This is a genomic window from Streptomyces sp. NPDC050549, assembly GCF_040655035.1.
GTDB lineage: Bacteria > Actinomycetota > Actinomycetes > Streptomycetales > Streptomycetaceae > Streptomyces.
The window spans coordinates 111,329-225,926 of sequence record NZ_JBFAJD010000004.1 but is presented as its reverse complement, the minus strand read 5'-3'; the positions used below and the strand labels follow the sequence as shown (position 1 = coordinate 225,926).

General features: G+C 69.5%; 101 protein-coding genes, 4 tRNA genes, 3 pseudogenes and 1 riboswitch (1 of these 109 only partly in view). Of the genes and pseudogenes, 73 read left to right on the top strand and 35 right to left on the bottom strand.

Annotation, left to right across the window (positions count from 1 at the left end):
- Positions 1-525, top strand: the 3' portion of a protein-coding gene (locus tag AB0I51_RS08975) for a geranylgeranyl reductase family protein (protein ID WP_019074293.1). 759 nt of this gene lie to the left of the window's left edge; only the last 525 of its 1,284 coding nucleotides appear in the window; its start codon lies off the left edge, out of view; it ends in the stop codon at positions 523-525.
- Positions 526-537: 12 nt separating this feature from the next.
- Here the strand turns inward: AB0I51_RS08975 and def are convergent, their stop codons facing one another.
- Both def and AB0I51_RS08965 read right to left on the bottom strand, forming a co-directional pair.
- Positions 538-1,164 (bottom strand): peptide deformylase, encoded by a 627-nt coding sequence (gene def, locus AB0I51_RS08970; RefSeq protein WP_362972849.1) that lies wholly within the window; start codon positions 1,162-1,164, stop codon positions 538-540.
- A gap of 196 nt (positions 1,165-1,360) precedes the next feature.
- Positions 1,361-2,164: a C40 family peptidase gene (locus AB0I51_RS08965; protein ID WP_362972847.1), complete on the bottom strand. Its 804-nt coding sequence runs from the start codon at positions 2,162-2,164 to the stop codon at positions 1,361-1,363.
- A 745-nt stretch (positions 2,165-2,909) separates the two neighbouring features.
- Here AB0I51_RS08965 and AB0I51_RS08960 point away from each other — a divergent pair.
- From AB0I51_RS08960 to nuoN, 14 genes are read left to right on the top strand one after another with little or no spacing between them, the layout of a single operon-like run.
- On the top strand, positions 2,910-3,269 hold the full coding sequence (locus AB0I51_RS08960; protein ID WP_007383963.1) for an NADH-quinone oxidoreductase subunit A: 360 nt from the start codon (positions 2,910-2,912) through the stop codon (positions 3,267-3,269).
- A gap of 14 nt (positions 3,270-3,283) precedes the next feature.
- Positions 3,284-3,838, top strand: a complete 555-nt coding sequence (locus AB0I51_RS08955; protein WP_007383964.1) for an NADH-quinone oxidoreductase subunit B — start codon at positions 3,284-3,286, stop codon at positions 3,836-3,838.
- Positions 3,835-4,578 (top strand): NADH-quinone oxidoreductase subunit C, encoded by a 744-nt coding sequence (locus tag AB0I51_RS08950; RefSeq protein ID WP_362972844.1) that lies wholly within the window; start codon positions 3,835-3,837, stop codon positions 4,576-4,578. Before AB0I51_RS08955 ends, AB0I51_RS08950 begins: the two co-directional genes overlap by 4 nt.
- Entirely contained in the window at positions 4,575-5,897 is a 1,323-nt protein-coding gene (locus tag AB0I51_RS08945; protein WP_362972842.1) for an NADH-quinone oxidoreductase subunit D, read from the top strand. The genes AB0I51_RS08950 and AB0I51_RS08945 overlap by 4 nt, the downstream gene beginning before the upstream one ends.
- A complete protein-coding gene (gene nuoE / locus AB0I51_RS08940; protein ID WP_362972840.1) occupies positions 5,894-6,742 on the top strand; it encodes an NADH-quinone oxidoreductase subunit NuoE in 849 nt (282 codons plus the stop codon). Before AB0I51_RS08945 ends, nuoE begins: the two co-directional genes overlap by 4 nt.
- On the top strand, positions 6,739-8,088 hold the full coding sequence (gene nuoF / locus AB0I51_RS08935) for an NADH-quinone oxidoreductase subunit NuoF (RefSeq protein ID WP_362972838.1): 1,350 nt from the start codon (positions 6,739-6,741) through the stop codon (positions 8,086-8,088). Before nuoE ends, nuoF begins: the two co-directional genes overlap by 4 nt.
- Entirely contained in the window at positions 8,085-10,589 is a 2,505-nt protein-coding gene (locus AB0I51_RS08930; RefSeq protein WP_362972836.1) for an NADH-quinone oxidoreductase subunit G, read from the top strand. The genes nuoF and AB0I51_RS08930 overlap by 4 nt, the downstream gene beginning before the upstream one ends.
- On the top strand, positions 10,586-11,953 hold the full coding sequence (nuoH, locus tag AB0I51_RS08925; protein ID WP_362972834.1) for an NADH-quinone oxidoreductase subunit NuoH: 1,368 nt from the start codon (positions 10,586-10,588) through the stop codon (positions 11,951-11,953). Before AB0I51_RS08930 ends, nuoH begins: the two co-directional genes overlap by 4 nt.
- Positions 11,946-12,548, top strand: a complete 603-nt coding sequence (gene nuoI / locus AB0I51_RS08920; protein ID WP_362972832.1) for an NADH-quinone oxidoreductase subunit NuoI — start codon at positions 11,946-11,948, stop codon at positions 12,546-12,548. Before nuoH ends, nuoI begins: the two co-directional genes overlap by 8 nt.
- A complete protein-coding gene (locus AB0I51_RS08915) occupies positions 12,545-13,390 on the top strand; it encodes an NADH-quinone oxidoreductase subunit J (RefSeq protein ID WP_362972830.1) in 846 nt (281 codons plus the stop codon). The genes nuoI and AB0I51_RS08915 overlap by 4 nt, the downstream gene beginning before the upstream one ends.
- Positions 13,387-13,686, top strand: coding sequence for an NADH-quinone oxidoreductase subunit NuoK (nuoK, locus tag AB0I51_RS08910; RefSeq protein ID WP_016437642.1), 300 nt, complete (start codon positions 13,387-13,389; stop codon positions 13,684-13,686). Before AB0I51_RS08915 ends, nuoK (AB0I51_RS08910) begins: the two co-directional genes overlap by 4 nt.
- Positions 13,687-13,700: 14 nt before the next feature.
- Positions 13,701-15,596 (top strand): NADH-quinone oxidoreductase subunit L, encoded by a 1,896-nt coding sequence (nuoL, locus tag AB0I51_RS08905; protein ID WP_362972827.1) that lies wholly within the window; start codon positions 13,701-13,703, stop codon positions 15,594-15,596.
- A 5-nt stretch (positions 15,597-15,601) separates the two neighbouring features.
- A complete protein-coding gene (locus AB0I51_RS08900; protein WP_362972825.1) occupies positions 15,602-17,173 on the top strand; it encodes an NADH-quinone oxidoreductase subunit M in 1,572 nt (523 codons plus the stop codon).
- Complete coding sequence (gene nuoN, locus AB0I51_RS08895; protein WP_359608973.1) at positions 17,170-18,825, top strand: NADH-quinone oxidoreductase subunit NuoN; 1,656 nt, start codon at positions 17,170-17,172, stop codon at positions 18,823-18,825. Before AB0I51_RS08900 ends, nuoN begins: the two co-directional genes overlap by 4 nt.
- 58 nt (positions 18,826-18,883) lie before the next feature.
- Here the strand turns inward: nuoN and AB0I51_RS08890 are convergent, their stop codons facing one another.
- Complete coding sequence (locus tag AB0I51_RS08890; protein ID WP_362972823.1) at positions 18,884-19,417, bottom strand: hypothetical protein; 534 nt, start codon at positions 19,415-19,417, stop codon at positions 18,884-18,886.
- A gap of 255 nt (positions 19,418-19,672) precedes the next feature.
- Between AB0I51_RS08890 and recQ the strand changes: the two genes are divergently transcribed.
- Positions 19,673-21,715 (top strand): DNA helicase RecQ, encoded by a 2,043-nt coding sequence (recQ, locus tag AB0I51_RS08885; RefSeq protein ID WP_362972821.1) that lies wholly within the window; start codon positions 19,673-19,675, stop codon positions 21,713-21,715.
- On the opposite strand, the pseudogene AB0I51_RS08880 reads toward recQ, so the two are convergent.
- The 3 genes and pseudogenes from AB0I51_RS08880 to fahA all read right to left on the bottom strand — a co-directional run.
- Positions 21,712-22,098, bottom strand: a pseudogene (locus AB0I51_RS08880) (HEAT repeat domain-containing protein); the annotation flags it as partial. The gene recQ and the pseudogene AB0I51_RS08880 overlap by 4 nt on opposite strands.
- Positions 22,099-22,174: 76 nt before the next feature.
- Positions 22,175-23,113 carry a M56 family metallopeptidase gene (locus AB0I51_RS08875; protein ID WP_362972819.1) on the bottom strand — a complete coding sequence of 313 codons (939 nt, stop codon included), beginning with the start codon at positions 23,111-23,113 and terminating at the stop codon, positions 22,175-22,177.
- A 176-nt stretch (positions 23,114-23,289) separates the two neighbouring features.
- A complete protein-coding gene (gene fahA / locus AB0I51_RS08870; RefSeq protein WP_362972817.1) occupies positions 23,290-24,504 on the bottom strand; it encodes a fumarylacetoacetase in 1,215 nt (404 codons plus the stop codon).
- Between the two features lie 197 nt (positions 24,505-24,701).
- Between fahA and AB0I51_RS08865 the strand changes: the two genes are divergently transcribed.
- Positions 24,702-25,979: an ATP-grasp domain-containing protein gene (locus tag AB0I51_RS08865; protein WP_362972815.1), complete on the top strand. Its 1,278-nt coding sequence runs from the start codon at positions 24,702-24,704 to the stop codon at positions 25,977-25,979.
- Between the two features lie 81 nt (positions 25,980-26,060).
- Positions 26,061-27,263 (top strand): NAD(P)-binding domain-containing protein, encoded by a 1,203-nt coding sequence (locus AB0I51_RS08860; RefSeq protein ID WP_362972813.1) that lies wholly within the window; start codon positions 26,061-26,063, stop codon positions 27,261-27,263.
- Positions 27,264-27,274: 11 nt separating this feature from the next.
- On the opposite strand, the gene AB0I51_RS08855 is transcribed toward AB0I51_RS08860, so the two are convergent.
- The 3 genes from AB0I51_RS08855 to AB0I51_RS08845 form a co-directional block, all read right to left on the bottom strand.
- On the bottom strand, positions 27,275-27,913 hold the full coding sequence (locus AB0I51_RS08855) for a hypothetical protein (protein WP_362972811.1): 639 nt from the start codon (positions 27,911-27,913) through the stop codon (positions 27,275-27,277).
- 163 nt (positions 27,914-28,076) lie between these two features.
- Complete coding sequence (locus AB0I51_RS08850) at positions 28,077-29,219, bottom strand: arabinogalactan endo-1,4-beta-galactosidase (RefSeq protein WP_362972809.1); 1,143 nt, start codon at positions 29,217-29,219, stop codon at positions 28,077-28,079.
- A 75-nt stretch (positions 29,220-29,294) separates the two neighbouring features.
- Positions 29,295-31,295, bottom strand: a complete 2,001-nt coding sequence (locus AB0I51_RS08845; protein ID WP_362972807.1) for a beta-galactosidase — start codon at positions 31,293-31,295, stop codon at positions 29,295-29,297.
- A 177-nt stretch (positions 31,296-31,472) separates the two neighbouring features.
- Here AB0I51_RS08845 and AB0I51_RS08840 point away from each other — a divergent pair, with 177 nt between their 5' ends.
- From AB0I51_RS08840 to AB0I51_RS08820, 5 genes are all read left to right on the top strand, one after another.
- Positions 31,473-32,807 (top strand): substrate-binding domain-containing protein, encoded by a 1,335-nt coding sequence (locus AB0I51_RS08840; protein ID WP_362972805.1) that lies wholly within the window; start codon positions 31,473-31,475, stop codon positions 32,805-32,807.
- Positions 32,804-33,790 carry a sugar ABC transporter permease gene (locus AB0I51_RS08835; protein WP_362972803.1) on the top strand — a complete coding sequence of 329 codons (987 nt, stop codon included), beginning with the start codon at positions 32,804-32,806 and terminating at the stop codon, positions 33,788-33,790. The genes AB0I51_RS08840 and AB0I51_RS08835 overlap by 4 nt, the downstream gene beginning before the upstream one ends.
- Positions 33,787-34,653 carry a carbohydrate ABC transporter permease gene (locus tag AB0I51_RS08830; protein ID WP_362972801.1) on the top strand — a complete coding sequence of 289 codons (867 nt, stop codon included), beginning with the start codon at positions 33,787-33,789 and terminating at the stop codon, positions 34,651-34,653. The genes AB0I51_RS08835 and AB0I51_RS08830 overlap by 4 nt, the downstream gene beginning before the upstream one ends.
- Before the next feature lie 50 nt (positions 34,654-34,703).
- The gene (locus AB0I51_RS08825; protein ID WP_362972799.1) at positions 34,704-35,732 is read left to right on the top strand and encodes a LacI family DNA-binding transcriptional regulator; all 1,029 of its coding nucleotides are present in this window, start codon (positions 34,704-34,706) and stop codon (positions 35,730-35,732) included.
- A 106-nt stretch (positions 35,733-35,838) separates the two neighbouring features.
- Positions 35,839-36,654 (top strand): HAD family hydrolase, encoded by an 816-nt coding sequence (locus tag AB0I51_RS08820; RefSeq protein ID WP_362972797.1) that lies wholly within the window; start codon positions 35,839-35,841, stop codon positions 36,652-36,654.
- 76 nt (positions 36,655-36,730) lie between these two features.
- Here AB0I51_RS08820 and AB0I51_RS08815 read toward each other — a convergent pair whose 3' ends face one another.
- From AB0I51_RS08815 to AB0I51_RS08805, 3 genes and pseudogenes are all read right to left on the bottom strand, one after another.
- The gene (locus tag AB0I51_RS08815) at positions 36,731-37,198 is read right to left on the bottom strand and encodes a transglycosylase SLT domain-containing protein (protein WP_362972795.1); all 468 of its coding nucleotides are present in this window, start codon (positions 37,196-37,198) and stop codon (positions 36,731-36,733) included.
- A gap of 5 nt (positions 37,199-37,203) precedes the next feature.
- Positions 37,204-37,405, bottom strand: a riboswitch (cyclic di-AMP (ydaO/yuaA leader).
- A 231-nt stretch (positions 37,406-37,636) separates the two neighbouring features.
- Positions 37,637-39,631 (bottom strand): CocE/NonD family hydrolase, encoded by a 1,995-nt coding sequence (locus AB0I51_RS08810; RefSeq protein WP_362972793.1) that lies wholly within the window; start codon positions 39,629-39,631, stop codon positions 37,637-37,639.
- 16 nt (positions 39,632-39,647) lie between these two features.
- Positions 39,648-41,139: pseudogene (locus tag AB0I51_RS08805) on the bottom strand (peptide MFS transporter).
- Positions 41,140-41,347: 208 nt separating this feature from the next.
- Here AB0I51_RS08805 and AB0I51_RS08800 point away from each other — a divergent pair.
- Complete coding sequence (locus tag AB0I51_RS08800; RefSeq protein WP_359608956.1) at positions 41,348-42,358, top strand: polyprenyl synthetase family protein; 1,011 nt, start codon at positions 41,348-41,350, stop codon at positions 42,356-42,358.
- 6 nt (positions 42,359-42,364) lie between these two features.
- Here the strand turns inward: AB0I51_RS08800 and AB0I51_RS08795 are convergent, their stop codons facing one another.
- Entirely contained in the window at positions 42,365-42,892 is a 528-nt protein-coding gene (locus tag AB0I51_RS08795) for a hypothetical protein (RefSeq protein ID WP_362972791.1), read from the bottom strand.
- Between the two features lie 314 nt (positions 42,893-43,206).
- Here AB0I51_RS08795 and AB0I51_RS08790 point away from each other — a divergent pair, with 314 nt between their 5' ends.
- From AB0I51_RS08790 to AB0I51_RS08780, 3 genes are read left to right on the top strand one after another with little or no spacing between them, the layout of a single operon-like run.
- Positions 43,207-44,442 carry a sigma-E factor regulatory protein RseB domain-containing protein gene (locus AB0I51_RS08790; RefSeq protein WP_362972789.1) on the top strand — a complete coding sequence of 412 codons (1,236 nt, stop codon included), beginning with the start codon at positions 43,207-43,209 and terminating at the stop codon, positions 44,440-44,442.
- 37 nt (positions 44,443-44,479) lie between these two features.
- Positions 44,480-45,457: an ABC transporter ATP-binding protein gene (locus tag AB0I51_RS08785; RefSeq protein WP_362972787.1), complete on the top strand. Its 978-nt coding sequence runs from the start codon at positions 44,480-44,482 to the stop codon at positions 45,455-45,457.
- On the top strand, positions 45,444-46,313 hold the full coding sequence (locus AB0I51_RS08780; RefSeq protein ID WP_362972785.1) for an ABC transporter permease: 870 nt from the start codon (positions 45,444-45,446) through the stop codon (positions 46,311-46,313). The genes AB0I51_RS08785 and AB0I51_RS08780 overlap by 14 nt, the downstream gene beginning before the upstream one ends.
- A 7-nt stretch (positions 46,314-46,320) precedes the next feature.
- Here AB0I51_RS08780 and AB0I51_RS08775 read toward each other — a convergent pair whose 3' ends face one another.
- Entirely contained in the window at positions 46,321-46,908 is a 588-nt protein-coding gene (locus AB0I51_RS08775; RefSeq protein WP_362972783.1) for an NAD(P)H-dependent oxidoreductase, read from the bottom strand.
- Positions 46,909-47,016: 108 nt separating this feature from the next.
- Positions 47,017-47,547, bottom strand: coding sequence for a hypothetical protein (locus AB0I51_RS08770; RefSeq protein WP_362972781.1), 531 nt, complete (start codon positions 47,545-47,547; stop codon positions 47,017-47,019).
- 206 nt (positions 47,548-47,753) lie between these two features.
- Here AB0I51_RS08770 and AB0I51_RS08765 point away from each other — a divergent pair, with 206 nt between their 5' ends.
- The gene (locus AB0I51_RS08765; protein WP_362972779.1) at positions 47,754-49,196 is read left to right on the top strand and encodes a tetratricopeptide repeat protein; all 1,443 of its coding nucleotides are present in this window, start codon (positions 47,754-47,756) and stop codon (positions 49,194-49,196) included.
- Positions 49,197-49,250: 54 nt separating this feature from the next.
- Here the strand turns inward: AB0I51_RS08765 and AB0I51_RS08760 are convergent, their stop codons facing one another.
- The 3 genes from AB0I51_RS08760 to AB0I51_RS08750 all read right to left on the bottom strand — a co-directional run bounded on the left by AB0I51_RS08760 (position 49,251) and on the right by AB0I51_RS08750 (position 51,771).
- Positions 49,251-49,733, bottom strand: coding sequence for a VOC family protein (locus tag AB0I51_RS08760; protein ID WP_362972777.1), 483 nt, complete (start codon positions 49,731-49,733; stop codon positions 49,251-49,253).
- 45 nt (positions 49,734-49,778) lie between these two features.
- Positions 49,779-50,780 carry an EamA family transporter RarD gene (gene rarD / locus AB0I51_RS08755; protein ID WP_362972775.1) on the bottom strand — a complete coding sequence of 334 codons (1,002 nt, stop codon included), beginning with the start codon at positions 50,778-50,780 and terminating at the stop codon, positions 49,779-49,781.
- A gap of 136 nt (positions 50,781-50,916) precedes the next feature.
- A complete protein-coding gene (locus AB0I51_RS08750; RefSeq protein WP_362972773.1) occupies positions 50,917-51,771 on the bottom strand; it encodes an SDR family oxidoreductase in 855 nt (284 codons plus the stop codon).
- 89 nt (positions 51,772-51,860) lie between these two features.
- Here AB0I51_RS08750 and AB0I51_RS08745 point away from each other — a divergent pair, with 89 nt between their 5' ends.
- The 3 genes from AB0I51_RS08745 (at position 51,861) to AB0I51_RS08735 (ending at position 53,878) form a co-directional block, all read left to right on the top strand.
- Positions 51,861-52,262 carry a helix-turn-helix domain-containing protein gene (locus tag AB0I51_RS08745; RefSeq protein ID WP_362972771.1) on the top strand — a complete coding sequence of 134 codons (402 nt, stop codon included), beginning with the start codon at positions 51,861-51,863 and terminating at the stop codon, positions 52,260-52,262.
- A gap of 705 nt (positions 52,263-52,967) precedes the next feature.
- The gene (locus tag AB0I51_RS08740) at positions 52,968-53,228 is read left to right on the top strand and encodes a hypothetical protein (RefSeq protein WP_362972769.1); all 261 of its coding nucleotides are present in this window, start codon (positions 52,968-52,970) and stop codon (positions 53,226-53,228) included.
- A 170-nt stretch (positions 53,229-53,398) separates the two neighbouring features.
- Positions 53,399-53,878: a DUF6082 family protein gene (locus AB0I51_RS08735; protein ID WP_362973129.1), complete on the top strand. Its 480-nt coding sequence runs from the start codon at positions 53,399-53,401 to the stop codon at positions 53,876-53,878.
- Between the two features lie 60 nt (positions 53,879-53,938).
- On the opposite strand, the gene AB0I51_RS08730 is transcribed toward AB0I51_RS08735, so the two are convergent.
- The 3 genes from AB0I51_RS08730 to AB0I51_RS08720 all read right to left on the bottom strand — a co-directional run bounded on the left by AB0I51_RS08730 (position 53,939) and on the right by AB0I51_RS08720 (position 57,857).
- Positions 53,939-55,018, bottom strand: a complete 1,080-nt coding sequence (locus AB0I51_RS08730; RefSeq protein WP_362972767.1) for a 2-oxoacid:ferredoxin oxidoreductase subunit beta — start codon at positions 55,016-55,018, stop codon at positions 53,939-53,941.
- Positions 55,011-56,948, bottom strand: coding sequence for a 2-oxoacid:acceptor oxidoreductase subunit alpha (locus tag AB0I51_RS08725; protein ID WP_362972765.1), 1,938 nt, complete (start codon positions 56,946-56,948; stop codon positions 55,011-55,013). Before AB0I51_RS08725 ends, AB0I51_RS08730 begins: the two co-directional genes overlap by 8 nt.
- Positions 56,949-57,197: 249 nt before the next feature.
- Positions 57,198-57,857, bottom strand: coding sequence for a response regulator transcription factor (locus tag AB0I51_RS08720; protein ID WP_026179104.1), 660 nt, complete (start codon positions 57,855-57,857; stop codon positions 57,198-57,200).
- A 268-nt stretch (positions 57,858-58,125) separates the two neighbouring features.
- Between AB0I51_RS08720 and AB0I51_RS08715 the strand changes: the two genes are divergently transcribed.
- Complete coding sequence (locus AB0I51_RS08715; RefSeq protein ID WP_362972763.1) at positions 58,126-58,416, top strand: alcohol dehydrogenase catalytic domain-containing protein; 291 nt, start codon at positions 58,126-58,128, stop codon at positions 58,414-58,416.
- Positions 58,385-59,164 (top strand): annotated as a pseudogene (locus AB0I51_RS08710) (zinc-binding dehydrogenase); the annotation flags it as partial. The gene AB0I51_RS08715 and the pseudogene AB0I51_RS08710, both read left to right, overlap by 32 nt.
- Positions 59,165-59,470: 306 nt before the next feature.
- On the opposite strand, the gene AB0I51_RS08705 reads toward AB0I51_RS08710, so the two are convergent.
- Entirely contained in the window at positions 59,471-60,826 is a 1,356-nt protein-coding gene (locus tag AB0I51_RS08705) for a sensor domain-containing protein (protein ID WP_362972761.1), read from the bottom strand.
- A 155-nt stretch (positions 60,827-60,981) separates the two neighbouring features.
- Positions 60,982-62,199, bottom strand: a complete 1,218-nt coding sequence (locus AB0I51_RS08700) for a sensor domain-containing protein (protein ID WP_362972759.1) — start codon at positions 62,197-62,199, stop codon at positions 60,982-60,984.
- Positions 62,200-62,509: 310 nt separating this feature from the next.
- On the opposite strand from AB0I51_RS08700, the gene AB0I51_RS08695 reads away from it, so the two are divergent.
- From AB0I51_RS08695 to AB0I51_RS08625, 15 genes are all read left to right on the top strand, one after another.
- A complete protein-coding gene (locus AB0I51_RS08695) occupies positions 62,510-62,905 on the top strand; it encodes an NADH-quinone oxidoreductase subunit A (protein WP_362973127.1) in 396 nt (131 codons plus the stop codon).
- Positions 62,896-63,555, top strand: coding sequence for an NADH-quinone oxidoreductase subunit B family protein (locus AB0I51_RS08690; protein WP_362972757.1), 660 nt, complete (start codon positions 62,896-62,898; stop codon positions 63,553-63,555). The genes AB0I51_RS08695 and AB0I51_RS08690 overlap by 10 nt, the downstream gene beginning before the upstream one ends.
- Positions 63,552-65,057: an NADH-quinone oxidoreductase subunit C gene (locus AB0I51_RS08685; protein WP_362972755.1), complete on the top strand. Its 1,506-nt coding sequence runs from the start codon at positions 63,552-63,554 to the stop codon at positions 65,055-65,057. Before AB0I51_RS08690 ends, AB0I51_RS08685 begins: the two co-directional genes overlap by 4 nt.
- Positions 65,054-66,025, top strand: coding sequence for a complex I subunit 1 family protein (locus AB0I51_RS08680; protein ID WP_362972753.1), 972 nt, complete (start codon positions 65,054-65,056; stop codon positions 66,023-66,025). Before AB0I51_RS08685 ends, AB0I51_RS08680 begins: the two co-directional genes overlap by 4 nt.
- Positions 66,022-66,714: an NADH-quinone oxidoreductase subunit I gene (locus AB0I51_RS08675; RefSeq protein ID WP_362972751.1), complete on the top strand. Its 693-nt coding sequence runs from the start codon at positions 66,022-66,024 to the stop codon at positions 66,712-66,714. The genes AB0I51_RS08680 and AB0I51_RS08675 overlap by 4 nt, the downstream gene beginning before the upstream one ends.
- The gene (locus AB0I51_RS08670) at positions 66,711-67,430 is read left to right on the top strand and encodes an NADH-quinone oxidoreductase subunit J (RefSeq protein WP_362972749.1); all 720 of its coding nucleotides are present in this window, start codon (positions 66,711-66,713) and stop codon (positions 67,428-67,430) included. The genes AB0I51_RS08675 and AB0I51_RS08670 overlap by 4 nt, the downstream gene beginning before the upstream one ends.
- Positions 67,430-67,834: an NADH-quinone oxidoreductase subunit NuoK gene (nuoK, locus tag AB0I51_RS08665; RefSeq protein ID WP_362972747.1), complete on the top strand. Its 405-nt coding sequence runs from the start codon at positions 67,430-67,432 to the stop codon at positions 67,832-67,834. The genes AB0I51_RS08670 and nuoK (AB0I51_RS08665) overlap by 1 nt, the downstream gene beginning before the upstream one ends.
- Positions 67,831-69,825 (top strand): NADH-quinone oxidoreductase subunit L, encoded by a 1,995-nt coding sequence (locus tag AB0I51_RS08660; RefSeq protein WP_362972745.1) that lies wholly within the window; start codon positions 67,831-67,833, stop codon positions 69,823-69,825. The genes nuoK (AB0I51_RS08665) and AB0I51_RS08660 overlap by 4 nt, the downstream gene beginning before the upstream one ends.
- 6 nt (positions 69,826-69,831) lie before the next feature.
- Positions 69,832-71,406 carry an NADH-quinone oxidoreductase subunit M gene (locus AB0I51_RS08655; protein WP_362972743.1) on the top strand — a complete coding sequence of 525 codons (1,575 nt, stop codon included), beginning with the start codon at positions 69,832-69,834 and terminating at the stop codon, positions 71,404-71,406.
- Positions 71,403-72,926 carry an NADH-quinone oxidoreductase subunit N gene (locus AB0I51_RS08650; protein WP_362972741.1) on the top strand — a complete coding sequence of 508 codons (1,524 nt, stop codon included), beginning with the start codon at positions 71,403-71,405 and terminating at the stop codon, positions 72,924-72,926. The genes AB0I51_RS08655 and AB0I51_RS08650 overlap by 4 nt, the downstream gene beginning before the upstream one ends.
- A 189-nt stretch (positions 72,927-73,115) precedes the next feature.
- Entirely contained in the window at positions 73,116-73,979 is an 864-nt protein-coding gene (gene htpX / locus AB0I51_RS08645; RefSeq protein WP_019061147.1) for a zinc metalloprotease HtpX, read from the top strand.
- Positions 73,976-74,368: a YccF domain-containing protein gene (locus AB0I51_RS08640; RefSeq protein WP_362972739.1), complete on the top strand. Its 393-nt coding sequence runs from the start codon at positions 73,976-73,978 to the stop codon at positions 74,366-74,368. The genes htpX and AB0I51_RS08640 overlap by 4 nt, the downstream gene beginning before the upstream one ends.
- An 11-nt stretch (positions 74,369-74,379) precedes the next feature.
- Positions 74,380-75,549: a barstar family protein gene (locus AB0I51_RS08635; protein ID WP_362972737.1), complete on the top strand. Its 1,170-nt coding sequence runs from the start codon at positions 74,380-74,382 to the stop codon at positions 75,547-75,549.
- Positions 75,550-75,646: 97 nt separating this feature from the next.
- On the top strand, positions 75,647-76,213 hold the full coding sequence (locus AB0I51_RS08630; RefSeq protein WP_362972735.1) for an SMI1/KNR4 family protein: 567 nt from the start codon (positions 75,647-75,649) through the stop codon (positions 76,211-76,213).
- Positions 76,214-76,414: 201 nt separating this feature from the next.
- Positions 76,415-76,681: a GlsB/YeaQ/YmgE family stress response membrane protein gene (locus tag AB0I51_RS08625; protein WP_019072336.1), complete on the top strand. Its 267-nt coding sequence runs from the start codon at positions 76,415-76,417 to the stop codon at positions 76,679-76,681.
- A gap of 117 nt (positions 76,682-76,798) precedes the next feature.
- On the opposite strand, the gene AB0I51_RS08620 is transcribed toward AB0I51_RS08625, so the two are convergent.
- A complete protein-coding gene (locus AB0I51_RS08620; RefSeq protein ID WP_019072335.1) occupies positions 76,799-77,287 on the bottom strand; it encodes a YajQ family cyclic di-GMP-binding protein in 489 nt (162 codons plus the stop codon).
- A gap of 234 nt (positions 77,288-77,521) precedes the next feature.
- On the opposite strand from AB0I51_RS08620, the gene AB0I51_RS08615 reads away from it, so the two are divergent.
- From AB0I51_RS08615 to AB0I51_RS08605, 3 genes are all read left to right on the top strand, one after another.
- Positions 77,522-77,603, top strand: a tRNA-Tyr gene (locus tag AB0I51_RS08615).
- Positions 77,604-77,812: 209 nt separating this feature from the next.
- Positions 77,813-78,625: a polysaccharide lyase family 7 protein gene (locus tag AB0I51_RS08610; protein WP_359608924.1), complete on the top strand. Its 813-nt coding sequence runs from the start codon at positions 77,813-77,815 to the stop codon at positions 78,623-78,625.
- 47 nt (positions 78,626-78,672) lie between these two features.
- Positions 78,673-78,885 (top strand): hypothetical protein, encoded by a 213-nt coding sequence (locus AB0I51_RS08605; RefSeq protein ID WP_355905007.1) that lies wholly within the window; start codon positions 78,673-78,675, stop codon positions 78,883-78,885.
- 29 nt (positions 78,886-78,914) lie between these two features.
- On the opposite strand, the gene AB0I51_RS08600 is transcribed toward AB0I51_RS08605, so the two are convergent.
- The gene (locus tag AB0I51_RS08600) at positions 78,915-79,571 is read right to left on the bottom strand and encodes an NAD(P)H-binding protein (RefSeq protein ID WP_362972732.1); all 657 of its coding nucleotides are present in this window, start codon (positions 79,569-79,571) and stop codon (positions 78,915-78,917) included.
- Positions 79,572-79,781: 210 nt separating this feature from the next.
- Positions 79,782-81,059, bottom strand: coding sequence for an amidohydrolase family protein (locus AB0I51_RS08595; protein ID WP_362972730.1), 1,278 nt, complete (start codon positions 81,057-81,059; stop codon positions 79,782-79,784).
- A gap of 267 nt (positions 81,060-81,326) precedes the next feature.
- On the opposite strand from AB0I51_RS08595, the gene AB0I51_RS08590 reads away from it, so the two are divergent.
- The 8 genes from AB0I51_RS08590 (at position 81,327) to AB0I51_RS08555 (ending at position 86,315) form a co-directional block, all read left to right on the top strand.
- Positions 81,327-81,399 (top strand) — tRNA-Thr (locus tag AB0I51_RS08590).
- A gap of 46 nt (positions 81,400-81,445) precedes the next feature.
- Positions 81,446-81,518: transfer RNA gene (locus AB0I51_RS08585), tRNA-Met, on the top strand.
- A gap of 88 nt (positions 81,519-81,606) precedes the next feature.
- Entirely contained in the window at positions 81,607-81,771 is a 165-nt protein-coding gene (gene rpmG / locus AB0I51_RS08580; protein ID WP_003948671.1) for a 50S ribosomal protein L33, read from the top strand.
- Between the two features lie 90 nt (positions 81,772-81,861).
- Entirely contained in the window at positions 81,862-82,314 is a 453-nt protein-coding gene (locus tag AB0I51_RS08575) for a MaoC family dehydratase N-terminal domain-containing protein (RefSeq protein WP_362972728.1), read from the top strand.
- Between the two features lies 1 nt (position 82,315).
- A complete protein-coding gene (locus tag AB0I51_RS08570) occupies positions 82,316-82,744 on the top strand; it encodes a MaoC family dehydratase (RefSeq protein WP_362972726.1) in 429 nt (142 codons plus the stop codon).
- A 202-nt stretch (positions 82,745-82,946) separates the two neighbouring features.
- Complete coding sequence (locus AB0I51_RS08565) at positions 82,947-83,519, top strand: helix-turn-helix domain-containing protein (RefSeq protein WP_362972724.1); 573 nt, start codon at positions 82,947-82,949, stop codon at positions 83,517-83,519.
- A 94-nt stretch (positions 83,520-83,613) separates the two neighbouring features.
- A complete protein-coding gene (locus AB0I51_RS08560) occupies positions 83,614-85,095 on the top strand; it encodes a DHA2 family efflux MFS transporter permease subunit (RefSeq protein WP_362972722.1) in 1,482 nt (493 codons plus the stop codon).
- Positions 85,096-85,229: 134 nt separating this feature from the next.
- On the top strand, positions 85,230-86,315 hold the full coding sequence (locus tag AB0I51_RS08555; protein WP_362972720.1) for a UDP-N-acetylmuramate dehydrogenase: 1,086 nt from the start codon (positions 85,230-85,232) through the stop codon (positions 86,313-86,315).
- 19 nt (positions 86,316-86,334) lie between these two features.
- Here the strand turns inward: AB0I51_RS08555 and AB0I51_RS08550 are convergent, their stop codons facing one another.
- The gene (locus AB0I51_RS08550; RefSeq protein WP_362972718.1) at positions 86,335-86,967 is read right to left on the bottom strand and encodes an NAD(P)H-binding protein; all 633 of its coding nucleotides are present in this window, start codon (positions 86,965-86,967) and stop codon (positions 86,335-86,337) included.
- A gap of 104 nt (positions 86,968-87,071) precedes the next feature.
- Between AB0I51_RS08550 and AB0I51_RS08545 the strand changes: the two genes are divergently transcribed.
- Together AB0I51_RS08545 and AB0I51_RS08540 are read left to right on the top strand one after the other, a co-directional pair.
- Entirely contained in the window at positions 87,072-87,692 is a 621-nt protein-coding gene (locus AB0I51_RS08545) for a TetR/AcrR family transcriptional regulator (RefSeq protein ID WP_362972716.1), read from the top strand.
- A gap of 24 nt (positions 87,693-87,716) precedes the next feature.
- Positions 87,717-88,382: a hypothetical protein gene (locus AB0I51_RS08540; protein ID WP_362972714.1), complete on the top strand. Its 666-nt coding sequence runs from the start codon at positions 87,717-87,719 to the stop codon at positions 88,380-88,382.
- Here the strand turns inward: AB0I51_RS08540 and AB0I51_RS08535 are convergent.
- Both AB0I51_RS08535 and AB0I51_RS08530 read right to left on the bottom strand, forming a co-directional pair.
- Complete coding sequence (locus AB0I51_RS08535; RefSeq protein WP_362972712.1) at positions 88,363-89,403, bottom strand: adenosine deaminase; 1,041 nt, start codon at positions 89,401-89,403, stop codon at positions 88,363-88,365. The two genes, AB0I51_RS08540 and AB0I51_RS08535, sit on opposite strands and share 20 nt — an antisense overlap.
- Positions 89,404-89,545: 142 nt before the next feature.
- A complete protein-coding gene (locus tag AB0I51_RS08530; RefSeq protein ID WP_362972710.1) occupies positions 89,546-90,772 on the bottom strand; it encodes a pyridoxal phosphate-dependent aminotransferase in 1,227 nt (408 codons plus the stop codon).
- Positions 90,773-91,031: 259 nt separating this feature from the next.
- Here AB0I51_RS08530 and AB0I51_RS08525 point away from each other — a divergent pair.
- From AB0I51_RS08525 to AB0I51_RS08475, 11 genes are all read left to right on the top strand, one after another.
- Positions 91,032-91,104, top strand: a tRNA-Trp gene (locus AB0I51_RS08525).
- A gap of 113 nt (positions 91,105-91,217) precedes the next feature.
- Positions 91,218-91,505 (top strand): preprotein translocase subunit SecE, encoded by a 288-nt coding sequence (gene secE, locus AB0I51_RS08520; RefSeq protein WP_019055477.1) that lies wholly within the window; start codon positions 91,218-91,220, stop codon positions 91,503-91,505.
- Positions 91,506-91,583: 78 nt separating this feature from the next.
- On the top strand, positions 91,584-92,441 hold the full coding sequence (gene nusG, locus AB0I51_RS08515; protein ID WP_362972708.1) for a transcription termination/antitermination protein NusG: 858 nt from the start codon (positions 91,584-91,586) through the stop codon (positions 92,439-92,441).
- 169 nt (positions 92,442-92,610) lie between these two features.
- Positions 92,611-93,045: a 50S ribosomal protein L11 gene (rplK, locus tag AB0I51_RS08510; RefSeq protein WP_006383482.1), complete on the top strand. Its 435-nt coding sequence runs from the start codon at positions 92,611-92,613 to the stop codon at positions 93,043-93,045.
- Positions 93,046-93,123: 78 nt separating this feature from the next.
- Entirely contained in the window at positions 93,124-93,849 is a 726-nt protein-coding gene (gene rplA, locus AB0I51_RS08505; RefSeq protein WP_362972706.1) for a 50S ribosomal protein L1, read from the top strand.
- Positions 93,850-94,008: 159 nt separating this feature from the next.
- Complete coding sequence (locus tag AB0I51_RS08500; RefSeq protein ID WP_362972704.1) at positions 94,009-94,950, top strand: hypothetical protein; 942 nt, start codon at positions 94,009-94,011, stop codon at positions 94,948-94,950.
- 167 nt (positions 94,951-95,117) lie between these two features.
- The gene (locus AB0I51_RS08495) at positions 95,118-95,975 is read left to right on the top strand and encodes a DUF1396 domain-containing protein (protein ID WP_362972702.1); all 858 of its coding nucleotides are present in this window, start codon (positions 95,118-95,120) and stop codon (positions 95,973-95,975) included.
- A 265-nt stretch (positions 95,976-96,240) separates the two neighbouring features.
- The gene (rplJ, locus tag AB0I51_RS08490) at positions 96,241-96,771 is read left to right on the top strand and encodes a 50S ribosomal protein L10 (protein WP_019055481.1); all 531 of its coding nucleotides are present in this window, start codon (positions 96,241-96,243) and stop codon (positions 96,769-96,771) included.
- Positions 96,772-96,894: 123 nt separating this feature from the next.
- Positions 96,895-97,278 carry a 50S ribosomal protein L7/L12 gene (gene rplL, locus AB0I51_RS08485; RefSeq protein WP_093627330.1) on the top strand — a complete coding sequence of 128 codons (384 nt, stop codon included), beginning with the start codon at positions 96,895-96,897 and terminating at the stop codon, positions 97,276-97,278.
- A gap of 570 nt (positions 97,279-97,848) precedes the next feature.
- Positions 97,849-101,334 (top strand): DNA-directed RNA polymerase subunit beta, encoded by a 3,486-nt coding sequence (gene rpoB, locus AB0I51_RS08480; protein ID WP_026179099.1) that lies wholly within the window; start codon positions 97,849-97,851, stop codon positions 101,332-101,334.
- Positions 101,335-101,428: 94 nt separating this feature from the next.
- Complete coding sequence (locus AB0I51_RS08475; RefSeq protein WP_262063989.1) at positions 101,429-105,328, top strand: DNA-directed RNA polymerase subunit beta'; 3,900 nt, start codon at positions 101,429-101,431, stop codon at positions 105,326-105,328.
- A gap of 80 nt (positions 105,329-105,408) precedes the next feature.
- On the opposite strand, the gene AB0I51_RS08470 is transcribed toward AB0I51_RS08475, so the two are convergent.
- From AB0I51_RS08470 to AB0I51_RS08445, 6 genes are all read right to left on the bottom strand, one after another.
- Positions 105,409-106,716 (bottom strand): M48 family metalloprotease, encoded by a 1,308-nt coding sequence (locus AB0I51_RS08470; protein ID WP_362972699.1) that lies wholly within the window; start codon positions 106,714-106,716, stop codon positions 105,409-105,411.
- A gap of 45 nt (positions 106,717-106,761) precedes the next feature.
- Complete coding sequence (locus AB0I51_RS08465; RefSeq protein ID WP_362972697.1) at positions 106,762-107,328, bottom strand: Pycsar system effector family protein; 567 nt, start codon at positions 107,326-107,328, stop codon at positions 106,762-106,764.
- A complete protein-coding gene (locus AB0I51_RS08460; protein ID WP_362972695.1) occupies positions 107,325-109,442 on the bottom strand; it encodes a hypothetical protein in 2,118 nt (705 codons plus the stop codon). Before AB0I51_RS08460 ends, AB0I51_RS08465 begins: the two co-directional genes overlap by 4 nt.
- Before the next feature lie 54 nt (positions 109,443-109,496).
- Positions 109,497-111,785, bottom strand: a complete 2,289-nt coding sequence (locus AB0I51_RS08455) for a hypothetical protein (RefSeq protein WP_362972693.1) — start codon at positions 111,783-111,785, stop codon at positions 109,497-109,499.
- Positions 111,782-112,699, bottom strand: coding sequence for a hypothetical protein (locus AB0I51_RS08450; RefSeq protein ID WP_362972691.1), 918 nt, complete (start codon positions 112,697-112,699; stop codon positions 111,782-111,784). The genes AB0I51_RS08455 and AB0I51_RS08450 overlap by 4 nt, the downstream gene beginning before the upstream one ends.
- Before the next feature lie 139 nt (positions 112,700-112,838).
- Complete coding sequence (locus tag AB0I51_RS08445) at positions 112,839-113,594, bottom strand: Crp/Fnr family transcriptional regulator (protein WP_362972689.1); 756 nt, start codon at positions 113,592-113,594, stop codon at positions 112,839-112,841.
- Positions 113,595-113,824: 230 nt separating this feature from the next.
- Between AB0I51_RS08445 and AB0I51_RS08440 the strand changes: the two genes are divergently transcribed.
- Positions 113,825-114,370, top strand: a complete 546-nt coding sequence (locus AB0I51_RS08440; protein WP_362972687.1) for a DUF1707 and DUF4190 domain-containing protein — start codon at positions 113,825-113,827, stop codon at positions 114,368-114,370.
- Positions 114,371-114,598 lie beyond the last annotated feature (228 nt).

Below are 114,598 nucleotides of genomic sequence, written 5' to 3'. Positions count from 1 at the left end.
TTGGACTGGCGCGAGGTGCTGAAGGCCTGGTGCGCGTCCATGCCGGAGGACTGGGGCTACACCCCCGAAAACATGACCGGCCCGATCCGCGGCGCCGCCCTCCCCATGGCCTTCAACCGCCAACCCCACTACACGAAGGGCTTGTTGCTGGTCGGCGACGCCGGCGGCCTGGTGAACCCCTTCAACGGCGAGGGCATCGCCTACGCCATGGAGTCCGGCCAGATCGCCGCCGACGTCATCGTCCAGGCCCACGCCCGCCCCACGCCCGCGAGCCGCGAACTGGCCCTGCGCCGCTACCCGCAGGTCCTCAAGGACACCTACGGCGGCTACTACACGCTGGGCCGCGCCTTCGTGAAGCTCATCGGCAACCCGAAGGTCATGAAGATCGCGGCCCAGCGCGGCCTGACGCACCCCCTGCTGATGAAGTTCACCCTGAAGATGCTGGCCAACCTCACCGATCCCACGGGCGGCGACGCGATGGACCGCATCATCAACGGGCTGAGCAAGGTGGCGCCGAAGGCGTGAGCGCAGGCGCGATCAGTCGCTGAGCGCGGCCGTCCTGGCGGCCCGGCGGGCGAACACCTCGTCCCGTCGGTCCGCCACCTGCCGCAGCGCCTCCTTGCGGTCCCGCTTGGAGAGCCGGTCCAGATAGACCTGACCGTTGACGTGGTCGGTCTCATGGGCGAGGCAGCGCGCGAAGTACCCTGTGCCCTCGATCACAAGCGCATTGCCGTCCTTGTCGAGCCCGCGCACCACGGCCCGGTCCGGACGCGGTACGTCCATCACCGCCCCCGGCACCGACAGGCACCCCTCGCCCTCGTCGAGCAGCCGGCGCCCGGCGGGGTCGAGCGGGTCGAGCACCGGGTTGACGATGTGTCCGACATGTCGGACACCGTCGTCGTCCGGGCAGTCGTACACGAACAGGCGCAGATCCACGCCCACTTGATTGGCCGCGAGGCCGGCCCCGTCGGCGACGTACATGGTGAGGAACATGTCGTCGATGAGCGCGGCGAGATCGGGCCCGAACTCGGTGACGTCCCGGCTCGGCCGGTGCAGGACCTCTTCGCCGACCTCGGTGACGCGCCGCACGGAACCGCGCCCGGCCTCGGGTGCGGGGCGGGGGTAGGTGTCGACGGGACTTCCCTGGACGAAGACACGTGGCATGACTTGCTCTCCTCAGGTTTGGCGTCCGGCTGTCTGGTCAGCCGAACTGAAGAACCTTGAGAGAAGAGCCTTTCAGGCGAGCCGCGAACTCCGGTAGAGGGAACGCCGGGTGTGCCCGGAGAGCCCGGTGGGGGTATGCCGAGGGGACCGCTGCCCCCGAGGCAACGGTCCCATGCTCACGGCGTCGTGCGCGGGCTCAGAGCACCCGCACCGCGCCGGTCGGCGGGTCGTAGGACAGCGGCCGCTCCACGATGCCGGTGGAGGGGTTCTGCGCGCCGACGAACATGCCGTCGCCCACATACACCGCGACGTGGTACGCGCTGCCCGCGCTGCCCCAGTACAGGATGTCGCCGACCTGAAGGTTGCTCAGGGACACCTGAGTACCGGCGGTCGACTGGTCCTGGGAGACACGCGGCAGGCTGATGCCGACCTGCTTGAAGGCGGCACCGACGAGCCCGGAGCAGTCGTAGGCGCTGGGGCCGGTGGCGCCCAGGACGTAGGACTTGCCGATCTGCGCCTTCACGAAGGCCACGACGGCCGCGGCCGAACCCGTGGCCGTGGACGAGCCCGTGGAGGTGCTGGTGCCCGTGGAAGCGGCCAGGGTGGTCCGCTCGGTGCTCCGCGACGTGGCGCGCTCCGCAGCGGCCTTACGGGCGTCCTCCTGGGCCTTCTTCTTCGCCTCCGCCTTCTTCTTGGCGTCCGCCAGGTCCGCCTTCGCCTGCTTCGCGGCGTTTGCGGCGGCCGCGTCGCGCTCGGCGCGCAACTGGTAGTTCGCCGCGGCCTGCTGGGTGGCTTCGGCGGACTGTGCGACCTGGGTGGACAGATCGGCCGTCAGGGTGGGCAGTTGCAGGGTCTGCGTCGTCTCGGCCGCGTTGGCCGAGGCCGCGCCCGCCGCCGCCATGCTGAGAACGCCACCGGCAACTCCGGCCCGCACGGCGATGTTCGTCGTCGCGCTGCGGCGGGGTTTCCGGTGGCTGCGTATGTGAGCGGTGTGGGACATGAGACCAACCGGTATCAGGGGCTCCTCCATACCTTCAAGAAACGTGTGCTGCGCCACAATTGTTCAACGGGCACCACGAACTTCGGGTGTGTCGTTCCTTATTGACGCCGTAACGGACATTGCGGACCCTCGTGATCAGGCCGGTGATCACGGCCTTTCGTCGTTACGCCCGAATTGCCCGCCGCCTACCACTGGTTGGGACCGGTGGCCAAGCCCGGTTCTCATCCGCCTCTCATGAGTGTGGTGCAGGTCACGGAACGGTTACCGGAATGCTCGCGTCCTGTGTGGGTACCGCGAGGCGCCGACTTCGTGAACGTGTGCACGCGTCCACATCGTGCCGCCCGACTCCTTCCGACGTGTGAACGGGCTCCCACTACCAAGCCGCCGCGTCCAACTCCAATTTGCATGCAAGAGAAGTCTCTTGATATTGAGACGCCGCTCGCGGCCTGCGGTGACGAGCGCAAATGTCACGTCTGGTGATCGCATGGGCGCTTCATGTGTGAAGATCGCCGCTCACTCGACGTGATGATCCTTCGCCGGGTGGTGGAGATCACAAAGCTTGTGTAATACCCCGTGTCGCAGATCACAGAGCGACGGGCATAGGATGCGGAGCGGTTGGGCTTGTGACCTGCTTCACATGTTCGCGATCTTCGCCGGGACGGGCGGGAGTTGCCGAGTGTGTGAGGTGGGTGTGAGTCCGACACCATCGCCAGCAGTCAGTGCCGACTGAGAGGAGCGAGGAGCGGTGAACGCGTATGCGCCCATCCTCGTACTGGGAGCCCTCGGGGCAGGCTTTGCGATCTTCTCCGTGGTCATGGCCACGCTGATCGGTCCGAAGCGGTACAACCGGGCCAAGCTCGAAGCGTACGAGTGCGGCATCGAGCCGACCCCCACGCCGGCCGGCGGCGGGCGCTTCCCCATCAAGTACTACCTGACGGCGATGCTCTTCATCGTCTTCGACATCGAGATCGTCTTCCTCTACCCCTGGGCCGTCACCTTCGACGCCCTGGGTGTTTTCGGGCTCGTGGAGATGCTGCTCTTCGTGCTCACCGTCTTCGTCGCGTACGCGTACGTATGGCGGCGCGGCGGCCTGGAATGGGACTGAGGGGCCTTTAACTCATGGGACTCGAAGAAAAGCTGCCGAGCGGCTTCCTGCTCACCACCGTCGAGCAGGCCGCGGGCTGGGTGCGCAAGGCGTCCGTCTTCCCGGCCACGTTCGGACTTGCCTGCTGCGCCATCGAGATGATGACGACCGGCGCCGGACGGTACGACCTGGCGCGCTTCGGCATGGAGGTCTTCCGCGGATCACCCCGCCAGGCGGACCTGATGATCGTCGCGGGCCGGGTCAGCCAGAAGATGGCGCCCGTGCTGCGGCAGGTCTACGACCAGATGCCGAACCCCAAGTGGGTGATCTCCATGGGGGTCTGCGCCTCGTCGGGCGGCATGTTCAACAACTACGCGATCGTGCAGGGCGTCGACCACATCGTCCCGGTCGACATCTATCTCCCGGGCTGCCCGCCACGGCCCGAGATGCTGATGGACGCGATCCTCAAGCTCCACCAGAAGATCCAGTCCTCCAAGCTCGGCGTGAACGCCGAGGAAGCGGCCCGCGAGGCGGAGGAGGCGGCGCTCAAGGCACTGCCCACCATCGAGATGAAGGGCCTGCTGCGGTGAGCGACGCGAACGGCACCAACGGAGTCAGCCCCGAGAAGGACCTCGGAGCCTCCAACCTTCCCGGCCAGCGCGGCGACGGCGGTGAGGAGATCCGCGTCCAGCGCGGCATGTTCGGCGCCAACAACGGCGGCGACACCTCCGGCTACGGCGGTCTGGTCCGCTCGGTCCGCCTCCCGGGAGCCACCAGCCGGCCCTACGGCGGCTGGTTCGACGAGGTCGCCGACGAACTGGAGGGCGCCCTGGAGGAACAGGGCCTGCTGCCCGGCAACGCGATCGAGAAGACGATCGTCGACCGCGGTGAACTCACCTTCCACATCGAACGCGAGCACCTGGTCCGCGTCGCCCAGACCCTGCGCGACGACCCGGCCCTGCGCTTCGAACTCTGCACGGGGGTGAGCGCGGTCCACTATCTCCACGACAAGGGCCGCGAACTGCACGCCGTCTACCACCTGCGCTCGATCACCCACAACCGGCTGATCCGCCTCGAAGTCAGCGCCCCGGACAGCGATCCGCACATTCCGTCCCTGGTCGCGGTCTATCCGACCAACGACTGGCACGAGCGCGAGACCTACGACTTCTTCGGCATCGTCTTCGACGGTCACCCGGCCCTGACGCGGATCATGATGCCGGACGACTGGCCGGGCCACCCGCAGCGCAAGGACTACCCCCTCGGCGGCATCGCCGTCGAGTACAAGGGCGCCCAGATCCCGGCTCCGGACCAGCGGAGGTCGTACTCGTGAGCACGCAGTCAGCATCCGCCCGGGAAACCACCGAGGGCACCGTATATACGGTCACCGGCGGCGACTGGGACGAGGTCGTCCAGTCCGCGGCCCGGGCCGACGACGAGCGCATCGTCGTCAACATGGGGCCCCAGCACCCCTCCACGCACGGTGTGCTCCGCCTGATCCTGGAGATCGACGGCGAGACGGTCACCGAGGCCCGCTGCGGCATCGGCTACCTGCACACCGGTATCGAGAAGAACCTCGAGTACCGCACGTGGACGCAGGGCACCACGTTCGTGACGCGCATGGACTATCTGACGTCCTTCTTCAACGAGACCGCCTACTGTCTCGCCGTCGAGAAACTCCTCGGCGTAGAGGACCAGATCACCGAGCGGGCGAAGATCATCCGGGTGCTCCTGATGGAGCTGAACCGGCTCTCCTCCCACCTGGTGTGCATCGCCACCGGCGGCATGGAACTCGGCGCCACCACGATCATGATCTACGGATTCCGTGATCGTGAAATGATTCTCGACATCTACGAGCTCATCACGGGCCTGCGGATGAACCACGCGTACATCCGCCCCGGCGGACTCGCCCAGGACCTGCCGCCCGGCGCGGTGGACCACATCCGCGAGTTCGTCAAGAAGATGAAGAAGAACCTCCCCGAGTACGACAAGCTCGCCACCGGGAACCCCATCTTCAAGGCCCGTATGCAGGACGTCGGTTACCTCGACCTGGCCGGCTGCATGGCCCTCGGCGCCACCGGCCCGATCCTGCGCTCCACCGGACTGCCGCACGATCTGCGCAAGTCGCAGCCGTACTGCGACTACGAGACGTACGACTTCGACATCCCGACCGCCGACACCTGCGACTCCTACGGCCGCTTCCTCATCCGGCTTGAGGAGATGCGTCAGTCGCTCAGGATCGTCGAGCAATGTCTGGACCGGCTGCAGCCCGGCCCGGTCATGGTCGCCGACAAGAAGATCGCCTGGCCCGCCCAACTCGCGCTCGGGCCGGACGGGTTGGGTAACTCGCTCGACCACATCAAGCAGATCATGGGCACCTCCATGGAGGCCCTGATCCACCACTTCAAGCTGGTGACCGAGGGCTTCCGCGTACCGCCGGGACAGGCGTACGCGGCGGTCGAGTCGCCCAAGGGCGAACTCGGGGTGCACGCCGTGTCCGACGGAGGCACCCGCCCCTACCGGGTCCACTTCAGGGACCCGTCCTTCACCAACCTTCAGGCCATGGCGGCGATGTGCGAGGGCGGCCAGGTCGCCGACGTCATCGTCGCCGTCGCGTCCATCGACCCCGTGATGGGAGGCGTCGACCGGTGACCACCAGTTCTTCGGAGCAAGGCGTCAGCCTGGGCATGCCCCAACTGCCCGCGCCCGCTTACCCGGACGACGTCCGGGCCCGGCTGGAGGCCGACGGGCGGGAGATCATCGCCCGCTACCCGGACTCCCGCTCGGCCCTCCTGCCGTTGCTGCACCTCGTGCAGGCGGAGGAAGGCCATGTCACGCGCACGGGGCAGCAGTTCTGCGCGGACCTGCTGGAGCTGACCACGGCCGAGGTCGCCGCCGTCGCGACCTTCTACACGATGTACCGGCGCCGCCCGAGCGGCGACTACCAGGTCGGGGTCTGCACCAACACGCTGTGCGCGGTGATGGGCGGCGACGCGATCTTCGAGTCCCTCCAGGAGCACCTGGGCGTCGGCAACGGTGAGACCACCGACGACGGCAAGGTCACCCTGGAGCACATCGAGTGCAACGCGGCCTGCGACTTCGCGCCGGTGGTGATGGTCAACTGGGAGTTCTTCGACAACCAGACCCCTGCCAGTGCCCGGCGCCTCGTCGACGATCTGCGCTCGGGCGCATCCGTGGAGCCCACGCGCGGGGCGCCGATGTGCACCTTCAAGGAGACCGCGCGGATCCTCGCCGGCTTCCCCGACGAGCGGCCCGGGGCCGTCGAGGCAAGCGGCGGTGCGGGACCCGCGTCGCTGGTGGGCCTCCGCCTGGCCAGGGGAGAGAGCGCACCCGCGCGCGTGGTCCATCCGCGCGGCTCCGGTGCGCCGCAGGACCAGTCGCCGGCCGAGCACCTCAGTTCGCACGATGCGCCGCAGGACACGTCGGCCTCCGACCCCGCCCACCCGGCGGGGCCTGTCGCCGAGGAGGGGGAGTGATGACCTTGGCACCCGAACTGAAAGACCACAGCCCCGAGAAGCTGCTCGCACCCGTGCTGTCGGCCTTCTGGGACGAGGACGAGTCCTGGACTCTGGACACGTACCGAAGGCACGAGGGATACGAGGGGCTCCGCAAGGCGCTCGCGATGTCCCCGGACGACCTCATCGCGTATGTGAAGGACTCCGGTCTGCGCGGTCGCGGTGGCGCCGGCTTCCCCACCGGACTGAAATGGCAATTCATTCCCCAAGGGGATGGAAAACCGCACTATCTAGTTGTCAACGCCGACGAGTCGGAGCCCGGAACCTGTAAGGACATCCCGCTCCTCTTCGCGAACCCGCACAGCCTCATCGAGGGCATTGTCATCGCGTGTTACGCCATCAGGTCTTCGCATGCCTTCATCTATCTGCGTGGTGAAGTCGTCCCCGTATTGCGGCGGTTGCACGAGGCCGTGCGCGAGGCCTACGCGGCGGGCTACCTCGGCGAGAACATCCTGGGCAGTGGCCTGGACCTGCAGCTCACCGTGCACGCGGGTGCGGGCGCGTACATCTGCGGTGAGGAGACCGCACTGCTCGACTCGCTCGAAGGCCGCCGTGGTCAACCGCGGCTCCGTCCCCCTTTCCCTGCCGTCGCGGGCCTCTATGCGTGCCCGACTGTGGTGAATAACGTCGAGTCGATCGCGTCGGTTCCCGCGATTCTGCAAAAAGGCAAGGAGTGGTTCAGGTCGATGGGCAGCGAGAAGTCTCCGGGCTTCACGCTCTACTCGCTCAGCGGCCATGTCACCAGCCCCGGTCAGTACGAGGCGCCGCTCGGCATCACACTCCGCCAACTGCTCGACATGAGCGGCGGGATGCGCGCCGGGCACCGCCTCAAGTTCTGGACGCCTGGCGGTTCTTCCACGCCGATGTTCACCGACGAGCACCTCGACGTCCCTCTTGATTACGAAGGAGTGGGGGCCGCGGGTTCCATGCTCGGCACAAAAGCTCTGCAGTGTTTCGACGAGACGACCTGCGTCGTGCGTGCCGTCACCCGCTGGACCGAGTTCTACGCCCACGAGTCCTGCGGCAAGTGCACCCCGTGCCGCGAAGGGACGTACTGGCTCGTGCAGTTGCTGCGCGACATCGAGGCCGGCAAGGGCAAGATGTCCGACCTCGACAAGCTGAACGACATCGCCGACAACATCAACGGCAAGGCCTTCTGCGCCCTCGGCGACGGCGCCGCCTCGCCGATCTTCTCCTCGCTCAAGTACTTCCGTGAGGAGTACGAGGAGCACATCACGGGCCGGGGCTGTCCCTTCGACCCGGCCAAGTCCACGGCCTGGGCCGACCGCACGGAGGTGAACGCATGACGGTGACCACGAGCGCTCCCTCGGGTGGGGGAGAGGCGGCGGTCCCGCCGGAGGATCTCGTCTCGCTGACGATCGACGGCGCCGAGATCAGCGTGCCCAAGGGCACCCTGGTCATCCGGGCCGCCGAACAACTCGGCATCGAGATCCCCCGGTTCTGCGACCACCCTCTCCTCGACCCGGTCGGCGCCTGCCGCCAGTGCATCGTCGAGGTCGAGGGCCAGCGCAAGCCGATGGCGTCCTGCACGATCACCTGCACGGACGGGATGGTCGTCAAGACCCAGCTCACCTCGCCGGTCGCCGAGAAGTCCCAGCACGGTGTGATGGAGTTCCTCCTCATCAACCACCCGCTGGACTGCCCGGTCTGCGACAAGGGCGGCGAGTGCCCGCTGCAGAACCAGTCCGTGTCGCACGGCACCGCCGAGTCCCGCTTCGACGGCAAGAAGCGGACCTACGAGAAGCCCGTGCCGATCTCCACCCAGGTGCTGCTCGACCGCGAGCGGTGCGTGCTGTGCGCCCGCTGCACCCGCTTCACCAACCAGATCGCGGGCGACCCGATGATCGAGATGCTCGAACGGGGCGCGCTCCAGCAGATCGGTACCGGTGAGGGCGACCCCTTCGAGTCGTACTTCTCCGGGAACACCATCCAGATCTGCCCGGTGGGCGCGCTGACCTCGGCGGCGTACCGATTCCGCTCCCGCCCCTTCGACCTGGTCTCCACGCCCTCCGTGTGCGAGCACTGCTCCGGGGGCTGCGCGACCCGCACCGACCACCGGCGCGGCAAGGTCATGCGGCGTCTGGCGGCCTCGGACCCCGAGGTCAACGAGGAGTGGATCTGCGACAAGGGGCGCTTCGCCTTCCGTTACGCGCAGCAGCGCGACCGGCTGCAGACACCATTGATCCGCAACCCCGAGGGCGAACTCGTCCCCGCCTCCTGGCCGGAGGCGCTCCAGATCGCCGCCCAGGGACTGCTCGCCTCGCGGGGCCGCACCGGCGTCCTGACCGGTGGCCGGCTCACCATCGAGGACTCCTACGCGTACAGCAAGTTCGCGCGCGTGGCGCTCGACACCAACGACATCGACTTCCGCGCGCGTGTGCACAGCAGCGAGGAGGCCGACTTCCTGGCCGCCCGGGTCGCGGGCCGCGGCCGGGACCTCGACGGCAACGGCGTCACGTACACCTCCCTGGAGAAGGCGCCCGCCGTACTGCTGGTCGGGTTCGAGTCCGAGGAGGAGGCGCCCGGCGTCTTCCTGCGGCTGCGCAAGGCCTCCCGCACGCACGGGCAGCGGGTGTTCTCGCTGGCCACGTTCGCCACGCGGGGCCTGGAGAAGGCGGGGGGCACACTGCTGCCGGCCGCTCCCGGCACCGAGACCGAATGGCTGGACGCGCTCGCGAGCGGGGTCGGGCTGGAGGACGACGGAGCCCGAGCCTCCGAGGCGCTGCGCACCGAGGGCGCGGTGATCGTCGTCGGCGAGCGGCTGGCCGCCGTCGCCGGGGGCCTCACCGCCGCCGTACGGGCCGCGTCCGCGACCGGTGCCCGGCTGGTGTGGATTCCGCGCCGGGCTGGGGAACGCGGCGCGATCGAGGCGGGGGCGCTGCCCTCACTGCTGCCGGGCGGGCGTCCGGCGACCGATCCACGCGCGCGTGAGGAGGTCGCCGCCGCCTGGGGTGTCGCCGAACTCCCGCACCGCTACGGCCGCGACGCCGGCCAGATCGTCGAGGCCGCCGCCGGTGGTGAACTGCGGGCGCTGCTCGTCGCCGGTGTCGAGCCGGGCGACCTGCCCGACCCGGCACGCACGCGTGCGGCACTCGACGAAGTCGGCTTCCTGGTCTCGCTCGAACTGCGGCCCAGCGAGATCACCGAACACGCCGACGTGGTCCTTCCGGTCGCCGCGGTCGCCGAGAAGGCGGGCGCCTTCCTCAACTGGGAGGGCAGGGTGCGCTTCTTCGACGCCGCGCTCAAGCCCGACCAGATGACCCGCACCCTCGCCCCCACCGACGCGCGCGTCCTGCACATGCTGGCCGACGCCATGGACGTCCACCTGGGACTGCCCGATCTGCGCACCGTGCGCGCGGAGTTGGACCGGCTGGGCGCCTGGGACGGAGTGCGGGCCACCGAACCGCTGGAGACCGCGGGCGTGCTGCCCCGGCCGGCCGCCGGGGAGGCCGTGCTCGCCGGGCACCGGCTGCTGCTCGACCAGGGCGCCCTCCAGGAGGGCGACGACGCACTCGCCGGCACCCGGCACGCCGCCCACGCGCGCGTGTCGGCCGCCACCGCCGCCGAGGCGGGTGTCAAGGACGGCGACACCCTCGCCGTGACCGGCGCCTCCGGAACCGTCGAACTCCCGCTGCTGATCACGGAGATGCCCGACCGCGTGGTCTGGCTCCCGCTGAACTCCACCGGCGGGGGCGTCGCCTCCGACACCGGGGCGCTGCCTGGCGCACTCGTCCGCATCGGCCCGGCCACGCTCGCGGGCGAGGCCCCCAAGGAGGTGGAGGCATGAGCAATCTGTACCTCGCCGCGGAAGACCTCTCGCTGTTCGGCCGCGACCCTTGGTGGCTGGTCGTCGTCAAGGCGGTGTTCTGCTTCGCCTTCCTGATGATCACCGTGCTGTTCTCGATCGTCTGGGAACGCAAGGTCGTCGCCTGGATGCAGCTGCGCATCGGCCCCAACCGGCACGGCCCCTGGGGCATGCTCCAGTCGCTCGCCGACGGCGTGAAGCTGATGCTCAAGGAAGACCTCATCGTCAAGCGCGCCGACAAGGTGGTCTACGTCCTCGCGCCGGTCGTCGCAGCCATCCCGGCCTTCATGGCGATCGCGGTCATCCCCTTCGGACCGGCCGACAACGAGGTGTCGATCTTCGGCCACCGCACCACGATGCAGCTCACCGACCTCCCGATCGCGATGCTCTACATCCTCGCGGTCGCCTCGGTCGGCATCTACGGCATCGTCCTGGCGGGCTGGAGCTCCGGCTCCACCTACCCGCTCCTGGGCGGCCTGCGCTCCTGCGCGCAGATGATCTCCTACGAGATCGCCATGGGCGCCGCGTTCGCCTCGGTGTTCCTCTACTCCGGGTCGATGTCCACGTCGACGATCGTTGAACAACAGCACGACCGCTGGTACATCGTGCTGCTGCCGGTCTCCTTCATCATCTACGTCGTCACGATGATCGGCGAGACCAACCGCGCCCCCTTCGACATGCCGGAGTCCGAGGGCGACCTGGTCGGCGGCTTCAACACCGAGTACTCGTCCATCAAGTTCGCGCTCTTCATGCTCGCCGAGTACGTGAACATGGTGACGGTCTCCGCGGTGTCGACCACGCTCTTCCTGGGCGGCTGGCGGGCCCCGTGGCCGATCAGCTCCTTCTGGGAGGGCGCGAACCACGGCTGGTGGCCGATGCTCTGGTTCGTCATCAAGGTCCAGCTGCTGCTGTTCTTCTTCATCTGGCTGCGCGGCACGCTCCCGCGCGTGCGCTACGACCAGTTGATGAAGCTCGGCTGGAAGGTGCTCATCCCGGTCTCCGTGGTCTGGCTGATGCTCGTCGCGACCGTACGGACCCTCAGGAACCAGAACTACGACTTCGCCGACATCACCCTCTACATCGTCGGCGGTGTGCTCGCCCTGCTGTTGCTGTCCTTCATCGCGGACATGTTCCGCCAGAAGGCCAAGGAGGACGCGCTACTGGCCGAGGAACCCGCCGGGTTCGACGCGATGGCGGGCGGATTCCCCGTACCGCCGCTGCCGGGACAGGAGTTGCCGCCGGTGCCTCGGCGCCCCTCGCGACGCGAGCGGGAGCTGATTGTCAGTGGTGGTCCGGATACTGGCAGTGACGGATCTCTGGATGGAAAGGAGGCGTCCGATGGCTGAGGAGCCCAAGGAGACCACACCCGGTTTCCAGAACCCCGTGGCCGGCTTCGGCGTGACCTTCAAGGCCATGTTCAAGAAGCGGCTGACCGAGCAGTACCCGGAGCAGCAGAAGACCACAGCCCCCCGGTTCCACGGACGGCACCAGCTCAACCGCCATCCGGACGGCCTGGAGAAGTGCGTCGGCTGCGAGCTGTGCGCCTGGGCCTGCCCCGCCGACGCCATCTATGTGGAGGGCGCCGACAACACCGACGAGGAGCGCTACTCGCCGGGCGAGCGGTACGGCCGCGTCTACCAGATCAACTACGCCCGCTGCATCCTGTGCGGCCTGTGCATCGAGGCGTGCCCCACGCGCGCGTTGACGATGACCAACGAGTTCGAACTGGCCGACAGCAGCCGCGCCAACCTCATCTACACCAAGGAACAGCTGCTGGCCGGCCTCGACGACACCATGGTCGACAGCCCGCACGCCATCTACCCGGGGATGGACGAACAGGACTACTACCGGGGCCTGGTGACGGAGGCCGCACCCGGCACGGTGCCCCAAGTCGCCGTCTCCAAGGGCGAGAAGCCGAAGGAAGAGGGGGTGGAAGCATGAGCCCCCAGCTCGCCGCCGCCTACTCCACCTCCACCGGCGAGGCATTCCAGTTCTGGGTCCTCGGCACGGTCGCGGTGATCGGCGCCCTGTCCACCATCCTCATGAAGAGGGCCGTGCACAGTGCCCTCTCGCTCGCCGGGACCATGATCATCCTGGCGGTGTTCTACCTCGCCAACGGCGCCTACTTCCTGGGCGTCGTCCAGATCGTCGTCTACACCGGCGCGATCATGATGCTGTTCCTCTTCGTGGTGATGCTGGTCGGCGTCACGGCCGCCGACTCCCTGACGGAGACCATCAAGGGCCAGCGCTGGCTGGCCCTTCTCTGCGGGCTCGGCTTCGGCATCCTGCTGGTCGCGGGCATCGGCAACGCCTCCCTCAACCAGTTCGACGGCCTGAGCACGGCCAACGCGAACGGCAACGTGCAGGGACTGGCCGCCCTCATCTTCACCAAGTACGTGTTCGCCTTCGAAATCACCGGCGCCCTGCTGATCACGGCCGCCGTCGGCGCCATGGTGCTCACGCACCGCGAGCGCGCCGAGCGGCCCAAGACCCAGCGCGAGCTGTCCGAGCAGCGCGTCCGCGAGGGCAAGCACGTCCCGCCGCTCCCGGCCCCCGGCGTCTACGCCCGGCACAACGCGGTGGACGTCCAGGGCCTGCTGCCCGACGGCACCCCGTCCGAGCTCACGGTCAGCAAGACGCTCCGTGACCGCGGTCAGATCCGTGACGTGTCCAGCGAGGCGCTGAACGATCTGCGGGCCCTGGAGCAGCGCGCCGAGGAGCGCCTGGAGCGGACCCCGATCGAGCCGGCGAACCTCAAGCGGACCGAGGAGGCGTCGAAATGAACCCCGTCAACTACCTCTATCTCTCCGCCCTGTTGTTCACGATCGGCGCCACCGGCGTACTGATCAGGCGGAACGCGATCGTCGTCTTCATGTGCATCGAGCTGATGCTCAACGCGTGCAACCTCGCGTTCGTCACCTTCTCCCGGATGCACGGCAACCTCGACGGTCAGGTCATCGCCTTCTTCACGATGGTCGTCGCCGCCGCGGAGGTCGTGGTCGGGCTCGCGATCATCGTGTCGCTGTTCCGTTCCCGCCACTCGGCCTCGGTCGACGACGCCAGCCTGATGAAGCTCTGAGGGGTCGCTGAATCGTGGAGAACCTGATTGCGCTGCTGGTAGCGGCGCCTCTGCTCGGAGCGGTCGTACTGCTGTGCGGCGGCCGGCGGCTCGATGCCGTCGGCCACTGGATCGGCACGCTCCTGTCGTCCGCCTCCTTCGTGATCGGTGTCGTCCTCTTCACCGACCTGCTGGGGAAGAACGCCGAGCACCGGACGCTCATCCAGCACCTGTGGACCTGGGTCCCCGTCGAGGGCTTCCAGGCGGACGTCACCTTCCGCCTCGACCAGCTGTCGATGACCTTCGTCCTGCTGATCACCGGTGTCGGCTCGCTCATCCACCTGTACTCGGTCGGGTACATGGAGCACGACGAGCGCCGCCGCCGCTTCTTCGGCTATCTGAACCTGTTCCTCGCGGCGATGCTGATCCTCGTCCTCGCCGACAACTACCTCCTCCTGTACGTCGGTTGGGAGGGTGTCGGTCTGGCGTCCTACCTGCTGATCGGCTTCTGGCAGCACAAGCCCAGCGCGGCCACCGCCGCGAAGAAGGCCTTCCTGGTCAACCGGGTCGGCGACATGGGCCTGTCGATCGCCATCATGCTGATGTTCACGACGTTCGGGACCTTCGCCTTCGGGCCGGTCCTCAGCCACGTCGGCGACGCCTCCGAGGGCAAGCTCACCGGCATCGCCCTGATGCTGCTGCTCGCCGCCTGCGGCAAGTCCGCCCAGGTGCCGCTGCAGTCCTGGCTCGGCGACGCGATGGAGGGCCCGACCCCGGTCTCGGCCCTCATCCACGCGGCGACCATGGTGACCGCGGGCGTGTACCTGATCGTCCGCTCCGGAGCGATCTTCAACGCGGCGCCCGACGCACAGCTCGTCGTCACCGTCGTCGGTGCCGTCACGCTCCTGTTCGGTGCGATCGTCGGTTGCGCGAAGGACGACATCAAGAAGGCGCTGGCCGGCTCGACCATGTCGCAGATCGGCTACATGGTGCTTGCCGCGGGCCTCGGCCCCATCGGTTACGTCTTCGCGATCATGCACCTGGTGACGCACGGCTTCTTCAAGGCCGGGCTGTTCCTCGGCGCCGGTTCGGTCATGCACGGCATGAACGACGAGGTCGACATGAGGAAGTACGGCGGCCTCAGGAAGTACATGCCGGTCACCTTCATCACCTTCGGCCTCGGCTACCTCGCCATCATCGGTTTCCCCGGCCTGTCCGGCTTCTTCTCCAAGGACAAGATCATCGAGGCGGCCTTCGCGAAGGGCGGCACCGAGGGCTGGATCCTCGGCGGCGCGGCCCTGCTGGGCGCGGCCATCACGGCGTTCTACATGACGCGCGTGATGCTGATGACGTTCTTCGGCGAGAAGCGCTGGCAGCCCGACGAGAACGGCAACGAGCCGCACCCGCACGAGTCCCCGAAGACGATGACGATCCCGATGATCGTGCTGGCCTTCGGATCGGTCTTTGCAGGTGCCTTCTTCGGGATCGGGAACCGCTTCCTGCACTGGCTGGAACCCATCACCGGCCACGAGGAGGGCAACTCCCCGGTCAGCGCCCTCACGGTCACCCTGGCGACCATGGCCGTGCTGATCGTCGGCGTGGCGATCGCCTGGGCGCAGTACGGGCGCCGTCCGGTCCCGGCCGTCGCCCCGCGCGGCTCGCTGCTCACCCGGGCCGCCCGCCGCGACCTCCTCCAGGACGACTTCAACCACGTCGTCCTGGTGCGCGGCGGCGAGCACCTCACCCGCTCCCTGGTCTACGTCGACCACACCCTGGTCGACGGCGTCGTCAACGGCACGGCGGCCTCCATGGGCGGCCTCTCCGGAAGGCTGCGCAAGCTGCAGAACGGCTACGCGCGGTCGTACGCGGTCTCGATGTTCGGCGGTGCGGCCATCCTCGTCGCCGCGACCCTGCTGATGAGGGCGGTCTGATACCGATGTCCTTTCCCCTCCTGACAGCGACGGCGGCGCTCCCGGCCCTCGGGGCGGTCGCCACGGCCGCCGTCCCGGCCGCCCGGCGCACCGCCGCGAAATGGCTGGCGCTGTCCGTCTCGCTGGCGACGCTCGCGCTGGGCATCGTCGTCCTGGTGCGCTTCGACCCGGGCGGCGACCGCTACCAACTCACCGAGTCCCACGCCTGGATCGCCGACTTCGGAGTCCGCTACGAACTCGGCGTGGACGGCATCGCGGTCGCGCTCATCGCGCTCACCGCCCTGCTGATCCCGTTCGTGATCCTGGCCGGCTGGCACGACGCCGACCCCCTGGAGACCGGCAGCAAGCGCTGGCGGCCCACCCAGGGCTTCTTCGCCCTCATCCTTGCGGTGGAGGCGATGGTGATCATCTCCTTCGAGGCCACCGACGTCTTCCTCTTCTACATCTTCTTCGAAGCCATGCTGATCCCGATGTACTTCCTCATCGGCGGCTTCGGAGACCGGGCCCACGAGCACGGCGACGAGGCGGCGGCCACCCAACGGTCGTACGCAGCCGTCAAGTTCCTGCTCTACAACCTGGTCGGCGGGCTCATCATGCTGGCGGCCGTGATCGGCCTCTACGTGGTGGCCGGGAACTTCTCGCTCACGGAGATCGCACAGGCGCGGGCCAACGGCTCGCTGCACATGGCGACCAACACCGAACGCTGGCTGTTCCTGGGCTTCTTCTTCGCCTTCGCGGTGAAGGCGCCGCTGTGGCCGCTGCACACCTGGCTGCCCAACGCCATGCAGGAGTCCACCGCACCGGTCGCCGTGCTCATCACGGCGGTGGTCGACAAGGTGGGCACCTTCGCGATGCTCCGCTTCTGCCTCCAGCTCTTCCCGGAGGCCAGCAAGTGGGCGACACCCGTCATCCTCGTCCTCGCCCTGATCAGCATCATCTACGGGGCGCTGCTCGCGGTCGGGCAGCGGGACATCAAGCGGCTGGTGGCGTACGCGTCGATCTCGCACTTCGGGTTCATCATCCTGGGCATCTTCGCGATGACCAGCCAGGGCCAGTCCGGCGCGACGCTCTACATGGTCAACCACGGTATTTCCACGGCCGCGTTGATGCTGGTCGCCGGTTTCCTGATCTCGCGCCGCGGCTCGCGCCTGATCGCCGACTACGGAGGGGTGCAGAAGGTGGCCCCGGTGCTCGCCGGCACCTTCCTGATCGGCAGCCTGGCGACCCTGTCGCTGCCGGGACTCGCGCCCTTCGTGAGTGAGTTCCTGGTCCTGGTCGGCACGTTCACGCGCTACCCGGCGATCGGGATCATCGCGACCTTCGGCATCGTCCTCGCCGCGCTCTACACCCTGGTCCTGTACCAGCGGACGATGACCGGCCCGGTGAAGCCCGAGGTCGCCGCGATGCCGGACCTGCGACCGCGTGAACTCCTGGTCGTCGCCCCGCTGATCGTGCTGCTGATCTTCCTGGGCGTCTACCCGAAGCCGGTCACGGACATCGTGAACCCGTCGGTCAAGCAGACCCTGTCCGACGTACACAAGAAGGATCCCAAGCCCTCGGTGGAGGCGGCCAAGTGAGCGCAACAGCCGTCCACAGCCTGTGGACAACGGCGGCAGCCGCGGACCCGATCTCGAAGATCCCCGCACCGAAGATCGAGTACGGGCAATTGTCGCCCACCTTGATCATCCTCGGCGCGGCGCTCATCGGGGTACTGGTCGAGGCGTTCGTCCCACGCAAGTCCCGTTACTACGCCCAGGTGTTCGTGTCGGTCGTGGCGCTCTGCGCCGCCTTCGCGGCGGTCGTGGCGCTCGCGGCGGACGGGTACGGCACCACCAAGGCGCACATCGCGGCAATGGGCGCGATCGCGGTGGACGGACCGTCCCTGTTCCTCCAGGGCGTGATCCTGCTCTCCGGACTGGTCGGCCTGTTCACCTTCGCCGAGCGGCGCCTCGACCCGGAGGCGCACGGCAACAGGGTCGACTCCTTCGCCGCGCAGGGCGCGTCGGTGCCCGGCAGTGACAGCGAGAAGGCCGCGGTCAAGGCCGGCTTCACCACCACGGAGGTCTTCCCGCTCCTGCTCTTCGCGGTCTCCGGAATGCTGGTCTTCCCGTCCGCCAACGACCTGTTGACCCTGTTCGTGGCCCTGGAGGTCTTCTCCCTCCCGCTCTACCTCCTGTGCGCCCTGGCCCGCCGCAAGCGGCTCCTGTCGCAGGAGGCCGCGGTCAAGTACTTCCTCCTGGGCGCCTTCGCCTCCGCGTTCACGCTGTTCGGCATCGCGCTGCTCTACGGCTACGCGGGCTCGATGTCGTACGCCACGATCGCGCAGGTCGTCGACGGCTCCATCACCAACATCAACCCGGCCCTCGCGGACACCATGGGCAACGACGCGCTGCTGCTCATCGGCGGCGCGATGATCGTCATGGGGCTGCTCTTCAAGGTGGGCGCGGTCCCGTTCCACATGTGGACGCCCGACGTCTACCAGGGCGCGCCGACCCCGGTCACCGGCTTCATGGCCGCCGCGACCAAGGTGGCCGCCTTCGGAGCGCTGCTCCGGCTCCTCTACGTCGTGCTGCCGGGCCTGCGCTGGGACTGGCGGCCCGTCATGTGGGGCGTCGCGATCATCACGATGCTGGGCGGCGCGATCGTCGCGATCACCCAGACCGACATCAAGCGGCTCCTGGCGTACTCGTCGATCGCGCACGCGGGCTTCATCCTCGCCGGCGTCATCGCGACCACCCGGGACGGCGTCTCGTCCGTGCTCTTCTACCTGGGCGCCTACTCGTTCGTGACGATCGGCGCCTTCGCGGTCGTCACCCTCGTACGGGACGCGGGCGGCGAGGCGACGCACCTGTCGAAGTGGGCCGGGCTCGGGCGGAGGTCGCCGCTGGTCGCGGCAGTCTTCGCGGTGTTCCTGCTGTCCTTCGCGGGCATCCCGCTGACGGCCGGCTTCGCCGGGAAGTTCGCCGTGTTCAAGGCGGCGGCGGCCGGCGGCGCGGCGCCGCTGGTCGTGGTCGGTGTGCTCTCCTCCGCCATCGCGGCGTTCTTCTACATCCGCGTGATCGTGCTCATGTTCTTCAGCGAGCCGAGGCCCGACGGCCCCACCGTCGCGGTCCCGTCCCCGCTGACCATGGCGACGATCGGGGTGGCCGTGGCGGCCACGCTCGTCCTCGGTGTGGCCCCGCAGTACTTCCTGGACCTGGCGAACCAGGCGGGAGTCTTTGTTCGCTGAGGGCAGGCCGAAGGCCCCGGTTCCCCTCGTGGGGGCCGGGGCCTTCGTGCATGCGCGGTCAGGCCTTCGGGCAGACGACCTCGGGGTTCCAGGGTGCGAACAGGCCCTTGGGATTGGGCTTGTAGATCCAGGCGTGGAGGGTGAAGTAGCCCGGGAGCTGGTCCTTCTGGAAGGTCTGCCCGAACAGCGTCGGCGCCGCCTGCCCCGAGTCCTTCACCACCCACTCGACCGCGACGAGCTGGCGCCCTTCGACGAAGTCGGTCCCGTCCGCGTACAGCAGGGCCGCCGGCTTCGCCGGATCGAGTGAATCGATGTTCTTGTAGTTGACGTAGTGGTAGCCCATGCCACCCTCGGCCAGGTCGTCGGCGCAAGTGTCGGTGCGTACGTATCCGCCGCCCGCGGCGAACGCCTCGTACCCGTACTTCGAGGTGGCCCGGTACGTCTTGCTCAGCGTGGTCCACACGGACGGGTCGGGGTCGGAAGCGGCCTGGGCCGGAGCGGCCGTCAGCGCGAAGGCCGCGGCAGTCGCCACCGCGACGGCGGTCTTGACGGCGCCCCGCAGGGGCCGGGAGGACGGGGGCCGAGGGAACATGGTGGGGCTCCTTGGACTTCGGGAGGCGTCCGCGCACACGGCGCGCCGTCCGTTCGGTGGCGTGGCGGACCTGCCCCGGCCCGCCCGAGCAGCATGTTCCGGCCGTACCGGTCGCGCCATGTGACGGGAGCCATTCGACTGACCACACCCGGTCACCGCCGCCGGCCTGTGGATAACTCCGACGCTGTCAGCGCGGAGCCCTATCGTGGACGCAGTGGTCGAGGGACGACGTACGGGGGACGAGCGATGCACGGGATGGGCGGGACGGTTGTGACGACCGAAGTACGGACGCCGACGGCACACGGCGAGAGCGAGGCACTGGCCACGCTCCACCGCGTCTTCGGCTACGACAGCTTCCGCGGCGCGCAGGAAGAGGTCATCGAGCATGTGGTGGCCGGCGGCGACGCCGTGGTCCTCATGCCGACCGGTGGCGGCAAGTCGCTGTGCTACCAGATTCCGTCGCTGGTCAGACCCGGTACGGGCGTTGTCGTCTCCCCGCTCATCGCGCTGATGCAGGACCAGGTGGACGCGCTGCGGGCGCTGGGTGTGCGCGCCGGGTTCATGAACTCGACGCAGGACTTCGACGAGCGGCGCGTGGCCGAGGCGGAGTTCCTCGCCGGTGAGCTGGACCTGATCTATCTCGCCCCGGAGCGGCTGCGGCTCGACTCCACCCTGGACCTGCTCTCGCGCGGCAAGATCTCGGTGTTCGCGATCGACGAGGCGCACTGCGTGTCCTCGTGGGGCCACGACTTCCGCCCGGACTATCTCTCCCTCTCGCTCCTGGGCGAGCGCTGGCCGGACGTCCCGAGGATCGCGCTCACGGCGACGGCCACGGACGCCACGCACAAGGAGATCACCCAGCGGCTGAAGATGCCGGACGCCCGGCACTTCGTGGCGAGCTTCGACCGGCCCAACATCCAGTACCGGATCGTGCCGAAGGCCGACCCCAAGAAACAGTTGCTGAGTTTCCTGCGCGAGGAGCACGCGGGCGACGCGGGCATCGTGTACTGCCTCTCGCGCAAGTCGGTCGAGGCGACCGCCGAGTTCCTGTCCCGCAACGGCATCGAGGCGGTGCCGTACCACGCGGGCCTCGACTCGGGCACCCGCGCGGCACACCAGTCCCGGTTCCTGCGCGAGGACGGCCTGATCGTCGTCGCGACCATCGCATTCGGCATGGGCATCGACAAGCCGGACGTACGGTTCGTCGCCCACCTCGATCTGCCCAAGTCCGTCGAGGGCTACTACCAGGAGACGGGCCGCGCCGGTCGTGACGGAATGCCGTCCACGGCCTGGATGGCCTACGGCCTGAACGACGTCATACAGCAGCGCAAGATGATCCAGTCCAGCGAGGGCGACGAGGCGTTCCGGCGCCGCGCCGCCGCCCACCTGGAGGCCATGCTCGCGCTCTGCGAGACCGCCCAGTGCCGGCGCGGCCAACTGCTCGCCTACTTCGGGCAGGACCCGGACGCGGCGGCCTGCGGCAACTGCGACACCTGCCTCACCCCGCCGGAGACCTGGGACGGCACGGTCGCCGCGCAGAAGGTGCTGTCGACGGTGGTGCGGCTGCAGCGCGAGCGGGGCCAGAAGTTCGGCGCGGTGCAGATCGTCGACATCCTCATGGGGCGGCGGACGGCCAAGGTGATCCAGTTCGACCACGACCAGCTGTCCGTGTTCGGTATCGGCGAGGACCTGGCCGAGGGCGAATGGCGGGGCGTCGTACGGCAGTTGCTGGCACAGGGGCTGCTCGCGGTCGAGGGGGAGTACGGCACGCTGGTGCTCACCGAGGCGAGCGGCACGGTGCTGCGGCGCGAGCGGGAGGTGCCGCTGCGCAAGGAACCGAAGAAGCCGGCGGCTTCGCGGTCGTCGTCCTCCGGCCGGGGTGAGCGCAAGGCGAAGGCCGCGGCGGTGGAGTTGCCCGAGTCGTTGCAGCCCGCCTTCGAGGCCCTGCGCGCCTGGCGTGCGGAACAGGCCCGTGAGCAGGGAGTCCCGGCGTACGTCATCTTCCATGACGCCACGCTCCGGGAGATCGCGACGGTGTGGCCCACGTCGGTGGGGCAGTTGGGCGACATCAGCGGGGTCGGCGAGAAGAAGCTCGTGACGTACGGGGAGGGCGTGATCGGGGTGCTGGCTTCGCTGGGCGAGGCGCCGGCTGTGGCTCCGGCCGAGGTGCAGGTGCAGGTGCAGGTGCCGGCACAGCCGTCGGCACCTGCAACGGGCCGAGCGGCGAAGGATGTCGACCCCGGCGCGGACTACTGGCCGGAGATGGACGCGGAGCCGGAGCCCGAGGACTGGATTTAGCCGGTCTGAGTTGAGGGGGAGCCGAACGGACGGACCCTCCTCTGCTCCGCCACAGCGCGCGTCGCGTACGCCCTGACGTCCGTGTCCGTGTCCGAGTCGGTGGTCGCAGTGGCGTGGGCTGCGCGGGCGTCGGTGGTGCGGTGCCGGGGCAGGGCGAGGACGGCCGCCTTGCGTACGTCGGCGTTCGGGTCGGCCAGGGTCTTGGCCAGGGCAGGGACCGCGGTTTCGGGGGCCGCGGCGGACAGCGCCGTGGCGGCACCGGCTCGGACCTGCCAGGCCGCGTCCGTCATGGCGTCTACGGCTCGGGTCGCGAGGGGCACCGGGCAGCCGGTGGTGCCCAGGGCACCGTAGGCGGCGACGCGAACCAGGGCGTCGGGGGCGTCGGCTGTCGTCAGCCCCGGGTTGTCAGCCGAGGGGAGGGGCAGAGGGATGCGTCCTGTGGGCCGTGGCCCATGGGCATCAGCTCAGCGCCGTCAGTCCCGGCGCGAACACGATCAGCAGGGGCAGCAGGGGGACCAGTGCCGCCACCGTCGTCGTCAGGGCCCGGCGACGGCGGCCCAGGCGGGGGCGGGGGTCCAGGAGGCGGTCGACGCGTTCGCCGAGGAGGCGGTGGCTGGAGGCGCAGGAGAGGACGCCGCGGTGGTTGTTCAGCTCGATCAGTGCCAGCGCGGTGGTGAGGTGGCCGCATTGGCGGGAGGCGGTGTCGTCGGCGGCGAGTTCCACCAGCCGGTGGGTCTGGTCGCAGAAGTGGGCGAACAGCGGGACGCGCGGGAAACCGGAGGCCAGCGCGGTCGACAGATGCAGCAGCCAGTCGTGGTGGGCGCGGGCGTGACCGCGCTCGTGGGTGAGGACCGCGTCGAGCTGGTGTCCGGTGAGGCGGTGCAGGGCGCCCGTGGTGACGACCAATTGGGGCGGATGGCCCGGCATCCACCAGGCGTCCGGGTACTCGTCCTCCAGGACGAGGAGGGGGCCGCGCGCCGGGGGCAGCCCGGCGGGCAGGTCGGGGGCGCGCTCGAGCAGATGGGCGCGGGCCCGACCGCGCCGACGGCGGGCCTCGGCGAGTTCGCGGGCCAGCATCGCCGTCGTCCAGGCGGCGCCGCAGGCCAGCGACAGCGTGAGGGCGACGGCCCAGACGGGAGCGGCGGAGAGGTCGTAGGCCGCGGTGACGGCGGGCGGAGCCGGGGCGAAGACATGGTCGCGGACGGTGTGGAAGACGGTCGCCGCGCCGAGCACGAGGGCGCCCAGACAGCACAGCAGGACCGTGGCGACCAGGCACTGCCACACCCACAGGCCGACCACGGGTTCCCGCTCGGGCCACACGGCCCGGGTCAGAGCGCGCGGAACCGGCACGGCGGCCGAGAGGGCGACGACGCTCAGCAGGAGCAGGCAGACAGTCATGCCACGGGCTCCGGATCCTGGTCAACGGCACAGACAGAAGGACGAACGGGAGGTGTGCGGGTGCGGCTGTACCCGAGGGCGAGCGCACGCGGTGTGGGCCCGCCCGCCGTCAGTATGACTGTCCGGGCGGCCGGAGTCAGGTGTACGGCGAGCACCGGGAGCACCCGCGACCCTCCTCAGCCCCGTGCCACGATCCGCCCGGTGACCTCACCGAGCCCCACCCGCGTGCCGTCCGCGCCCGGTGCCCACGCCGACAGGGTCACGACATCCCCGTCCTCCAGGAACGTCCGCTTGCCGTCCGGGAGTTCGAGTACGTCCCGCCCGTTCCAGGTCAGCTCCAGCAGCGAACCGCGCTCACGTTCCGCGGGCCCGCTGACCGTGCCGGAGCCGTACAGATCGCCGGTGCGCAGGGAGGCGCCGTTGACCGTCATCTGGGCGAGCTGCTGCGCGGCGGTCCAGTACATGGTGGAGAACGGCGGCTCGGAGACGACGTGGCCGTTGATCGCCACCGAGATCCGCAGGTCGTAACCGCCGGGCTCCTCCGCCGAGTCGTCCAGATAGGGAAGGAGTTCGTGTGTGCGCTCGGGCGGTGCGGTCCGGGCCTCCTCCAGCGCGTCCAGCGGGGTGATCCACGCCGACACCGAGGTGGCGAAGGACTTGCCGAGGAACGGGCCGAGGGGGACGTACTCCCAGGCCTGGATGTCGCGAGCCGACCAGTCGTTGAGGAGGCACAGTCCGAAGACGTGCTCGCGGAAGTCGGCGAGCGCCACCGGTTCGCCCATCCGCGACGGCGTGCCGACCACGAAGCCGACCTCCGCCTCGATGTCCAGGCGGATCGACGGGCCGAAGACGGGCGCCGGGTCGGACGGGGACTTGCGCTGCCCGGACGGTCGTACGACCTCGGTGTCCGAGACCACGATCGTGCCCGAGCGGCCGTGGTAACCGATGGGCAGATGCTTCCAGTTGGGGGTCAGGGAGTCGGGCGCGTCGGGGCGGAAGATGCGGCCGACGTTCCGGGCGTGGTTCTCGGAGGCGTAGAAGTCGACGTAGTCCGCGACCTCGAAGGGGAGGTGCAGGGTCACCGCGGAGAGCGGGTGGAGGAAGGGGGCGATCGTCTCCTGGTGGGAGGGCACCGTCACCCACGCGGTCAGCGCGCGCCGGACGTCCGACCAGGCCGTACGGCCCGCGGCGAGCAGCGGGTTGAGGGTGGGGTGCGCGAGAAGGGAGACATACGGCGAGCCGAGCGCGGCGGCAGCGGCGCCCGCGTCGAGCACCTGGTCGCCGTAGCGGACGCCGACGGTCCGTTCGTCCGAGCCGAGGGGCGAGAAGACGCCGTAGGGAAGGTTGTGCGGGCCGAAGGGGTCGCCCTCGGGAAGATCGAAGGGGGGCATGGGGTGCTGCCTCACTCTCGTACGTACTCGCATGTGGCCGCGCCACAGGTTACGGGTGAGTTGCAGGGAGCGGCAGTGTCTAAAGAGTTCGCAATGTCCGAATAGGTCTTGTCGGAGGAGGCAATTCCGGCTTAGCGTCCTTTGGGGGACACGGACGGGGTGGGTCCGGTCCGTAGGGGGGACACGTGGGGGGACCCGTGGCCAAGCGCACCAGCAGTGTGCCTTTCGAGGCCGACCGCGCGGTGCCGGGCCTGATCGTGAAGTTCGGCGCCTACCCGCTGCATCACGGCGGGGTGGGCGCGATCCGCAGTCTCGGCCGTCTCGGCGTGCCGATGTATGCAATCACGGAGGACCGATACACGCCGGCCGCGGCATCCCGCTATCTGGAACGCGCGTTCGTCTGGCCGACGACCGGCACCGAGCAACCCGAACGACTCGTCGAGGGACTGCTGCGCATCGGGCGCCGCATCGGCCGTCCCGCCGTCCTCATCCCCACCGATGAGGAGGCCGCCGTCCTGATCGCCGAGCACCAGGACGCCCTCACCGACCGTTTCCTGTTACCGCGCGTGGATCCGAAGCTGCCGCGCCGACTGGCCAGCAAGCAGGGGCTGCACGAACTCTGCGTGGAACACGGCATCCCCAGCCCCACGGCCGCCTTCCCGCAGTCCTACGACGACGTCGTCGACTTCGCGGAGAAGGCCCGCTTCCCGATCGTTGCCAAGAACCGGGAGGCGTTCGTACGGCGCTCCCGGCCCGCGGTGAACGGCACGACGAGGATCGCCACCCGCGAGGGACTGCTCGCGCTCGCCCGTGACTGGGGCGAGCACCCCGGCGTGATCCTCCAGGAGTACCTGCCGAGGGAGGAGGCCGAGGACTGGATCGTGCACGCCTACTTCGACCGGGACTCCACCCCGCTCGCCATCTTCACCGGCGTCAAGGTGCGCTCCTGGCCGCCGCACGCGGGCATGACGGCAAATGCGTATGTCGTGGACAATCCGGAACTCGCGGATCTCGCCGCGCGTTTCATCAAACAGATCGGCTTCACCGGAGTCATCGACCTCGACCTGCGCTTCGACCGGCGCGACGGTCAGTACAAACTGCTCGACTTCAACCCCCGCATGGGCGCCCAGTTCCGACTCTTCGAGAACGAGTCGGGGGTGGACGTCGTCCGCGCCATGCACCTCGACCTGACCGGCCGCTCCGTCCCGGAGGGGGAACAGCGCGCCGGCCACCGGTACATCGTGGAGAACATCGACCTGCCCGCCCTCCTCGCCTACCGCCGCAGCGGCTATACGACGCCGCACGCACCGGCGAAGGCGAGCGGGACCGAGCTGGCCTGGCTCGCGGGTGACGACCTGCGGCCGTTCGTCACGATGCTCGCTCGCTTCGTGCGGCCGGGCGCGAAGCATCTGTATCAGCTGTGGCGCGCCAACCGGCGCGGCAGCAGCACCAGTAGCGGCAGCCGGCAGCAGTAGTGGCCAACAGGCAAGCAGCCAGTAGCAGTTGGCGGCAGCTGCAGCACGAAGTGGCGAATTGACGTCCTGGGGAGGGACTTCGTGATTCAACCGGTAGCAATCATCGGCGCCGGCCCGTTCGGCCTGTCCACCGCCGCGCATCTGCGGGCGCGCGGCATCCCGGTCCGTGTCTTCGGCGAGCCCATGGTCAGCTGGCGCGACCACATGCCGGCCGGAATGCTCCTGAAGTCGACCCCGGCCGCCTCCAACTTCGACGCCCCGCAACCCGGCCACAACCTCGTCGACTACTGCGACGCGGCCGGCATCCCCCGCCTGGTCACCGACGAGGACATCATCCCCATCGAGACCTTCATCGGCTACGGCGAGTGGTTCCAGCAGAAGCTGGTGCCCGAGCTGGAGCGGGTACGGGTCGTGTCGGTGGACCGGAACAAGGGCGGCGGCTTCGAACTCAAGCTGGACTCGGGTGAGTTGTTCACGGCCCGCGCGGTCGTGGTGGCAACGGGGCTGTACGGCCTGGCCCACCTCCCGCCCGAGCTGGCGGCAGCGGCGGCCGACGGCCCCGTCCTCACCGGTCCCGTCTCGCACAGCTCCCAGCACCACGACCTGAGCGGGTTCAAGGGCAAGGAACTGATCGTCGTCGGCGCCGGCCAGTCCGCGCTGGAGACGGCAGTACTCGCGGCGGAGGCGGGCGCGCAGGTCCGGATCGTCTCGCGCGGGCACGGCCGGGTCGCGTTCGGCGCGGCGCCGTGGGACCAGCCGAAGCTGCGCCCGGAGTCCCCCTTCGGGCGCGCCTGGTCGCTGTGGGCGCTGAGCTACTACCCCCAGCCGTACCGCTACCTCCCCGAGGGGACCCGCCACTACCTGGTGCGCGGGGTGCTCGGTCCGCTCGGTGCGTGGTGGCTGCGGGAGCGGTTCGAGGGGAAGGTGCAGGTCAGCGAGGTCGACCGGATCGTAAGGGCGGATGCGGAGGCGGGCAGCCCGGTCCTGACGGTCGCCACGCACCGCGGCGGTACCGAGCAGCTCACCGCCGACCACGTCATCTCGGCGACGGGCTATCGGGTCGACATCGCGGCGATGGACTTCCTGGGGCACGAGCTGCGCACTCAGCTCGCGGTCAGCCGGGGTACGCCGAAGCTCGGTGCCGGGTACGTGTCGTCCGTGCCGGGGGTGTACTTCACGGGGCTGCCGGCCGCGTCGTCGTACGGGCCGGTGATGCGGTTCGTGTGCGGGACGGAGTTCGCGTCACCGCGGCTGGCGAAGCATCTGGCGGCGGCGCACGGGTAGTTGACGAGCTGTCAGCTCTCTTTTCTATCGCTGCCCTGCGTCAGCTCCAGGAGCATCGGGCGCAGGAGGGGCGCCAACTCAGGGGCGGAAAGGTCCAGTTCGGCCATCGCCGCGGTGACCGTCGCGCTCAGCGCGCGGCGGAGTTCCGGTGCGGTGAGGGAGCGGACGAGGGGCGACTCCAGTGGGGTGGTCACCTCGTCCGGGAGGAGGCGGGCACCCTTCGAGTGGGCGGTCGGGAGGTCGAGGCGCAGGCAGGCCAGGGCGATCAGCCGATCGCGCAGGGCGTTGATCCAGTGCGCCGCCTGCCATGCGCGGTCGCGTTCGATACAGATGCGGTCGCGCAGGACGTGGTGCCAGGCGAAGCCGATGAGTGTGTTGCGGTCGGGCGGACCCGGATGACGCTCGCGCCACCCGCACCTAGGTTCCGGTGGTGCCGGGCGGCGAACTCGTCGTGGATCCACGCCGTCCACTGCTCTGCGGCTTCGGCGACCTCGCATCGGACGGCCGGCACGACGTCCGGTGTCCGACCAGCGGTCGCCGTCGCCGGTGGCATGCGAGCCGGTGAAGGCGAAGCCGACGACCGAGTCGTCGGCTTCGGCGCGGGCGAGGAGTCGGGCGCGGGTGCGGTCGCGTTGTTCGGGGGTGAACATGCCAGGCCGGTCCCGGGGCGAGGGGTTGTGGAGGTGTGACGGTTCGGCGGGGAAGTGACCCACTTTTTTTTGGGTGAGGTGAGGAGGAGGCAGCGGAGGACGCGGCCCGGGCCCGGACGCTGCTGCACCGCAGTTCCAGAACCCGGAGCTCCTTCCAGTAGCTCTACGACCGGTAGCGGCCCAGCGTCTTCAAACCCGGCAGCGCCTTGTCGTCGAAGTCGAACAGCGCCAGGTTCTCCCACGCGTTGCCTGACGTCGGGTCCGTCGGGTCCCAGCCGTCGCCCTTGCGGTACGTCCAGACACCCTCCCAGTAGCAGTAGCCGAGGCCCTTTCCACCGGGGACATCCACCATCAGGTCCGCCACCGTGCGCAGCCACGCCGCCTGGCCCGCCGGGGTCGCCGGGTAGCCCTCCGTGAGCTGCGAGGGGTCGTACATGATGTCGTTCGTCGCGTCCTCGCTCTCCAGCGTGAACGGATACGCCGTCTCCGCGATCAGCACCGGCTTGTCGTAACGCGCAGCCAGATCGGCCAAGTTGGCCGCTGCTGCCGCCGGGGCGCCGTGCCAGAACGGGTAGTACGACTGGGCGATGATGTCGAAGTCGACCCCGTCGGCCACCACGTTGTCGTACCACCAGCGGGACGTGCCGTTGTCGCCGCCGGAGGCGATGTGGAGCATCGTGCGGATGCGCGGTGTCGTGTCGCGGGCGGCGGTCAGGCCGGCCTTCAGGAACGCCGTCAGGTTGCCCCAACCCCCGGCGTCGTCACCCCAGTTCTTGCCGGTGGGCCAGAGCAGGCCACCGTTGATCTCGTTGCCGATCTGGACCAGGTCCGCCGGGGTGCCCTGGCGGCGCAACGAGCCCAGCACGTCGGCGGTGTGGTCGTAGACCGCCCTCGTCAGGCCCGCCACGTCCAGGTCCGCCCAGGCGGCCGGCTTGGTCTGGTGGGCGGGGTCCGCCCACGTGTCGGAGTAGTGGAAGTCGATCCAGATGCCGATCCCGGCCCGGCGCAGCCGCTTGGCCAGCGGGAGGATGTGCTGCTTGTTGTTGTAGCCGTCGGCCGGGTTCACCCAGACCTTGAGGCGGGCGTGGGTCACCCCGGCATCCGCGAGGATGCGGATCGGATCGTCCCGGCGGCCGTCCGCACGGCGGTACACCGCGCCGAAGGCCTCGTCCTTGGGGAGGGACGAGATGTCCATCCCCCGGATCTCCAAGCGGCGCCGGTCGGCGGCGACAGCCGGCGCTGCCGACAGCACCGGGATCGAGAGTGCCGCCGCACCCGCCGCCGTAAGAACACTGCGTCTGCGCATCACAGAGCTTCCCTTCACCAAGTAACCAAAGAAACAAGCGAGTTGAGCCGAAGAAGCAAACGGGTCGAGCGGAGGTCAGCGCGGGTCGCGGAACACCTCCACCCCGCCCGCCGGTACCGCCGCCCGGCTCCCGTCCGGCAGCACCACCTTCACCTCGCTCCCGGTGTGGTTCACCGCGAAGCGGAACGTCCCCGACTCGCCCTCCCGTACGACGAGTTCGACATCGCGGGGCAGGTCGACCGGTGTGATGCCCGCGTCCGCGAGGGCGAGGTCCACCACGGCGGCCAGGTCGGCACCGGTCAGCCGCGTCGCGAGGTACCACGCCGCCCCCGACCCCACCGCGTGCCGCGTCAGCGCCGCCCCTCCCGCCGTACGGCCGTCCGCGAAGACCGCGACCGTCTCGCAGCCCGCACCCGGGATCACGACCTCCGACCACAGATCCGCCGTGTACGACGACCCGTCCGCACCCCGCACCGCCACCGTCTCGCCCGGCAGCAACGGGTCGAACTCCTCGACGGTCAGGCCGAGTACGTCGCGCAGCGCCCCGGGATACGCGCCCGGATGCAAGGTGTCGTTCTCGTCGACGATCCCGGAGAAGAAGGAGACCAGCAGGGTGCCGCCCCGCGACACATACCGTTCCAGATCGGCGCCCACCCCGACCGGCGCCGAGTACAACTGCGGTACCACCAGCAGCGGATACCGCGCCGGGTCCAGGTCGGCCAGACCCGTCGGCGGCAGGAAGTCCACCGTCAGGTGCCGGTCGTAGAGCGCCTCGTAGAACGAATCCAACCGCTCCCGCGCGTCCAGGTCCTGGCTCGGCCGCCACTCCAGGCTCTGTGCCCACCAGGAGTCCCACGACCACACCATCGCCACGTCACCGCGCGTCCGTGTGCCCCGCAGATCGGCGAGGCCGGCGATGCGTCGGCCGAGGTCCGTGACCTCGCGCCAACCCCGGTTGTCGGTACCGGAGTTCGCCAGCATCGCGGTGTGGAACTTCTCCGCGCCGGACTGCGACTGCCGCCACTGGAAGAACATCGCGCCCTCGGAGCCGCGCGCCACGTGCCCGAGTGAGTTGCGGGCCATCTCGCCGGGGCGCTTCGCCGGGTTGTACGGCTGCCAGTTGACTCCCGACGTGGCGTGCTCCAGCAGCAGCCACGGACCCCCGCCCGCCACCGAGCGCGTCAGGTCCGCCGCCAGCGCCAGGTTCACATGGGTGCGGCGGCCGTCGGTCATCAGGTAGTGGTCGTTGGTGACGAGGTCGACCTCCTTGGCCCAGGCCCAGTAGTCGACGGTCTGGCCCTGGCTCGGCGCGACCATGAAGTTGGTGGTGACGGGCACGCCGGGGGAGAGGCGGTGCAGGATGTCCCGCTCGGCGACGAAGTTGGCGCGGGCCTGCGCGTCGGCGAAGCGGTGGTAGTCGAGTTGCTGGGTGGGATTGCATACGGACGGGGTCGCGCGGGGCGGGGTGATCTCCTCCCAGTCGCCGTACTGCTGGCCCCAAAAGGCCGTTCCCCAGGCGTGGTTGAGGGCGTCGAGGGTGTCGTGGCGCTCACGCAGCCAGCCCCGGAAGGCCGCCGCGCAGGTGTCGCAGTAGCAGGCGAGGACGGGGGCGCCGTACTCGTTGTGGACGTGCCACAGGACGACGGCCGGGTGGCTGCCGTAGCGCTCGGCGAGGGCCGTCGTGATCGTGGCCGCCGCCGCACGGTAGTCGGGGTTCGAGTGGCAGATCGCGCCGCGCGAGCCGAAGGCGAGGCGCACGCCCTCGCGGGTCACCGGCAGCGCGGAAGGGTGCGCGCGGTAGAACCACGCCGGCGGTACGACCGTCGGTGTGCCGAGGTTCACCGCGATGCCCGCGCCGTGCAGCAGGCCGATCACCGTGTCCAGCCACTCCCAGTCGTACTCGCCGGGGCGCGGCTCAAGACGGGCCCAGGAGAAGACGCCGAGGGAGACCGCCGTGACACCGGCCTCCCGCATGAGCCGTATGTCCTCCTCCCAGACCTCCCGCGGCCACTGCTCGGGGTTGTAGTCACCTCCGAAGGCGAGCGGCAGACGGTCGTACGGGACGGGGGACGGCATGGGTTCACTCCCGAAATTGACGGCTGTTTCTGTGATCGTGCACATAGGTGGTCGCGGTTCCCACCCATCAGCAACAAGTAGGTAACCCCAGGCGGCACCCATTGACAAGGGTCCGAAACAATTCTCTACTGTGCACGGTCACAGAGCCGTGGACAGGCTCGCACTCAGTCAGGGGAGATGAAGATGTCGATCCACCGCCACCAGTTCAGCAGGCGCAGCATCCTTGCCGGGGCAGCAGCTGTCGGCCTCACCGGCACCCTCGCCGCCTGCGGCGGTTCCGACGACGACTCCGGCAAGAGCAGCGGGCCCGTCAAGCTGACCTACTGGTCGTGGGCGCCGAACATGGACAAGGTCGCCGCGATCTGGAACAAGAAGAACCCGGACATCACGGTCACCGTCTCCAAGCAGGCCGCCGGCAAGGACATCGTCTCCAAGCTGATCACCGCGAAGAAGGCGGGCAACGCCCCCGACCTGATCCAGGTCGAGTACCAGTCGCTGCCGACGCTGGTCTCGAACGACGTCCTCGCCGACATCTCGAAGTACGCGAAGTCCGCCAAGTCCGAGTTCGCCGAGGGCCTTTGGAGCATGGTCACGCTCGGCACCGACGCGGTCTACGCGATACCGCAGGACTCCGGCCCGCTGATGTTCTTCTACCGCGAGGACCTGTTCAAGCAGCACAACCTGACCGTCCCCACCACCTGGGACGACTTCGCCAAGACCGCCCGCGCCGCCAAGAAGGCACTTCCGAACGCCTACTTGACGACGTTCTCCTCCAACGACCCCGGTCTGTTCGCCGGGTTGGCGCAGCAGGCCGGCGCCAAGTGGTGGACCGTGGGCAGCGGCGGCAAGTGGACCGTCGGCATCGACGACGCGGCCACCAAGAAGGTCGCGGACTTCTGGGGCGGGCTCGTCCAGGAGGGCGTGATCGACAACCAGCCGATGTACACGCCGGCCTGGAACAACGCGCTGAACAAGGGCACCAACATCGCCTGGGTCTCCGCCGTGTGGGCGCCCGGTGTGCTCGTCAGCTCCGCCCCCGACACCAAGGGCAAGTGGCGCATGGCCCCGCTGCCGCAGTGGAGCGCGGGCGAGAGCGTCACCGGCAGCTGGGGCGGCTCATCCACCGGTGTCTCCACCGACTCCAAGCACGCCGAGGCCGCGGCCAAGTTCGCGGCCTGGCTGAACACCGACCCGGAGGCGCTGGCGGCGCTGGTCAAGGAGGTCGCCATCTACCCGGCGGCCACCAAGGGCCAGTCCGGCTCGGTGCTCACCCCGCCCGCGTTCTTCCCGAACCAGACCGACTTCTACGACACCGCCGCGAAGATCGCCGCGACGACGGCCGCCTCCGCCTGGGGCCCGAACGTCCAGGTCGCCTACGACACCTTCAACGACGCGTTCGGCAACGCCACCAAGGCGAAGAAGGCGGCCCAGTTCGACACCGCGCTCGCCACCATGCAGTCGGCGACCTTCACCGACATGAAGAAGCAGGGCTTCAAGGTGACCGAGGCATGACCAGCACTCCGCTCAAGGGCTCCGACCTGACGGCCGGGCCCTTGGCGGACGGCACCGCCACCACCGTCCGCCCCCGCCGCCTCCGCCGTCGTGGCCGCAGCGCGCCGTACTGGTTCCTCGTACCGGCCCTGCTCCTGTTCGCCGCCTTCACCGTCGTACCGATCGGGTACGCGGTGTGGCTCAGTCTCCACAAGGTCCAGGTCAAGGGCATCGGCCTCGGCAAGGGCGCCCGCGAACAGGTGTGGAACGGCATCGGCAACTACACCGCCGTCTTCGAGGACTCCGAGTTCGGCCACAGTGTCCTGCGCGCCTTCGGCTACGGCCTGATCGTCATCCCCACGATGCTCGGTCTCGCCCTGGTCTTCGCGCTGATGCTGGACACCCCGCAGGCGCGCAGCGCCAAGTTCGCCCGGCTCGCGATCTTCCTGCCGTACGCCGTCCCCGGCATCATCGCCGCCCTGATGTGGGGCTTCCTGTACCTCCCGACGGTCAGCCCCTTCTACTACCTGCTGCGCGAGTTCAACCTCCCGCAGCCGGACCTGTTCGACGGCGGCAACCTGTACCTGTCCTTCGCGAACATCGCGGTGTGGGGCGGCACCGGCTTCAACATGATCGTGATCTACACGGCCCTGCGCTCGATCCCGCAGGAGATCTACGAGGCCGCCCGCATCGACGGCGCCTCCGACCTGAAGATCGCCCTGCGGATCAAGATCCCGATCGTGCTGCCCTCCCTCGTGCTCACCTTCTTCTTCTCGGTCATCGCCACGCTCCAGGTCTTCACCGAGCCCATGGCGCTCAAGCCGCTGACCAACGGCCTCTCCAGTTCCTGGAGTCCGCTGATGGCCATCTACGACGCCGCGTTCCTCAGGTCGGACATCTACGGCGCCTCCGCCACCGCGGTGGTGCTGGCCCTGGCGACCTTCGCGCTCTCCTTCACCCTGCTGCGCGTCTCCGACCGCTACACCCGGGAGGACCGGGCATGACCCCCCTCACCCTCACCGCCGCCGACACCAGGCCCAAGCGCACCGCGTGGGTGCCGACCCTGGTGCTGATCCTCGGCTCGCTGTACTGCCTGATCCCCGTGGCCTGGGTGGTCATCGCGGCCAGCAAGGGCCACGGCGAGCTCTTCTCCACCTTCACCTTCGCCCCCGGCACCGGATTCCTCGACAACTTCAAGGAGTTGAGCTCCTACCGGAACGGCATCTACTGGCAGTGGATGGTCAACTCCCTCTTCTACGCGGGCGGCGGCGCCCTGCTGTCGGCCGCGGTCTCGGCCGCCGGCGGTTACGCGCTGGGCCGATTCGCCTTCCGCGGCCGGGAGTTCGTCTTCAAGCTGATGCTCGCCGGCGTCCTCGTCCCGAGCATCGTGCTGACCGTCCCGCAGTACCTGCTCCTGTCGAAGCTGGGCCTGGCCGACTCGTACTGGTCGATGCTCCTCCCGTCGATCCTCTCCCCCTACGGCGTCTACCTCGTCCGTATCTACGCGGCGGCCTCGGTGCCCGCCGAACTCCTCGAAGCCGCCCGCATGGACGGCGCGAGCGAGTGGCGGATCTTCTCGCGGATCGCGGTGCCGATGATGATGCCGGGGCTCATCACGGTGTTCCTGTTCCAGTTCGTCGGCATCTGGAACAACTTCCTGCTGCCGTACGTGATGCTCGCGGACGACACCAAGTTCCCGATCACGCTGGGCCTTTACACCCTGCTCAACCAGGGCGCCTCCCAACCCGCCCTCTACACCTTGGTCATCATGGGCTGCTTCCTCGCGATCCTGCCGCTGATCGCGCTCTTCCTGGTGATCCAGCGCTTCTGGTCCCTGGACCTGCTGAGCGGCTCGGTCAAGGCGTGAGGCAGGCACCGAGCACCAACTCCCCCCACTGAACCCGCAGAACGAGGACCATGACCACCAGTCCGAACGGACGCCGCAAACCGCCCACCATCCACGACGTGGCCCGGGAGGCAGGCGTCTCCCGGGGGACCGTCTCCCGTTTCCTCAACGGCGGCCACTACGTCTCACCGGCCGCCCGCACCGCCGTGGAGACGGCGATCAGGAAGACGGGCTACGTCGTCAACCGGCACGCCCGCTCCCTGAGCACCGGACGGTCGGACTCGGTGGCGTTCCTCCTCACCGAGCCGCAGGAGAAGTTCTTCGAGGACCCCAACTTCAATGTCCTGCTGCGGGGTTGCACCGAACACCTGGCCCGCCACGACATCCCCCTGCTCCTGATGCTGGCCTCCTCCAGGGACGACCGCCGCCGCCTCACGAGATACATCACCTCGGGCCACGTGGACGGCGTCCTCCTGGTCTCCAACCACAGCGGCGACCCGGTCGCGGCCGAACTCCGCGACGCCGGCATCCCGTTGGTGGCCTGTGGCAAACCGCTCGGCCCCGCCTCCAAGTACAGCTATGTGGCCGCCGCCGACCGCGACGGCGCCCAGGAGATGGTCCGCCACCTCATCTCCCGGGGCAGACGCCGCATCGCCATGGTCACCGGCCCGCTCGACGCGCCGGGCGGACCCGACCGCCTGGCCGGCTACCGGGACGTCCTCACCGAGGCGGGCCTCCCGCACGACCCGACCCTCGTCGTCGAGGGCGACTACCGCCGCACGGGAGGCGAGGAAGCGGCCCGCCGACTCCTCACCCGGGCCCCCGACATAGACGCGGTGTTCGTGGCCTCCGACCTCATGGCCCTCGGAGTCGTCAACACCCTTCAGCAATCCGGCCGTTCGGTCCCGGATGACATCGCTGTCGGAGGCTTCGACGACTCGGCGGCGGCCACCGCCATCACCCCGGCCCTCACCACCATGCGCCAGCCCTACGACCGCATCAGCGCCGAAATGGTCCGGATGCTCCTGGCCCAGATCGCCGGAGAGGACACGGCGGGCGTGATCCTGCCCACCGAACTGGTGATCCGGGACTCGGCATGACCGCCGTAACTGTCAAACCAACCGGAACTCGGGTCAACGTATGTGAAGGCAGCAGCCGTCCGGTTCGTGTCGAGTCGGTGGGGCGTTCCATCCGTATTCTCTGATCATGGCCGCACCCCTCGCATATGCACTGATCGCCACCGACCTGGACGGAACGCTGCTGCGCGGCGACGACACACTCTCCGACCGGTCCCGCACCGCACTCGCGAGGGCCGCGGCGGCCGGCGCCCGGCACCTGGTCGTCACCGGCCGGCCCGCCCCGAGGGTGCGACCGCTCCTCGAAGACCTCGGCAGCAGGGGGCTCGCGGTGTGCGGACAGGGCGCGCAGTTGTACGACGCCGGCGCGGACCGTCTGCTCTGGTCGGTCACCCTGGACCGGGAGTTGGCGGAGACCGCGCTCGGCAAGATCGAGGCAGAGGTGGGCCAGGTGTACGCGGCGGTCGACCAGGACGGAGTGGACGGCCTCACCCTCATCGAGCCCGGCTACCTGATGCCGCACCCCACGCTCCCCGCCGTACGGGTCGGCAGGCGCGACGACCTGTGGTCCGAACCGATCAGCAAGGTGCTGCTCCGTCACCCCGCCCTGGAGGACGACGAATTGGCGTCCACGGCGCGCTCGGTGGTCGGTTCTCTGGCCTCGGTCACCATGTCGGGCCCCGGCACCGTCGAACTCCAGCCACTCGGCATCACCAAGGCGACGGGCCTGGCCCTCGCCGCCCGACACCTGGGGCTGCACCCCTCCGACACCATCGCCTTCGGCGACATGCCGAACGACATCCCGATGTTCGACTGGGCGGCCCACGGGGTGGCCATGGCCAACGCCCACCCCGAACTCAAGGCGGTGGCGGACGAGGTGACGAGGTCGAACGAGGACGACGGCATCGCCGTGGTCCTGGAAAGACTCCTCGGCGAAGTCTTTTAGGGGCGCGGGGAACTGCGCGACCAGCCACGACGGCGCTGCACTCAAAACACAACCCGTCGTGGCTGATCCAACGTTTCTAGTAAGCCCCGTAAACGTTGTCGATGGACCCGTACACCGCCGCCGCGTAGTTGCAGGCAGCCGTGATGTTCGCGACCGGGTCGTACGGGTCGAACGAAGTCCCGGCAACGTGATACGCGTTGAACGTCGGGTCGATCACCTGGAGAAGCCCCTTCGACGGAGTACCCGCCGCCGCGTTGGAGTCCCAGTTGTTGATCGCGTAGGGGTTGCCGGAAGACTCGCGGATCACGTTGCGGTAGATCCCGTTGTACGTCCCCGGAATCCCCTTCTGCGCCATGATCGCGAGCGACTCGCGGATCCACCCGTCAAGGGTGTTGGGGTACCCGGCAACCGTGGTCGACGAGGTCGTGGCGGCCGACGCGGTGCTCGCACCGACGATCGGCAGGGCGAGGATCGCGGCACCGGTGCCGGCGACGGCGAGGGTACGGACGAGTCGGGCGCGGCGGGACTGAGCGGATGCAGGCATGACGAGGTTCCTCTCCGTCGCCTGCGAGGTGAGCTGTCGGGTTCGGGCTGGGAGGTGCCCGGCCGCGCCCTCACGGACGTGACTTAACCCCAAGCCGTCCCGGTCGCAGCGACCGGTCCGGCGACTTACCTGGGTCCCCCGCTCCTGCCGTGCGAGAAGTTCGTGACTGGGATGCCGGGCGGCGGCAGGATTCGGCGTTCCGCTCGACAGGCCGGGAAACTATGCGAGAGCACATGTCCGGAACAAGTGGCGGAATCACACCTAACCCCTATTGACCTTGGTCTGAGACGTATGGGGCACTTGATCCTTTGCGTGAGCCAAGGTTCAACTGTCAATCTCCGCAAGGGGAAACACGAACGAACCGGGACGCGGGTCACGCACAGAAATACGTGACCCAACTCACGGCAGGATTAAGAGCGGCAAATCGGGCATTCATCCTCAACTGGCGGTTCTCGGAATCCTTTTCTCCCAAGTACGGTGAAAGATCACTTCGCTGCCCTCGGTGCAGATCACCTCGTTCGAGGTAATAAAGTCCGTTTCGTCGCACGTGATCTCCGACCGCGTCCGCACGGTCGTGTCCCATCCCAGCTCCGGCCGATGCAGCCGGATCGTCCAGTCGGACCGCGTACGGGCGGACAGCGGATCCGACTCGTCGATCGTGTACGTCTCCAGCGCGTCCTCGGTGAACTCGAGCCCGTCCGGATACACACGCGTGCCGCCGTACCGGGGATCCACCTCCAGTCGCCACTCACCCTTCGCGACATCCCGCACCACCAGCCGCTCGGGCCGCGGCTCGTCCAGCGTGGCCGGGTGGTTGACCCCGATGGGCGCGGCCTCCTCGGGCTCGTCGAACCGAACAGCGGAACCCAACTCCTGCTCCCGTACCGGAAGTTCCAGCGCACTCCCCTCCGGATCCAGCGTGAACCCCGCCCCCGACTCCGGCTGCGGCCAGATCCACGGCCAGTACGCCGACGACACCGCGAGCCGGATGCGATGGCCCGGCGGGAACGCGTGCCCGATGCCGTTCAGTTCGAAGGTCACGTCCTCCGCGGCACCCGCAGTCCACGGCACCGCCCGGTCCCGCCCGTGCCGAGCCGACAGGTTGAGCACACCCCGGGTGACCAGCGTCGAGGAACCGTCCGGGGCGACATCGCACAGCCGGGCGACGACCTGCCCGCGCTCCACCTCGCTCGTCAGCCGCAGCCGCACCCTCGGCCGCCCCAGCACCCACGTCTCGGCCGGCACCTCGAACTCGAAGCACGCCGACCGCGCGTCCTCGTCCCGCTGGTCCGGCGGCAGATCGGCGTCGTTCCCGCACGGGAAGAAACGGCCCGCGTCCACACCGGTGTGCATGGGGGAGCGGACCGGAACGGGCGCACCCCGGAGGCCGTACGTCGTCGTCTTCACGTGCGGCGAGGGCCACGCGGGTTCGCCGACCCAACGGCCCGGCAGGGTGTCGTAGACCGTGGCCGGAGGATGCGAGTCGCTGACGTAGGCCCGCAGCGGAGGCTCTCCCATGATTCCGGTGTCGATGCCCTTCAGCCAGTGGTCCCACCACCGCAGCGTCTCCTGGAGGAAGCCGATCGCGGGGCCGGGCGGCAGACCTCGGTCCGGGTACTGATGGGACCACGGCCCGATCAGGCCGCGTACCCGCTCCGGCGGGAGGTGTTCGACGAGCCGCAGGACCGTGTCGCGGTACGGGTCGTGCCAGCCGCCCACCGTCAGGACGGCGGCCCGGATCGCGCCGTAGTCCTCGCAGATGCTGCCGTGCTTCCAGTAGTCGTCGCGGAGCTGGTGGGCCAGCCAGGTGTGGATGAACGGATCGATCCGCTCCAGGCGCTTGAGCCACATGTCGCGCCAGATCAGGCCCGCGTACTCGGGGTCCGGCGGGCGGGCGACGAAGGCCAGCATGGTGGCCGCCCAGGCGTGCAGGTCGACGGCGAGGGCCGAACCGCCCATGTAGTGAACGTCGTTGTCGTAGCGGTCGTCGGTCGAACAGACGGTGACGATCGCCTTCAGCGGCTCCGGGGCGAGGGCGGCGATCTGGAGGGAGTTGAAGCCGCCCCAGGAGATGCCGAACATGCCCACCTTGCCGGTGCACCAGGGCTGCGCGGCAAGCCAGTCGACGACCTCGACGCCGTCGGCGAGTTCCTGCGCGTCGTACTCGTCGCCGGGCGCGCCCTCGCTGTTGCCGTGGCCGCGCACGTCGACCCGGACGGAGGCGTAACCGTGGCCCGCGTACCAGGGGTGGCGCTGGGCGTCACGTGGCGCCGTCCAGTCGGTCAGGCGGTACGGGAGGTATTCCAGGAGCGCCGGTACGGGTTCGTCCGTCAGCGGGCGCCAGACGCGCGCGTAGAGCCGTGTCCCGTCGGACATCGGGATGCGGATGTCCTCGTGGGCCGTCTCGTGGGGGAAGGACGTACGGATGCGCATGAGGGGACCCCTGGGTTCAGTGGACCGGGTGCATGGTGCGGCGCAGCCAGGGCGCGGAGGCCATCACGGCGAGGCCCGCGGCCACCGCGATCGCGCCGTTGACGCCGAAGTACGCCGGCTTGGAGACGTCGTCGTAGAGCTTCACCGTCTGGGCCTGGATGCCGTTCGCGAGCGCGAGGGACAGGAACCAGAGGGACATGGTCTGGCTGGAGAAGGAGGCCGGGGCGAGCTTGGTGGTGGCCGGCATGCCGGAGGTCTCCAGGAGGATGTCGCCGAGGCCGAGCAGGAAGTACGAGCCGACGATCCACCAGGCCGACATCAGGTAGTCGTCGTTCGCGTGCCCGGCGGTCGGCAGCACCATCAGCAGGAACGACAGGCCGCCCAGGACGACGCCGATCGCGATCTTGTTGGAGGCGTGCGGCTGGCCGCGGCCCATGCGGACCCAGAGCGCGGCGACCACGGGCGCGAGCCCGACCTCGAAGGTGCCGAGCGCGCTTGCGTACCAGCTCGCGGGGAAGTCGAAGCCCAGGATGGTCGTCTCGGCGTTCGACGCGGCCAGCAGCATCATCGTCGAATAGGCCTGGAAGAGGATGAAGTTGAAGACGGTGGAGGCCAGGAACAGCACGATGTACGGGTGCAGCCGCCCACGTTCCTCGGGGGTCACGCGCGGGCTCGTGAACATCACCGCGAAGTACACGACGGGCGCGACGACCGAGACGACCGTGAGCAGGTCGACGAAGCGGCCCATCGTCAGCCGTCCGGCGACTGCCGGGCCGGTCGCGAGCACGGCGGCCGCCAGGATTCCTGCGGCGATCAGCCGCACCGCGCGGCGCAGCGCGTCCGGTGCGAGTGCGAACCCGGCGGCCGGCGAGGTGACCCCGTCCGGCGACGTACTGGATCAGGCCGAAGGTCATGCCGATCGCGGCGGCCGAGAAGCCCCAGTGCCAGCCCTCGTGGTCGCCGAGCCGGCCGGTGATCAGCGGGCCCGCGAAGGCGCCGATGTTGATCGCCATGTAGTAGAGCGCGAAACCGGAGTCACGGCGGTCGTCGTCGGTGCGGTAGAGCTTGCCGACCATGGTGGCCACGTTGGGCTTGAGCAGGCCGGTGCCCGCGCTGATGAGGCCGAGGCCGGCCCAGGTCATGGTGGCCGTGGGGACCGCCGTCGCGTAGTGCCCGCAGGCGATCAGGACACCGCCCCAGAGCACCGCGCGGTACGAGCCGAGGATGCGGCCGGCGAGCCAGCCGCCCGCGACCGAGACGAGATGGACCAGCGTTCCGTAGGCTGCGGATACGGATGCGGCCGTTCCGGACGACATGCCCATGCCGCCGTGCGCGACGGTATCCGCGAAGTACAGGACGAGGACGGCCTGCATGCCCAGGAACGAGAAACGCTCCCAGACCTCAAGACCGGAGAGCGTGAGCAGCCCCTTCGGCTGGCCGAAGAAGGCGTGGCCGTCCACGGGAGGCGGCAGGTCGGCGGGCTCGGCCTCAAGGGCGGTGCGGGACACGATCCACTGCTCCCACCTAAATCGATAAATATCCGTTCTTATCAGGTGATCAAAAACATACCGGTCGTGATCCGATACCGCCCGGGGTGGACGGGGTGGGCGGCATGGGTGATCGAAAGCCGACCGGATACGCTGACTTGAGTGATGGCAGCGACCTATCGACAATCCGTGTGACCGCCCAGGGACACCAGCAGACAGGAGACCCCTCGTGACCGTCGTCGGGCCGTTCGGGCTGAGCGTGCGGGACCAGGCTCTGGAAGCCGATGTCCAGGCCGGAATGGCGGCAGTCGAGGAGGGTCTGCTCGAAGCCACCAAGAGCGAGGTGCCCTTCATCACGGAGGCCGCCCAGCATCTCGTGCGCGCGGGCGGGAAGCGGTTCAGGCCGCTCCTCGTGATGCTCGCCGCACAGTTCGGCGATCCCTATGCGCCGGGGGTCGTCCCCTCGGCGGTCGTCGTCGAGCTGACCCATCTCGCCACGCTCTACCACGACGACGTCATGGACGAGGCGGCCGTGCGCCGGGGTGTGGAGAGCGCCAACACCCGCTGGGGCAACTCGGTCGCGGTCCTCACCGGCGACTTCCTCTTCGCGCGCGCGTCGCACACCCTGGCCGACCTCGGGCCGGAGGCGGTGCGGGTGCAGGCCGAGGCGTTCGAACGCCTGGTCACCGGCCAGATCCTGGAGACCGCAGGCCCGTCCGACGGGCGCGACCCGGTCGAGCACTACCTCGACGTGCTCGGCGGCAAGACCGGCTCCCTGGTCGCGGTCGCCTGCCGGTTCGGCGCGATGATGTCCGGCTGTGACGAGACCGTGGTCGACGTCCTCACCCAGTACGGCGAGCGGCTCGGCGTCGCCTTCCAGCTCGCCGACGACGTCCTGGACATCGCCTCCGACGGCCACGAGTCCGGCAAGACCCCCGGCACGGACCTGCGCGAGGGCATCCCCACCCTGCCGGTGCTACGGCTGAGGGAGCGGGCGGACCGCCTCGGTCTCGCCGAGGACATCGCCCTGTGTGAACTCCTCGACTCCGACCTCACGGACGACGCCCGCCTCGCCGAGGCCATCTCCCGGCTCCGTGACCACCCGGCCCTGGAGCAGGCCCGCCGCGATACCGTCCGCTACGCGGAGGACGCCCGCGCGGCCCTCGCCCCGCTTCCCGAGTGCGACGCCAAGGTCGCCCTCCTGGAGATGTGCGACGCGGTGGTGCACCGCGCGGGCTGAGCCCGTTCAGTAGCCGCTCCCTCCCGTGCTGCCGGAGGAGGTGGCGGCCGTGGCCTTCGCTCCGGTGGGCGTCACCGCCCACCAGGTGCCGCCCACGCCCTGGCCGTAGGCCTCCCTGGGCTGGTCGTCCTTGGCGTACCGGTAGAGGGGCCGGCCTGCCAGCGTGAGCTGTGAGGTCCCGTCGGAGCGCTTGACCGTCGAGACGAGCTTCTTGTCGATGCCCTTGACCGTGACGGAGCCCTTGGCGGTCGCGGCGGGCCAGGCCGCGGCGCAGGTGCCGTAGCAAGTGACCTTCGTCGGGTGGATCGAGTCGGCGTCGAAGCGGTAGAGGACGTACCCCTTGCTGTCGGTCACGACGGTGCCCACCTTGTCGACCTTGGCGGTCATGAGGGTCGTCCCGGTGGTGACCGCGGCCGGAGTGCCGGCCGAGCCACCGCTTCTTCCACTGCCGCCGCTTCCGCATCCGGCGAGCGTGAGGGTCAGGATCGCGGCGCCCGTGACCGCGTATCCGGTGAGGTGCTGGGTGGTATGCATGGCGACCCCTTCGGTCGATGCGGTGTGCTGCCACCCATATGTACGGATTCAAGATGATTTCTACTCGATGTCGGTCAACTGCCCTGTGCGGGCGGCCCCTTCCCCTAGGGGTTTCGAGGAGGTGCCGCCGCCGCGTGTCATACCCCAGGCGTACGCGGAGTTGGCTCCGGGGTCTGACGCTTATCCCTCGCGGATTTGGTCAGATGGAGAACACGGAAATCACCACTCCTCACCGATTCGGGTGAGAATGGCGGCACAGGGTGGGACGCGTAGAGGACGGACTGGCCGCCGCCGACGACGGAGGTAAGGCAGACATGGCACCGTACGAAACCGACGACAGCACGGACACCGGAGAGGCCGACGAGCTCCGGGCCGGGCGGCGCAGGGCGGCGCGGTACATCGTCCCGGTCACCGTGGTGGGGGTGGCGGCGGCGACCATCGGACTGGTCCCGGCGCTCGCCGACTCCGGCGACCCGAATCTCCCGAAGATCACCGCACAGCAGCTCCTCGACAAGGTCGCCAAGTCGGACGTCCAGCAGCTGTCCGGCACGGTGAAGATCAGCACGGACCTCGGGCTGCCCGACCTCGGCGGCCTGGAGAGCAGCATGCTGTCCGGCGCCACGAAGTCCGGCGACGGCTCCTCCGCCGACCCCACCGCCAAGCTCACCGAGCTGGCCACCGGCACCCACACCCTGCGCGTCGCGGCCGACGGCCCCGACAAGCAGAAGGTCTCCCTCCTGGAGAACGCGGCGGAGTACAGCCTCATCCACAACGGCAAGGACGTCTGGGGCTACGACAGCCAGTCGAACGAGGTCTTCCACGGCACGACCTCCGCCGACACCTCCAAGAGCGACGAGACCAGGGCCACGCCCAAGGGCCTCACCGACGAGGCGCTGAAGTCGGTCGACGACACGACCTCGGTCACGGTCGACGGCACCGAGCACGTCGCGGGCCGCGACGCCTACAAACTGCTGATCAAGCCCAAGCAGTCCGGCACGACGGTCGGCGCGATCAGCATCGCGGTCGATGCGAAGACCGGCCTGCCGCTCAAGTTCACGCTCACCCCGGCGAGCGGCGGCGCGGCCGTCGTCGACGTCGGCTTCACCCAGCTCAGCCTCGCCAAGCCGGCCGCCTCCACCTTCGACTTCAAGACGCCCAAGGGCGCGAAGGTCACCACGGAGGACAGCGCGGCGAAGGCGACCCCGGACCACTCCGCCCCGTTCGGCAAGAACGACAAGACGAACAAGACTGACAAGGCGGACAAGGGTCTCGGCAAGGGCGCCGCCGATCCCACGGTCATCGGCAAGGGCTGGAACTCCATCGCCGTCCTCGACACCGGCGGCCAGGGCATCCCGTCCGGCTCCTCGTCCGGTGGCGGAGACCTCGGCGGCTTCCTCAGCTCGCTCGGCGACCAGGTGAAGGGCTCCTTCGGCTCGGGCACGGTCTACTCGACCCGGCTGATCAACGCCCTGGTCACGGACAACGGCAAGGTCTACGTCGGCGCGGTCACCAAGAGCGCGCTGGTGAAGGCGGCCGACGCGGCGAAGTAGGCAAGTACCCTGTGGGGCACGCGAATTGAGGGAGCCGATGGACGAACCGTCCGCTGAGCAGACGGAACAGGCGGACGCGGGTGGTGGTGGCATCATCGCCACCCGCGGCCTGACCAAGCGCTTCCGCGGCGGACAGCTCGCCGTGGACGGTCTCGACCTGGCCGTCCCGGCGGGCAGCGTCTTCGGCTTCCTCGGTCCCAACGGCTCCGGCAAGACCACCACCATCCGCATGCTGATGGGCCTGATCGAACCCACCTCCGGCACGGCCCGAGTACTGGGCCGCCCCATGCCGAGATCCGTCCGCACGGTCCTGCCGCACGTCGGCGCGCTGATCGAGGGCCCCGCTCTGTACGGCTTCCTCTCAGGCCGCGACAACCTCCTGCGCTACGACGCCGCCGACCCGACCGCCGACCCGCGCACCCGGCGGACCCGCGTCGCCGCCGCCCTCGACCGGGTCGGCCTGACGGCGGCCTCCGGCAAGAAGGCCAAGGCCTACTCCCTGGGCATGAAGCAGCGGCTGGGCCTCGCCTCCGCACTGCTCCAGCCCCGCAAGCTGCTCGTCCTGGACGAGCCGACCAACGGCCTCGACCCGCAGGGCATGCGCGAAATCCGTTCCCTGATCCGGGAGTTGGCCTCGGACGGCACGACGGTCTTCCTCTCCTCCCACCTCCTGGACGAGATCGAGCAGGTCTGCACCCACGCGGCGGTGATGGCCCAGGGCAGACTGATCACCCAGGGTTCGGTGACCGAGCTGGCGGCCGGGACCAGGGGGCGGCTGTTCGTGACGACCCCCGACCCCGGCGACGCGGCACGGGTGCTGAAGGAACAGGGGCTGGCGGACGTGGTCGTGACCGAGGAGCGGGTGACGGCCGAGCCGCCGGACCGTGAACTGGCCGAGGTGAACAAGGCGTTGGTGACCGCCGGGGTCCGCGTCCGCGGCTTCGGCGTCGAACGGGCCTCCCTGGAGGACGCGTTCGTGGCGCTCACGGGGGAGGGCTTCGATGTCGCAGGCTGAAGTGCTGCGCAGAGTCAGCCCGTTGTGGACCTTCGGACTGCTGCGCAGCGAGCTGGTGACCACATTCCGCCGCTGGCGCACCCTCGCACTCCTCGGCGTCCTGGCCGCCGTGCCGATCCTCGTCGGCATCGCGGTCAAACTGGAGACACAGGACGGGTCCGGGCCCGGGCGCGGGGACGGCGGGGGACCGGCGTTCATCGCGCAGATCACCAACAACGGCCTGTTCCTGGTGTTCACCGCCCTGGCCGCGACCCTCCCGTTCTTCCTCCCCATGGCCATCGGGGTCGTCGCGGGCGACGCGATCGCCGGCGAGGCCGGCGGCGGCACCCTGCGCTACCTCCTGGTCGCCCCCGCGGGCCGCACCCGACTGCTGCTCACCAAGTACGCGACGGTGATGACGTTCTGCCTGGTGGCAACCCTGGTCGTGGCCCTCTCGGCGCTCACGGTCGGGGCCCTGCTCTTTCCGCTGGGTGACCTGACGACGATCTCCGGCACCCAGATCAGCTTCGCGGACGGACTGGGCCGGGCCCTGCTGATCGCGCTGGTGGTCGCCGCCTCCCTGATCGGCGTAGCGGCCCTGGGGCTCTTCATCTCGACGATGACGAGCAGCGGCATCGCGGCCATGGCGACGACCGTGGGCCTGCTGATCACCATCCAGATCCTCGACCAGATCCCCCAACTGCACGCGCTCCAGCCGTACTTCTTCTCCCACTACTGGCTGTCCTTCGCCGACCTCATGCGCGACCCGGTCTACTGGGACGACCTGGTGAAGAACCTCGGCCTCCAGGTGCTGTACGCGGCGGTGTTCGGCTCGGCGGCCTGGGCGAGGTTCACGGCGAAGGACATCACGGCGTAGGGCTCGGTCAGTTCTCGGTCTCGTGCGGGAAGCGGGCGAGAGCGGGTTCCCGCGCGAAGAACGTCTTCGCCCGGGCCAGTGCCCGCTCGTCCTTCAGTACGTCGCCCCGGTCGCTGCCGTTGCCCAGCAGGACCCCGCCGAAGCGCATCTTCATGTACGCGGCCGAGTTGCTGAGCGTGCCGATCAGCGGATCGGCGACCATCTCTTCCTCCTCGGCGAGGACGGAGACGCCCCAGAGGGCGCGGCCGGCCATCGTCGCCCTGAAGTCGGCGCCGGGGACCCGCAGCCAGCCGGACCAGTAGTCCAGGTAGCGCTTGGTGAGGCCGGACACGGAGTACCAGTAGACCGGCGAGGCGATCACGATGTCCGTCGCGGCGAGGGTGGCGTCGAGAAGCCGTGTGGCGCTGTCGTCGGTGGGCGCCTGTACGGGGCCGTCGTGCCGGAGGTCCACGAAGTCGGGGAGCGGGTGCTCGGCTAGGCGTATCCACTCCTGCTCGACGTCCGGGGGCAGCTGTTCGGCGGCCCGGCGGGCGAGCAGTTCGGTGTTGCCGTCGGCGCGGGCGCTGCCCAGGACGAAGAGGAAACGGCGGGTCATGGGTCCCCCAGAGATAGTCGGCGCACGGGTGTTATAGCTGTCTGCATTATATGCGCGCGCAATTACTTGTCCATGGGGGCCGACGTCGGCCGCCCGGGTGCGCGAGGGTCAGCGATGAAGCCGGTCCGCCCGCGTGAGCCGGATCAGCGCCTCGGTCTCGCGGGGCGGTTCACCGCTCAGATCGCCCAGCCGCCAGGCCGGTACCCAGGGCACCCGGTACACGTCGATCACCGACTCGATCGCCTTGACGTACGTGGCGAGCTCGCGCGGCAGCCGCCCCGGCGCGTCCGCGACCAGGACCACGGCGTCGAGGTCCAGCCCGGCCGGTGCCGCACCGCGCCGGAACGCCTCCACGGCCCGCGAGACGGACGCCAGCCCGGCCGCGTGCGTACGTGCGACGAACAGCACCGACGGCGGGTCCTCGGGCCCGGGCCAGTCGCGTCCGCAGTCCTGACCGCCGTAGACCGCCGTGAGGGTGGTGACGCCGGCGCCGCCGTGGGTGGCGACCCAGGAGAAGCGGCGCGGGGAGGCGGGGATACTGGAGACGCGCCCGGGCGCCGCAGGTGTGCCCGCGCGTGGACCGTCGTCCACCGGTCCGCGGAGCCAGATCTCCGGCCCCTGCCGTCCACCTGTCTGCATGACCGAGCTCCTCCCTCGTGGCCCCGCCGGACCCTCACGGCCTCCGAACGGGCGCGACGGGTCCGGGAACTCCTGGGACGAGGCTGTGACGTCGCGGTGACCTGAGAACCGGAAGGGAACGGCGAGACTCAACAGTACGCGTACGAACGGATCTTGACGCTGGGGAGCGCCGGCCGGCCCTCCGGCGCATGCGAGTGAGGGAACCGATGTCTCGACTCAGCCGCGAGAAGAAGCGGGAACAGAAGCGAGCGGCACGCTCGGCACCCGCGGCGTCACCCTTCGAGGTACGCGTCCCCGTGGACGGCCCGGGCGCGGGCGGAGCGTCGATCGGCGGCGTGCCGGTCACCGTGCCCCCGGGCGAGGAGGTCCAGCAGGTGGTCCTGACCCACCTCCACCGCATCGCCACGGCCACCGGCCACCCCGTCCACGCCACGATCCACGACGACCGCATCGGTTACGTCGTCCCCCTCCAGATCGAGCTGGACGGCTCCACCCACTTCACGGCGGAGCCGCGGGCGACGGGGGGCGCGGCAGGGGTGGGCGAGATCGCGGCGACGCCCCCGGGCACGGGCGCTCCGGCGGGCTTTCCTCCGCCGCAGCCCGCGCTCCCGCCCGCGCTTCCTTCTGCGCTCCCGCCCGCGTCGGCGCCCGCAGCGGTCGTAGCGGCGGAGCGGCACCCGGAGCCGGAGCGGGAGGACCGCCTTCCGGGCGGTGACCCGGCGACGCACCGGCTGCGGGCGGTGCCGGAACCGGAGGGAGGGGCGGCGGGGCAGGTGGTCCCGACGTTCCCGTTGCGGGCGGTGCCCGAGCCGGCGGGGGAGACCGCGCCGACGTTCCCCCTGCCCGCCGTACCGGATTCCGCACAGACCGGCACACCGCTCGGCTCCGTCCAGCCCCCGACGGGGCAGTTCGGCCCGCCGCCGAGCATGGACGCTCCGCCGCAGGCCCTGCCCGCGCTTCCGCCGGTCGCGGACGCACCGCCGGTCGCCGCGGAGCGGCTTCCCTTCACCGCGGAGCCACTTCCCTTCAAGGCTGAGCGCACCCCCCAACCCGCTCCCGCACCGGCCCCCATCCCCGACCTGGTACTCACCGCCCCCGAACCGGACCCCAAGCCGACGCCCGCCCGTGGGTTCGACGCGGTGGCCGAGGCCGTGCTCGGGGACGATCCGCTGGTGACCGCCGGTGAAGGTCTCGCGTTTCTCGCGGAGTCGATGGCGCTGATCAACGAGGCCGTGAAGGCGGGCCGGATCGAGGAGGCGGCGGGGCTGGCGGAGCGGACCGTGGACGAGGCGGCCGGCGCCCTCGGACCCGACCACCCCGAAGTACTGCGGCTGCGCGAACTCACCGCCTACATCGCCTACTTGGCCGGTGACCCGGTCCGCTCCTTCCACCTCTCCCTCGACCTCGCCGACATCCGCCACCGCGCGCACGACACGGAGGGCGCCTACGGCAACGTCCAGAGCGCGGCCACCGCCTGGCGTGCCGTACGCGACCCCGGGCAGGGCCTGTCCCTCGGCCGCGCCCTGATCGACCTGTGGACCGAACTCGCCACCGAGGACGGCCCCGCCGTCGACGACATCGAGCAACTGGAGTCCGCCCGCGCCCGCATGGGCCGCCTCACCGAACGCGCCCGCCGCGCCACCGACTGAACCCCGTCGCGGGAAGAGCCGCGGGAAACGCCGCAGCAAACGCTGCGGGAAGGCCTACGACACGCAGAACTCGTTGCCCTCCGGGTCCGCCATCACCACCCATGCGCCGGCGGGCTCCGACACCTGGCGCAGCACGCTCGCGCCCAGCCCCGTCAGCCGTTCCACCTCGGCCTCCCGCCGTCCTTCCCCCGGATGCAGATCGATGTGCAGCCGGTTCTTGACGGTCTTCGCCTCCGGCACCCGCTGGAACAGCAGCCGCCGGCCGAGCCCGGTGCCGCGCTCCTTGTCGTACGGGTCGTCGGGATGCCGGACGGCCATCAGGTCGCGGAAGGCCGGGCGGCCGTGGAATTCGACGGTCGCGGCGCCGGGCAACGCGCCCAGTTCCAGGAGCCGTTCGACGAGCGCGCTGTTGTCCTCGGCCTCGTAGTGCAGCGCGGCGGCCCAGAAGTCCGCCTGCGCGTGCGGGTCGGCGGCGTCGATGACGAGCTTCCAGTGGACCGGGGCGGGGGTGTCTGTCGGCGCGGGAGTCTGTGTCATGCCTTCCACTGTGGCACCCGGCACTGACAGGACCCGTTCGCCGGACTACGCCTCGACCGTGTCCACCGGGTTCGGGTTCGGATTCGTGTCCGGAGCCGGGCTTTTGTCCCGCAGGACCGCAACCGCTGCCGCCGCCGCCCTGCCCCTCCGGGCCGTGCGCCACGCGTCCGTCGTCAGCAGGACGAGGGCCAGCCACACCAGGGCGAAGCCCGCCCAGCGTGCGGGTGGCATGGACTCGTGGAAGTAGAGGATGCCGAGCAGGAACTGGAAGACCGGTGCCAGGTACTGCAGCAGGCCCAGTGTCGACAACGGCACCCGGATCGCCGCCGCGCCGAAGCAGACGAGGGGGAGTGCGGTGACGATGCCGGTGGAGGCGAGCAGCGCGGCGTGCCCGGCGCCCTCCTGGGCGAACGTCGCCCGGCCGTGCGCGCCCAGCCACAGCAGATAGCCGAGCGCGGGCAGGAACTGGATCGCGGTCTCCGCGGCCAGCGACTCGATGCCGCCGAGGTTGACCTTCTTCTTCACCAGGCCGTAGGTCGCGAAGGAGAAGGCGAGGCAGAGGGAGATCCACGGGGGCTGCCCGTAGCCGACGGTCAGCACGATCACGGCGGCGAGACCGACGCCGACCGCGGCCCACTGCGCCGGGCGCAGCCGTTCCTTCAGGAGCAGGACGCCGATCGCGATGGTGACGAGGGGGTTGATGAAGTAGCCGAGCGAGGCCTCGACGACGTGGCCGCTGTTCACGGCCCAGATGTAGACGCCCCAGTTGACGGTGATGAAGCCCGCGGCGATCGCGACGAGCCCCAACTTGCGTGGCTGGCGCAGCAGTTCGCCGATCCAGGCCCAGCGCCGGACCACGAGCAGCGCCACGACGACGAAGGCGAGCGACCACACCATCCGGTGGGCGAGTATCTCGGCGGCGCCGGCCGGCTTGAGCAGCGGCCAGAACAGCGGGACCAGTCCCCACATGCCGTATGCCGCGAAGCCGTTCAGCAGTCCTATGTGGTGCTGTTCGCCCTTCGGCCTCCCGCTCGGCTTCCCGCTCACGGGCCCCTCCTTCGCACGCCACGCCCCGGCTGCGTCGGTGCAACCTGCACGAAGGTAGCGCCGAGCGCCCCTGTCTGTCATGCCCGTATCGCTATACGGTCATGACAGACGGGGGTGCTTCCGCGTGTGGGCGGTGTCAGCCCTTGAGCGCGAGCGCGATCGACTCGGCGATCGGCGTGGTCGGACGGCCGGAGAGCCGGGACAGGTCACCGCTCGCGACGACCAGTTCGCCCTTCTCGATGGAGGCGTCGACACCGGCGAGGATCGCGGCGAACGGCTCGGGCAGCCCGGCGCCGGTGAGTATGCCGACGAGGACCTCGCCGGGAACGTTGTTGTGGGCGATCTCCTTGCCGGTCTGCCGGCTCAGCTCGGCCGCGTACTCGGCGAAGGCCCAGGCCTCGTCGCCGCCCAGCTCGTACGTCTGGTTCTCGTGACCCTCACCCGTCAGTACGGCGACGGCGGCCGCGGCGTAGTCGGCGCGGGAGGCGGAGGAGACCCGGCCGTCACCGGCGGCGTTCACGACGGCGCCGTGCTCCAGGACCGGGGCCAGCTGCTCGGTGTAGTTCTCGTTGTACCAGCCGTTGCGCAGCAGGGTGTACGGCAGACCGGAGGCGAGCAGGGCCTCCTCGGTGCCGCGGTGGTCGTCGGCCAGGGCGGCGGTGAGGGTGCCGGGGGCGCTGGTGTAGGCGAGGAGCGCCACACCGGCGGCCTTGGCGGCGTCGATGACGATCTTGTGCTGCCCGACGCGGCCCTTGTCGAACTCGTTGCCGGAGATCAGCAGCACCTTGTCGCCGGCGGCGAAGACGGAGTCGAAGGTCTCCGGGGCGTTGTAGTCGGCGACCACGATCTTCACGCCGCGCTCGGCGAAGTCGGCGGCCTTCTCCGGGGTGCGCACGACGGCGGTGACCTGGTCGGCCGGAACCTTCTCCAGCAGCTGCTCCACTACCAGGCGGCCGAGGTGTCCGGTGGCTCCGGTGACGACGATGCTCATGATGACAACTCCTTGTGGGGTGCGATGGCACTAACCCTAGGAGGTGCGCTAACTCTGCGAAAGTACCCACTTTGAAGTAAGGTACTTCCATGACGGTAAGCGATGAGGTGGCGAGCAAGGACGGCGTCGCCAGCGAGGCGATGTGCCCGTACCGCATGGTCCTGGAACACGTGACATCCCGCTGGGGCGTCCTGGTCCTCATCGAACTCCTCGACCGCCCGTACCGCTTCAGCGAACTCCGCCGGGCGGTCGGGCAGGTGCGGCAGGTGAGCGAGAAGATGCTGGCACAGACGCTCCAGACCCTGGAACGGGACGGCTTCGTGCATCGCGACGCCAAGCCGGTGATTCCGCCGCGGGTGGACTATTCGTTGACCGACCTGGGGCGCGAGGCGGCTGAGCAGGTGCGGGGGCTGGCGATGTGGACGGAGGCGCGGATGGGGGAGGTGGAGAAGGCGCGGGAGGTCTACGACGAGGCGAAGGGGCGGGGCTGAGCAGCGCGGACGCCTCCGGCGCAGGAATGCGGCGGGCGCTCGCCGGGCACACGGATGTCGGGGCGCCGGTTGACATGAGCGACACGTCCATCCATGCGCCCCCTTTCCGTCTTGGCTGCAGAGAATCCGGATAAGGGCAGAATCGATTCCGCGGCTTGCGCGACCGGCCGACGGATGCGCAGGACTTTTCTGCGTGGGGCTCGGTATTGGAGTCAGGAAGAGATCCCGCTGGAGCACGCTGACTGGTCTCCCCGAAGTCGAGCGCGGCGGATGATCTTTGCGCATCAGGAGCACGGAAGTCTGCTGATGACTCATCGGGCCTGCGTGTACAGCAGGGACGAACCCTGGGGCATCTGCAAGTGCTGTGCCACGACGAGTTGTTAGTCGAGTGCTGGGATCGCGCGGCCGACTACCGCAGGTCCCTGCCTGCGGATTCGGTGGAGGCCTGTGTCGGCGGGGTCGTCGACGTAATAGTGGAGGAGTTGGCGGATGAGCCGGACGAATGGTTGGTCGTGGGGCTCGGAGTTGCCGAGTCCAATGGCGCGGCAGTGGTTATGCTTCAAAGGGCGTATCGACATGTAGATGCAATGTCGACATGCGGATGTGATTACACGTGCACCGAGTTAGAAATTTTCCGGCGCTGTGTGAATACTTGCCCTGTATGTTGAGTAGCATCTCGGCGATCAACTCTCAGGAGAAGGTGTCATGTCCAGCAATCTCTTTCCCCGTGATGCAATTGTCCGTCGCCTCGGAACCGTCCCCAAAATGCGGGGCAGTCACAGCAGTGAAACCTGCCCGGACATCTTCGAGCTCAGTGACGGCAGATTCGCCGTCATCGGAACCGAGGTCACCGACGCACTCGATCCGCACCTCCCGCCCGACGCGGCTAGAGCCGACTATGAGCGCATTGTTGTCATCACTCGCGACACCCTGATTCACGCCAAGAAGGACATCCCTGACGCGTAGGGCGAGGGGCGGACGGGTTGGTGCGGGGTATCCACCTGTGCGCCCCCTGTCCGCCTCTGCCTCTGTCCGCCCCGACGGGCAGGCTGGGGTGGCGGCTTTGTTCGCCGTGCGCCGACCCGAGTTCTCGGTCTGCGCACGGCCACCGGACGTCGGGAGGTCGAGGCGTGGCGATGTCGAACCAGGAAGAGAGTGCTGGAAATTTACTCCGTGCACTCAACGCCGTCGCCGATGGGCTGGCGGGCATTGTGAAAGAGATGCACAGGGCGAACGTTATTCAGATACAGCGTCTTTTCGCGGAACAGTTGGATCGCTCGATAGATGATCCGCTGCTTGCCGACGCTTTGAGTACCTTGGGTGACATATCGGCGAGCAGGCGACGTCAGATGATTTTCGCCAATCGGCAGTACGGCATTATTCTGCTCGCCTATCGCGTCGGGGTGATCGACCGAGGTGAGCTCCTCGGAGACTTGAAGGTTCTGAGCAGGAACTCCGTCTTCGCGGAGTACTGGCAGCGCACTGCCGAGCACCGGCAACTGCTGCCCGAGGAGTCCCTGGAGGCCCGGACCGGCCGGGCGGTCGATGCGGTCATGGACGAGCGGCTCGACGACCTGGAGGAATGGTGGGTCGTCAGCTCCGAGCCCGACACGTGACGTGAACGGCCGAGAGGGCCTGGACAACGTGTCCGGGCCCTCTCGGCCGTTCAGGACCCGTCACCCCACCACGGTCCAGGTGTCCCCACCCGCCAACAACGCAGCCAAGTCACCCTTCCCGTTCTGCACGATCGCAGAATCGAGCTGGTCCGCCATCTGCGTGTCGTACACCGGCCGCTCCACCGACCGCAGCACCCCGATCGGCGTGTGGTGCAGCGTGTCCGGGTCGGCCAGGCGGGACAGGGCGAAAGCTGTCGTCGGGGACGTCGCGTGGGCGTCGTGCACCAGGACCTGGGACTCGTTCTCCGGCGTCACGTCGACCACCTTCAGGTCACCCGTCGCCGCATCCCGCACCACACCCCGCGCACCGTCCGCGCCGAAACGGATCGGCTGTCCGTGTTCGAGACGGATCACCGCCTCCTCGGCCTGCTGGCGGTCCTTCAGGGCGTCGAAGGCGCCGTCGTTGAAGATGTTGCAGTTCTGGTAGATCTCGACGAGCGCCGTGCCGGGGTGGGCCGCCGCCTCGCGCAGGACCTGTGTGAGGTGCTTGCGGTCGGAGTCGATCGTCCGCGCCACGAAGGACGCCTCCGCGCCGATCGCGAGCGACACCGGGTTGAAGGGGGCGTCCAACGAACCCATCGGCGTCGACTTGGTGATCTTGCCTACCTCGGAGGTCGGCGAGTACTGGCCCTTCGTCAGGCCGTAGATCCGGTTGTTGAACAGGAGGATCTTCAGGTTCACGTTGCGGCGCAACGCGTGGATCAGATGGTTGCCGCCGATCGACAGCGCGTCGCCGTCACCCGTGACCACCCAGACGCTCAAGTCCCGCCTGGACGAGGCCAGTCCCGTCGCGATCGCCGGCGCGCGGCCGTGGATGGAGTGCATGCCGTACGTGTTCATGTAGTACGGGAAGCGGGAGGAGCAGCCGATGCCGGAGACGAAGACGATGTTCTCCTTGGCGAGGCCCAGTTCCGGCATGAATCCCTGCACCGCCGCGAGGATCGCGTAGTCACCGCAGCCGGGGCACCAGCGCACTTCCTGATCGGACTTGAAGTCCTTCATGGACTGCACTGCCTCGGCCTTGGGGACGAGCGAAAGTGCCTCGATCGTGCCCGTGCCTTCCGTGGACGTCTCAGCCATCGATGGCCTCCTTGAGAGCCGTGGCGAGCTGCTCAGCCTTGAACGGCATGCCGTTCACCTGGTTGTACGAGTGCGCGTCGACCAGGTACTTCGCCCGGACCAGCGTGGCGAGCTGGCCGAGGTTCATCTCGGGGATCACCACTCTGTCGTAACGCTCCAGGACCGCGCCGAGATTCCGCGGGAAGGGGTTGAGGTGGCGGAGGTGCGCCTGTGCGATCGACTCGCCGGATCCGCGCAGGCGGCGGACCGCCGCCGTGATCGGGCCGAACGTCGAGCCCCAGCCGAGGACCAGCGTGCGCGCCTCGTGCGGGTCGTCGACCGTAAGGTCCGGTACGTCGATGCCGTCGATCTTGGCCTGCCGGGTGCGGACCATGAAGTCGTGGTTGGCGGGGTCGTAGGAGATGTTGCCCGTGCCGTCCTGCTTCTCGATGCCGCCGATGCGGTGTTCCAAGCCGGGGGTGCCGGGGACCGCCCAGGGGCGGGCGAGGGTCTGCGGGTCGCGTTTGTAGGGCCAGAAGACCTCGGTGCCGTCGTCCAGGGTGTGGTTCGGGCCCTGGGCGAACTGCACGGTGAGGTCCGGGAGTTCGTCGATGTCGGGGATGCGCCAGGGCTCGGAGCCGTTGGCCAGGTAGCCGTCCGAGAGGAGCATCACCGGGGTGCGGTACTTCAGCGCGATCCGCGCGGCCTCGATCGCCGCGTCGAAGCAGTCGGCCGGTGTGCAGGGGGCGACGATCGGGACCGGTGCCTCGCCGTTGCGCCCGAACATCGCCTGGAGCAGGTCGGCCTGTTCGGTCTTGGTCGGCAGGCCGGTGGAGGGGCCGCCGCGCTGGATGTCCAGGATGAGGAGCGGGAGTTCGAGGGAGACGGCCAGACCGATGGTCTCCGACTTCAGGGCCACCCCCGGGCCGGACGTCGTCGTCACCGCCAGCGAGCCGCCGAAGGCCGCGCCCAGCGCCGCGCCGATGCCGGCGATCTCGTCCTCGGCCTGGAAGGTCCGTACGCCGAAGTTCTTGTGCCTGCTGAGTTCGTGCAGGATGTCGGAGGCCGGGGTGATGGGGTAGGAGCCGAGGAACAGCGGCAGGTCCGCCTGTCGGGACGCGGCGACCAAGCCGTAGGACAGGGCGAGGTTCCCGGAGATGTTGCGGTAGGTGCCGGTCGGGAACGCGGTCGCGGCCGGGGCGACCTCGTAGGAGACCGCGAAGTCCTCCGTCGTCTCGCCGAAGTTCCAACCCGCCCTGAACGCCGCGATGTTGGCCGCGGCGATCTCGGGCTTCTTGGCGAACTTCGACTTGAGGAACTTCTCCGTGCCCTCGGTCGGCCGGTGGTACATCCACGACAGCAGGCCCAGCGCGAACATGTTCTTGCTGCGCTCGGCCTCCTTGCGGGTCAGGCCGAAGTCCTTGAGCGCCTCGACTGTGAGGGTGGTGAGGGGGACGGGGTGGAGGCTGTAGCCGTCCAGCGAGCCGTCGTCGAGGGGCGAGGCGGCGTAACCCACCTTCTGCAGCGCCCGTTTGGTGAACTCGTCCGTGTTGACGATGACCTCCGCGCCGCGCGGAACGTCACCGATGTTCGCCTTCAGGGCGGCCGGATTCATCGCGACCAGCACGTTGGGCGCGTCGCCCGGGGTCAGGATGTCGTGGTCGGCGAAATGCAGCTGGAACGACGAAACCCCCGGCAGGGTGCCTGCGGGGGCGCGGATCTCGGCCGGGAAGTTCGGCAGTGTGGAGAGGTCGTTCCCGAAGGACGCCGTCTCCGAGGTGAAGCGGTCACCGGTGAGCTGCATACCGTCACCCGAGTCGCCGGCGAACCGGATGATCACCCGGTCCAGGCGGTGGACGTCCTTCACCCCCGCCGGTTTGCGTTGTTCCCCGACCAACGTGCTGTCGGCTCCGTCGGCCTGCTCCGCTGGGCTACTGACCTGGCTGGTCACTGAACTGGACCTCCTCTTCGAGGACGCTGTCCGGGCATGGTCGAACCGCCGACCCTCCCAGGATCAACCCTACGTCCGTAAGGGTCGCCTTCCTTGGGCCATTCGCATGTTGGACGCTGTTTTGAGACGGCTCGACAACCTGACTTGTCATGATTTCTCGCCCCCCGACGCTTCCCTTGAAGACGCTCCCCATGCATTGTCCGGTTCTCGGCTCGGCTAACGGCTGATGTCTGACACAGTGTCAGTTTGTCAGGAGTTGAGGTAGGTGAGGACGGCCAGAACACGCCGGTGATCCCCGTCACTCGGCGACAGCCCCAGCTTCAGGAAGATATTGCTGACGTGCTTCTCGACCGCGCCGTCGCTCACCACCAGCTGCCGGGCTATCGCGGAGTTCGTCCGTCCCTCCGCCATCAGCCCCAGCACCTCGCGCTCCCGCGGTGTGAGCCGTACGAGAACGTCCTGCTTGCGGCTGCGCCCCAGCAACTGCGCGACCACCTCCGGGTCCAGCGCCGTGCCCCCCGAGGCCACCCGCACCACCGCGTCGACGAACTCCCGCACCTCGGCCACCCGGTCCTTCAGCAGATAGCCCACGCCATGGGTGGAACCGGCCAGCAGTTCGGTGGCGTAGCGCTCCTCCACGTACTGCGACAGCACCAGCACACCGAGACCGGGATGCGCCTTGCGCAGCTCAACCGCCGCCCGCACGCCCTCGTCGGTGTGCGTCGGCGGCATCCGTACGTCCGCCACCACCACGTCCGGCAGCGCGCCCTGGTCGGCCAGTTCGGTGATCGTCTTGACCAGCGCGTCGCCGTCGCCCACCCCGGCCACCACGTCGTGCCCGCGGTCGGTCAGCAACCGGGTCAGGCCCTCCCTCAGCAGCACCGAGTCCTCGGCGATGACCACCCGCACCCTGTCCTCCACGATGTTCGGCCCCCCATAGCCCGCCCTGCCCGTCCGCGCCCTGTTCGCGTCCGTCCGCACGACAAGTCCAGCATTCCAGTATTCGGACCGCGGTGCGCCCGGGCGAGTGGAATTCGGACCGGGCGCGCCCCGGGAGGGCCGGAATGACGTGCCCCCGGAGGGTCGGAACAGGGACAGGAGATCGCAGGTTTCGGCTTTCCGCACGTCCCGGTCCCGATCACCGGGCGCCGGGCACTCGACATGGAGGGGTGGGCCCGTGCGGGCGAGCGCGTTCGAGGTGATCGGCGGACCGGAGGTACTGCGCCTCGTGGACCTCCCCGACCCCGAGCCGGGCCCAGGCGAGATCCTGATCCGCGTCGCCCACGCCGGCGTCAGCCACGGCGGGATACAGCACCGCCTCGGCGACTTCGGCGAACCCGACGGCGAGACCGTCACGGGCCTGGAGGCGTCCGGCCGGGTGGCGGCCCTGGGAGAGGGCGTGACCGGGGTGTCGGTCGGCGACGCGGTGACGGCGTATCTCCCGGACGGCGGGGGCTACGCGGAGTAACGCGGGGGCCTCGGCCGCCTTCACGTTCCCGGTCCCGGGGACCTCGGCTCTCTCGCTGCCGGGCGACCCGGCCGTCCCGCCGCCGGGCGGCTTCGACGGGCGTACCGGCGATCCCGACCCGCCGCTGGGCGGCTTCGCCCCGGACGCCTCGGCTCTCCCACTCCCGGACGGCTCCGACGGGCGTACCGGCGACTCCGACCCGCGGCCGGGCGACTCCGCTCCGAGTACCGGCGACCCTGGCCTGGTCCCGGACGGTATCGACCGGCTCGCGCACAGCGTCGACCGGCTCGCGGGCAGTATCGACCGGCTCCCGCACAGCGTCGACCGGCTCGCGGGCGGCCTGGACCTGCGTACGGTCGGCGGTGCCGCGCTCGTCCTGACGACGGCCTTCGCCGTACTGGTCGGCGCGGCCCGCATCGCGCCCGGCGACACGGTCCTCGTCCACGCGGCGGCGGGCGGTGTCGGCGGAGCGGCGGCGCAGCTCGCCCGGGCGCTGGGGGCCACCGCGGTCTACGGCACCGTCAGCACCCCGGAGAAGGCGGAGTACGCCCGCCGCTCCTTCGGCTACGACGAGGTCCTCGTCCGCGAGGGCTTCCCCGAGGCCGTCCTCGCGGCCACCTCCGGCCGGGGCGTCGACATCGTCCTCGACCCGGTCTGCGGCCCCACCCGGTCGGCGAGCTTCGAGGTCCTGGCCCCCTTCGGCCGCCTCGCGGTCTACGGCGAAGCGGCCCGCCACCCCGACCTCCAGCTTCCCGTCCTGGCGATCTGGAAGAACAACCGCACCCTCACCAACTACAACATCGGCGACCTCGGCCGCCGCGCCCCGGCGACGGTGTGCGCCCACGCGCTCGGCGCACTGGCACTGGCCGCCTCCGGTGCCGTACGGATCGATGTCACGGAGGAGATACGCGCTGGCGGACGCGGCGGAGGCGCACCGGCTGCTGGGGGAGGGGTGGAACCGGGAGAAGGTGGTGCTGGCGGTGGGCGATCCGGCGTAGACGTGTGCCGTGGGCCCAGGATCTCTCCGGGCCCACGGCACGATCGTGGTCGGCGCTCAGCCCCGCCAGGGCAGTTCTGCCGTGATTCGGGTCGGCCCGCCCGCCGGTGAGTCGACCACCAGGATTCCGTCCACCGCGTCCAGCCGCCCGGCAAGGCCGGCGAGCCCCGAACCGCCGGAGGCGTCCGCGCCGCCCACCCCGTTGTCCACGACCTGCAGCATCAGCCGGTTCTCCACCCGCCACACGTCCACCGCCGCCCAGGTGGCCTTCGCGTGCTTGCTGATGTTCTGCAGCAGCTCGGAGACGGTGAAATAGGCGATGCCCTCGATGGCGGCGGCCGGCCGCGACGGCAGGTCCACGTCCACCTTCACCGGCACCGTGCAGCGCGAGGCGACGGAGGAGAGGGCGGCGTCGAGTCCGCGGTCGGTGAGTACGGCGGGGTGGATCCCGCGGGCCAGGTCCCGCAGCTCCTGCAACGCCGTCTTCACCTCGCCGTGCGCCTCGCCCACCATCCGCGCCGCGGCCTGCGGGTCCTCCGTCAGCTTCTCCTTCGCCAGCCCCAGATCCATGGCCAGCGCCACCAGCCGGGCCTGCGCCCCGTCGTGCAGATCGCGCTCGATCCGCCGCAGATCCGCCGCCGCCGTGTCGACCACGACACCCCGGTCAGACTCCAGCTCCACGACCCGCGTCGCCAGCGTCGACGGCCCGAGCAGCCCGTGCACCAGCAGCCGGTCCACCATCGTCAGCGCCCGCACGATCCACGGCGTGGCCAGCGTGAACAGCAGTCCCACCAGCGCGGTCACGGTGATCTCGAAGGGGTTATCCAGATAGATCTGGTGCTGCCCGTCGCCGTAGAGCTGAAGGCCGCCCTGGCCGCCGTACATCGGGAACAGCCAGAACCACAGCGGGTACGTCAGCAGGGCCCAGCCGTAGGCCCAGAAGTTGAGGGCGACGACGAAGGAGAAGACCGCCCAGGGGAAGTGCAGCACCGCGTACAGGAGATGGCGCCAGGACGTGCCGGATTTGAGGACGGCGCCCATCCAGGCCAGCGGGCCGTTCTTCTTCATCCGCAGCGGCTCGGGGTCGGCGACGTCCAGGTCGAGCAGCCGGCGGGCCCGCGCCCGCTCCAGCGCGCCGAAGCCGCGACAGCCGGCCAGGGCTCCCGCCAGGACCGGTACGCCGAGGAAGGTGACCAGCAGGCCCGCGCCCAGCGCCACCATCGTGATCGCGTAGGTGAAGAGCATGATGCTGATCGGCAGGCTCAGCAGTACGTAGCCGAACTCGCGCCAGCTGCGTGCCTCCAGGGGAGCGCGCAGCGCGGTCGGCAGCCGACGCCGGTGCCGCTCGTCGAGGTCGAGTGTGCCGTGCGGTCCGTACCCCTGTCCGTACCCCTGCCCGTACTCCGTGGCCATCGGCGTAGTCCTGTCCTGTTCGTCCGCCTGCTCGCGCAGTCGGGTGGTTTCCGCAGCCGTGCTGTCGTATCTCCACACTGCTCGGTCGCAGGTCCACGGGCCATGGAGTCCGTCGGCGTCCTCGGAGGGGGGTTTTCCCTACCCCCGGCTCGCCCTCAGCCCCGGCCCGGCTCGGCGGTCCGCTCGCGCCAGGGCAGCTCCGCGGTGACCGTCGTGGGGCCGCCGGGCGGGGAGTTGAGCACGAACAGGCCGTCCACGGCGCCCAGTCGGTCCGCGAGGCCGCGCATGCCGGTACCGCCGTCGAGGCGCGCGCCGCCGCGGCCGTCGTCCCACACCTGGATCAGCAACCGGTCGTCCGCCCGCCACACGTCCACCGACGCGCTACGGGCGCCACTGTGCTTGCTGATGTTCTGCAGCAGCTCGGAGACCGTGAAATAGGCGATGCCCTCGATCGCCGCCGCCGGCCGCGCACCCAGTTCGGCGGTCACCTTCACCGGCACCGTGCAGCGCGAGGCGACGGAGGACAGGGCCGCGTCGAGTCCGCGGTCTGTGAGCACGGCGGGATGGATCCCGCGGGCCAGGTCCCGCAGCTCCTGCAGTGCGAGTTTCACCTCGCCGTGGGCCTCGTCGACCATCGCGGCGACATGCTCGTCCGCCTGGCCTTCGAGTAGCTTCTCCTTGGCCAGGCCGAGCCCCATGGCCAGATTGACCAGCCGGGCCTGTGCCCCGTCGTGCAGATCGCGCTCGATCCGCCGCAGATCCGCCGCCGCCGTGTCGACCACGACACCCCGGTCCGACTCCAACTCGGCGATACGGCGCTCCAGTTCGTCGGAGGGGGAGAGGAGACCGCGCACCATCGCCCGGTCCACGTTCGCCAGACCCCGCGCGATGAACGGCAGCACCGGCCACGCCACGAACAGCGAGACCAGTGTGATCGTGAACGTGACGATGCCCCACGGCAACCGCATCCCGTCGTACAGCACCGTCCGCCAGCCCACCGGGTCCTTCAGCGCCATCCACACCCGCTGCAGCAGCCCGCCCCCCTTGCGCAACGGCAACGGGCTCGGCTCCTCGATCCGCACCCCGAGCAGCCGCCGGGCCCGGCGCCGCTCGAACTTCCCGATCAGCCGCGAGCCCATCAACCCCAGCGCGAGCAGCGGGAACCCGACCACGGTGACGGTCAGCCCACCACTGACGGCCAGCATCGTCACCACATAGACGAAGCCGAACACCGACACCGGCAGATTCGTCAGGAGATGCGCGATCTCCTTCCAGGTATGTCTGTCGTATGCGAAACGGGCCGGCGGCAACGGCTCGTCGAACGTGTCGCCGCCGGAGGCCGCCGGGTCGGCGTAGGGGATGCGTACGGTCATATGGGCCAGCGTGCCGCGTGGCGGGCCCCGGCGCCATGAGGTCCGCCGCCCCGGTTCCCGGGGGAAAACCCCACCATCGCGTCCATCTCGTCATTCCGAGCGGATCTCAAGCCGTGACGGGCTGCTTACCGCCCCTTTAACAGGGCCTAGACTCCCGTGCGTACACATCGTCGAACACAGAGTTCACATGGGTCACTGTGGCATCGGAGCGGGCCTGTAGCGGGCCTGTGGGGAAGAGGAGGGGTCGGACTTGCGGGAGATGGTGCAGGGGACCTTGCCGGGCGGCTTGCCGGAGACCTTGCCGGTGACCTTGCGGGAACCGGCCGTGGTCGTCGCGTCGGACTACTTCCGGTCCTACTCCGTCGTGGGGCTGCTCACCGTCGTCGGCGTGCTCTTCGTCGCCGTGGCCTTCGGCGCCGGCCGCCTGCTGCGCCCGGTCGTCCCCACCCCCGAGAAACTCCTCACCTACGAGTGCGGCGTCGACCCCGTCGGCGAGGGCTGGGCCCACACCCAAGTCCGCTACTACGTCTACGCGTTCCTCTACGTCATCTTCGCCGTCGACTCGATCTTCCTCTTCCCCTGGGCCACGGTCTTCGCCGCCCCGGGCTACGGCGCGACCACCCTCGTCGAGATGTTCGTCTTCCTCGGCTTCCTCACCGTGGGCCTGCTGTACGCATACAAGAAGGGCGTCCTGACATGGACGTGACCCCCGAGCCCGTACTGCTCCCGGAGCCGAAACGGCTGGGCACCCTCGCCCGCCTCGCCCCCGAGCCGATGAAGGTCGTCCTCAACTGGGGCCGCCGCTACTCCCTCTGGGTCTTCAACTTCGGCCTCGCCTGCTGCGCCATCGAGTTCATCGCCGCGTCCATGGCCCGCCACGACTTCATCCGCCTCGGCGTGATCCCCTTCGCCCCCGGTCCGCGCCAGGCCGACCTGATGGTCGTCTCCGGCACGGTCACGGACAAGATGGCCCCCGCCGTGAAACGCCTCTACGAGCAGATGCCCGAGCCCAAGTACGTCATCTCCTTCGGCGCGTGCTCCAACTGCGGCGGCCCCTACTGGGACTCCTACTCCGTCACCAAGGGCGTCGACCAGATCATCCCGGTCGACGTCTACGTCCCCGGCTGCCCGCCCCGCCCCGAAGCCCTCCTCCAGGGCATCCTCAAACTCCAGGAGAAGATCGCCCGGGAGTCGCTGGGGGAGCGGTACGGGTACGGGACGGCGGGGGCGCGCCCTTCGACGGCGGCACTGCAGAGTGGGTTGGTTGCGGCGCCGACGCCGTCACCGGTGCCCGGCGGGAGTTCGACCGCGGCCGAGGGGCCTTCCTCCGACTCCGGCTCGGGGGACGCCCGATGACCGCCGTCGGCTGGCTGCCCGGGCCGACCGAGGAACTCTTCGGTACGGAGGCCACGGCCGAGGAGTCCTACGAACTCCTCACGGTCGACGTACCGCCCACCACCTGGCTCGCCGCCCTGCGCACCACCCGCGACGACCTGGGCTGCACCTACTTCGACTGGCTGAGCGCGGTCGACGAACCCGGCACCGGCTTCCGCGTCTCGGCCCACGTCGTGGCGCTGTCACCGGTACGCCGACTCCTCGTCCGTACGACGGTTCCGCACGAGGCTCCGGTACTCCCCACCGCCGTGGACGTCTACGCGGGCGCCGCGTGGCACGAACGCGAGACCCACGAGATGTTCGGCGTCGACTTCGAGGGCCACCCGGCACTGGACCACCTCCTCCTCCCGGAAACCTTCGAAGGCCACCCCCTCCGCAAGGACTTCGTCCTGGCGGCCCGCGTGGCGAAGGCCTGGCCCGGCGCCAAGGAACCGGGCGAGTCCGATCACGGCGGCCCCAAACGGCGCCAGATGCTCCCGCCGGGCGTCCCCGACCCGAACGAATGGGGCCCTCTGAAGGGCCAACTCCCACCGGTCCCCGCCCGCCCCGCCCGAGGCGCTGCCCGAGCGGCAGGCGACCGCCCGGTGCGAGGAGAGGGCGGGGCAGCCGACCGCCCAGCGCGTGCGGCCGCGGGCGAGCGTCCGGCCCGCGCGGCGGGCGACCGGCCGGTCCGGCGCGCCCGTACGGCAGCGGAGGGCTCGGCGAGCCAGACGACACCGGGCGGGAGTGAAGTACCACAGACCGAGCGGGCGACACCGGCGCCAGCGCCGGCGCCAGAGGGCGCGGTGCCGTCGGCCGAGGGCGGCCCTGCGGTGCCGTCGACCGGGCCGCGCCGGGCGCGGAGCGCGAGCGAGGGTTCGGCGAGCCAGATCCGTGAGACGGGGACTGGGGCCGAGACAGGTACTGGGACTGGGACTGGGACCGAAGTTGGGGCCAAGGCCGGGGAACAGGCCTCGGAAACCCCGGCCACACCGCGCCGCGCCCGTAGCGCCTCGGAAGGCTCGGCCAGTCAACAGCCGATGGGCACGGCAACCCCCCGACGGTCACGCAGCGCGAGCGACGGCTCAGCTTCCCAACAGGGCCCGGCACCGGTACCGCCACGGGAGGACACCCCCGCCCAGCCCCCCACCGCACCCCGCAGCCCGGACGCACCGTGGCACCACGCCCGGCCGGCCTTCGACGAGCAGGCATCCGAGCGGGCAGCCGAGTCGGAGGCGAAGCCGCAGCCGCAGCCGGTGTCCGAGCCGGACTCCACGACGAGGCCCTCCGGCGGACCATCACCCGAAGCCGAAGCCGAAGCCGAAGCCGAAGCCGAAGCCGAAGCCGAAGCCGAAGCCGAAGCCGAAGCCGAAGCCGAAGCCGAAGCCGAAGCCGAAGCCGACTCGGCCGCAGCCGATGCAACCCCTGAAGGCCAAGCCCCCGAAGACCCGACCCCCGACACCCCCGCAGGAGGCCCGCAGTGAACGACGCGCTCGACGTCGCCCTGCGACTCCTGATCGTCTTCGTCGTCTTCCTCACCTTCCCCCTCATCGTTGGTCAGACCGAGCACAAGGTGATGGCCCACATGCAGGGCCGCCTCGGCCCGATGTACGCCGGCGGCTTCCACGGCTGGGCCCAACTCGTCGCGGACGGCGTGAAGTTCGCCCAGAAGGAAGACATCGTCCCGGCGGGCGCGGATCGCCGCATCTTCCAACTCGCCCCCGCCGTCGCCCTCCTCCCGTACCTGCTCGTCCTCCTCGCCATCCCCGTCGGCCCCGGCGAGGGCGCCGTCGGCCAGGTCCTGGACGCGGGCATCTTCTTCGTCCTCGCGGTGATGGGCGTGGGAGTCCTCGGCTCCCTCATGGCCGGCTGGGCCTCCGCCAACAAGTTCTCCCTCCTCGGCGGCCTCCGCACCGCCGCACAGCTCCTCGCCTACGAACTCCCCATGCTGCTCACCGCCGCCTCTGTGGCGATGGCAGCCGGCACGGTCTCCCTCCCCGGCATCCTCGACGCCTTCCACTGGTGGTGGCTGCCCTGGCAGATCGTCGGCGCGATCGTGTTCTTCGTGGCGGGCCTGGCCGAACTCCAGCGGCCCCCCTTCGACATGCCCGTCGCCGACTCCGAGATCATCTTCGGCGCCTACACCGAGTACACCGGTCTCCGCTTCGCCCTCTTCCTCCTCGCCGAATACGCCGGAATCGTCGTCCTGTGCGGCCTGACCACCGTCCTCTTCCTGGGCGGCTGGCACGGCCCGTGGGGAGCGGACGGTCTCGGCTGGGTGTGGACCCTGCTGAAGACCGCGCTGCTCGCCTTCGTCGTCATCTGGCTCCGCGTCACCTATCCCCGACTGCGCGAGGACCAGCTCCAGAAGCTCTCCTGGACCCTCCTCGTCCCCCTCTCCCTCGCTCAGATCGCCCTCACCGGCATCGTGAAGGTGGTGTTCCTCCAGTGACCCCGTTTCCCGGCTCCGGCCTGGCCAAGGGCCTGGCCGTGACCCTCCGCACGATGACGAAGAAGACCGTCACCGAGCAGTACCCGGACACCCAGCCCGACCTCCCGCCCCGCACCCGCGGAGTCATCGGCCTGTTCGAGGAGAACTGCACGGTCTGCATGCTCTGCGCCCGCGAGTGCCCCGACTGGTGCATCTACATCGACTCCCACAAGGAGACGGTCCCGGCGGCGGCCCCCGGTGGCCGCGAGCGCAGCCGTAACGTCCTCGACCGCTTCGCCATCGACTTCTCCCTGTGCATGTACTGCGGTATCTGCATCGAGGTCTGTCCTTTCGACGCCCTGTTCTGGTCCCCGGAGTTCGAGTACGCCGAGACCGACATCCACGAACTCACCCACGAACGCGACAAGCTCCGCGAGTGGATGTGGACCGTCCCGGCCCCACCCGCCCTCGACCCCGGTGCGGAAGAGCCCAAGGAGATCGCCGCGGCCCGCAAGACCGCGGAGAAGCTGGCCGCGACTCAGGCTGCCGCGGAGGCCGCGGAGGCCGCGGAGGCCGCGGAGGCAGCCCAGGCCGCAGAGGTCACCGACGCCGCGGAGGTCACCGGGGTCGCGCAGACCGCACCCGAGCCCGCCGAGCCCGGCCACGTCGAGTCGACCTCGCCCACCGACCCGCCGGAGGGACAGCCGTGACCCTCGCCGCCACTGCCACCGCAACCCTCGCCGCCACCCACACCCACGGCTTCCTCTCCCCGACAGGCGTGGAGATCGCCTTCCTCCTCGTCGGCCTGGTCACCTTCGGCGCCGCCCTCGTCACCGTCACCACCAAGCAGCTGGTGCACGCCGCCCTGTGGCTCGTGGTGGCCCTCGGGGGCATCGCCGTCGAATACCTCCTGCTCACCGCCGAGTTCATCGCCTGGGTGCAGGTCCTCATCTATGTCGGTTCCGTCGTCGTCCTCCTTCTCTTCGGTCTGATGCTCACCAAGGCACCCATCGGCCGCTCCCCGGACGCGGACTCCGGCAACCGCTGGGTCGCCCTCGCCGTGGCCGTCGCCGCCGCGGCGGCCCTGGTGTGGGTCGTCGTCGACGCCTTCCGCGCGACCTGGACGGACCTGGACGGTCCGGCAGCCGGCTCCACCGCGGTGACCGGCGCGAGCCTGTTCCAGAACTGGGTCCTCCCCTTCGAGGCCCTCTCCGTCCTTCTCCTCGCGGCTCTGGTCGGCGCGATCGTCCTGTCCCGCAAGTCGAAGGCGGAGTCGAGCTCTCCCCCTGTGAACTCCCGGCCCGCGACCGGTAGTTCCCCATCCATCCCGGATTCCCGTAATCACACGATCGGGCGAAAAAGCACGGTTGAGGGCAACGGTCCCGTCGGCCCGAAGAACCCGGCCGAGCAGGAAGGAGCCCGCTGATGCACCTCGTCTATCCCGCCGTGCTCGCCGCCCTCCTCTTCTGCACGGGCCTCTACGGCGTCCTCGCCCGCCGCAACGCGATCCTCGTCCTGATGTCGGTCGAGCTGATGCTCAACGCCGTCAACCTGAACCTGGTCGCCTTCGACGTCTGGCTCAGCCGGACCGCCGAGGACAAGCTCCACTCCGGCCAGGCCCTGACGCTGTTCACCATCGCCATCGCCGCCGCCGAGATCGGTATCGGCCTGGCGATCGTCCTCGCCGTCCACCGAGCCCGCGGCACCTCGGACATCGACAAGCTCCGCGACACCGCCGAGGGTCACGAAACCGACGGCCCCGGCAGCGACTCCGCCGGCGGCGACGGCACCGAGCCCCCCGCGGCCGAGAAGGCTGAGGCCACCGCGTGACCACGACCACCCTCGCCGTTCTCGTCCCCCTCCTTCCGTTCCTGGGCGCCGCGGCCGGCCTGCTCCTGGGCCGCACCGCCCCCGGCTTCGTCCGCCCGCTCGCCGTCCTGCCGACGCTCGCCGCGCTCGCGCTGGCCGCGATCGTCGCCGTACGCCAGGGCGGCGACGCGGCCATCGACTCCGCCACAGAACTCACGCCCACCGGCTCGGTCCCGGTCGAACTCGCCCTGCACATCGACGGCTTCGCCGCCCTTGTCGCCGTCCTGGTCGGTTTCGTCGCCACCTGTGTGCAGATCTACTCGACGGGCTACCTGCGCGACGACCCGCGCTACCCCTCGTACGCCGCGCTCGTCTCCCTCTTCACGTCCGCGATGCTCCTCGTCGTCTACTCCGGCGACCTGATCGTGCTGCTGGTCGGCTGGGAAGTCATGGGCATCTGCTCCTACTTCCTGGTCGGCCACTACTGGGAGACCCCGGAGGCCCGCGCCGCCTCCATGAAGGCCTTCCTCGTCACCAAGCTCGGCGATGTCCCCTTCCTGATCGGCCTGTTCGCGCTCGCCACCGACGCCGGGACCTTCCGCATCACCGAGGTCCTCGGCACCGTCGCGAGCGGCGGGCTGCACCACCCGACGCTGATCGCGCTGCTGCTCCTGGCGGGCGTGGCGGGCAAGTCGGCGCAGTTCCCGCTGCACACCTGGCTCCCCGACGCGATGGCGGGCCCGACCCCCGTCTCCGCGCTGATCCACGCCGCGACGATGGTCGCCGCCGGTGTCTACTTCGTCGCCCGTCTCCTCCCGGTCTTCGAGGCCTCCTCGGCCGCGATGGTCGTCCTCGCCGTCATGGCCGCCGTGACGATGGCCGGCTCGGGCCTCGCCGCGCTCGCCCAGGACGACATCAAACGCGTCCTCGCCTACTCGACGATCGGCCAACTCGGCTACATGACCGGCGCCCTCGCCGTCGGCGACCGCGGTGCCGCCGTCTTCCACCTCCTGTCCCACGGCGCCTTCAAGGCGCTGCTCTTCCTCGCAGCCGGCGTGATCATCCACGCCTCCGGCACCAACTCGCTGGCCGCCATGTCCCGCATGGGCAACCTGCGAGCCCGCGTCCCCGACGCCTTCTGGACGATGACCGTGGCGCTCCTCGCGCTCGCCGCGATCCCGCCGTTCAGCGGCTTCTTCTCCAAGGAGTCCGTCCTCGGCGCCGCCGAACACGCTGCCACCGAGCACACCTCGCACATCCCCGGCGCCGCGGGCTGGATCGTCCTCGTCGCCGGCCTGCTCACGGCCCTGCTCACCGCGGCGTACGCGGCGCGCCTGTGGCTGCTCGCCTTCCACGGCAAGGGAGTCGAGGCCCCTGACCACGGCAGGCAGCCCGTGGCGATGAACGCCGTGCTGTGGGTGCTCGCCGTGCCGTCCCTCGCGCTCGGCGGGCTCGCCTACCGGGTGCTGCCCGGCTGGTTCGACGGCCGCGATCTCACCCCGACGCTCACCACATCCGTCCTCGGTACGGGGTTCGCGCTCGTCGGCGGCATCGTCACCTACGGCGCCTGGCGGCACACCACCGCACTCGCGGTCGGCGCACCGATGGGTGCGGTCGCGGCCCACCCGGAGGGCGACGCGGCACTGGTCGAGGCGGAGGCCATCGCGAGCCACACACCCGCCTACGGAGACGTGGCCTCGGCAACCGATCCGGCGGACCCCGGCCGTCTGCTGCTCGGCCCGCTGCACCGCCACGCGGTCTCCGGCTTCCACCTGGACGCCGCCTACGGGGCGTTGTTCGTCCGCCCCGTGCTCGCGGCGGCCAGTCTCGTCCGGTTCCTGGACCGCGAGGTCGTCGACACCTACGTACGTGGCGCGGGCACCCTGCCCCGCCTCCTAGGAGCCGCCGTACGGCGCGCTCAGACCGGCAATCTGCAGACCTATGTGAGCGCGCTGCTCGCCGGCACCGTCGTCCTGACGGTCGCCGTCCTCCTCGTCGCCACGGGAGCGTGAGCAGGCGTGATCGATATCAACGAGTCCGTGATGCAGGTCCTTCTGGCGTTCGTCGTCGTCGGACCGCTCCTCGGCGCCGTCGCCGCCCTCCTGCCGGCCCCGCCCGGGCTGAAGGGGAAGTCACCCGAGCAGGCCGTGCTGCGGCACGGCGTCACCGTGACCGGCGTGATCCTCGTCGCCGCGATCGTCCTCGCGCTCGGCTTCGACCACGACCACCCGTCGAAGATGCAGGCCACGACCGACATCAGCTGGATCCCCGCACTCGACGTGCGCATCCACCTCGGCATCGACGGCATCTCCCTCCCCCTCCTCGTCCTGACCGCGCTGCTGACCTTCCTCTGCGCGCTCTACTCCTACTTCAAGATGCCGTCGGGCCCGTCCCCGAAGGCGTTCGTCGCCCTGCTGCTCGTCCTGGAGTCCGGCACCCTCGCCACCTTCGCCGTCCTCGACCTGATCCTCTTCTTCCTCGCCTTCGAGACCGTCCTCATCCCGATGTACTTCCTCATCGCCCGCTGGGGCGGTGCCCAACGGACCCAGGCCGCCTGGAAGTTCATCCTCTTCACGCTGCTCGGTTCCGTCGTCATGTTGCTCGGCCTGCTCCTGATCGGAATCAAGGCGGGCACATTCGACATGGTGGCACTCGCCACTGACAACGGCCGGTTGCTGACCACATCCGTGCAGGTCATCGCCGTTCTCGCGGTCGGGATCGGGCTCGCGGTCAAGACGCCGATGTGGCCGCTGCACAGCTGGTTGCCCGACGCCCACACCGCCGCCCCGACCGTCGGCTCGGTCCTGCTGGCCGGCGTGCTGCTGAAGATGGGCACGTACGGGTTCGTCCGCATCCTGCTGCCGATCGCCCCCGACGGCATGCACACCTTCGCGCCCTACCTCGCCGCCTTCGCCGTCGTCGGGATCATCTACGGCTCCCTGGCCTGCCTCGCCCTCGCGAAACAGGGAGCGAAGGGCGACCTCAAGCGCCTCATCGCCTACTCCTCCGTCGGCCACATGGGCTTCGTCCTGCTCGGCATCTCGACGATGACCCCCACCGGCGTGAACGGCGCGCTGTTCGCCAACATCGCCCACGGCCTCATCACCGGGCTCCTGTTCTTCCTCGTCGGCGCCCTCAAGGACCGCACGGGCACCACCGACCTGGACACCCTGGCCGAGGAGACCGGCGCGGCCCTCTACGGCAAGGCACCACGCCTCGGCGGCCTGCTCGCGTTCGCCGCGGTCGCCTCGCTCGGACTCCCCGGACTCGCCGGATTCTGGGGCGAGATGCTGGCCCTGTTCGGCGCGTTCAAGCCCGCCGCCGACCTCAGCCGCCCCGCGTTCCTCACCTTCATGGCCATCGCCGCCTTCGGCACCCTGCTGACCGCCGCCTACATGCTCGCAGTGGTCCGTCGCGTCTGCATGGGCGCCGTGGCGCAGGAGGCGCCGAAACTCGCCGACGTCCACACGTACGAGTTCGCGGCCTGGACCCCGCTCGTCGCCCTCACCGTGGCCACCGGCCTGTGGCCGAAGGCACTCCTCGGCCTGACCGACCCGGCCGTGCAGCAGCTCCTCGCAGGAGGCACCCGATGAGCTCCCTGGCCCAGCCCCTCGCGGAGCCGGTGGTCCAGTCCGTCGACTGGCTCGCGATCGCACCGCCCACCGTCACTGCGGTCGTCGGACTGGCGGTCCTGGTAGCCGACTTGTTCCTCCAGGACGCCAAGAAGGCGCTCCTGGGCTGGGTGTCGGTCGCGGGCCTCGCCGCCTCCGCGCTCATGCTGCTGCCCCTCCTGGACGGCGACCGCACTGCCTTCTGCCTCACCGGCGATGCGAACGCCTGCAGCTACACGGCGGACCGCTTCACCCTGGTCATCCAGTTCCTGGTCCTCGGCGGCGCCCTCCTCGCGGCCCTGCTGTCGATCACCACCCTGAAGGACGCCGACAAGGGACTCCCCGAAGGGGAGTACTGGTTCCTGCTCCTGTCCTCCGCCGCGGGCGCCGCCCTCCTGCCCGCCTCCCGCGACCTCGCGACCCTGATCGTCGCCCTGGAGGTCGCCTCCCTGCCGGCCTTCGCCCTCGTCGGCATCCGGCACGGCGACAAGAAGTCCGCCGAGGCAGCCCTCAAGTTCTTCCTGTCCTCGGTCACCGCGACCGCGGTCAGCCTGATGGGCGTCAGCTTCGTCTACGCCACCACGGGCACCCTGTACCTCACCGAGATCGCCGACCGCATCCAGCACGTGGACGGCCAGTTCCACACCCTCGCCCAGACCGGCGTCGTCCTCACCCTCATCGGCTTCGCCTTCAAGACGGCCGCCGTCCCCTTCCACTTCTGGGTACCCGACACCTACGTAGGAGCGCCCCTCCCGATCGCCGCCTACTTGTCGGTCGTCGGCAAGGCGGTCGGCTTCTCCGGCCTGATCCTCGTCACCGTCGTCGCCTTCCCGTCGTACGCCGACGTGTGGGGCCCCGCGCTCGCCGCGCTGGCCGCCCTGACCATGACGGTCGGCAACCTGGGCGCCCTGCGCCAACAGGCCACGCGCGCGTACAGCGCGGTACGGCTGCTCGCCTGGTCCTCCGTCGGACAGGCCGGCTACCTCCTGGTGCCGATCGCCGCCGCCGCTTACTCCAAGGACGCCCAGAAGTCGATCGGCTCCACCGTCGCCTACGCCCTCATGTACGCGGCCGTGAACCTCGGCGCCTTCGCGGTGGCCGCACTGGTGGGCCGTAGCAGAGCTCTGAACCGCATCAGCGACTACCGCGGCCTGTACGTGTCGAACCCGCTCGCAGCCCTGCTCCTGGCCTTCTTCCTGCTCTGCCTGGCCGGACTGCCGCCTGGTGTCATCGGGCTCTTCGCCAAGGTCACCGTCTTCTCGGCGGCCGTCGACGCGGGCCTGGGCTGGCTCGCAGTGGTCATGGCCGTCAACGTGGTGATCGCGCTCTTCTACTACCTCCAGTGGACGGCCCTGCTGTTCCGCGCACCCGAGGGGGAGCACGAAAAGCACCGCGTCCCCGCCCCCCTCACCGCCGCCCTCGCGCTCACCGGCGCCCTCGGAATCGCCCTCTCCGGAGCACCCCAACTGGTCCTGCGCTTCGCCGACACCGGACTCTTCTGAGCCACCGGCACATACCACCGTCCTCACCCGGACGGCCCACGCCCGGCGCCGTACGCACAAGGGAACTAGTGGCCCTCGCCTGGCGTTGACCAGTGCGGAAGGGTCCACTGGACGTGGCACCACGACACCAGTGGCATCAGAGATCAGCAAGCAAAGGGTTCCCCTGCTGCACGATTTGGAGGGCGTACCGTGCACCGCCGGCACAACGGGCTCAGGACCGCAGTTCTCCTCGGGGGACTGTCCGCACTCATCATCGTCATCGGCAGCTTCTTCGGCCGCATGGGGCTCGTCGTAGCGGTCGTGATCGCGCTGGGCACGAACGCGTACGCGTACTGGAACAGCGACAAACTGGCGCTACGCGCGATGCGCGCGCGACCGGTGAGCGAGTTCGAGGCCCCGGCCCTGTACCGGATGGTCCGTGACCTCTCCACCCAGGCCCGCCAGCCCATGCCACGCCTGTACATCTCGCCCACGGAGGCCCCCAACGCCTTCGCGACGGGCCGCAACCCGCGCAACGCCGCGGTGTGCTGCACGGAAGGCATCCTGCGCATCCTGGACGAGCGCGAGCTGCGCGGAGTCATCGGCCACGAACTGAGCCATGTCTACAACCGCGACATCCTGATCTCGTCGGTCGCCGGCGCCCTCGCCTCGGTGATCATGTTCCTGGTCAACTTCGCCTGGCTGATCCCGATCGGCCGCTCGAACGACGACGACGGCCCCGGCATCCTGGGCATGTTGATGATCATGATCCTGGGGCCCCTCGCGGCCAGCCTCATCCAGCTGGCCATCAGCCGCTCCAGGGAGTACGAGGCCGACGCGTCCGGCGCGCAACTGACCGGGGATCCCCTCGCCCTCGCGAGCGCCCTGCGCAAGCTGGACGCGGGCACCAAACAGCTTCCACTGCCCCCGGAGCCCCGCATCGAGACCGCGAGCCACATGATGATCGCGAACCCCTTCCGCCCGGGCCAGGGACTCTCCAAGATGTTCTCGACACACCCGCCGATGGCGGAGCGCATCGCCCGGCTCGAGAAGATGGCAGGTCGCCCTCAGTGAAAACCATCCTGAACGTCATTTGGCTCGTCCTGAGCGGCTTCTGGCTGTTCCTCGGGTACTTGTTGGCCGGCGCGCTGTTGTGCATCACCATCATCGGGATCCCGTTCGGCATCGCCGCCTTCCGTATCGGCGTCTACGCCCTGTGGCCCTTCGGGTACACCACGGTCGAGCGCCGTGACGCGGGCGCGCCGTCCTGCGTCGGCAACGTCCTGTGGCTGATCCTCGCGGGCTGGTGGCTTGCCCTCGCGCACATCGTCACCGGCATCGCCATGTGCATCACGATCATCGGCATCCCGTTCGGCATCGCCAACTTCAAGCTGATCCCGATCTCGCTGTTCCCCCTGGGCCGCGAAATCGTGCCCACGGACCAGCCGTTCGCCACCCGCTGACGGGAGCGACCGTGGTGGGGGCGCCCAAGTACGTCCTGCTGTCGTACGACGAAGGCACCGAGTCCGCCGACGAGCACGGTTACGAGCAGACCTGGGCACTGTGCCAGGACGCCGACGACCTCTTCGCCGACCCGCCCCCACCCATCAGGGAGACGTACGAACTGCTCGGCTGCGCGCCCGAGGGCGAACTCGCCGCGGCCGTGGCACGCGCGCGTGCCGACGGTTCGGCGCCGCTCGGCCTGCTTACCCTGGAGATCCTCGACAAGACCGGCACCGGCGCGGGAACGGAGAGGGAGTGGTGGCTGGAGGACGTACGCGTCGTCGGCGACCGGCCCTGCGCGCGTGACCTGTCCCTGAGGGACGTCACCGTCGAGGGGCGACCCTCCGACGACAACCCCTACGACTACCCGCACTGCCCGCCCCTCTCCCCGGGCTACCGGCTGCTGGGCCCGGACAGTGAACCCTGGGGCGGCTGCCGGGACTTGGCCCACCCTCAGGAGGACCGGCCCGAACCGCTGGACCTTCCCGTGCGCCTGCTGGGCTGTTCTCCGCGTGGCGCGCTGCGGGCGGCCATGGACAGCGGGGACGAGGACCTCGGCCACGCCAAGGTGCTGCGCATCGACTCCTCGGGCCGGCCCCTGCAGCCCGCGACCGAGGGCGAGTTGCGGGCCTGGATCCCCTCCGCGCGCGGCCCGGGCCTGGTCGACCTCACCCTCGACCCCTGGGCGGAACGGCCGCCGCTCGCGGCCCGGGCGGTGTGGGACCTGTGGGGCGAGGGGCGCCCCTCCGAGCCCGGCCGCTGGGCAGGTTGCGATCCCGACGGCCGCCGGTTCTGGCTCGACACCGCGCTGGCCAACCATCCGCACGGCGCCCCGGACCGGCCGCCGGGCACCACCTACCACCTCGACGGCAGGCACATCACCGACCCGGAGGGCTTCTTCTGCGCCCTCGGCGAGGCGGTGAACGGCCCCGGCGGATACTTCGGTTGGGGCGTCGACGCCCTGGACGACTGCCTGTGCGGTCGCTGGGGAGCCGCCCCGCACTTCACCCTCGTCTGGCACGACGCGACCGTGGCCCGCACCTGTCTCGGCCTCACCCCCTGCACCGGCCCACGCCCACCGACGTTCGAGGAACTGCTCGCCCTCCTCGCCGAAAGGCACGTCGCCGTCCGCCTGGCGTGACCGTTCGTCACCGGACCCCCGGTGAGCTGGTTTTCCACAACCACCGGGTTGTCCACAGGCCGGCCCGATTGTCAGTGGCGCGCTGCACTATGAAGCCATGACCGAGAACGAGCAGCGACTGCTGAGCCGGGTGGCCGCCGAGGCACGCAACACCCTCCCGTGGGGCTGGACTTCGCTCCCCGCCCCGGTGGACGAGGCCACGGTGACCCGTGCCGAGGCCGTCCTCGGCTTCAACCTGCCCCCACTGCTCGCGGCGCTCTACTCGCGCATAGGGGACGGTGGATTCGGCCCGGAGTACGGCCTGTTGCCCCTGCTCGACAGCCCGCCCGCCGGCGAGCCCGCCGCCGTCACGCAGTACCTCGCCAACCGCGAGAGCGGACGCAAGGACCCCGACTGGCCCTGGCCCGAGGGCGTCCTGCCGATTTCCCACTGGGGCTGCGCGATGTACGCGTGCGTGGACTGCCGCACCCCGCAGGCCACCGTGCTGCTCTACGAGCCGAACGCGGACGAGGCGGACCACGCGTGGTACGTGGACGCGCCCAGCCTCGCCGACTGGCTCCAGGGCTGGCTCGACGGCACGGGCTGGTACGTCGACGCCAACATCGGCATCGAGCCCGAGCCGTGGGCCGACTTCCGCATACGCACGACGACGCAGGCATCCTGACCGATTCCCGCGACCGGCGACCGTCACGGCACCTCCGCGCCGATGCCTGCAACCACCACACGCATCCGTGACGTCCTGTTCACCGACACGGCGCAACATGCAGCGACAGGCCGTGCGCAGGACCTATGAACACAGCCTGTCCGGGCGGAATTCACAGCTCGGGATCAGCGCAAGCACAGTGTGGAAGGGCAGGTTCACGGCATGGGCATCATCAGCTGGATCATCCTGGGACTGTTGGCCGGAGCCATCGCCAAATTCCTGCTGCCGGGCCGGGACCCGGGCGGCTTCATCGGGACGACCGTCATCGGCATCGCCGGCGCGTTCCTCGGCGGCTGGATATCGGCCCGCTGGCTGGACCACCCGGTCGCCAAGAACTTCTACGACGGCGCCACCTGGGCCTCGGCGATCGGCGGCGCCCTCGTCCTCCTGATCGCCTACCGCATCTTCTTCGGCAACTCGCGCAACTAGGGCCTGTCCCAGCGCGCCCCTGTGCCGCAGCCAGCAGGCGAGAAGGGTGGGTGCCGACGGGCACCCACCCTTCCTCGTACTGCGTACCGCTGCGCGCCGGGCGCGCGAGGCTTGGTTCTACCGGTAGTTGACGAACTGCAGCGCGAAGTCGAAGTCCTTGCCCTTGAGCAGGGCCTGCACGGCCTGCAGGTCGTCGCGGCTCTTCGAGCTGACTCGCAGTTCGTCACCCTGCACCTGGGCCTTCACGCCCTTGGGGCCCTCGTCGCGAATGATCTTCGCCACTTTCTTCGCGTTGTCCTGGGAGATGCCCTCCTCGATGGACGCGAAGATCTTGTACTCCTTGCCGGAGAGCTGAGGCTCACCGGCGTCCAGCGCCTTCAGCGAGATGCCGCGCTTGACCAGCTTGGACTGGAAGACGTCGAGCACCGCCTTGACCCGCTCCTCGGAGTTCGCCTCCATGAGGATCTTCTCGGCGGACCACGAGATCGAGGCACCCACGCCCTTGAAGTCGTAGCGCTGCGAGATCTCCTTGGCGGCCTGGTTGAGGGCGTTGTCGACCTCCTGCCGCTCGACCTTCGAGACGATGTCGAAACTGGAGTCGGCCATGTCCTGTGGCTCCTTGTATCGGGGTGCGTATCGATGCGTGTCACTGCGTATCGGCGCGCGTGGGGGCAGCCGCCGAGCCCGGTGTTGGCCCCGGGCCGCATCCGTATAAGCCTAGCCACCCCCTCTCCTCCGGGTGCCGATCTATCGGGTGGCGAAGCACCCCTGGGCATCGGGTATCGTTTACGTCGTTGCCACGGAGCACCGCTGAGAAGCGGTTCGAGGGGCAGCATCCCCGGCGGTGTGCCCGAGTGGCCAAAGGGAGCAGACTGTAAATCTGCCGGCTCAGCCTACCCAGGTTCGAACCCTGGCGCCGCCACATGATCGAAAGGGCCTGTGCACAGCAGCAATGCTGAGCACAGGCCCTTTCGTGGTTCCCGGAGCCTTCTGCCGCTCCGTCATCAGTCTTGACGTGTCCGTGCCACAGCCCTACTGTCGCGGCAGCGCGTTCATGTTGAAACACAAAGTTCATATACATGAACACGCGTCGCCGGCCGAGTCCATCGAGCAGACAGGAAGGCACCCCCCATGCGCATGCGTACGCTGCTCACCTCCCTGGCCACCGTCACCGCCGTGACCGGTGGGCTGGCCCTCACGGCTCCAGCCGCTTCGGGCAGTACCAACGTCACCGGCGCCGTCGCCGCACCCCTCGCCGATCCGACCGTCGCGCCCGGGGGGAACTTCGACCTGGGCGTGTGGCAACTCCAGGAGCCGGTGGGTTCCCCCGGCTCGCCCACGACGATCTCGTCGGCCCGGCTGCAAGGAGCCAACGGGTTCCAGGACTCGTACTTCTACACGGACACCCGTGACGGCGCGATGACCTTCTGGGCGCCGGAGAAGGGCGTCACCACGCCCAACTCCAACTACGCCCGCTCCGAACTGCGGGAGATGAACCGCAGCGGCAGCGCCGCCAACTGGTCGCTCAGCGGCACACACACGATGAAGGCGACGCTACGGGTCGTCTCCGTCACCTCGAACGTCTGCGTCGGCCAGATCCACCTCGGCACGGGCGGCACGTCCACCAAGCCGCTGCTTGAGCTGTACTACCGGTCGAGCGGAGACATCGTCCTCGGCACGGAGAACTCGCCCGACGGCGGACAGACGCTGCACACCGTCGGCAACGTGGCGGTCGGCAAGACATGGAGCTACACGATCGGCGTCTCGGGCGGGAACACCATCAATCTGACGGTCAACGGGAGCACCACGCACTACGCCATTCCGTCGTCCTTCAACGCCTACAAGCAGTACTTCAAGGCCGGTTCGTACAACCAGTCGTCCTCCGACAGCACCACCAAGGGTGCCCGGGTCGCCTTCTACGGACTCACCGTCTCCCACAGCTGAGCGAGCCTCTGCGGCCGACGCGGCCTGCGGCGGGGCAGACTGATTCCATGTCGTCACGCCGCAGGAGTTGCCCCGAGTGCCGTCGCGAGATCGCCGTCGTCGCCGGACGGTTCGCGCGTCACGACCCGCCCGGCGCACGCGAGAGCGGCGAGCTCGTGTCGTGCCCCGGCTCGCGCCGACAGGCGGAACTCGGGGCGGCCCAGCCCGCGTTGGACGGATACGTCGTACCCGAGTTCCCCGGCCAGATGCCGCTGTTCTAGACAGCGCGGCAACTGGCCGACGGACAATCTCAGTTCCCCGCCACCGACTTCACCGCCACCGACACAGGCGCGGACCCACCGATCAGCTCCAGCGTCAGGCCGGCCGTCGCCGGGGTCTCCACCAACTCCGCGAGTACGGCGGCCACATCGTCTCGCGGGATCGAACCCAGCCCGGTGTGGGCCTCCAGGCGGACCAGGCCTGTGCCGGCGTCGTTCGTGAGCGAACCGGGGCGCAGGATCGTCCAGTCCAGGGCGTCCAGGCCGCGTACGTAGGCGTCGGCCTCGCCCTTGGCCCGCAGGTACACGTCGAACACGCCGTCCCCGGAGTGCGTGGGATCCGCGCCCATGGAGGACACGACGACATGACGCCGTACGCCCGCCAGGACTGCCGCATCGGCGAACAGCACCGCCGAGCCCCGGTCCACCGTGTCCTTCCGGGCTGTACCGCTGCCCGGGCCCGCGCCCGCCGCGAAGACCGCCGCGTCCGCACCCCGCAGCAGCGCCGCGACCTCCTCGACCGAGGCCGACTCCAGGTCGAGCACGAGCGGTTCGGCGTCGGCCGCCCGTAGATCGTCGCTCTGTCCGGCGTTGCGGATGATGCCCGCGACCTCTTCACCGCGCGCGGCGAGCAGGCGCTCCAGCCGCAGCGCGATCTGACCATGACCTCCAGCGATGACAATGCGCATGCCTTCGACCGTACGCCCGGACGACCGCACGCGCCGCATGACTTCAGCCGCGTCCCAGCAGCACACACCCGCGACGCATGCGCCGGGCGCGCGAGCTCGGATGAACACAGGCCACTGCGCCCCGGGCGTACGCCCCGACGCGGCGGTGGTTCACGGCAGGCGGCTCACAGACCGCGCCCTCACCTTCGCGACGATCGGACGACAAGCAGCTCACGACACCTCGCCCCGCCCCTGCCGCGGCAGCCCCAACTCCGCGCCCGCCGCCGTGTTGCAGTACTCCCGCACCGCGCTCGTCCGTGCCACCACGCGCCCCCGGTGCACCACGATCCGGCTGTACGCCAGCGAGAGCGCGCCCGAGAGGCGGTCGCCGCGCACCGCGAGCAGTTCGGCCGGAAATCCTGCCTCGACCCGCACCTCGGGCAGACCGAGCGCCGCCCGCGCCGACGAACTCACCGTGTCGTACGAGTCCTCGGGCCGCATCCCGTGCCGCGAGGCCAGCAGGTAGGCAGCCTCCAGGGGGTCCCCGCGGCCCACGGGGTTGGACACGTCACGCAGGGCTCCGCTGCCCGCGGCCACCTGGACGCCAGCCGTGCGCAGCAGTCGTACGGGAGCGGTGCCCCGCCGGTCGACGCCGCCGCAGCCGCCCTGCGGCAGGCACACCACCGTCACGCCGGCCGCCGCCAGTTGGTCCGCGATCCGGGTGACCGTGTCCGCGGGCAGCCGCCCCAGGCCGCCGCACGGCCCGAGTGTGACCCCGGGGCGCATCCCGCCCGCGACCGCCGCCAGCCGGGCGAGGCGGGTCGGGTCGGCGGCGTCCGTGTGCAGGTCGACGGGGCAGCCGTGCTCGGACGCGACCTCGAGGACCGCCTCCACGTACCCCGTCGGATCGGGGTCCAGATCTGGACAACCGCCCACTACGGAGGCACCCATTTTCAGCGCGTCCCGCAGCATCGCGAGCCCGTCCGCCCCCGCCACCCCGGTCAGCAGCCGGGGCATCGCCACCGCCGTCAGCTCCGCCAGCCCGCGCAGCGCCCGCCGCGCCTGGAGTACGGCGGCCAGCGCGCCCAGCCCCTGGACGTCCCCCACGCGCACGTGTGCCCGCTGTGCCGTCGCCCCGTGCCCGAGTTGCAGCAGCGCGGCCTCCGTGGCACGGCGCTGGACGTCCTGGGGGTCGTGGGAGACCGGTCCGCCGTTCTCGGCCGACAGCGCGGTGTCGCTGTGCGCGTGCGGCTCGGCCGGGGCCGGGAGGAGGAGATAGCCGCTGAGGTCCACGCGCGCGCCGCACGCGCGCGTGGCCTCCGTCGCCAGACTGCCCGCCGTGCCGACCGCCTCGATGCGCCCGCCGCCCAGCCGTACGTCCACGGTCCTGCCGTCGGTCAACCGGGCCCCGCACAACAGGAGCGCGGCCGGGTCGGCCGGTCCCGACGAGCCGGAGGAACCCGACGAACCCGACGACGAATGGGACGGCTGGGGCTGGCTGTCGGGCATCGCGCTCCAGGGGCTCAGGGCTTCGCGGGCTCGGCTTCGGGGCTCACGGCGGGGGGCTGCGCAAAGGGGCGCAAGATCACGCAGAGTGAGTCGAGCCTAGGGCGGTGATCCGCTCGTGGCGCGGAGGAGCGCAATAGTCGTACCGGTGTGGTCCGCCGTGCGGGAGGGGCCCGAGAGGCCTTCGGGAGGGCCGTGGAAGGGGCTGGAGCGGTGCCACGAAACGGATTTGGGTGAACGGCGGCGGAGCGTGTAATGTCTTCATCGCTCGCCCCAATAGCTCAGTCGGTAGAGCGTCTCCATGGTAAGGAGAAGGTCTACGGTTCGATTCCGTATTGGGGCTCTGGTGTGAGAGGTTCCTACCGCAAGGTGGGAACCAATCCCATCACAGCGGTGTAGCTCAGTCGGTAGAGCAAGCGGCTCATAATCGCTGTGTCACCGGTTCAAGTCCGGTCACCGCTACTGACAGTAGCCGATTGTGGGGTCGGTCCTTCGATCGGCTACTCTGTTATGCGTTCATAGTCCCATCCGTTCGTCAAGGAGCACTCCTGTGGCTGCCACCGACGTCCGCCCGAAGATCACGCTGGCCTGCGTGGAGTGCAAGGAGCGGAACTACATCACCAAGAAGAACCGGCGTAACAACCCGGACCGACTGGAGATGAAGAAGCACTGCCCGCGTTGCAATGCGCACACCGCGCACCGCGAAACGCGATAAATACAGGCTCGTACACGAGGCCGTCCCCGCACGTTGGGGGCGGCCTCGTGTCGTTATCAGCAGAGCAGACACATCAGGAGGTGCCGAGTCATGGCGCTCGACCAGTCCTTCGTGGGGCGGACCTACCCGCCCACCGACCCCTACGAGGTGGGCCGGGAGAAGATCCGTGAGTTCGCGGAGGCGGTGGGGGACGCCAACCCGGCATACACGGACCCGGAGGCCGCCAAGGCGCTCGGCCACTCCGATGTGATCGCCCCGCCCACCTTCGTCTTCTCCATCACCTTCAAGGCCGCCGGACAGGTCGTCGAGGACCCGCAACTCGGCCTGGACTACAGCCGCGTGGTGCATGGCGACCAGAAGTTCGTCTACGTCCGCCCCGTGCGCGCCGGCGACCGCCTCACGATCACCTCCACGATCGAGGCGATCAAGTCGATGGCGGGCAACGACATCCTGGACATCCGCGGCGAGGTCCACGACGAGGCGGGCGAACACGTGGTGACCGCCTGGACCAAGCTGGTGGCCCGCGCGGCGGAGGAGAGCTGACATGGCGGCGAAGATCGCGTACGACGACATCGAGGTCGGCACCGAGCTGCCGGCGCAGACCTTCCCCGTGACGCGCGCCGCTCTCGTCCAGTACGCGGGTGCCTCCGGGGACTTCAACCCGATCCACTGGAACGAGAAGTTCGCCAAGGAAGTCGGACTCCCGGACGTCATCGCGCACGGCATGTTCACCATGGCCGAGGCGATCCGCGTGGTCACCGACTGGGCCGGCGACCCGGGCGCGGTCGTCGAGTACGGCGTCCGCTTCACCAAGCCCGTCGTCGTGCCGAACGACGACCAGGGCGCGACCGTCGAGGTCAGCGCCAAGGTCGCGGCCAAGCTCGACGACAACACGGTTCGCGTGGACCTCGTGGCGACCAGCGCCGGCCAGAAGGTGCTGGGGATGTCACGGGCCGTCGTACGACTGGCGTGAGCCGAGGTAAGGGGCGCCCGCAACGGCGGGCGCCCCTTACACGTAGGTCGGCCCGGGCCGATTCGGTGACTGGCGGTGACGCCGCAGGGCTTCGAGACCTGTCGGCGTGTGTGTCGCGCCACACGGGGACGCCACCAGTCAGGGAAAGTCCGCCGGAAACTGCCCCTTGACTTGGTTAGTGATTGAGTACTAACTTTCTCGCATGGTCAGGATGAGCGCAGAGGAGAGGCGCGAAAGCGTCGTTCGCGCGGCGATCGCCGAGTTCGCGCAGCGGGGGTACTACGGCACCTCCACGGAGGCGATCGCCAAGCGGGTCGGTGTCTCGCAGCCGTATCTCTTCCGGCTCTTCCCGGGCAAGAAGGCGATGTTCGCGGCGGCCTCGCTCAGGTGCGTCGAGGACGTGTGCCAGGTCATGGAGGAGTCGTCCAAGGGGCTGGAGGGCGATGAGGCCCTGCATGCCATGGCCAACGGCTATGTGCAGCTCATCACGGAGTACCCCGAGAAGCTCCAGATGCAGATGCAGACGTACATCACGGTGGCCGCCGCCGAGGCGGAGGGTGACCACGAGTTCGGCGAGGCCGTACGGAAGGGCTGGATGAAGCTCTGGGACGTCGTGCATCTGCCCCTGGGGGCGGATGTGGACCAGACCACGACCTTCCTGGCATACGGAATGCTGATCAACACCCTTGCGGCCATGGGTTTTCCGCCGGAGCACCGGGTCTGGGAGGGGCTGTATCCGGAGGCCCGTGTCACCGGTCGGCTGGAGAAGTCGTAGCGGCAGGCGAGAGGCGGATTCTGCGCCTCTTCATGAGCGTCAAAGGTAGTCATCAATAACTAATCATCGGTAGCGATCGCCCTTTGGGGGAGCGATGTCAGAACAGACCGCACGTCGCGGGGGAATGGTCTGGGCCCTCGTCATCACCAGCGTCGCCGGATTCATGGCGGCCCTCGACAACCTCGTCGTCACCACCGCCCTGCCCTCCATCCGCAAGGACCTCGGGGGCGCGCTGGGCGACCTGGAATGGACCGTGAGCGCCTACACGCTCACCTTCGCCGTCCTGCTGATGTTCGGCGCGGCCCTCGGCGACCGGTTCGGCCGGCGGCGGCTCTTCCTCGTCGGCATCACCATATTCACCGGCGCCTCCGCCGCCGCGGCCATGGCGACCGGCATCGACTCCCTGATCGCGGCCCGCGCGGTCCAGGGCGTCGGTGCGGCGATCATGATGCCGCTGACACTGACCCTCCTCACCGCGGCCGTACCCGCCGCCAAACGCGGTATGGCCTACGGCATCTGGGGCGCCGTCAACGGACTCGCCGTCGCCTCCGGACCGCTGATCGGCGGCAGCCTCACCGAACACGTCTCATGGCACTGGATCTTCTGGCTGAACGTCCCGCTCGGCCTGGCCCTGATCCCGCTCGCCCGCGTGCGCCTCTCCGAGTCCCACGGCACCGGCGCCCCGCTCGACTTCCCCGGCACCCTGCTCGCCAGCGGCGGCCTCTTCGGGATCGTCTACGGTCTGGTCCGCGGCCCCGCCGACGGGTGGACCAGCTCCCTCGTCCTCACCGGGCTCTTCGCGGGCAGCGCGCTCTTCGTCGGCTTCATCATCTACAGCGTCAACGCCAAGAACCCCATGCTCCCGATGCGGCTGTTCCGCTCCCGCGCCTTCTCCGGGATCAACGCCGCGAGCCTGCTGATGTTCCTCGGGATGTTCGGGTCGATCTTCCTGCTCAGCCAGTACATGCAGGGCGTCCTCGGCTACTCGCCCACCGAGGCGGGCCTGCGGATGCTGCCCTGGACCGGTATGCCGATGCTGGTCGCGCCCGTCGCCGGCATCCTGTCCGACCGCGTCGGCGGCCGCCCGGTCGTCGCCGCCGGCCTCTTCCTCCAGGCCGCAGGGCTCGGCTACATGGCGTACATCGTCACCACCGACGTCTCCTACGCCGCCCAGCTGCCCGGTCTGATCCTCAGCGGGATCGGCATGGCCCTGTTCTTCGCGCCGGCCGCCAACCTGGTCATGTCCAGCGTCCGCCCGGCGGAACAGGGCATAGCCTCCGGCGCCAACAACGCGCTCCGCGAGGTGGGCGGCGCCCTCGGTGTCGCGATCATGGCGTCGATCTTCTCGGCGCAGGGCGGCTACGAGACCGGGCAGAGCTTCGTCGACGGACTGAAGCCCGCGCTGGTCACCGGCTCGGGAGTGGTCGCCCTCGCCGGGATCGCGACCCTGCTGATCCCGACGAGGCGCCGCGCGGCGGAGCTCGCGAAGGTGGCCACGTCGGCCGAGTCGGCGGGGCACGCGGAGTCGCCCGAAGGCTCCGGGTCCGAGTCGGTCATGGAGTCGGCCGGCCGCTGAGAACGAACAACCGGCACGACCGTGAACCAGCGACCGGCACGACCGTGAACCAACAACCGGCACGCGCGCGCGGGGCCCCACCAAAACCGGTGGGGCCCCACGCGCGCGTGCGCCCCACCCCACCGCGCCCGGCGTTGTCGGTCCCGTCTCGTAGTCTTGGCCCCGTGCAGGAACTCCACGACGCTCCCCTCGCCCCGCTGACCACCTTCCGGCTGGGCGGTCTCGCGACCCGTCTGATCACCGCCGGCACCGACGCCGAGGTGATCGACGCCGTCCGCGAGGCCGACGACACCGGGACGCCGTTGCTGGTCATCGGGGGCGGGTCCAACCTCGTCATCGGGGACAAGGGGTTCGAGGGCACCGCCCTGCGTATCGCCACGCGCGGTTTCGTGCTCGACGGCACACACCTGGAGCTGGCGGCAGGAGAGGTGTGGACCGATGCCGTCGCCCGCACCGTGGAGGCCGGGCTCGCCGGTATCGAGTGCCTCGCCGGGATCCCCGGATCGGCGGGCGCGACCCCGATCCAGAACGTGGGGGCGTACGGCCAGGAGGTCTCCGCCACCATCACCGAGGTCGTCGCCTACGACCGCACCACCCGCACGACGGTCACCCTCACCAACGAGGAGTGCGCCTTCTCCTACCGCCACAGCCGCTTCAAGGCCGAGCCCGAGCGCTACGTGGTTCTGCGCGTCCGCTTCCGACTGGAGGACGCGGAGGGGTTGTCGGCACCGGTCAAGTACGCCGAGACAGCCCGTGTCCTCGGCGTCGAGCCCGGCGACCGGGTGCCGCTCGCGCGGGCCCGCGAGACCGTCCTCGCGCTGCGCGCAGGCAAGGGCATGGTCCTGGACCCCGAGGACCACGACACCTGGTCGGCCGGTTCCTTCTTCACCAACCCGATCCTCACCGAGGAGCAGTTCACCGCGTTCCACGCGCGCGTGCGGGAGCATCTCGGGGAGGATGCGGAGCCGCCCGCCTATCCGGCGGGGGAGGGGCACACCAAGACCTCCGCCGCCTGGCTGATCGACAAGGCGGGCTTCACCAAGGGGTACGGCAGCGGGCCCGCCCGTATCTCCACCAAGCACACCCTCGCCCTCACCAACCGCGGCGAGGCGACCACCGCCGACCTGCTCGCCCTGGCCCGCGAGGTCGTCGCCGGCGTCCACGACACCTTCGGGATCACCCTTGTCAACGAGCCGGTGACGGTCGGCGTCAGCCTCTGACAGCGCCCTCCGGAGTGGCTCAATAGGCCACCCCGACCCCCTGCTTCACCGTCTCCGGATCGTCGGTCATCGCCAGCATCGCGTGGGCCACGTCCGCGCGGGAGATGAACCGGCCCTTGTCCGGGAAGCCGCCCACGACCGTGCGGTACGTGCCGGTCACCGGCTTGTTCTGCAGGCGTGGCGGGCGGACCGAGGTCCAGGCGGTCGCACTGCGGGCCAACTCCGCCTCCATCTCCCGCAGGTCGGCGTACACGTCCTTCAGGAGCGCCGAGATCAGCCCGCGCGCGGTGCGGTCGAGAAGGCCCGCGCCCTCCGGCTCGGGGCCGACCGGACCGGCGCTCACCACCAGCACCCGGCGCACCTCCTCCGCCTCCATGGCCGCCAGAACCGTACGAGTGAGCCGGGTCGTGACTCCGGCGTCCTTGCGGCTGCGGGCGCCGAGCCCGGAGAGGACCGCGTCCCGGCCTGCGACCGCGGGACGCAGCGCCTCCGGGACGGTGAGGTCCGCGCGGAACACCTCCAGGCCCGCTCCCCGGACGGTCAGCCGCGCGGGGTCCCGGACGACCGCCGTCACCTGGTGGCCCGAGGCCAGTGCCTGGCGGACGATCTCCTGGCCGATGCCTCCCGTGGCACCGAAAACGGTGAGCTTCATGGCCTGCTCCTCAGCCTCACGGGGTGGGTGAGCGTTCACTCACGCCTGCTTCCCTTTAGAGTGAGTAAGCACTCACCCATCCGTCAAGCCCGAACGGACCGGTCATGGAATCCTCGAAGCCCACCCGGGTCCGCATCCTCGACGCCGCCCACGAGCTGATGCTCACCGTCGGGCTGGCCCGGGCGACCACCAAGGAGATCGCGAAGGCCGCCTGCTGCTCCGAAGCCGCGCTCTACAAGTACTTCGCGAGCAAGGAGGAGCTGTTCATCAGGGTCCTCGCGGAACGGCTGCCCCAGTTGACCCCGCTGCTGCACAGCCTCGCCGCCGAGCCCGGACAGCACTCACTGGAGGACAACCTCACCGAGATCGCCCGCCAGGCGGCCCTCTTCTACGAGCAGAGCTTCCCGATCGCGGCCTCCCTGTACGCCGAGACCCAGCTCAAGCGGCGCCACGACGAGGCGCTGCGACAACTCGGCTCCGGCCCCCACAAGCCGATCGAGGGCCTCGACGCCTACCTCCGCGCCGAACAGACCGCCGGCCGCGTCCGCCGTGATGTGGACACCTTCGCCGCCGCGTCCCTCCTCCTCGGCGCCTGCGCACAGCGCGTGTTCGCCTACGAGGCGACGCAGACCGGAGTACGCCCGCCCGTGGACGAGTTCGCGCCACGCCTCGCCAGGACGCTGCTGGGCGGAATCTCCGTTGCCGAGGACCCCTCCGGGCCGTGATCCTTGCCGTATGAGGCACCCCGAATGGAGCTGAGACTCCGCCAGTTCAGGCCCAGGACCGGCCCGCACGAACACCGTGTCGTCCAGCCCGGGCAACCCCTGCGCCACACCTCACTGCGCGACCCGGCGTCGTACGGAATGCTCATGGGTGACCACGACGGGCTGAGCCGGCTGGCCGGGCTGTTCTCGTTCGCCGCGTACTCCCGGCACACCATCGTGCACATTCCGCTGCGCGAGAGCGTGCCGCCCGACGAGGGGTGCGGGGAGCTCGTCGATCTGGTGCTGGCCCGCCCGGAGACCGGGCTGCGGCCCTCCAAATGGCCTGAACTGCGGCGGGCGTTGGGGCGTGGCACACCGCTCACCGTCCGCACGGACGAGGCCCGTACCGAGCGGCACGCGCGCGCGTGGCTGGAGCGGCCGTACGACCGCGGGCTGTTGCGGCACACCACGCACGCGCGCACGTACTTCCTCATCGGCGGCCGTGATGTTCTCGCCGGCGCGGCGACGGCGTTCGCCTACGCCGCCGGCTGGGGGCCTCGGGAGAAAAGGGTCGTCAAGGGGCAGGCGGCGTGCGTGACCTGGCTGCACCACGAACTGGTGGCCCCGAAGGACGGCCTGCGCCACCCCGCGCTCGCGATCTGGTTCAAGCCGTATCCGCCCTACGCCCACTTCAGGCGACCGGGGCGCTGAGCCAGTCGTCGATGCCGGACAGGAGCTTCGTCTTCATGTCCTCCGGGGCCGCCGAACCCCGTACCGACTGCCGGGCCAGTTCGGCCAGTTCGCGGTCCGAGAAGGCGTGGTGGCTGCGGGCGATCTCGTACTGGGCCGCCAGCCGGGAGCCGAACAGGAGCGGGTCGTCGGCACCGAGCGCCAGGGGGACGCCGGCCTCGAAGAGGGTCCGCAGGGGCACGTCCTCGTGCTTCTCGTAGACGCCCAGCGCCACGTTCGACGCCGGGCACACCTCGCAGGTGATGCCCCGGTCGGCGAGGCGCTTCAGCAGCCGCGGGTCCTCCGCCGCGCGCACGCCGTGGCCGATCCGGGTCGCGTGCAGGTCGTCCAGGCAGTCCCGCACCGAGGCCGGGCCCGCCAGTTCGCCGCCGTGCGGGGCCGACAGCAGGCCGCCCTCCTGGGCGATCGCGAAGGCCCGGTCGAAGTCCCGTGCCATGCCCCGGCGTTCGTCGTTCGAGAGGCCGAACCCGACCACCCCGTGGTCCGCGTACCGCACCGCCAGCCGGGCCAGCGTGCGCGCGTCCAGCGGGTGCTTCATCCGGTTCGCGGCGACCAGTACCCGCATCCCGAGCCCGGTCTCGCGGGAGGTCGTCTCCACCGCGTCGAGGATGACCTCCAGCGCCGGGATCAGCCCGCCCAGGCGTGGCGCGTACGACGTCGGGTCCACCTGGATCTCCAGCCAGCCCGAGCCGTCCCTGACGTCCTCCTCGGCGGCCTCGCGGACCAGTCGCTGGATGTCCTCGGGTTCCCGCAGGCACGACCGCGCCGCGTCGTACAGCCGCTGGAAACGGAACCACCCGCGCTCGTCCGTCGCCCGCAGCTTCGGCGGCTCCCCGCTGGTCAGCGCCTCGGTCAGGGCGTCGGGCAGGCGCACCCCGTACTTGTCGGCCAGCTCCAGCACGGTGGCCGGCCGCATCGACCCGGTGAAGTGCAGGTGCAGATGGGCTTTCGGCAGTTCAGAGACATCACGTACACGCTCCATCCGGGAATCCTGCCGTACGTTCCCGCCGTCCCGGTACCGCTTTCCCCGATCGTGGTCTTGCTCGCACACAGCAGCGGGCCGCCTCCCCGGAGGGAAACGGCCCGCACGCACGCGTGGAGGTACGAAAACTCGGTCCGTGGCCTCAGTCAGTGGCCTCGGAGAGCAGCTTCTGGATGCGGCTGACGCCCTCGACGAGATCCTCGTCACCCAGGGCGTACGACAGCCGCAGATAGCCGGGGGTCCCGAAGGCCTCGCCCGGGACGACCGCGACCTCGGCCTCCTCCAGGATCAGCGCGGCCAGCTCGACCGAGTCCTGGGGGCGCCTGCCGCGGATGTCCTTGCCGAGCAGGGCCTTGACCGACGGGTAGGCGTAGAACGCGCCCTCGGGCTCCGGGCACAGCACGCCGTCGATCTCGTTCAACATCCGCACGATCGTCTTACGGCGGCGGTCGAAGGCCTCGCGCATCTCCGCCACGGCCGTCAGGTCACCGGAGACGGCGGCCAGTGCGGCGACCTGGGCCACGTTCGAGACGTTCGACGTGGCGTGCGACTGCAGGTTGGTCGCGGCCTTGACGACGTCCTTCGGGCCGATGATCCATCCCACCCGCCAGCCGGTCATCGCATACGTCTTGGCGACGCCGTTGACCACGATGCACTTGTCGCGCAGCTCCGGCAGGATCGCGGGCAGCGAGGTGAACTTCGCGTCTCCGTAGACGAGGTGCTCGTAGATCTCGTCCGTCATGACCCACAGGCCGTGCTCGACGGCCCAGCGGCCGATCGCCTCGGCCTCGGCCTCGCTGTAGACGGCGCCGGTCGGGTTGGACGGCGAGACGAAGAGGACCACCTTGGTGTTCTCGGTGCGGGCCGCCTCCAACTGCTCGACGGTGACGCGGTATCCGGTCGTCTCGTCGGCGACGACGTCCACCGGGACACCGCCGGCGAGACGGATCGACTCCGGGTACGTCGTCCAGTAGGGCGCCGGGACGATGACCTCGTCGCCCGGGTCGAGGATCGCGGCGAAGGCCTCGTAGATGGCCTGCTTGCCGCCGTTGGTGACCAGGATCTGCGAGGCGTCCACCTCGTAGCCCGAGTCGCGCAGCGTCTTCGCGGCGATCGCGGCCTTCAGCTCCGGCAGACCGCCGGCCGGGGTGTAGCGGTGGTACTTGGGGTTCGAGCAGGCCTCGATGGCGGCCTGGACGACGTAGTCCGGAGTCGGGAAATCCGGTTCACCCGCGCCGAAGCCGATCACCGGACGCCCGGCGGCCTTGAGGGCCTTGGCCTTGGCGTCCACGGCGAGGGTGGCGGACTCGGAGATCGCGCCGACTCGGGCGGAGACCCGGCGCTCGGTGGGAGGGGTTGAGGCGCTCATGAGCCCATCGTTTCAGACCCGAAACCCGCCCGGCACACCGGTTTCACAGACTGAACAGGATCGTGCGGGCATTGAACAACCGTCCGGATTCCCGCCCCTGCCTGGGCGATCTTCCTTCGGCGATCCCCGTACAGGCACTTTCTGTTCGACGACCGCCTCAGGAGCACGTACACTCCTACCTCGTTGGCCTTCAGCAGCCGCGCCCTACTTGGTGCACACCGAGCACCCGGGTGGATGCGGTACGTTGGGGATGTCACAAAGGGTCGTAGCTCAATTGGTAGAGCACCGGTCTCCAAAACCGGCGGTTGGGGGTTCAAGTCCCTCCGGCCCTGCTACACACACCCGCACCAGGATGTGTGCGCAGCGCATGTACGTACAGCAATGCACCGCCGTGCGGCTCAGACCGGGCGCGGCACGGCCACGACCCGGGAACAGGTGAGGATGAATGGCGGACGCCGTGGGCTCCATCGACATGCCTGATGCCCAGGACGAGGTGTCGGAGTCCAAGAAGAAGGCCCGCAAGGGCGGTAAGCGCGCCAAGAAGGGCCCGCTGAAGCGACTCGGCATCTTCTATCGCCAGATCGTCGCGGAACTCCGCAAGGTCGTCTGGCCGACGCGCAACCAGCTGACGACGTACACGACCGTAGTGATCGTCTTCGTCGTCATCATGATCGGTCTGGTGACCGTGATTGACTACGGACTGAATCACGCCGCGAAGTACGTCTTCGGCTGAGGCCGGAAGCGAAGGGCGCCCTGACCGGCGCCCCTTTCGCGTGTTCCACCCCCATGTATCCAGGAAGAAGCAGCCACCGTGTCTGACCCGAACCTGAACGAGGCCGTCGAGCCGGACGAGTCCGTGGAAGACGAACTCGACATCGTCGAGGGCGCGGACGAGGAGCTGGACGAGGTCGAGGCTGCCGACGCCGACGCGGGCGAGCCCGCCGAGCAAGCCGCCCTGCACGTCGAGGACGAGGACGAGGAAGCGACCGAGGACCTCGACGACGAGACCGCGGCCGAGGACGACGAGGAAGAGGCCGAGCCGGCCGAGCCCGTCGACCCGGTGGTCGCCCTGCGCGAGGAACTCCGCACCCTCCCCGGCGAGTGGTACGTCATCCACACGTACGCCGGTTACGAGAACCGCGTGAAGACCAACCTGGAGCAGCGCGCCGTCTCGCTGAACGTCGAGGACTACATCTTCCAGGCCGAGGTGCCGCAGGAAGAGGTCGTCCAGATCAAGAACGGCGACCGCAAGACCATCAAGCAGAACAAGCTCCCGGGCTACGTCCTGGTCCGCATGGACCTGACGAACGAGTCCTGGGGCGTCGTCCGCAACACCCCCGGCGTCACCGGCTTCGTGGGCAACGCCTACGACCCGTACCCGCTGACTCTGGACGAGATCGTCAAGATGCTCGCCCCGGAGGCCGAGGAGAAGGCCGCCCGCGAGGCCGCGGAGGCCGAGGGCAAGCCGGTTCCGCAGCGCAAGGTCGAGGTCCAGGTGCTGGACTTCGAGGTCGGCGACTCGGTCACCGTCACCGACGGCCCGTTCGCGACGCTGCAGGCGACCATCAACGAGATCAACGCCGACTCGAAGAAGGTCAAGGGTCTCGTCGAGATCTTCGGCCGCGAGACACCGGTCGAGCTCTCCTTCGACCAGATCCAGAAGAACTAGTTCTCCCTGGACATACGTCTTCCGAGCAGGTCAGACGGGCTGTCAAAAGCCTCTCTGACCTGCTCGGTTTTTGGCCGCGCACAGATACCCGTTATCGTTGTGCGGTATGCCTCCATCCGGATTAACCGGACGGCGGCCGAACACTCTCACTAGGACCCGGAGAGAGCAAATGCCTCCCAAGAAGAAGAAGGTCACGGGGCTTATCAAGCTCCAGATCAACGCCGGTGCGGCGAACCCGGCCCCGCCGGTCGGCCCCGCGCTCGGTCAGCACGGCGTCAACATCATGGAGTTCTGCAAGGCCTACAACGCGGCGACCGAGTCGCAGCGTGGCTGGGTGATCCCGGTGGAGATCACGGTCTACGAAGACCGCTCCTTCACCTTCATCACCAAGACGCCGCCGGCCGCGAAGATGATCCTCAAGGCCGCGGGTGTCGAGAAGGGCTCGGGCGAGCCGCACAAGACCAAGGTCGCCAAGATCACCCAGGCGCAGGTCCGCGAGATCGCCACGACCAAGCTCCCCGACCTGAACGCCAACGACCTGGACGCCGCGTCGAAGATCATCGCCGGCACCGCCCGTTCCATGGGCATCACGGTCGAGGGCTGACCTTCATCCCGCAGAAGTGATTGTGGTGGGACCTGCTCGGTCCGTACCACGACTCCTCAGAACACATCAGGAGCAGTAGTGAGCAAGCGCAGCAAGTCCCTCCGCGCTGCGGACGCCAAGATCGACCGGGACAAGCTCTACGCCCCGCTCGAGGCCGTCCGCCTCGCCAAGGAGACCTCCACCTCCAAGTTCGACGGCACCGTCGAGGTCGCCTTCCGTCTGGGTGTCGACCCGCGCAAGGCCGACCAGATGGTCCGTGGCACCGTGAACCTCCCGCACGGCACCGGTAAGACCGCCCGGGTCCTGGTCTTCGCGACCGGTGACCGTGCCGAGGCCGCGACTGCCGCGGGCGCCGACATCGTCGGCTCCGACGAACTCATCGACGAGGTGGCGAAGGGCCGGCTGGACTTCGACGCCGTCGTCGCCACCCCGGACCTCATGGGCAAGGTCGGCCGCCTCGGCCGCGTGCTCGGTCCCCGTGGTCTCATGCCGAACCCCAAGACCGGCACCGTGACGCCGGACGTGGTCAAGGCCGTCAACGAGATCAAGGGCGGCAAGATCGAGTTCCGAGTCGACAAGCACTCGAACCTGCACTTCATCATCGGCAAGTCGTCCTTCGACGACACCAAGCTGGTGGAGAACTACGGCGCGGCCCTGGACGAGATCCTCCGTCTGAAGCCGTCCGCCGCCAAGGGTCGCTACATCAAGAAGGCCGCGATCAGCACCACGATCGGCCCCGGCATTCCGGTGGACCCGAACCGCACCCGCAACCTCCTCGTCGAGGAGGACCCGGCCGCCGTCTGAGCCCCGCGCTCACCCCGGTAGCCGCGTCGCGTACGCGTCAGAATTGGGCGGGCCCCGCAACCTTCGAGGTGCGGGGCTCGTCCTCTTCTCGTACGGGGTGTCAGTGCCCTGCGCTAGCTTTTGAGGCAGGGCACAGCAATCGCATAGGGGTGGGGACGGATGAAGAGCAGGACCGTGCGCAGGATGGGTCTCTCGATCGCGGTGGGGACCGCGCTGGTCTCGGTGGCCGCCTGCAGTTCCACGGGCTCCTCCGGAGGCTCGGGCAAGGACGACAAGACGGTCGGCAAGGGCACGACCCGGGTGAGCCCCATAGCGGCCCTGCGCAGCGCCGAGCAGTCCACCGACAAGGCCGACTCCGCCAAGGTCGAGTCCTCCACCGTCCTGGGCTCCCTGATGTCCATGGACGCCAAGGGCAACCTCGGCTGGAGCGACGGCATCAGCGGCACCCTCACGATGAACTACACCGGCGGCTCGATGGCCGACGCGATGCGCGCGGCGGGCAGCACCTCGATGGAGGCCCGCTATCTGCCCGACGCCTACTACGCCAAGATGGGCGAGAAGTTCGCCGCGCAGGCGGGCGGCAAGCACTGGATCAAGTACGCGTACGACGACCTCGCCAAGCTCGGCGGCAGCTCCGGCGCGTACCTCAAGGACCAGATGCAGAACTCCACCCCGAACCAGTCGGTGAAGCTCCTGCTCGCCTCCGGGGACGTCAAGAAGGTCGGCGCGGAGTCGGTCCGCGGCCAGCAGACCACGCACTACTCCGGCACGGTCAACGTCGCCGACCTCGCCACCAAGAACTCCAACCTCACCGCGAGCCAGCTCGCCGGACTGAAGAAGCAGCTCACCTCGGCCGGTGTCTCCACGGAGCGGGTCGACATCTGGATCAACGCCAAGGACCTGCTGGTCAAGAAGGTCGAGAAGGGGGAGATGTCCTCGGGCGAGTACAGCCAGACCGCCTACTACAGCGACTACGGCGTGAAGGTCGAGGCCACTGTGCCCCCGGCGAGCGACACCGAGGACTTCATGGCGCTGCTGAAGAAGCAGGGACTGACCCCGGGCAGCTCCGACACGGCGACCGGCTCCGGCACCAGCTCCTGAGCCGCCCAACTGGCCCTGGGGCCAAGGCAATTCGCAGAACCGCCCAACTCGCCCCAGGGCCACGGGAATTCAGAAGACCGGCGCACCCGCCCGAGGCTCAGCTCACGGCTCCTGCCGTGAATCGGCCATGTGTTCCTTGTGGCCGTCGGGTTCCTTGGGGGGAATCGATGCGGTCTTCCGTACGTCGTGCCACGCGCCGTAGGGCGACCGGTGCCGGGCTCGCCGCCCTGCTCCTCGCCGGGGGAGCGGTCGGCTGCTCGAAGCTCGCCGCGGACTCCGCGCCGGGCATGGTGCCCGCGGCGGCCGTGGCCGAGGCGGCGAAGCAGACCCAGGACATCACATCGGTCCGTTACCGGACGGCCGGCACGATGCCCGGCGAGGGGAAGATCACGGTCGAGGCGGCCATGAGCATGAAGCCCCAGGCCATGAGCATGAGGAAGACCTCGGCCAGGACAGGCACCACGGTGCAGGTGCGCGTCCTGGACAGGGCGCTCTACCTCAACGGCGGCGCCGAGAAGGCCAAGGAGCTGGGCGGCAAGCACTGGGTGAAGCTCGACATGTCGGCCCTGGGCGGCCTGGGGAACAACCTCACCGCCAACGGGACCGGCGCGGCCGAGGGCGACAAGAACCCGGCCGCCGAGGCCGCCTTCCTCACCGGCGTCAAGGACGTGAAGAAGGTCGGCACCGAGACCGTCGACGGGGTACGGACCACCCACTACGCGGGCAAGGTCACCCTCGCCGACGTCGAGGCCGCCGCGGCCGAGGGCGGGGACAAGGACGCCCGGGAGCGGCGCGCGAAGAGCGTCGAGAGTTACGAGAAGATGGGCGTCGACGCGCTCACCATGGACATGTGGGTCGACGGCGACCACGACACCAAGCGGTTCCGGATGCGCGGCGAGGGCGACAAGGGCCCGCTCGACATGACGGTCACCTTCCTCGACGTCGATGAACCGGTGACGGTGACCGTCCCGCCGGTGAAGGACACCACCGACCTCGCCCGGCTGATGAAGGACGCCCAGGGCTGAGCCGTACGGGCGGATTTGCTTGGGCGTGTGTGGGTCCCGTACTCTTCCGGAGAAGCCAAAGACCGCTGGTCGTTGCCGTGCCTGTCAAAGGGTGTGGTGACCGAAGGATCCGCTGAACAGTGGACGACCCGCGCAGGTGAACTGGATGTGCTCCCGGGAATGTTGTTCTCGGTAGAGCTACGCCCCGTGCGCCTGCGCCGGGGCGTTTCGTTTGTCCCAGCCCCTTCTGAGCGGTCCTCATCACCCGGAAGGAGGCCGACGCTCTATGGCAAGGCCCGACAAGGCTGCCGCGGTAGCCGAGCTCGCGGACCAGTTCCGCGACTCGAACGCCGCCGTGCTGACCGAGTACCGGGGTCTCACCGTGGCGCAGCTCAAGACGCTGCGTCGTTCGCTCGGTGAGAACGCCCAGTACGCCGTGGTGAAGAACACGCTGACCAAGATTGCGGCCAACGAGGCCGGGATCTCTACGCTCGACGACCTGTTCAACGGTCCGACGGCGGTCGCCTTCATCACCGGTGACCCGGTGGAGTCGGCGAAGGGTCTTCGTGACTTCGCCAAGGACAACCCGAACCTCGTCATCAAGGGCGGTGTCCTTGACGGCAAGGCGCTGTCCGCCGACGAGATCAAGAAGCTCGCGGACCTCGAGTCCCGCGAGGTTCTGCTCTCCAAGCTGGCGGGTGCCTTCAAGGGCAAGCAGACTCAGGCTGCGCAGCTCTTCCAGGCGCTCCCGTCGAAGCTCGTCCGCACTGTGGACGCCCTTCGCGCCAAGCAAGAAGAGCAGGGCGGTGCCGAGTAATTCGGCTCGCAGCATGACCGCCGCCTGAGGCTCCGCGCCGCACGGCATCGGTCGTAGCGGGCCGAACGTACGCCCGCCAGACATGTACACACCGGCACCAGCCGAAATTAGTGGAAGGAAGCCATCGTGGCTCTCACCCAGGACGAACTGCTCGCCGAGTTCGAGACCATGACCCTCATCCAGCTTTCCGAGTTCGTGAAGGCGTTCGAGGAGAAGTTCGACGTCACCGCCGCCGCCGCGGTCGCCGTTGCCGGCCCCGCCGCCCCCGGCGCCCCGGTCGAGGCCGCTGAGGAGCAGGACGAGTTCGACGTCGTCCTCACCGGCGCCGGCGAGAAGAAGATCCAGGTCATCAAGGTCGTGCGTGAGCTCACCTCGCTGGGCCTGAAGGAGGCCAAGGACCTCGTGGACGGCGCTCCGAAGCCGGTCCTCGAGAAGGTCGCCAAGGACGCCGCCGAGAAGGCCGCCGAGTCCCTCAAGGCCGCCGGCGCCTCCGTCGAGGTCAAGTAACACCTTCGAGGTCGTGGACGAGGTCTCAAAGACCTTGTAACGCCTAAGCACCGAAGAGCGATCATCCATCTGGGTGGTCGCTCTTCGGCGTTCCTGGGTCGGGTGAGCGGCTGCCTTGCGGCCAGGGGTTCGCGGAGTATGGTGATCTTCTTCGTGCCTCCGAGCACCCTGGTGGCATGTGGTGTGGGCCATGGAGGCCTTGACGAACCGCACGCAGCGCGCAATTCTCAGGACGCGTCGTCACAACGATCCGAATCCGAGGCATGGATCGGCGGCGAAGAGGGCAGTATCAACGCGTTGAGGACGTGAGCTTGCCGAGGGTGTTGAGCACGACGAGGGTCTCAAAAAAGCGGGGCTGGACATCAGTGCGCCAAGTGGCTACACTGACCCTTTGCGCTGCCTGTTAGCTGCTCCCTGCCCGTCACCAGGGGCATGCCCTCACTTGAGCATCGATGACCGGACCATCTCTGACCTGGCCTTTCCGGGCCGTCTCAGGAAGTCCATGTCTCTTTGCCCCTGCGAGGGGCCGGTACGCGCGTAGTGAGTCCGAGCCCTCGGAAGGACCCCCTCTTGGCCGCCTCGCGCACTGCCTCGACCGCGAATATGAACAACGGCGCCAGCACCGCCCCGCTGCGCATCTCCTTTGCAAAGATCAAGGAGCCCCTCGAGGTTCCCAACCTGCTCGCGTTGCAGACCGAGAGCTTCGACTGGCTGCTCGGCAACACCGCCTGGCAGAGTCGGGTCGAGGCGGCTCTGGAGTCGGGTCAGGACGTCCCCACCAAGTCCGGTCTGGAGGAGATCTTCGAGGAGATCTCTCCGATCGAGGACTTCTCCGGGTCGATGTCGCTGACTTTCCGCGACCACCGTTTCGAACCTCCCAAGAACAGCATCGACGAGTGCAAGGAGCGCGACTTCACGTACGCCGCCCCGCTCTTCGTAACCGCTGAGTTCACCAACAACGAGACCGGCGAGATCAAGTCCCAGACGGTCTTCATGGGCGACTTCCCGCTCATGACCAACAAGGGCACCTTCGTCATCAACGGCACCGAGCGTGTCGTCGTGTCGCAGCTGGTCCGTTCGCCGGGCGTCTACTTCGACTCCTCGATCGACAAGACGTCCGACAAGGACATCTTCTCCGCCAAGGTCATCCCCTCCCGGGGTGCCTGGCTGGAGATGGAGATCGACAAGCGCGACATGGTCGGTGTCCGTATCGACCGCAAGCGCAAGCAGTCCGTCACCGTCCTGCTCAAGGCTCTCGGTTGGACGACCGAGCAGATCCTGGAGGAGTTCGGCGAGTACGAGTCCATGCGCGCCACCCTGGAGAAGGACCACACCCAGGGCCAGGACGACGCGCTCCTCGACATCTACCGCAAGCTGCGTCCGGGCGAGCCCCCGACCCGCGAGGCCGCGCAGACGCTTCTTGAGAACCTCTACTTCAACCCGAAGCGCTACGACCTCGCCAAGGTCGGCCGCTACAAGGTCAACAAGAAGCTGGGCGGCGAAGCCCCGCTGGACGCCGGTGTGCTGACCGTCGAGGACATCATCTCGTCGATCAAGTACCTGGTGAAGCTGCACGCCGGCGAGACCGAGACCGTCGGTGACAACGGCACCACGATCGTCGTCGAGACCGACGACATCGACCACTTCGGCAACCGTCGTCTGCGCAACGTCGGCGAGCTCATCCAGAACCAGGTCCGTACGGGTCTGGCGCGTATGGAGCGAGTCGTCCGCGAGCGGATGACGACCCAGGACGTCGAGGCGATCACGCCGCAGACCCTGATCAACATCCGGCCGGTCGTCGCCTCCATCAAGGAGTTCTTCGGCACCAGCCAGCTGTCGCAGTTCATGGACCAGAACAACCCGCTGTCGGGTCTCACCCACAAGCGCCGTCTGTCGGCGCTTGGCCCGGGTGGTCTCTCCCGTGAGCGGGCTGGCTTCGAGGTCCGTGACGTGCACCCCTCGCACTACGGCCGCATGTGCCCGATCGAGACCCCTGAAGGCCCGAACATCGGCCTGATCGGCTCGCTCGCCTCCTACGGCCGCGTCAACGCGTTCGGTTTCGTCGAGACGCCGTACCGCCGGGTCACCGACGGTGTCGTCACCGACGAGGTCGACTACCTGACGGCCGACGAAGAGGACCGATTCGTCATCGCGCAGGCCAACGCGCCGCTGACGGACGAGTTCCGCTTCGAGGAGTCCCGCGTCCTGGTCCGCATCCGCGGCGGCGAGGTCGACTACGTCCCCGGTGACGACGTCGACTACATGGACGTCTCCCCGCGCCAGATGGTGTCGGTCGCGACCGCGATGATCCCGTTCCTGGAGCACGACGACGCCAACCGTGCCCTCATGGGCGCGAACATGATGCGTCAGGCCGTGCCCCTCATCAAGTCCGAGGCGCCGCTGGTCGGCACCGGCATGGAGTACCGCTGCGCGGTCGACGCCGGTGACGTCCTGAAGTCGGAGAAGGACGGTGTGGTCCAGGAGGTCTCCGCGGACTACATCACCACCGCCAACGACGACGGCACGTACACCACGTACCGTCTCGCCAAGTTCTCCCGCTCCAACCAGGGCACCTCCGTCAACCAGAAGGTTGTCGTGGACGAGGGCGCCCGGGTCGTCGCCAACCAGGTGCTGGCCGACGGTCCGGCGACCGAGTTCGGCGAGATGGCGCTCGGCAAGAACCTGCTCGTGGCGTTCATGCCGTGGGAGGGTCACAACTACGAGGACGCGATCATCCTGTCGCAGCGCCTCGTGCAGGACGACGTCCTCTCCTCGATCCACATCGAGGAGCACGAGGTCGACGCCCGTGACACCAAGCTCGGCCCCGAGGAGATCACCCGGGACATCCCGAACGTCTCCGAGGAGGTCCTCGCCGACCTCGACGAGCGCGGCATCATCCGTATCGGTGCCGAGGTCGTCGCCGGTGACATCCTCGTCGGCAAGGTCACGCCCAAGGGCGAGACCGAGCTCACCCCCGAGGAGCGCCTGCTCCGCGCGATCTTCGGTGAGAAGGCGCGCGAGGTGCGCGACACCTCGCTGAAGGTGCCGCACGGCGAGATCGGCAAGGTCATCGGCGTCCGCGTCTTCGACCGCGAGGAGGGTGACGAACTGCCGCCCGGCGTCAACCAGTTGGTCCGGGTGTATGTTGCGCAGAAGCGCAAGATCACCGACGGCGACAAGCTGGCCGGCCGCCACGGCAACAAGGGCGTCATCTCCAAGATCCTGCCCATCGAGGACATGCCGTTCCTTGAGGACGGAACTCCGGTCGACATCATCCTCAACCCGCTGGGTGTCCCGTCCCGAATGAACCCGGGACAGGTCCTGGAGATCCACCTCGGCTGGCTCGCCAGCCGCGGCTGGGACGTCTCCGGGCTCAGCGACGAGTGGGCGCGCCGCCTGCAGGCCATCGGCGCCGACCAGGTCGCCCCGGGCACCAACGTCGCGACCCCGGTCTTCGACGGTGCCCGCGAGGACGAGATCTCGGGTCTCTTCGAGGCCACGATCCCGAACCGCGACGGCGACCGCCTGGTCCAGGCCTCCGGAAAGGCCAACCTGTTCGACGGCCGCTCCGGCGAGCCGTTCCCGGAGCCGATCTCGATCGGCTACATGTACATCCTGAAGCTGCACCACCTGGTCGACGACAAGCTGCACGCCCGTTCGACCGGTCCGTACTCGATGATCACCCAGCAGCCGCTGGGTGGTAAGGCGCAGTTCGGTGGTCAGCGATTCGGCGAGATGGAGGTGTGGGCGCTGGAGGCATACGGTGCCGCCTACGCCCTCCAGGAGCTGCTCACCATCAAGTCCGACGACGTCACCGGCCGCGTGAAGGTCTACGAGGCCATCGTCAAGGGCGAGAACATCCCCGAGCCCGGCATCCCCGAGTCCTTCAAGGTGCTCATCAAGGAGATGCAGTCGCTCTGCCTGAACGTGGAGGTGCTGTCCAGTGACGGTATGTCCATCGAGATGCGTGACACCGACGAGGATGTCTTCCGCGCAGCGGAGGAGCTCGGCATCGACCTGTCCCGGCGCGAGCCGAGCAGCGTCGAAGAGGTCTGACGGGAGTCCGGAGACCTGCGCCACGCAGGTCTCCGGCCCCAGGACCCCCGTATCAGACCCCAAGACTTACAACCCTGAGAGGGATTGACGCATAGTGCTCGACGTCAACTTCTTCGATGAGCTCCGGATCGGTCTGGCAACCGCTGACGACATCCGTCAGTGGAGCCACGGCGAGGTCAAGAAGCCCGAGACCATCAACTACCGCACGCTCAAGCCCGAAAAGGACGGACTCTTCTGCGAGAAGATCTTCGGTCCGACCCGGGACTGGGAGTGCTACTGCGGCAAGTACAAGCGCGTCCGCTTCAAGGGCATCATCTGTGAGCGCTGCGGCGTCGAGGTGACCCGCGCCAAGGTGCGCCGTGAGCGGATGGGCCACATCGAACTGGCCGCTCCCGTCACACACATCTGGTACTTCAAGGGTGTCCCGTCGCGTCTGGGCTACCTGCTCGACCTCGCCCCGAAGGACCTCGAGAAGGTCATCTACTTCGCGGCGTACATGATCACGTTCGTCGACGAGGAGCGCCGCACCCGCGACCTGCCCTCCCTGGAGGCGCATGTCTCCGTGGAGCGTCAGCAGGTCGAGAACCGGCGTGACTCCGACCTCGAAGCCCGCGCCAAGAAGCTCGAGGCCGACCTGGCCGAGCTGGAGGCCGAGGGTGCCAAGGCCGACGTGCGCCGCAAGGTGCGCGAAGGCGCCGAGCGGGAGATGAAGCAGCTGCGCGACCGTGCGCAGCGCGAGATCGACCGCCTGGACGAGGTGTGGACCCGGTTCAAGAACCTCAAGGTCCAGGACCTGGAGGGCGACGAGCTCCTCTACCGCGAGCTGCGTGACCGCTTCGGCACGTACTTCGACGGTTCGATGGGTGCCGCGGCGCTGCAGAAGCGCCTGGAGTCCTTCGACCTGGATGAAGAGGCCGAGCGGCTTCGCGAGATCATCCGCACCGGCAAGGGCCAGAAGAAGACCCGCGCCCTGAAGCGGCTGAAGGTCGTGTCTGCGTTCCTGCAGACCTCCAACAGCCCCAAGGGCATGGTCCTCGACTGCGTCCCGGTCATCCCGCCGGACCTCCGCCCGATGGTGCAGCTGGACGGTGGCCGCTTCGCGACCTCCGACCTGAACGACCTGTACCGCCGTGTGATCAACCGCAACAACCGCCTGAAGCGCCTTCTCGACCTCGGTGCGCCCGAGATCATCGTGAACAACGAGAAGCGCATGCTCCAGGAGGCCGTAGACGCGCTCTTCGACAACGGCCGTCGTGGCCGCCCGGTGACGGGCCCCGGCAACCGTCCGCTGAAGTCGCTGTCCGACATGCTCAAGGGCAAGCAGGGTCGCTTCCGTCAGAACCTGCTCGGCAAGCGTGTGGACTACTCCGCGCGTTCCGTGATCGTCGTCGGTCCGCAGCTGAAGCTGCACCAGTGCGGTCTGCCGAAGGCGATGGCGCTGGAGCTCTTCAAGCCGTTCGTGATGAAGCGCCTGGTGGACCTGAACCACGCGCAGAACATCAAGTCGGCGAAGCGGATGGTCGAGCGCGGCCGCACGGTCGTGTACGACGTCCTGGAAGAGGTCATCGCGGAGCACCCGGTTCTGCTGAACCGTGCGCCCACGCTGCACCGCCTCGGCATCCAGGCCTTCGAGCCGCAGCTGGTCGAGGGCAAGGCCATCCAGATCCACCCGCTTGTCTGCACCGCGTTCAACGCGGACTTCGACGGTGACCAGATGGCCGTCCACCTGCCGCTCTCCGCGGAGGCGCAGGCCGAGGCCCGCATCCTGATGCTGTCCTCGAACAACATCCTGAAGCCCGCCGACGGCCGTCCGGTGACGATGCCGACCCAGGACATGGTGCTGGGTCTGTTCTTCCTCACCACCGACGGCGAGCTCCGTGACGTCAAGGGCGAGGGCCGCGCGTTCGGCTCCACGGCCGAGGCGACCATGGCGTTCGACGCCGGCGAGCTGGCGCTCCAGTCGGCCGTCGACATCCGCTTCCCGGTGGGCACCATCCCGCCGCGTGGCTGGGTGCCGCCGGTCCGCGAGGAGGGCGAGCCGGAGTGGCAGCAGGGTGACACCTTCCGCCTCCGTACGACCCTGGGCCGCGCGCTCTTCAACGAGCTGCTGCCCGAGGACTACCCGTTCGTCGACTACTCGGTGGGCAAGAAGCAGCTCTCCGAGATCGTCAACGACCTGGCCGAGCGCTACCCCAAGGTCATCGTGGCGGCGACGCTCGACAACCTGAAGGCGGCCGGCTTCTTCTGGGCGACCCGTTCCGGTGTCACCGTGGCCATCTCCGACGTCGTCGTGCCCGAGGCGAAGAAGGCGATCGTCGCCGGCTACGAGGCCAAGGACGAGAAGGTCCAGAAGCAGTACGAGCGCGGTCTGATCACCAAGGAAGAGCGCACGCAGGAGCTCATCCAGATCTGGACCCAGGCGACCAACGAGGTCGCCGAGGCGATGAACGAGAACTTCCCCAAGACGAACCCCATCTTCATGATGGTTGACTCGGGTGCCCGAGGAAACATGATGCAGATGCGTCAGATCGCCGGTATGCGTGGTCTGGTGTCGAACGCCAAGAACGAGACGATCCCGCGTCCGATCAAGGCCTCCTTCCGTGAGGGCCTGTCGGTGCTGGAGTACTTCATCTCGACCCACGGTGCTCGAAAGGGTCTGGCGGACACGGCTCTGCGTACCGCCGACTCGGGTTACCTCACCCGTCGTCTCGTCGACGTCTCCCAGGACGTCATCATCCGCGAGGAGGACTGCGGCACCGACCGCGGCCTCAAGCTGCACATCGCGGAGCGCGGCGCGGACGGTGTCCTGCGCAAGGCCGAGAACGTCGAGACCAGCGTGTACGCCCGTGCGCTGGCCGAGGACATCACCGTCGACGGCAAGGTGCTGGCCCCGGCCAACACCGACCTCGGCGATGTCCTCATCGACGAGCTGGTCAAGCACGGCATCGAGACGGTCAAGACCCGCTCGGTCCTGACCTGCGAGTCCGCCGTCGGTACCTGCGCCATGTGCTACGGCCGCTCGCTGGCCACCGGCAAGCTGGTCGACATCGGTGAGGCGGTCGGCATCATCGCCGCCCAGTCCATCGGTGAGCCCGGCACGCAGCTGACGATGCGTACCTTCCACACCGGTGGTGTGGCCGGTGACGACATCACCCAGGGTCTGCCCCGTGTCGTCGAGCTCTTCGAGGCTCGTACGCCGAAGGGTGTCGCCCCGATCTCCGAGGCCCAGGGCCGCGTGCGGATCGAGGAGACCGAGAAGACCAAGAAGATCGTCGTCACCCCGGACGACGGCAGCGACGAGACGGCGTTCCCGATCTCGAAGCGTGCCCGTCTTCTGGTCAGCGAGGGCGAGCACGTCGAGGTGGGCCAGAAGCTCACCGTGGGTGCCACCAACCCGCACGACGTGCTGCGCATCCTGGGTCAGCGTGCCGTCCAGGTCCACCTGGTCGGCGAGGTCCAGAAGGTCTACAACTCGCAGGGTGTGTCGATCCACGACAAGCACATCGAGATCATCATCCGGCAGATGCTCCGCCGCGTGACGATCATCGAGTCCGGCGACGCCGAGCTGCTGCCCGGCGAGCTGGTCGAGCGCTCCCGCTTCGAGCAGGAGAACCGTCGTGTGGTCCAGGAGGGCGGTCACCCGGCCTCCGGTCGTCCGCAGCTCATGGGTATCACCAAGGCCTCGCTGGCCACGGAGTCCTGGCTGTCGGCGGCGTCCTTCCAGGAGACGACCAGGGTTCTGACGGACGCGGCGATCAACGCCAAGTCCGACTCCCTGATCGGCCTCAAGGAGAACGTCATCATCGGTAAGCTCATCCCGGCCGGTACGGGTCTGTCCCGCTACCGCAACATCCGGGTGGAGCCCACCGAGGAGGCCAAGGCCGCGATGTACTCGGCCGTCGGCTACGACGACATCGACTACTCGCCGTTCGGCACCGGCTCCGGCCAGGCCGTCCCGCTGGAGGACTACGACTACGGTCCGTACAACCAGTAGTAGTTGGCTCTGAAGTCCTGAGGGCGGCCACCCCGTTTCGTACGGGGTGGCCGCCCTCAGGCGTGCCGTGGCGCCTCTCCTCAGTACGGCCGCTGCGGCTGGAGGTACTGCTGCAGATGGTGCAGCCGGGTGTGGTAGTCCGGGTGAGAGGAGAGCAGCTTGCTCAGCGCGCTCTCCTCGACGGGCACCCCGCCGTTCCGCGCGGTCTGCGCGGCCTGTTCGTGCTGCTCGCCCTGGTGCAGTTTGTCGAGCACGGAGGCCAGCATCGGGGCGAACCCCAGGGCCGCCGCGTGCTCGTCGGCACGCAGCTCCGCACGCCGGCCGACGGCGGCCAGCGCGTACGGCACCCCGAGGATCAGCAGGGGCAGGCCGTAGAGCGTGCTGATGGTGGCGAACGCGATACCGCCGACGATCATCACGACGAAGGCGACGCCGAAGCAGCCGAAGGCGCGCGAGACATGGAAGGCGACGACGGAGACCGCCTTCAGCACCCGCCAGGCCATCCGGCCGGGCAGCGCGTACCAGTAGCCGAGCAGCCCGGACCAGGCGTGGCCGCCGACGTGGTGGCCGAGTTCGTGCGCCATGACGGCGGCCAGCTCGCCGTTGGGCAGCTCGTTCAGGGCGAACCGGGTGACGCCGACAATGTGGCCGGCCGCGGCGACCGCGTTGAGGCCGTCGCTGTCCTCGACCCACAGCTCGTAGTTACGGCCCTCGACGCCGGCGCGGGCTGTGACCTCCCGCCAGACCGGTTCGATTTTGGCTCGTTCTTGTGGAGTGGGGTAGCGCAGGTGGAGCAGACGGCGCGCGAGGGCGCTTTCCGTGGGGCGGTGGAACACGAGTGCGCCGCTGGCCAGCCAGAGCAGGATCACCACGAATGCGAGCTTGCCGAAGAAGGCGGAGAACAGGCCGACGACGGCGAGGCTGCACAGGAAGTTCGGCAGATAGAGCAGCAGGTTCCCGACCGCGGTGGCGTCAGTGTGGCGCTGCTGGCTGGAGATGTGGACGCGGCGGGCGTCGGTGTTGATGTGGTTCGGATGGTCCAGGTCTTCGGCGGGCGCGGGTCGGGCGGCCGGGGCCGGAGCCTGGGCCTGGGGCTGGGCCGGGGGAGTCAGGGGCGCCTGGGGAGGGGTCTGCGGGTACTGCGGCGGTATCGGGGCGGAGGCCTGCGGGTAGGGCTGGGGAGCCTGCGGGGCCTGCGGGTAGGTGTACGGGGTCTGCGGATAGGTGGGTGAGGGCGGCTGCTGCTGGGGGTAGTGCGGGGGTACGGGTGGCCGGGCGGCCTGGCTGGGGTACTGCGGGGGTACCTGCGGCTGAGGTGCCTGCGCCGACTGCTCGGGGTATTCCGGGTACTCGGGGTACTCGGGGTATCCCGGTGGTTGTTGGGTCATGGTGCTTGCTTCCTTCTGAGGCGGGGACGAGTGCCGGTGCGGCGGTCAGCCGATCAGCAGTGAGGCGGGCAGCAGTACCGTGCCGGTGCAGAAGGCGATCAGGCCGGTACGGATCCACTGGTGCTTGCGGGCGACGATCTGGCTCAGCTCGGCGAGGGCCGTGGTCAGCCCGGTCGTGGGGTCCCGTCCGGTGTCGCCGAGAGCGGTCTCCAACTGGCCCTGCCGGACGGCCTGTTGGATGTCACCGAAGTAGGAGAGGGGCCGGCCGGGCGCCCACTGCTCGGAGCGGTAGCGGGGCAGCACGGCCAGCAGCAGCGCGAACAGCGAGAGCCCCAGCGCGGCCAGCGCGACCCACCACAGCACCGTGCCTGTGACCGACAGCTCACCCGGGGTCCACCCCCGCCCGGCCAACAGCCCGCTGAACACACCCCCCGTCATCCCAAGAGCCCCGACCAGCACGGACGCCTTGCCATCGGCGCGGGCGACTTCACTGCGAAGCTCTGAGAGCAGCCGCTCACAGAGGGGAACGAGGCCGGTGGTGTCGGGGCCGGGGTGGGGGAGCGGTGCAGGTCCGGGGGTGGTCGGCGGGGGAGCGGGGCCGAGTGTGGTCATGAGCCGCCGCCCTCCGGCCCGTCGGCTTCCTCGACGCCCTCCTCCTCTGCCGACCCCGCCACGACTTCCGGCAGGTTCTGTGCCGGCAGGGTCGGCGTACGGCCGTATCCGGGCGGGGGCTGCCAGGCGGAGTTCTCGGACGTGGCAGCGGGCGCCGGGGACGAGGGCTGCGAGGTCGGAGGCTGGTCGGCCGGAGCCTTGGAGAGGGACGCGGATTCCGGCCCCGCGTGCTGTCCCGGGGGCTGTGGCGGGGCGGCCGGAGAAGACGCCGGCGGCTGCGTCGGGGCGCCTGGGTACGGGTCCTGCGGGGTGTACCCGGCGGGCGGTGACCCGTAGGGGGTGGACGCCGGCATACCCGCGGCCGGCCCCTGCGGATACGGCGCGACACCGGGCGGTGCAGTCGGCTGCACGGGTCCGGTCGGGGTGGCCGGTCCGGTGGGTCCCGCCTGAACCGGGGAGCGGCCGGAAACAGGGTGGCCCGGGGCACCGGGGAACGCTCCTGCGGCGGTGCCGGGGCCGGCCGTCGGCGCACCCGGCTGGGGCCCGCCCGGGTACGGGTCGTTCGGGTTGGGCCCGCCCGGGTACGCCCCTGACGCCGGGCCCTGTCCCGGGGCGGACGGGCCGGTCGCCGGGGAGTGTCCGGGTCCGTAGGGTCCCGCTGCCGGTTGCCCAGGTCCGTGCGGTCCCGGCACCGGCCCCCGCCCGGGTCCGTATGGCCCTGTCTCCGCCGACTGCCCAGGCTGATAGGCGCCCGGCGCCTGCCCAGGAACATACGCTCCTGCCGCCGGCAACTGCCCAGGAACGTACCCCCCGGGTGCCGAGGTCTGCGCACCCCCGTACGCCCCCGGCGCCGCGCCCGGCCCGCCCGCATACGCCCCCGGTGCCGCGCCCGGCCCCGCCCCGTACGCGCCCGGCGCCCCGCCCTGCCCAGGCGCATACGGCCCCGTTCCCGTGGGCGGGGGAGCGACCGGCTCGCCGGGGAGCACGGTGCCGGGGTATTCGGGGCCGGCCCCCGGAGGGAGCGGTGGGGGTGGGTTCTGGGGGACGCCCGGGAGGCGCTGGGTGAGGATGTCGTTGACCGTGCGGAGGGCCAGTTGCTTGGGGCCCTCCAGCTCCCAGTTCTCGGCGGTGTCGCCGTTGAGGAGTTGCTGGACCAGTTCCATCTGGGCCTGGATCATGCGGAGTTGGTCCTCCCGCATGCTGTTCATGACCATGTGGGAGTCCTCCGGGTGCTGGGCGAGGTGGAGTGCCCACTGGTGGACGCCGCCCTGCTGGAGGTGGAACTGGTAGAACTCGATCTTCTGCGCCTCCAACCGCTGGAGTTCCAGCTGCTGTTGACCTGCGAGCAGCGCCTGCGCGTGCTGCCAGCGCTGCTGTTGGAGGAGCAGTTCCTGCTGGTGGGTGCCGTACTGCATGGCGCGGTCGAGTTGCAGCGAGTCGCTCTGGCGGTAGCGGCGATCGACCTCGACGTCGATGTCCATGCCCCGCTGCGCCGCCCGGATCTGCTCGTCGGCGGAGTGCTCGATGGCCTGCTTGCGCAGCTCGTGCTCGATGTTGGCCTCGTCGCGCTTGAGCCGCAGCGTCCAGGTGACCTGGAGTCCGGCGGGGGCGCCGAGCGGGCCGAGCAGGTTCATCCGCTCCAGCAGTTCGACCTCGGCCGAGGCGCTGTCGGCGATGGCGAACCGGCGGGTCACCGGCCGGGCCGCCTGTTGGAGTTCGCCCAGCAGCAGCCCGGGTACGTTCCGGTGGCCGCTGGCCACGAACCGGACCGGGTCGAGGACCTGCCAGGACAGGTCGACCGCGGCCGTGAACTCGAACGCGTCGTTGTCGCTGGGCAGCGTGAGGTCGCAGGTGTGCGGATGCACGCCCATGTCCACCTCGTACACGGCGGTGTAGCGGTTCGCCGCGATGTCCCCGCGGGTCGGCCGCTGCGGCGGGAGGTACGCGACGTAGCCGCCCTTGCCGGTGGCGAAGACCAGGGCGTGGTCGATGCGGACGTACGACTTGAGGTTGAACTCGAAGCGCGACAGCTGCCGCACGGTGAGGACGGGGTCGACGATCTCGGTGTGCCGGTCGGCCGGCTGCTGCCACTCGGGCTGGCGGAAGGTGGGCATGGGCGTCTCTCCTCGGACGTACCACCCGGCGTGCGCGGGTCGTTCCGACGTGGGTCAGCGGATGGGGAGCGTGGTCAGCAGGCGGGCCGCCACCTCGGGCGGCGGTTTTCCGTCCTCGCCGGACATGGTGCGCAGCAGGTGGCTGAGCCGCTGGTGGTCCTCGGGCGTGGCCACCAGCGCCGGGAGCAGGGCGGCGAGCGCCCACTCGGTGGCGGTGGCGCGGTCGGCGATCAGCACCCACGCGCGCAGCACGTCGAGCGCGGGCCGGGTGGTGCGCAGATCGGCCAGCGCGGCCCGCCAGAGGTAGGGGATGCCGTACGCCGAGGCGCTGCCCGCGGCCACCGCGCGGGCGTACCAGTCGAGGACCAGCGGCATGCCGTAGCGCTCGTCGCCCTCGGTGCGTCCGCAGGCGTTGACGAAGCCGGCGAGCGTGAGGTCGCGGACGGCACGGTCGTCGTCGAGGTGCTGCCGCAGTTCCGCGAGCACCCGTTCCTCGGCCGAGGAGAGCAGCAACAGCCCTACGGCTTCGGCGAGTTCACGCCCGATCTCGTGGTCGAGGTCCTTGCGGTCGTCGTCGGCGTACAGGTCCTGGTCGTTGTCGTAGAGCCGCCGTACCGCCTTGCGCAGGGCGGCGAGTGCCTGTTCGGGGCGCTCCGAGCCGATCAGGCCGTACGACCGGACGCCCACCCAGCGGCGGCGCTCGTCGTCGCCCTCGCACCAGTCGTCGAGGATGCGCGGGATGTTGGGGGTGTCGATGAGGTGGGCGAGGGTCAGGGAGTTGACGGCGACCAGCCGGTGCCGGAACAGCTTGGAGGTGGCCCACACCTCGATGACCAGGGCCATCGCGGAGGGCAGGTCGGTGCGGGCCAGGATCGCGACGGTGGACGCGGCGCGGGTGCGGACCAGCGGACGGCCGTCGTCGGCGAGCCGGCGCAGCCAGTTGATGAGGGCCGGGCGGGCGGACGGGTGGCCGGTCCACAGCTCGCGCAGCAGCACCAGCGAGGCCCGCTCGTCCAGGAATCTGGCCTTCTGCTGGGCGACCGGACCCCACTCGGTGTGCTCGTCCTCCTCGTATCTCGTGGCGCGGGCGAGCTGGAGGCGCTTGCCGATGTGGGTGCCGAAGACGGGGACCTCGGGGACGCGGGTGGGGTTCTCGGTCTCCTGGAGGAACCGGTAGAGGAGGTCGCTCAGTTCGGCGGTGAGGGCGTACGGGCCGCCGTCGAACGCGGCGAGCGCGACCAGGAACGCCTTGTCGCGCAGATGGATCGCACTCTCGTCCTCCTCGAACCACTCCCGGACCTGGTTCTCCAGGGAGATCAGCGAGAACTGCGCGATCGCGTCCTCGGCGATCTCGCCGGCCGCGAACCGGCCCAACTGCACGGCGAACGCGGCGACTTCGCGCAGCTGGTGATCACGGGCGAGGAACTCGACCACGTCCGGCAGGCCCAGCAGCTTGGCCGCTGTCGCCTCGTCGGTGCGGGTGCGCAGATGCGCGCCGAGGACCTCGGCCGCGCTCGGTGGCAGCCACTCGACCTTCGGTACGTCCTTCTCCAGTACGGCGGTGTGGCCGACGGTGACGACGAGATAGGCGTCCTGCTCGACGAGCCGGTCCTTCGCGGCGAGGAGGTGCGGTTCGCACAGCGGGCGGTCGCGGCGGGTGGCGAGGTCGCTGACGAGGTAGCCGCGGGCCTGGTCCTCGGCGCTGAACCCGTCGGCGAGGGAGGCCGGGCTGGTGTCGCGCACCAGGGTGCGGACGGGGTCGGCGCCCAGCCGGTGCAGCAGCATCAGGGCGGCGGTGTGGCGGCCGGTGAAGCGGGCGCCGGACAGCACCAGGACGCGGTCGCTGCGCAGGCGTTCGAGGAGTCCGGCCATGTACTCCTCGTCGGCGACGAAGGTCTCGGCCAGGCGCTCCAGGACGATCCGCGGGACCTCACCGGAGGCGGAGGCGGGCGCGGACAGACCGGGTATCGCGTAGTGGATCTCCGTCTTGCTGCCCATGATGACGTCGCCGGTGACCCGGCCGCCGCTGACGCCGTGCTGGTCGTGGCCGACGAGGCCGCCGCCGAAGCGGGAGCGGTCGCCGACGTTCATGCTGCGCGGGCTGTGGTCGATCAGGTCCCGCCGGGCCGCCCACGCGGTCTGCGGCTGGTCGCGTTCCTCCGCGTCGTCGCCGGCGCCGCCCTGTGGTGCCGTGTCGTCGGCGGCCGGGTCGCCCTGCTTCGCGTCACCGGAACCCTTGGCGCCCTTGGCGCCTTTCTGGTCCCTGGGGTTCTTCTGCTCCTTCGGGTCGGACGTGCCGCCGGACGCCGCTCTCGGCTTCTCGGGCTCCTCCTGGTCGCTCATGCGCCGTCCCTCCGCTCCTGCCCGCCGAGGTGGACGTCGCCGGTGACCTGGCCGCCGCTGACGCCGTGCTGGTCGTGGCCGACCAGGCTGCCGCCGAAGGACGGTGAACCGCCGTTGAAGTTGAAGACGACACCCGGCGCCGGGGCTCCCCGTGTTGCGTCCGGCGCCGGGCGGCTCTCGGGGGATCCGCCCTGCGGCGGAACCCGCTCCTCGTGGACGTCCGCCGAGGGGGCGTCCGAACCCGGGTCCCGGGACGCGGCGGTCCGGGGCGCAGGGCGGTCCCCCGATCCGCCCTGCGCCTCCCCCTCCCCCGTGTCACCGTGGTTCTCGCCGGTCGCCCCGTCGGGCACCGGTCCGTGCAGCCAGGCCTCCAGCGGGCCGTTCTTGCTCGCCACCGTCACCCGGTGGAAGCCGTCGGCCGGGATGCCCGGGTGGTCGTGGCGGACGACTCCCGTGTACAGGGCGTCCGAGACGCACAGCGCGAAGTCGGCGGTCCGCTCGCGCAGGGCGGCGCGCAGGACGTCCGCGTCCAGCAGCCGGCAGGCGTGGTTGAGGTCGGAGCCGACCCAGCCGTCGTGCTGGTCGACGGCGACGTAACCGGTGGCGACGACACCGCGCAGCCGGATCTGCGCGGAGCGCGACGCCATGCGGTTGACCGCCTTCAGCCGGACCGGCACCTCCGTGAGCAGGGCCCGCAACAGCGCCGTGACGGGGGCGCTCGCGTCGATCAGCTCCATCACCGAGTCGCCGCGGTCGGCCCGCAGCCGCCGGGTCTCGTCGATGCCCGCGCTCTCCAGCGTGCGGTCGGTGATGTCGTAGAGCATGCGGCGCAGATAGGCCTGTTCGACGTCGTCCCGGTCGCTGTACCTCTCGATGTCCAGCAACAGGATCGTGCGGCTCACGGGGTCGCTCATGGTCGCCTTTCGCGGGGGCGTGCTCGTGCGGATTGCGCGGGGCGTGCTTGTCAGAGCAGCAGCGTGAGGCTGACGGGGCTTCAGCGGTGAGGGAGGATGACGCACTTGGACTGTGAAGGTGTTCACAGTCCGGGGCTGTTCAGTCCTCCACCGGCCCCGGAGGCGACGGGATCCCCGCGGTCGGGCCCGCGGCGGCTATGCGGCGCAGGATGTCCGGGCGCATGATCAGCATCGTGCGGCGGCCGGTGGACACGGCCCCCTTGTCCCGTAACTCCTTCAGCAGGCGCTGCACCATCTCCCGGGACGCGCCGACCGACCCGGCCAGCTCCTGCTTGCTGAGGAGGACGGCGAGTTCGATGCCGTCGGGGGTGCGGCGGCCGTGGGTGCGGGTCAGGTCCAGGAGCAGCACGGCGAACCGTTCCCGCACGCTCATCGACGCGAACTCCAGCCGGCGCCGGTCGGCCGCGCGGGTGCGGTCCGTGGTGAGGCCGAGGAGGGCGAAGGAGGTGGCGGGAGAGCGGTTGAGGAAGCCCTTGAACTGGCCGCGCTCCACCGCCACCGCCCGCACCGGTTCCAGCGCGGTCACCGTCGCCGACCGCGGGCGTCCGGTCAGCGCGGCCGACTCGCCGACGATGTCGCCGGGGCCGCGCAGCGCGAGCAGGGCCTCGTAGCCGTTGGCGGCCGAGGCGGTGACCTTGGTCCAGCCGTGCACGAGGAAGAGCACGTGCGCGGAGGGTTCGTGCTGGCGGACCAGGACCGTCCGGGGGGTGAAGTCCAGCGCGCGTCCCAGGGCCAGCAGCGCCGAGCGGTCCTCGGCCTCCAGCCGCGCCAGGAACGGCACCTGGTCGTCCAGACCCCCGTCGTCCGGCGTGTACGCCGGTATCCCCGTTGTCATTTACATCCCCCGAATTCCGACAGTGGGTCGATCAACGTACTGAAAGCACGGAGTCGCGGAGAGTTAAAGTGCGGAAACCGGCCACTGGCGGAAGCATGTGCGTCAGCATGCGGGTTCGCGCCACCGGGGCCGGTGCGGCCCGGGAAGTGCCGGGTGGGGAACCGGTGCCGTTTTCGGTGCGTTGGAGCATCATGGAGGCATTCGGTCTCCGGCGCCGGGGGAGGTGTTCCGTGTCGTACCCGACACCGTGGCAGGGGCAGGGACCGCAGCCGTGGCACGGACAGGGCGGGGCGTCGATGCTGGCGGCGACCGCCGACCGCGAGCGGGCCGTGGACGTGCTCCGGGCGGGCTTCGCCGAGGGGCGGCTGCGGGAGGACGAGCTGGAGAAGCGGGTCGCGCGCGCCTACGACGCCCGTACGGTCGGCGAGTTGATGCTGCTGGTCGCCGACCTGCCCCAGGGTCCGCAGGCGACGGTCGTCCAGGCGCCGCAGCCCGGGTTCCGTCCGGTGCCGCCGACCTTCCTGCCGGCTCGGCTGCCGCCGACCAACGGCAAGGCGGTCGGCGCCCTGGTCTGCGGCCTGCTGATCGTGCCGACGCTGGGCCTGACCGGCATCCCCGCGGTGATCCTCGGCCACACCGCCCGCGCGGAGATACGGCGGACCGACGAGACCGGTGACGGGCTGGCGCTGACCGGGCTGGTCTTCGGGTGGCTCGCGGTCAGCGCCTGGACCCTGTTCCTCATGCTGCTCGTGGTGGCCGGCCTGAGCTCCAGCTGACCCGTTCGTACCGTAGATTCGAAGATCGCGGAGGGGGTGCGGCTTCGGCTTGGTCCGTGCCGAGCCGTGGGTGACACCCATTTGTTTTGACCGCAGCGAATGAGGTAGGTACGCTCAGACCTTGTGCCTGGGGTGTGCCCTGGCCCTCGTGCGTGCCTTGAACCGCACTAAGGGGGCCGACACTGGCCACCGCAATCTGCGCCCCTTTTGCTGCACGGCGAAAGTCTG

Coding starts and splice junctions, on each gene's coding strand:
- def (WP_362972849.1), bottom strand. CDS start 1,164: ATGCCACGTGTCTTCGTCCAGGGAAGTCCCGTCGACACCTACCCCCGC.
- AB0I51_RS08965 (WP_362972847.1), bottom strand. CDS start 2,164: ATGTCCCACACCGCTCACATACGCAGCCACCGGAAACCCCGCCGCAGC.
- AB0I51_RS08955 (WP_007383964.1), top strand. CDS start 3,284: ATGGGACTCGAAGAAAAGCTGCCGAGCGGCTTCCTGCTCACCACCGTC.
- AB0I51_RS08930 (WP_362972836.1), top strand. CDS start 8,085: ATGACGGTGACCACGAGCGCTCCCTCGGGTGGGGGAGAGGCGGCGGTC.
- nuoH (WP_362972834.1), top strand. CDS start 10,586: ATGAGCAATCTGTACCTCGCCGCGGAAGACCTCTCGCTGTTCGGCCGC.
- nuoI (WP_362972832.1), top strand. CDS start 11,946: ATGGCTGAGGAGCCCAAGGAGACCACACCCGGTTTCCAGAACCCCGTG.
- AB0I51_RS08915 (WP_362972830.1), top strand. CDS start 12,545: ATGAGCCCCCAGCTCGCCGCCGCCTACTCCACCTCCACCGGCGAGGCA.
- nuoK (WP_016437642.1), top strand. CDS start 13,387: ATGAACCCCGTCAACTACCTCTATCTCTCCGCCCTGTTGTTCACGATC.
- AB0I51_RS08900 (WP_362972825.1), top strand. CDS start 15,602: ATGTCCTTTCCCCTCCTGACAGCGACGGCGGCGCTCCCGGCCCTCGGG.
- AB0I51_RS08890 (WP_362972823.1), bottom strand. CDS start 19,417: ATGTTCCCTCGGCCCCCGTCCTCCCGGCCCCTGCGGGGCGCCGTCAAG.
- recQ (WP_362972821.1), top strand. CDS start 19,673: ATGGGCGGGACGGTTGTGACGACCGAAGTACGGACGCCGACGGCACAC.
- AB0I51_RS08875 (WP_362972819.1), bottom strand. CDS start 23,113: ATGACTGTCTGCCTGCTCCTGCTGAGCGTCGTCGCCCTCTCGGCCGCC.
- fahA (WP_362972817.1), bottom strand. CDS start 24,504: ATGCCCCCCTTCGATCTTCCCGAGGGCGACCCCTTCGGCCCGCACAAC.
- AB0I51_RS08855 (WP_362972811.1), bottom strand. CDS start 27,913: ATGTTCACCCCCGAACAACGCGACCGCACCCGCGCCCGACTCCTCGCC.
- AB0I51_RS08850 (WP_362972809.1), bottom strand. CDS start 29,219: ATGCGCAGACGCAGTGTTCTTACGGCGGCGGGTGCGGCGGCACTCTCG.
- AB0I51_RS08845 (WP_362972807.1), bottom strand. CDS start 31,295: ATGCCGTCCCCCGTCCCGTACGACCGTCTGCCGCTCGCCTTCGGAGGT.
- AB0I51_RS08840 (WP_362972805.1), top strand. CDS start 31,473: ATGAAGATGTCGATCCACCGCCACCAGTTCAGCAGGCGCAGCATCCTT.
- AB0I51_RS08835 (WP_362972803.1), top strand. CDS start 32,804: ATGACCAGCACTCCGCTCAAGGGCTCCGACCTGACGGCCGGGCCCTTG.
- AB0I51_RS08830 (WP_362972801.1), top strand. CDS start 33,787: ATGACCCCCCTCACCCTCACCGCCGCCGACACCAGGCCCAAGCGCACC.
- AB0I51_RS08825 (WP_362972799.1), top strand. CDS start 34,704: ATGACCACCAGTCCGAACGGACGCCGCAAACCGCCCACCATCCACGAC.
- AB0I51_RS08820 (WP_362972797.1), top strand. CDS start 35,839: ATGGCCGCACCCCTCGCATATGCACTGATCGCCACCGACCTGGACGGA.
- AB0I51_RS08815 (WP_362972795.1), bottom strand. CDS start 37,198: ATGCCTGCATCCGCTCAGTCCCGCCGCGCCCGACTCGTCCGTACCCTC.
- AB0I51_RS08810 (WP_362972793.1), bottom strand. CDS start 39,631: ATGCGCATCCGTACGTCCTTCCCCCACGAGACGGCCCACGAGGACATC.
- AB0I51_RS08795 (WP_362972791.1), bottom strand. CDS start 42,892: ATGCATACCACCCAGCACCTCACCGGATACGCGGTCACGGGCGCCGCG.
- AB0I51_RS08790 (WP_362972789.1), top strand. CDS start 43,207: ATGGCACCGTACGAAACCGACGACAGCACGGACACCGGAGAGGCCGAC.
- AB0I51_RS08785 (WP_362972787.1), top strand. CDS start 44,480: ATGGACGAACCGTCCGCTGAGCAGACGGAACAGGCGGACGCGGGTGGT.
- AB0I51_RS08780 (WP_362972785.1), top strand. CDS start 45,444: ATGTCGCAGGCTGAAGTGCTGCGCAGAGTCAGCCCGTTGTGGACCTTC.
- AB0I51_RS08775 (WP_362972783.1), bottom strand. CDS start 46,908: ATGACCCGCCGTTTCCTCTTCGTCCTGGGCAGCGCCCGCGCCGACGGC.
- AB0I51_RS08770 (WP_362972781.1), bottom strand. CDS start 47,547: ATGCAGACAGGTGGACGGCAGGGGCCGGAGATCTGGCTCCGCGGACCG.
- AB0I51_RS08765 (WP_362972779.1), top strand. CDS start 47,754: ATGTCTCGACTCAGCCGCGAGAAGAAGCGGGAACAGAAGCGAGCGGCA.
- AB0I51_RS08760 (WP_362972777.1), bottom strand. CDS start 49,733: ATGACACAGACTCCCGCGCCGACAGACACCCCCGCCCCGGTCCACTGG.
- AB0I51_RS08750 (WP_362972773.1), bottom strand. CDS start 51,771: ATGAGCATCGTCGTCACCGGAGCCACCGGACACCTCGGCCGCCTGGTA.
- AB0I51_RS08745 (WP_362972771.1), top strand. CDS start 51,861: ATGACGGTAAGCGATGAGGTGGCGAGCAAGGACGGCGTCGCCAGCGAG.
- AB0I51_RS08740 (WP_362972769.1), top strand. CDS start 52,968: ATGTCCAGCAATCTCTTTCCCCGTGATGCAATTGTCCGTCGCCTCGGA.
- AB0I51_RS08735 (WP_362973129.1), top strand. CDS start 53,399: ATGTCGAACCAGGAAGAGAGTGCTGGAAATTTACTCCGTGCACTCAAC.
- AB0I51_RS08730 (WP_362972767.1), bottom strand. CDS start 55,018: ATGGCTGAGACGTCCACGGAAGGCACGGGCACGATCGAGGCACTTTCG.
- AB0I51_RS08705 (WP_362972761.1), bottom strand. CDS start 60,826: ATGGCCACGGAGTACGGGCAGGGGTACGGACAGGGGTACGGACCGCAC.
- AB0I51_RS08700 (WP_362972759.1), bottom strand. CDS start 62,199: ATGACCGTACGCATCCCCTACGCCGACCCGGCGGCCTCCGGCGGCGAC.
- AB0I51_RS08690 (WP_362972757.1), top strand. CDS start 62,896: ATGGACGTGACCCCCGAGCCCGTACTGCTCCCGGAGCCGAAACGGCTG.
- AB0I51_RS08685 (WP_362972755.1), top strand. CDS start 63,552: ATGACCGCCGTCGGCTGGCTGCCCGGGCCGACCGAGGAACTCTTCGGT.
- nuoK (WP_362972747.1), top strand. CDS start 67,430: ATGCACCTCGTCTATCCCGCCGTGCTCGCCGCCCTCCTCTTCTGCACG.
- AB0I51_RS08650 (WP_362972741.1), top strand. CDS start 71,403: ATGAGCTCCCTGGCCCAGCCCCTCGCGGAGCCGGTGGTCCAGTCCGTC.
- AB0I51_RS08630 (WP_362972735.1), top strand. CDS start 75,647: ATGACCGAGAACGAGCAGCGACTGCTGAGCCGGGTGGCCGCCGAGGCA.
- AB0I51_RS08625 (WP_019072336.1), top strand. CDS start 76,415: ATGGGCATCATCAGCTGGATCATCCTGGGACTGTTGGCCGGAGCCATC.
- AB0I51_RS08620 (WP_019072335.1), bottom strand. CDS start 77,287: ATGGCCGACTCCAGTTTCGACATCGTCTCGAAGGTCGAGCGGCAGGAG.
- AB0I51_RS08610 (WP_359608924.1), top strand. CDS start 77,813: ATGCGCATGCGTACGCTGCTCACCTCCCTGGCCACCGTCACCGCCGTG.
- AB0I51_RS08605 (WP_355905007.1), top strand. CDS start 78,673: ATGTCGTCACGCCGCAGGAGTTGCCCCGAGTGCCGTCGCGAGATCGCC.
- AB0I51_RS08600 (WP_362972732.1), bottom strand. CDS start 79,571: ATGCGCATTGTCATCGCTGGAGGTCATGGTCAGATCGCGCTGCGGCTG.
- AB0I51_RS08595 (WP_362972730.1), bottom strand. CDS start 81,059: ATGCCCGACAGCCAGCCCCAGCCGTCCCATTCGTCGTCGGGTTCGTCG.
- AB0I51_RS08575 (WP_362972728.1), top strand. CDS start 81,862: ATGGCGCTCGACCAGTCCTTCGTGGGGCGGACCTACCCGCCCACCGAC.
- AB0I51_RS08570 (WP_362972726.1), top strand. CDS start 82,316: ATGGCGGCGAAGATCGCGTACGACGACATCGAGGTCGGCACCGAGCTG.
- AB0I51_RS08565 (WP_362972724.1), top strand. CDS start 82,947: ATGGTCAGGATGAGCGCAGAGGAGAGGCGCGAAAGCGTCGTTCGCGCG.
- AB0I51_RS08560 (WP_362972722.1), top strand. CDS start 83,614: ATGTCAGAACAGACCGCACGTCGCGGGGGAATGGTCTGGGCCCTCGTC.
- AB0I51_RS08550 (WP_362972718.1), bottom strand. CDS start 86,967: ATGAAGCTCACCGTTTTCGGTGCCACGGGAGGCATCGGCCAGGAGATC.
- AB0I51_RS08545 (WP_362972716.1), top strand. CDS start 87,072: ATGGAATCCTCGAAGCCCACCCGGGTCCGCATCCTCGACGCCGCCCAC.
- AB0I51_RS08540 (WP_362972714.1), top strand. CDS start 87,717: ATGGAGCTGAGACTCCGCCAGTTCAGGCCCAGGACCGGCCCGCACGAA.
- AB0I51_RS08535 (WP_362972712.1), bottom strand. CDS start 89,403: ATGGAGCGTGTACGTGATGTCTCTGAACTGCCGAAAGCCCATCTGCAC.
- AB0I51_RS08530 (WP_362972710.1), bottom strand. CDS start 90,772: ATGAGCGCCTCAACCCCTCCCACCGAGCGCCGGGTCTCCGCCCGAGTC.
- secE (WP_019055477.1), top strand. CDS start 91,218: ATGGCGGACGCCGTGGGCTCCATCGACATGCCTGATGCCCAGGACGAG.
- rplK (WP_006383482.1), top strand. CDS start 92,611: ATGCCTCCCAAGAAGAAGAAGGTCACGGGGCTTATCAAGCTCCAGATC.
- AB0I51_RS08500 (WP_362972704.1), top strand. CDS start 94,009: ATGAAGAGCAGGACCGTGCGCAGGATGGGTCTCTCGATCGCGGTGGGG.
- AB0I51_RS08495 (WP_362972702.1), top strand. CDS start 95,118: ATGCGGTCTTCCGTACGTCGTGCCACGCGCCGTAGGGCGACCGGTGCC.
- rplJ (WP_019055481.1), top strand. CDS start 96,241: ATGGCAAGGCCCGACAAGGCTGCCGCGGTAGCCGAGCTCGCGGACCAG.
- AB0I51_RS08470 (WP_362972699.1), bottom strand. CDS start 106,716: ATGACCCAACAACCACCGGGATACCCCGAGTACCCCGAGTACCCGGAA.
- AB0I51_RS08465 (WP_362972697.1), bottom strand. CDS start 107,328: ATGACCACACTCGGCCCCGCTCCCCCGCCGACCACCCCCGGACCTGCA.
- AB0I51_RS08460 (WP_362972695.1), bottom strand. CDS start 109,442: ATGCCCACCTTCCGCCAGCCCGAGTGGCAGCAGCCGGCCGACCGGCAC.
- AB0I51_RS08455 (WP_362972693.1), bottom strand. CDS start 111,785: ATGAGCGACCAGGAGGAGCCCGAGAAGCCGAGAGCGGCGTCCGGCGGC.
- AB0I51_RS08450 (WP_362972691.1), bottom strand. CDS start 112,699: ATGAGCGACCCCGTGAGCCGCACGATCCTGTTGCTGGACATCGAGAGG.
- AB0I51_RS08445 (WP_362972689.1), bottom strand. CDS start 113,594: ATGACAACGGGGATACCGGCGTACACGCCGGACGACGGGGGTCTGGAC.